Annotated in this window: 101 protein-coding genes, 2 pseudogenes and 1 riboswitch (1 of these 104 only partly in view); of the genes and pseudogenes, 52 read left to right on the top strand and 51 right to left on the bottom strand. The window is 72.1% G+C overall.

Features of this window, described 5'->3' with window-relative positions; genetic code table 11:
- Positions 1 to 1560: the 5' portion of a PEP/pyruvate-binding domain-containing protein gene (locus V6V47_RS02735; protein ID WP_334626340.1), read on the bottom strand. It extends 840 nt beyond the left edge of the window; the window shows 1560 of its 2400 coding nt (coding positions 1-1560); its start codon is at positions 1558 to 1560; its stop codon lies off the left edge, out of view.
- Positions 1561 to 1685: 125 nt separating this feature from the next.
- Here V6V47_RS02735 and V6V47_RS02730 point away from each other — a divergent pair, with 125 nt between their 5' ends.
- Both V6V47_RS02730 and V6V47_RS02725 read left to right on the top strand, forming a co-directional pair.
- Positions 1686 to 2327, top strand: coding sequence for a M23 family metallopeptidase (locus tag V6V47_RS02730; protein ID WP_442934175.1), 642 nt, complete (start codon positions 1686 to 1688; stop codon positions 2325 to 2327).
- Positions 2328 to 2408: 81 nt separating this feature from the next.
- Positions 2409 to 2639 (top strand): DUF2188 domain-containing protein, encoded by a 231-nt coding sequence (locus V6V47_RS02725; protein ID WP_334626338.1) that lies wholly within the window; start codon positions 2409 to 2411, stop codon positions 2637 to 2639.
- Between the two features lie 50 nt (positions 2640 to 2689).
- Here the strand turns inward: V6V47_RS02725 and V6V47_RS02720 are convergent, their stop codons facing one another.
- A complete protein-coding gene (locus V6V47_RS02720) occupies positions 2690 to 3577 on the bottom strand; it encodes a COG1470 family protein (RefSeq protein WP_334626337.1) in 888 nt (295 codons plus the stop codon).
- Between the two features lie 133 nt (positions 3578 to 3710).
- Positions 3711 to 4259, bottom strand: coding sequence for a hypothetical protein (locus V6V47_RS02715; RefSeq protein WP_334626336.1), 549 nt, complete (start codon positions 4257 to 4259; stop codon positions 3711 to 3713).
- 175 nt (positions 4260 to 4434) lie between these two features.
- On the opposite strand from V6V47_RS02715, the gene V6V47_RS02710 reads away from it, so the two are divergent.
- Complete coding sequence (locus V6V47_RS02710) at positions 4435 to 5388, top strand: GNAT family N-acetyltransferase (protein ID WP_334626335.1); 954 nt, start codon at positions 4435 to 4437, stop codon at positions 5386 to 5388.
- Positions 5389 to 5404: 16 nt separating this feature from the next.
- Here the strand turns inward: V6V47_RS02710 and V6V47_RS02705 are convergent, their stop codons facing one another.
- On the bottom strand, positions 5405 to 6427 hold the full coding sequence (locus tag V6V47_RS02705) for a DUF4331 family protein (protein ID WP_334626334.1): 1023 nt from the start codon (positions 6425 to 6427) through the stop codon (positions 5405 to 5407).
- A gap of 193 nt (positions 6428 to 6620) precedes the next feature.
- A complete protein-coding gene (locus V6V47_RS02700; RefSeq protein ID WP_334626333.1) occupies positions 6621 to 7883 on the bottom strand; it encodes a family 16 glycosylhydrolase in 1263 nt (420 codons plus the stop codon).
- A 258-nt stretch (positions 7884 to 8141) separates the two neighbouring features.
- On the opposite strand from V6V47_RS02700, the gene V6V47_RS02695 reads away from it, so the two are divergent.
- Positions 8142 to 9668, top strand: coding sequence for an MFS transporter (locus V6V47_RS02695; RefSeq protein WP_334626332.1), 1527 nt, complete (start codon positions 8142 to 8144; stop codon positions 9666 to 9668).
- A 164-nt stretch (positions 9669 to 9832) separates the two neighbouring features.
- Complete coding sequence (locus tag V6V47_RS02690) at positions 9833 to 10231, top strand: hypothetical protein (RefSeq protein WP_334626331.1); 399 nt, start codon at positions 9833 to 9835, stop codon at positions 10229 to 10231.
- A 22-nt stretch (positions 10232 to 10253) separates the two neighbouring features.
- Here V6V47_RS02690 and V6V47_RS02685 read toward each other — a convergent pair whose 3' ends face one another.
- The 3 genes from V6V47_RS02685 to V6V47_RS02675 all read right to left on the bottom strand — a co-directional run bounded on the left by V6V47_RS02685 (position 10254) and on the right by V6V47_RS02675 (position 14121).
- The gene (locus V6V47_RS02685; RefSeq protein WP_334626330.1) at positions 10254 to 11717 is read right to left on the bottom strand and encodes an aminotransferase class V-fold PLP-dependent enzyme; all 1464 of its coding nucleotides are present in this window, start codon (positions 11715 to 11717) and stop codon (positions 10254 to 10256) included.
- Complete coding sequence (locus tag V6V47_RS02680) at positions 11707 to 13389, bottom strand: ATP-binding cassette domain-containing protein (protein ID WP_334626329.1); 1683 nt, start codon at positions 13387 to 13389, stop codon at positions 11707 to 11709. Before V6V47_RS02680 ends, V6V47_RS02685 begins: the two co-directional genes overlap by 11 nt.
- Before the next feature lie 111 nt (positions 13390 to 13500).
- The gene (locus V6V47_RS02675; protein WP_334626328.1) at positions 13501 to 14121 is read right to left on the bottom strand and encodes a TetR family transcriptional regulator C-terminal domain-containing protein; all 621 of its coding nucleotides are present in this window, start codon (positions 14119 to 14121) and stop codon (positions 13501 to 13503) included.
- 118 nt (positions 14122 to 14239) lie between these two features.
- Here V6V47_RS02675 and V6V47_RS02670 point away from each other — a divergent pair, with 118 nt between their 5' ends.
- Together V6V47_RS02670 and V6V47_RS02665 are read left to right on the top strand one after the other, a co-directional pair.
- Positions 14240 to 14956 carry an SDR family NAD(P)-dependent oxidoreductase gene (locus V6V47_RS02670; RefSeq protein ID WP_334626327.1) on the top strand — a complete coding sequence of 239 codons (717 nt, stop codon included), beginning with the start codon at positions 14240 to 14242 and terminating at the stop codon, positions 14954 to 14956.
- A gap of 25 nt (positions 14957 to 14981) precedes the next feature.
- Positions 14982 to 15212, top strand: coding sequence for a tautomerase family protein (locus tag V6V47_RS02665; RefSeq protein WP_334626326.1), 231 nt, complete (start codon positions 14982 to 14984; stop codon positions 15210 to 15212).
- 103 nt (positions 15213 to 15315) lie between these two features.
- Here the strand turns inward: V6V47_RS02665 and V6V47_RS02660 are convergent, their stop codons facing one another.
- A complete protein-coding gene (locus tag V6V47_RS02660; protein ID WP_334626325.1) occupies positions 15316 to 15738 on the bottom strand; it encodes an acyl-CoA thioesterase in 423 nt (140 codons plus the stop codon).
- 119 nt (positions 15739 to 15857) lie between these two features.
- Between V6V47_RS02660 and V6V47_RS02655 the strand changes: the two genes are divergently transcribed.
- The 8 genes from V6V47_RS02655 to V6V47_RS02620 all read left to right on the top strand — a co-directional run bounded on the left by V6V47_RS02655 (position 15858) and on the right by V6V47_RS02620 (position 26586).
- Positions 15858 to 17135, top strand: coding sequence for a M50 family metallopeptidase (locus V6V47_RS02655; protein WP_334626324.1), 1278 nt, complete (start codon positions 15858 to 15860; stop codon positions 17133 to 17135).
- Positions 17136 to 17626: 491 nt separating this feature from the next.
- The gene (gene mmsA, locus V6V47_RS02650; RefSeq protein WP_334626323.1) at positions 17627 to 19174 is read left to right on the top strand and encodes a multiple monosaccharide ABC transporter ATP-binding protein; all 1548 of its coding nucleotides are present in this window, start codon (positions 17627 to 17629) and stop codon (positions 19172 to 19174) included.
- Entirely contained in the window at positions 19171 to 20469 is a 1299-nt protein-coding gene (mmsB, locus tag V6V47_RS02645; RefSeq protein ID WP_334626322.1) for a multiple monosaccharide ABC transporter permease, read from the top strand. The genes mmsA and mmsB overlap by 4 nt, the downstream gene beginning before the upstream one ends.
- Positions 20470 to 20522: 53 nt before the next feature.
- Entirely contained in the window at positions 20523 to 21626 is a 1104-nt protein-coding gene (locus tag V6V47_RS02640) for a sugar-binding protein (RefSeq protein ID WP_334626321.1), read from the top strand.
- A gap of 115 nt (positions 21627 to 21741) precedes the next feature.
- On the top strand, positions 21742 to 23022 hold the full coding sequence (locus tag V6V47_RS02635; RefSeq protein ID WP_334626320.1) for an ROK family transcriptional regulator: 1281 nt from the start codon (positions 21742 to 21744) through the stop codon (positions 23020 to 23022).
- Between the two features lie 102 nt (positions 23023 to 23124).
- Positions 23125 to 23844: a TMEM175 family protein gene (locus V6V47_RS02630; RefSeq protein WP_334626319.1), complete on the top strand. Its 720-nt coding sequence runs from the start codon at positions 23125 to 23127 to the stop codon at positions 23842 to 23844.
- A 119-nt stretch (positions 23845 to 23963) separates the two neighbouring features.
- Positions 23964 to 25412 (top strand): aldehyde dehydrogenase, encoded by a 1449-nt coding sequence (locus V6V47_RS02625; RefSeq protein WP_334626318.1) that lies wholly within the window; start codon positions 23964 to 23966, stop codon positions 25410 to 25412.
- Positions 25413 to 25503: 91 nt separating this feature from the next.
- Positions 25504 to 26586: a DNA glycosylase AlkZ-like family protein gene (locus V6V47_RS02620; protein ID WP_334626508.1), complete on the top strand. Its 1083-nt coding sequence runs from the start codon at positions 25504 to 25506 to the stop codon at positions 26584 to 26586.
- Positions 26587 to 26632: 46 nt separating this feature from the next.
- On the opposite strand, the gene V6V47_RS02615 is transcribed toward V6V47_RS02620, so the two are convergent.
- The 3 genes from V6V47_RS02615 to V6V47_RS02605 are packed head-to-tail and all read right to left on the bottom strand — an operon-like array spanning position 26633 to position 28940.
- Positions 26633 to 27613 carry an ABC transporter permease gene (locus V6V47_RS02615; RefSeq protein ID WP_334626317.1) on the bottom strand — a complete coding sequence of 327 codons (981 nt, stop codon included), beginning with the start codon at positions 27611 to 27613 and terminating at the stop codon, positions 26633 to 26635.
- Positions 27610 to 28500 (bottom strand): ABC transporter ATP-binding protein, encoded by an 891-nt coding sequence (locus V6V47_RS02610; RefSeq protein ID WP_334626316.1) that lies wholly within the window; start codon positions 28498 to 28500, stop codon positions 27610 to 27612. Before V6V47_RS02610 ends, V6V47_RS02615 begins: the two co-directional genes overlap by 4 nt.
- A 32-nt stretch (positions 28501 to 28532) precedes the next feature.
- Positions 28533 to 28940, bottom strand: a complete 408-nt coding sequence (locus tag V6V47_RS02605) for a GntR family transcriptional regulator (protein ID WP_334626315.1) — start codon at positions 28938 to 28940, stop codon at positions 28533 to 28535.
- A gap of 189 nt (positions 28941 to 29129) precedes the next feature.
- Between V6V47_RS02605 and V6V47_RS02600 the strand changes: the two genes are divergently transcribed.
- Entirely contained in the window at positions 29130 to 30398 is a 1269-nt protein-coding gene (locus tag V6V47_RS02600; protein WP_334626314.1) for an Nramp family divalent metal transporter, read from the top strand.
- Between the two features lie 27 nt (positions 30399 to 30425).
- On the opposite strand, the gene V6V47_RS02595 is transcribed toward V6V47_RS02600, so the two are convergent.
- Positions 30426 to 30698, bottom strand: a complete 273-nt coding sequence (locus tag V6V47_RS02595) for a hypothetical protein (protein ID WP_334626313.1) — start codon at positions 30696 to 30698, stop codon at positions 30426 to 30428.
- A 312-nt stretch (positions 30699 to 31010) separates the two neighbouring features.
- Between V6V47_RS02595 and V6V47_RS02590 the strand changes: the two genes are divergently transcribed.
- Entirely contained in the window at positions 31011 to 31535 is a 525-nt protein-coding gene (locus V6V47_RS02590; RefSeq protein ID WP_334626312.1) for a SigE family RNA polymerase sigma factor, read from the top strand.
- Positions 31532 to 32434: a hypothetical protein gene (locus V6V47_RS02585; RefSeq protein WP_334626311.1), complete on the top strand. Its 903-nt coding sequence runs from the start codon at positions 31532 to 31534 to the stop codon at positions 32432 to 32434. Before V6V47_RS02590 ends, V6V47_RS02585 begins: the two co-directional genes overlap by 4 nt.
- A gap of 57 nt (positions 32435 to 32491) precedes the next feature.
- Here the strand turns inward: V6V47_RS02585 and V6V47_RS02580 are convergent, their stop codons facing one another.
- From V6V47_RS02580 to V6V47_RS02550, 7 genes and pseudogenes are all read right to left on the bottom strand, one after another.
- A complete protein-coding gene (locus V6V47_RS02580) occupies positions 32492 to 34807 on the bottom strand; it encodes a M64 family metallopeptidase (RefSeq protein WP_334626310.1) in 2316 nt (771 codons plus the stop codon).
- Between the two features lie 152 nt (positions 34808 to 34959).
- Complete coding sequence (locus V6V47_RS02575) at positions 34960 to 37779, bottom strand: DUF5682 family protein (RefSeq protein ID WP_334626309.1); 2820 nt, start codon at positions 37777 to 37779, stop codon at positions 34960 to 34962.
- Positions 37776 to 38888 (bottom strand): ATP-binding protein, encoded by a 1113-nt coding sequence (locus V6V47_RS02570; RefSeq protein WP_334626308.1) that lies wholly within the window; start codon positions 38886 to 38888, stop codon positions 37776 to 37778. The genes V6V47_RS02575 and V6V47_RS02570 overlap by 4 nt, the downstream gene beginning before the upstream one ends.
- A gap of 14 nt (positions 38889 to 38902) precedes the next feature.
- A pseudogene (locus V6V47_RS02565) lies at positions 38903 to 39976 on the bottom strand (VWA domain-containing protein); the annotation flags it as partial.
- A 120-nt stretch (positions 39977 to 40096) separates the two neighbouring features.
- Positions 40097 to 40402 (bottom strand): annotated as a pseudogene (locus V6V47_RS02560) (VWA containing CoxE family protein); the annotation flags it as partial.
- The gene (locus V6V47_RS02555) at positions 40399 to 41790 is read right to left on the bottom strand and encodes a hypothetical protein (RefSeq protein ID WP_334626307.1); all 1392 of its coding nucleotides are present in this window, start codon (positions 41788 to 41790) and stop codon (positions 40399 to 40401) included. The pseudogene V6V47_RS02560 and the gene V6V47_RS02555, both read right to left, overlap by 4 nt.
- Positions 41790 to 42257 carry a hypothetical protein gene (locus V6V47_RS02550; RefSeq protein ID WP_334626507.1) on the bottom strand — a complete coding sequence of 156 codons (468 nt, stop codon included), beginning with the start codon at positions 42255 to 42257 and terminating at the stop codon, positions 41790 to 41792. The genes V6V47_RS02555 and V6V47_RS02550 overlap by 1 nt, the downstream gene beginning before the upstream one ends.
- A 346-nt stretch (positions 42258 to 42603) precedes the next feature.
- Here V6V47_RS02550 and V6V47_RS02545 point away from each other — a divergent pair, with 346 nt between their 5' ends.
- Complete coding sequence (locus V6V47_RS02545; RefSeq protein ID WP_334626306.1) at positions 42604 to 43713, top strand: lectin; 1110 nt, start codon at positions 42604 to 42606, stop codon at positions 43711 to 43713.
- Positions 43714 to 43747: 34 nt separating this feature from the next.
- Here V6V47_RS02545 and V6V47_RS02540 read toward each other — a convergent pair whose 3' ends face one another.
- On the bottom strand, positions 43748 to 44842 hold the full coding sequence (locus tag V6V47_RS02540) for a hypothetical protein (RefSeq protein WP_334626305.1): 1095 nt from the start codon (positions 44840 to 44842) through the stop codon (positions 43748 to 43750).
- 26 nt (positions 44843 to 44868) lie between these two features.
- Positions 44869 to 44994: a hypothetical protein gene (locus tag V6V47_RS02535; RefSeq protein WP_334626304.1), complete on the bottom strand. Its 126-nt coding sequence runs from the start codon at positions 44992 to 44994 to the stop codon at positions 44869 to 44871.
- A 135-nt stretch (positions 44995 to 45129) separates the two neighbouring features.
- Here V6V47_RS02535 and V6V47_RS02530 point away from each other — a divergent pair, with 135 nt between their 5' ends.
- The 4 genes from V6V47_RS02530 to V6V47_RS02515 all read left to right on the top strand — a co-directional run bounded on the left by V6V47_RS02530 (position 45130) and on the right by V6V47_RS02515 (position 49266).
- Positions 45130 to 46242: a hypothetical protein gene (locus V6V47_RS02530; RefSeq protein ID WP_334626303.1), complete on the top strand. Its 1113-nt coding sequence runs from the start codon at positions 45130 to 45132 to the stop codon at positions 46240 to 46242.
- An 81-nt stretch (positions 46243 to 46323) separates the two neighbouring features.
- Entirely contained in the window at positions 46324 to 47370 is a 1047-nt protein-coding gene (locus tag V6V47_RS02525) for an NAD(P)H-dependent flavin oxidoreductase (RefSeq protein WP_334626302.1), read from the top strand.
- 78 nt (positions 47371 to 47448) lie between these two features.
- Positions 47449 to 48525 (top strand): cellulose binding domain-containing protein, encoded by a 1077-nt coding sequence (locus tag V6V47_RS02520; RefSeq protein ID WP_334626301.1) that lies wholly within the window; start codon positions 47449 to 47451, stop codon positions 48523 to 48525.
- 105 nt (positions 48526 to 48630) lie between these two features.
- Complete coding sequence (locus V6V47_RS02515) at positions 48631 to 49266, top strand: CG0192-related protein (RefSeq protein ID WP_334626300.1); 636 nt, start codon at positions 48631 to 48633, stop codon at positions 49264 to 49266.
- 60 nt (positions 49267 to 49326) lie between these two features.
- On the opposite strand, the gene V6V47_RS02510 is transcribed toward V6V47_RS02515, so the two are convergent.
- Positions 49327 to 51363: a glycosyl hydrolase family 28-related protein gene (locus tag V6V47_RS02510; RefSeq protein ID WP_334626299.1), complete on the bottom strand. Its 2037-nt coding sequence runs from the start codon at positions 51361 to 51363 to the stop codon at positions 49327 to 49329.
- A 220-nt stretch (positions 51364 to 51583) separates the two neighbouring features.
- On the opposite strand from V6V47_RS02510, the gene V6V47_RS02505 reads away from it, so the two are divergent.
- Both V6V47_RS02505 and V6V47_RS02500 read left to right on the top strand, forming a co-directional pair.
- A complete protein-coding gene (locus tag V6V47_RS02505) occupies positions 51584 to 52666 on the top strand; it encodes an NYN domain-containing protein (protein ID WP_334626298.1) in 1083 nt (360 codons plus the stop codon).
- A gap of 100 nt (positions 52667 to 52766) precedes the next feature.
- On the top strand, positions 52767 to 55430 hold the full coding sequence (locus tag V6V47_RS02500) for an AAA family ATPase (RefSeq protein ID WP_334626297.1): 2664 nt from the start codon (positions 52767 to 52769) through the stop codon (positions 55428 to 55430).
- A 68-nt stretch (positions 55431 to 55498) separates the two neighbouring features.
- Here the strand turns inward: V6V47_RS02500 and V6V47_RS02495 are convergent, their stop codons facing one another.
- Entirely contained in the window at positions 55499 to 56470 is a 972-nt protein-coding gene (locus V6V47_RS02495; protein WP_334626296.1) for a hypothetical protein, read from the bottom strand.
- Here V6V47_RS02495 and V6V47_RS02490 point away from each other — a divergent pair.
- The 3 genes from V6V47_RS02490 (at position 56454) to V6V47_RS02480 (ending at position 58308) form a co-directional block, all read left to right on the top strand.
- Positions 56454 to 57545, top strand: a complete 1092-nt coding sequence (locus tag V6V47_RS02490; RefSeq protein WP_334626295.1) for a hypothetical protein — start codon at positions 56454 to 56456, stop codon at positions 57543 to 57545. The genes V6V47_RS02495 and V6V47_RS02490 overlap by 17 nt on opposite strands.
- A 159-nt stretch (positions 57546 to 57704) precedes the next feature.
- Entirely contained in the window at positions 57705 to 57923 is a 219-nt protein-coding gene (locus tag V6V47_RS02485) for a hypothetical protein (protein WP_334626294.1), read from the top strand.
- A 208-nt stretch (positions 57924 to 58131) separates the two neighbouring features.
- Positions 58132 to 58308: a hypothetical protein gene (locus tag V6V47_RS02480; protein ID WP_334626293.1), complete on the top strand. Its 177-nt coding sequence runs from the start codon at positions 58132 to 58134 to the stop codon at positions 58306 to 58308.
- A gap of 156 nt (positions 58309 to 58464) precedes the next feature.
- On the opposite strand, the gene V6V47_RS02475 is transcribed toward V6V47_RS02480, so the two are convergent.
- From V6V47_RS02475 to V6V47_RS02465, 3 genes are read right to left on the bottom strand one after another with little or no spacing between them, the layout of a single operon-like run.
- Positions 58465 to 59523, bottom strand: a complete 1059-nt coding sequence (locus V6V47_RS02475; RefSeq protein WP_334626292.1) for a Gfo/Idh/MocA family oxidoreductase — start codon at positions 59521 to 59523, stop codon at positions 58465 to 58467.
- Positions 59524 to 59581: 58 nt separating this feature from the next.
- Complete coding sequence (locus tag V6V47_RS02470; protein ID WP_334626291.1) at positions 59582 to 60250, bottom strand: response regulator transcription factor; 669 nt, start codon at positions 60248 to 60250, stop codon at positions 59582 to 59584.
- The gene (locus V6V47_RS02465) at positions 60238 to 61527 is read right to left on the bottom strand and encodes a sensor histidine kinase (RefSeq protein WP_334626290.1); all 1290 of its coding nucleotides are present in this window, start codon (positions 61525 to 61527) and stop codon (positions 60238 to 60240) included. Before V6V47_RS02465 ends, V6V47_RS02470 begins: the two co-directional genes overlap by 13 nt.
- Positions 61528 to 61722: 195 nt before the next feature.
- Here V6V47_RS02465 and V6V47_RS02460 point away from each other — a divergent pair, with 195 nt between their 5' ends.
- From V6V47_RS02460 to V6V47_RS02445, 4 genes are all read left to right on the top strand, one after another.
- Entirely contained in the window at positions 61723 to 62418 is a 696-nt protein-coding gene (locus V6V47_RS02460; RefSeq protein ID WP_334626289.1) for an SDR family NAD(P)-dependent oxidoreductase, read from the top strand.
- Positions 62415 to 64046 carry an MFS transporter gene (locus V6V47_RS02455; protein WP_334626288.1) on the top strand — a complete coding sequence of 544 codons (1632 nt, stop codon included), beginning with the start codon at positions 62415 to 62417 and terminating at the stop codon, positions 64044 to 64046. The genes V6V47_RS02460 and V6V47_RS02455 overlap by 4 nt, the downstream gene beginning before the upstream one ends.
- A 92-nt stretch (positions 64047 to 64138) precedes the next feature.
- Positions 64139 to 64915, top strand: a complete 777-nt coding sequence (locus tag V6V47_RS02450) for a TetR/AcrR family transcriptional regulator (protein WP_334626287.1) — start codon at positions 64139 to 64141, stop codon at positions 64913 to 64915.
- Positions 64916 to 65010: 95 nt separating this feature from the next.
- A complete protein-coding gene (locus V6V47_RS02445; protein ID WP_334626286.1) occupies positions 65011 to 67155 on the top strand; it encodes a hypothetical protein in 2145 nt (714 codons plus the stop codon).
- 14 nt (positions 67156 to 67169) lie between these two features.
- Here V6V47_RS02445 and V6V47_RS02440 read toward each other — a convergent pair whose 3' ends face one another.
- Positions 67170 to 68048 (bottom strand): alpha/beta fold hydrolase, encoded by an 879-nt coding sequence (locus tag V6V47_RS02440; RefSeq protein WP_334626285.1) that lies wholly within the window; start codon positions 68046 to 68048, stop codon positions 67170 to 67172.
- A gap of 153 nt (positions 68049 to 68201) precedes the next feature.
- On the opposite strand from V6V47_RS02440, the gene V6V47_RS02435 reads away from it, so the two are divergent.
- The 3 genes from V6V47_RS02435 to V6V47_RS02425 all read left to right on the top strand — a co-directional run bounded on the left by V6V47_RS02435 (position 68202) and on the right by V6V47_RS02425 (position 74600).
- A complete protein-coding gene (locus V6V47_RS02435) occupies positions 68202 to 71495 on the top strand; it encodes a BTAD domain-containing putative transcriptional regulator (RefSeq protein ID WP_334626284.1) in 3294 nt (1097 codons plus the stop codon).
- 124 nt (positions 71496 to 71619) lie between these two features.
- The gene (locus V6V47_RS02430; RefSeq protein WP_334626283.1) at positions 71620 to 73194 is read left to right on the top strand and encodes a Na+/H+ antiporter; all 1575 of its coding nucleotides are present in this window, start codon (positions 71620 to 71622) and stop codon (positions 73192 to 73194) included.
- Positions 73195 to 73298: 104 nt separating this feature from the next.
- Positions 73299 to 74600, top strand: coding sequence for a hypothetical protein (locus V6V47_RS02425; RefSeq protein WP_334626282.1), 1302 nt, complete (start codon positions 73299 to 73301; stop codon positions 74598 to 74600).
- A gap of 6 nt (positions 74601 to 74606) precedes the next feature.
- On the opposite strand, the gene V6V47_RS02420 is transcribed toward V6V47_RS02425, so the two are convergent.
- From V6V47_RS02420 to V6V47_RS02400, 5 genes are all read right to left on the bottom strand, one after another.
- Entirely contained in the window at positions 74607 to 75350 is a 744-nt protein-coding gene (locus V6V47_RS02420; RefSeq protein WP_334626281.1) for an amino acid ABC transporter ATP-binding protein, read from the bottom strand.
- Positions 75347 to 76129 (bottom strand): amino acid ABC transporter permease, encoded by a 783-nt coding sequence (locus V6V47_RS02415; protein ID WP_334626280.1) that lies wholly within the window; start codon positions 76127 to 76129, stop codon positions 75347 to 75349. Before V6V47_RS02415 ends, V6V47_RS02420 begins: the two co-directional genes overlap by 4 nt.
- 39 nt (positions 76130 to 76168) lie before the next feature.
- Complete coding sequence (locus V6V47_RS02410) at positions 76169 to 77047, bottom strand: ABC transporter substrate-binding protein (protein ID WP_334626279.1); 879 nt, start codon at positions 77045 to 77047, stop codon at positions 76169 to 76171.
- Positions 77048 to 77148: 101 nt separating this feature from the next.
- Entirely contained in the window at positions 77149 to 77289 is a 141-nt protein-coding gene (locus V6V47_RS02405) for a hypothetical protein (protein WP_334626278.1), read from the bottom strand.
- A gap of 32 nt (positions 77290 to 77321) precedes the next feature.
- Positions 77322 to 77433, bottom strand: a riboswitch (SAM riboswitch).
- Between the two features lie 65 nt (positions 77434 to 77498).
- A complete protein-coding gene (locus tag V6V47_RS02400) occupies positions 77499 to 79466 on the bottom strand; it encodes an amino acid transporter (protein ID WP_334626277.1) in 1968 nt (655 codons plus the stop codon).
- Positions 79467 to 79650: 184 nt separating this feature from the next.
- Between V6V47_RS02400 and corA the strand changes: the two genes are divergently transcribed.
- Positions 79651 to 80781 carry a magnesium/cobalt transporter CorA gene (gene corA / locus V6V47_RS02395; RefSeq protein ID WP_334626276.1) on the top strand — a complete coding sequence of 377 codons (1131 nt, stop codon included), beginning with the start codon at positions 79651 to 79653 and terminating at the stop codon, positions 80779 to 80781.
- A gap of 12 nt (positions 80782 to 80793) precedes the next feature.
- Here corA and V6V47_RS02390 read toward each other — a convergent pair whose 3' ends face one another.
- Positions 80794 to 80952 (bottom strand): hypothetical protein, encoded by a 159-nt coding sequence (locus V6V47_RS02390; RefSeq protein WP_334626275.1) that lies wholly within the window; start codon positions 80950 to 80952, stop codon positions 80794 to 80796.
- A gap of 293 nt (positions 80953 to 81245) precedes the next feature.
- Between V6V47_RS02390 and V6V47_RS02385 the strand changes: the two genes are divergently transcribed.
- A complete protein-coding gene (locus tag V6V47_RS02385; RefSeq protein ID WP_334626274.1) occupies positions 81246 to 81875 on the top strand; it encodes a DUF899 domain-containing protein in 630 nt (209 codons plus the stop codon).
- A 12-nt stretch (positions 81876 to 81887) separates the two neighbouring features.
- Here V6V47_RS02385 and V6V47_RS02380 read toward each other — a convergent pair whose 3' ends face one another.
- Entirely contained in the window at positions 81888 to 82403 is a 516-nt protein-coding gene (locus V6V47_RS02380; RefSeq protein ID WP_334626273.1) for a 2'-5' RNA ligase family protein, read from the bottom strand.
- A 105-nt stretch (positions 82404 to 82508) separates the two neighbouring features.
- On the opposite strand from V6V47_RS02380, the gene V6V47_RS02375 reads away from it, so the two are divergent.
- Positions 82509 to 83018, top strand: coding sequence for a mycothiol transferase (locus V6V47_RS02375; RefSeq protein ID WP_334626272.1), 510 nt, complete (start codon positions 82509 to 82511; stop codon positions 83016 to 83018).
- Between the two features lie 79 nt (positions 83019 to 83097).
- On the opposite strand, the gene V6V47_RS02370 is transcribed toward V6V47_RS02375, so the two are convergent.
- Complete coding sequence (locus V6V47_RS02370; protein ID WP_334626271.1) at positions 83098 to 83301, bottom strand: hypothetical protein; 204 nt, start codon at positions 83299 to 83301, stop codon at positions 83098 to 83100.
- 178 nt (positions 83302 to 83479) lie between these two features.
- On the opposite strand from V6V47_RS02370, the gene V6V47_RS02365 reads away from it, so the two are divergent.
- The 3 genes from V6V47_RS02365 (at position 83480) to V6V47_RS02355 (ending at position 86427) form a co-directional block, all read left to right on the top strand.
- On the top strand, positions 83480 to 83779 hold the full coding sequence (locus V6V47_RS02365) for a winged helix-turn-helix domain-containing protein (RefSeq protein WP_334626270.1): 300 nt from the start codon (positions 83480 to 83482) through the stop codon (positions 83777 to 83779).
- A gap of 177 nt (positions 83780 to 83956) precedes the next feature.
- Positions 83957 to 84346, top strand: a complete 390-nt coding sequence (locus tag V6V47_RS02360) for an SCP2 sterol-binding domain-containing protein (protein ID WP_334626269.1) — start codon at positions 83957 to 83959, stop codon at positions 84344 to 84346.
- The gene (locus tag V6V47_RS02355) at positions 84343 to 86427 is read left to right on the top strand and encodes an amylo-alpha-1,6-glucosidase (protein ID WP_334626268.1); all 2085 of its coding nucleotides are present in this window, start codon (positions 84343 to 84345) and stop codon (positions 86425 to 86427) included. Before V6V47_RS02360 ends, V6V47_RS02355 begins: the two co-directional genes overlap by 4 nt.
- An 8-nt stretch (positions 86428 to 86435) precedes the next feature.
- Here the strand turns inward: V6V47_RS02355 and V6V47_RS02350 are convergent, their stop codons facing one another.
- Positions 86436 to 86939, bottom strand: coding sequence for a DinB family protein (locus tag V6V47_RS02350; RefSeq protein ID WP_334626267.1), 504 nt, complete (start codon positions 86937 to 86939; stop codon positions 86436 to 86438).
- Positions 86940 to 87073: 134 nt separating this feature from the next.
- On the opposite strand from V6V47_RS02350, the gene V6V47_RS02345 reads away from it, so the two are divergent.
- Positions 87074 to 88042: a DUF72 domain-containing protein gene (locus V6V47_RS02345; protein WP_334626266.1), complete on the top strand. Its 969-nt coding sequence runs from the start codon at positions 87074 to 87076 to the stop codon at positions 88040 to 88042.
- Between the two features lie 45 nt (positions 88043 to 88087).
- Here V6V47_RS02345 and V6V47_RS02340 read toward each other — a convergent pair whose 3' ends face one another.
- Positions 88088 to 88456 (bottom strand): hypothetical protein, encoded by a 369-nt coding sequence (locus V6V47_RS02340; protein WP_334626265.1) that lies wholly within the window; start codon positions 88454 to 88456, stop codon positions 88088 to 88090.
- A gap of 204 nt (positions 88457 to 88660) precedes the next feature.
- Positions 88661 to 89290, bottom strand: a complete 630-nt coding sequence (locus V6V47_RS02335; RefSeq protein WP_334626264.1) for a hypothetical protein — start codon at positions 89288 to 89290, stop codon at positions 88661 to 88663.
- Between the two features lie 186 nt (positions 89291 to 89476).
- Between V6V47_RS02335 and V6V47_RS02330 the strand changes: the two genes are divergently transcribed.
- On the top strand, positions 89477 to 89647 hold the full coding sequence (locus V6V47_RS02330; RefSeq protein WP_334626263.1) for a hypothetical protein: 171 nt from the start codon (positions 89477 to 89479) through the stop codon (positions 89645 to 89647).
- Positions 89648 to 89662: 15 nt separating this feature from the next.
- Here the strand turns inward: V6V47_RS02330 and V6V47_RS02325 are convergent, their stop codons facing one another.
- The 3 genes from V6V47_RS02325 to V6V47_RS02315 all read right to left on the bottom strand — a co-directional run bounded on the left by V6V47_RS02325 (position 89663) and on the right by V6V47_RS02315 (position 92840).
- Complete coding sequence (locus V6V47_RS02325; protein WP_334626262.1) at positions 89663 to 90526, bottom strand: alpha/beta hydrolase family protein; 864 nt, start codon at positions 90524 to 90526, stop codon at positions 89663 to 89665.
- A gap of 119 nt (positions 90527 to 90645) precedes the next feature.
- Positions 90646 to 91902 carry a hypothetical protein gene (locus V6V47_RS02320; protein WP_334626261.1) on the bottom strand — a complete coding sequence of 419 codons (1257 nt, stop codon included), beginning with the start codon at positions 91900 to 91902 and terminating at the stop codon, positions 90646 to 90648.
- A gap of 191 nt (positions 91903 to 92093) precedes the next feature.
- Entirely contained in the window at positions 92094 to 92840 is a 747-nt protein-coding gene (locus tag V6V47_RS02315) for a hypothetical protein (protein ID WP_334626260.1), read from the bottom strand.
- 375 nt (positions 92841 to 93215) lie between these two features.
- Between V6V47_RS02315 and V6V47_RS02310 the strand changes: the two genes are divergently transcribed.
- The 3 genes from V6V47_RS02310 (at position 93216) to V6V47_RS02300 (ending at position 100006) form a co-directional block, all read left to right on the top strand.
- Positions 93216 to 95156, top strand: coding sequence for a hypothetical protein (locus V6V47_RS02310; RefSeq protein WP_334626259.1), 1941 nt, complete (start codon positions 93216 to 93218; stop codon positions 95154 to 95156).
- A 216-nt stretch (positions 95157 to 95372) separates the two neighbouring features.
- A complete protein-coding gene (locus V6V47_RS02305) occupies positions 95373 to 97430 on the top strand; it encodes a DNA gyrase/topoisomerase IV subunit B (RefSeq protein WP_334626258.1) in 2058 nt (685 codons plus the stop codon).
- Between the two features lie 92 nt (positions 97431 to 97522).
- Positions 97523 to 100006, top strand: coding sequence for a DNA gyrase/topoisomerase IV subunit A (locus tag V6V47_RS02300; protein WP_334626257.1), 2484 nt, complete (start codon positions 97523 to 97525; stop codon positions 100004 to 100006).
- Here V6V47_RS02300 and V6V47_RS02295 read toward each other — a convergent pair.
- Positions 100003 to 100311 (bottom strand): hypothetical protein, encoded by a 309-nt coding sequence (locus V6V47_RS02295; protein WP_334626256.1) that lies wholly within the window; start codon positions 100309 to 100311, stop codon positions 100003 to 100005. The two genes, V6V47_RS02300 and V6V47_RS02295, sit on opposite strands and share 4 nt — an antisense overlap.
- Positions 100312 to 100566: 255 nt before the next feature.
- Here V6V47_RS02295 and V6V47_RS02290 point away from each other — a divergent pair, with 255 nt between their 5' ends.
- A complete protein-coding gene (locus V6V47_RS02290) occupies positions 100567 to 101085 on the top strand; it encodes a TrmH family RNA methyltransferase (RefSeq protein ID WP_334626255.1) in 519 nt (172 codons plus the stop codon).
- 179 nt (positions 101086 to 101264) lie between these two features.
- Here the strand turns inward: V6V47_RS02290 and V6V47_RS02285 are convergent, their stop codons facing one another.
- Genes V6V47_RS02285 through pseB form a run of 7 tightly spaced genes read right to left on the bottom strand, consistent with a single transcriptional unit; the run spans position 101265 to position 108520 of the window.
- Positions 101265 to 101900 carry an alpha-ketoglutarate-dependent dioxygenase AlkB gene (locus V6V47_RS02285; protein ID WP_334626254.1) on the bottom strand — a complete coding sequence of 212 codons (636 nt, stop codon included), beginning with the start codon at positions 101898 to 101900 and terminating at the stop codon, positions 101265 to 101267.
- A gap of 9 nt (positions 101901 to 101909) precedes the next feature.
- Positions 101910 to 102974, bottom strand: a complete 1065-nt coding sequence (locus tag V6V47_RS02280) for a PseG/SpsG family protein (RefSeq protein WP_334626506.1) — start codon at positions 102972 to 102974, stop codon at positions 101910 to 101912.
- Positions 102971 to 103717 carry a glycosyltransferase family protein gene (locus V6V47_RS02275; RefSeq protein ID WP_334626253.1) on the bottom strand — a complete coding sequence of 249 codons (747 nt, stop codon included), beginning with the start codon at positions 103715 to 103717 and terminating at the stop codon, positions 102971 to 102973. The genes V6V47_RS02280 and V6V47_RS02275 overlap by 4 nt, the downstream gene beginning before the upstream one ends.
- Positions 103714 to 105531 carry a class I SAM-dependent methyltransferase gene (locus V6V47_RS02270; RefSeq protein ID WP_334626252.1) on the bottom strand — a complete coding sequence of 606 codons (1818 nt, stop codon included), beginning with the start codon at positions 105529 to 105531 and terminating at the stop codon, positions 103714 to 103716. The genes V6V47_RS02275 and V6V47_RS02270 overlap by 4 nt, the downstream gene beginning before the upstream one ends.
- Positions 105521 to 106369: a hypothetical protein gene (locus V6V47_RS02265; protein ID WP_334626251.1), complete on the bottom strand. Its 849-nt coding sequence runs from the start codon at positions 106367 to 106369 to the stop codon at positions 105521 to 105523. The genes V6V47_RS02270 and V6V47_RS02265 overlap by 11 nt, the downstream gene beginning before the upstream one ends.
- 10 nt (positions 106370 to 106379) lie before the next feature.
- The gene (locus V6V47_RS02260; RefSeq protein ID WP_334626250.1) at positions 106380 to 107537 is read right to left on the bottom strand and encodes a DegT/DnrJ/EryC1/StrS family aminotransferase; all 1158 of its coding nucleotides are present in this window, start codon (positions 107535 to 107537) and stop codon (positions 106380 to 106382) included.
- The gene (gene pseB, locus V6V47_RS02255; RefSeq protein WP_334626249.1) at positions 107534 to 108520 is read right to left on the bottom strand and encodes a UDP-N-acetylglucosamine 4,6-dehydratase (inverting); all 987 of its coding nucleotides are present in this window, start codon (positions 108518 to 108520) and stop codon (positions 107534 to 107536) included. Before pseB ends, V6V47_RS02260 begins: the two co-directional genes overlap by 4 nt.
- Positions 108521 to 108884: 364 nt before the next feature.
- Here pseB and V6V47_RS02250 point away from each other — a divergent pair, with 364 nt between their 5' ends.
- Positions 108885 to 110618: a hypothetical protein gene (locus tag V6V47_RS02250; protein WP_334626248.1), complete on the top strand. Its 1734-nt coding sequence runs from the start codon at positions 108885 to 108887 to the stop codon at positions 110616 to 110618.
- A gap of 71 nt (positions 110619 to 110689) precedes the next feature.
- Here V6V47_RS02250 and V6V47_RS02245 read toward each other — a convergent pair whose 3' ends face one another.
- A complete protein-coding gene (locus V6V47_RS02245; protein ID WP_334626247.1) occupies positions 110690 to 111199 on the bottom strand; it encodes a GNAT family N-acetyltransferase in 510 nt (169 codons plus the stop codon).
- A gap of 101 nt (positions 111200 to 111300) precedes the next feature.
- On the opposite strand from V6V47_RS02245, the gene V6V47_RS02240 reads away from it, so the two are divergent.
- The 4 genes from V6V47_RS02240 to V6V47_RS02225 all read left to right on the top strand — a co-directional run.
- The gene (locus tag V6V47_RS02240) at positions 111301 to 111552 is read left to right on the top strand and encodes an acyl carrier protein (protein ID WP_334626246.1); all 252 of its coding nucleotides are present in this window, start codon (positions 111301 to 111303) and stop codon (positions 111550 to 111552) included.
- A gap of 32 nt (positions 111553 to 111584) precedes the next feature.
- On the top strand, positions 111585 to 112844 hold the full coding sequence (locus tag V6V47_RS02235) for an AMP-binding protein (RefSeq protein WP_334626245.1): 1260 nt from the start codon (positions 111585 to 111587) through the stop codon (positions 112842 to 112844).
- On the top strand, positions 112837 to 113592 hold the full coding sequence (locus V6V47_RS02230) for an SDR family NAD(P)-dependent oxidoreductase (protein WP_334626244.1): 756 nt from the start codon (positions 112837 to 112839) through the stop codon (positions 113590 to 113592). Before V6V47_RS02235 ends, V6V47_RS02230 begins: the two co-directional genes overlap by 8 nt.
- A partial coding sequence (locus V6V47_RS02225; RefSeq protein WP_334626243.1) for a hypothetical protein occupies positions 113576 to 114105 on the top strand: 530 nt, incomplete at its 3' end. The genes V6V47_RS02230 and V6V47_RS02225, both read left to right, overlap by 17 nt.

Below are 114105 nucleotides of genomic sequence, written 5' to 3'. Positions count from 1 at the left end.
GACCTCGGCGGCGCCGCGATGGCCGTAGGTGTCCAGGAACCCGGCCAACCCGAGGTCGGGCAGCGTCCCGCGCACATACCGTGCGGCCAGCTCGTCGGCTGGAGTGTCGAGCAGGAGTTGGCGGTGTCGAGCGGCTCCCTGGGCCAGCCGCCAGAGCGCGAGGTCCATCTCGATGGTGACGTTGTGCGGCATCCCGCCCAGTACGGCGTGGATCTCGTCGGGCCCGGCGGCGCCCTTCAGGAGCTGAACCGGTAGCGCGGCGGCGAGCATGCCGGCGACGATCGGCCAGGTGATGGCGTCGCTGCTGTCTCCGGCGTCCGGCGCCTGAACGAAGCGCAGCCGGTCCGCGGCGGTACGCAGGTCGCCCGGGGCCGCCGACCGGAGCCTGAGCTGCTCGATCGCCTCGAACATCCGGACCCGTGCCGCGTCGGGACGGGCCAGCGCGCGCAGGATCCCCACGACCGCGCGGCCGGCGGTGCGCAGGGATGCGACTCCCGCCGCGCCACCGGCGCTGCCGCCCGTCGTCGGTGCGAACCGTGGATCCGCCAGGACGTGGCGCATGACCGCCTGCGCCCGTGGGCCGAAGTCGACGGCCAGAAGCTTGACCAGTCGCCTGCGAGCCGTCCTGCTGCGTGCCAGCTCGGTCAGGTCACCGTAGAGGCGCCCCCCGATGTCGACGATCTCGACGCGGACACCGAGCGCGGCGAGCATCGCCGCGATCTGCGACCGCAGGGTGGACATGCCCATCGGGGTGACCGGTCGCAGCATGCCCTGCACGTGGCCGAACTCCAGGTAGACCCGGGGGAGGGGCTTCTCCGTGGCCGGCGGCAGGGGAAACAGGCTGGTGATCGGTCGCGACTGGAGCAACCACAGCGTGCCGGCCGGGTCGAGTGCCCACTCCACGTCCTGCGGGCAGCCGAAGTGACCTTGCAGCCGCTCACCCGTGGTCCGAAGCTCCGCGAGTTGCGCGGGCGTCAGGCAGCCCCGGTGGTCTTGCGTGACGCCGTCGAGGAGGTAGTGGTCCACCGTGGCCGCACCGTCCACCACCGTCGTGCCGAGGCCCGGCGCGGCATCGACGGCCATCTCGTCGCGGCGGCCGGTGACCGGGTTCGCGGTGAACAGCACCCCGGCCACCGCAGGGGTGACCATGCGCTGCACGACGACGGCCATCCGCACCGTCCGGTGGTCGATCTGGCGGGCCTCGCGGTACGCGGTCGCCCGCACGCTGTGCAGCGAGCCCCAGCATCTCTGGATGGCGTCGAACAGCTCGTCGACGCCCGTGACGTTCAGGACGGTGTCCTGCTGACCGGCGAAACTCGCCTCCGGCAGGTCCTCCGCCGTGGCGCTGGAGCGCACCGCCACCGGGCCCGCGCCGAGTTGCTCGTACGCGGCGACGATCTCCGTCCGCGGGATGACGCCGAGCCGGTGGGCCTCGGCGGTTACGCAGAACCCCGGGGGTACGCGTTCGCCACGTCGGATCAGCTCACCCAGCCCGGCGGCCTTGCCACCCACCAGCTCGATCAGATCGGTGGAAGCCTCGGACAGCGCGATCACGTGCATCGGGGCCTGCTCTCTACGCAATGCAGTTGCAATGCATCCCACCGTACCCGGTTGGCAATGCGACTGCAATGTCACCGCCGGGGGTGGTCGGCGAGGCGTTGCCGGGGTCTGCCATGCTCGGGACGGTGACGACCGGCCGCCCCACCAGAGCCCGTACGCACCGCCGCGTCCGCAGTCGCGCCGCTCGCGTACTCCTCTCGCTCGTCGCCGCCGTGGCCGTCCTCGGCATCGTCGCCGTGGTGGCCGTGCCGCTGCTGCGACCGGCGGGACCGCGTCCGCTCTTCCAGCTCCCGGTCACCTGCGGTGAGAGGTGGCAGCTCGGCACCTACCCCGGTCACGACGACTACGACGTCGACCTGTTCCCCACCGAGGGTGAGGCGTGGGGGCGGCCGGTGCTCGCGTCGTACGCCGGCGAGGTCACCGAGGCGGGCATCAACGGATCGTTGGGCGGGCGTACCCCGGAAGATCCGGACGGACCGCGCGGCCGCGGCGGTGGCTACTGGGTGAAGATCGACCACGGCGGCAAGTGGGAGACGCAGTACCTGCACATGCTCGAACCGCCGCTGGTCCGGGTCGGTCAGCGGGTCGCCCAGGGCGAGCAGATCGGGCGCCTCGGCAGCACCGGCGACTCCGGCGCGCCGCACCTGCACTACGAGCAGCGCCGGGGCTGGGACAAGGTCGAGACCTGGTTCGACGGGACGGCTTCGGGGATCACCCACGACGACCGCGAGTACACGGTCCGGCGGACGAGCGGAAACTGTCCCTGAGGACAGCGCCGTTCGCGTTTGCCCGACACGCCTCGGGGCACTGGTCTGGGTGGACAGTTCAGACGCAGGGAGGAGCTGGCGATGGCCAAGGGTGACGTCGACACCTACCAGGAGGACGGGCAGTGGAAGAACCGCCCGGAGGGCAACGAGCGGGCCACCAGCACGCATGACACGAAGGCGGACGCGCAGGCCCAGGGGCGCGACATGGCCGCCGACCGTGGAGTCGAGCACGTGATCAAGAAGCAGGACGGCACGATCGGGGACAAGAACACCTACCCGCGCAGCCGTGATCCACGGGACATCGAGGGCTGACAGCTTCCCGCGGACTGACCTCCTCGGCGTGCCGACGAGGTCAGTCCGCGTCAGCCCAGCCGGCGGCCAGGCGTGACCCGTGTCCGCTGTCGACGGGCGAGATACCAGCCGACCAGCACGACCAGCACCAGCAGCGCCACGATGCCGGTCGCGTAGGCGAGCCAGACCGGTCTCGGGGACTTCTCGACCGCCATGGGCGCCGCGACGGGCAGGGTGATCCGGCCCTCCGCCTTCCGTTCCACCAGCCCGCTCGCGAGGAGCACCTGTACGTCCCAGACGCCCGCGGGCAGGGACTGGTTGACCTCGATGCGGACCTTGCCGCTCTGGCCCGGCAGGATCGTCACGCCGTTGGTGACCTTGAACGGCCCGGCCTGGACCGAACCTTTGCTCAACGTAAGGCGTCCGGTCATGTCCAGCGCCCGCTCGCCGGTGTTGGTGACGTTCGCGGTGACCACGGGGAACTCGCCGATTCCGCGCTCGGCTGCCAGGTCGCCGATGCGGAAGTCGGTCGGCGGTTCGCCGCCCGGGCCGACGTCGAGGTAGGCGCGGATACCCACCCGGTGGACCTGCACGACGTTGCCGTTCTGCTTCGACCCGCTGGTCACCTGCGCCCAGATGGCGGCATAGCGCTCGCCCTTGGAAGCGTTCTTCGGGACGGCGATGTCCACCGCGACCGAATCACGCTCGCCCGGGGCGAGCTCGAGGGCGGCTGTCTTCAGCCTGATCCAGCCGCTGAGTTCGTTGCCCGTGCGGTCCTCGGGCACGGTGAAGGCGTCGTTCTCGACCGAGGCCGCCCCGGCGTAGAGCTCGATCTTCTGTGTCCCCGGCGAATCGTTGCGCACCTCGACCCGGCGGCTGATCGTCGCGCCCGGCTTGAGGTGGTCGATGATGTAGACCCGGGCACGGGGATCCTCCGCCCGGGCGGAGGGGATGTCCATCAGCCTGAGGTTGATCGCGGCGGGATCGTCCCCGGGTTCGTACCGCTGCTCCCGCGCGGCAACGGCTGGTGCCGCCGACGCCCCGAACGCTACGAGAGCGACCGAGGCCAGCAGCACCAGCCGGCCGAGCGGCTCAGACCACCGAATGTGTCACCGTCCCGGTGTAGACACCTTCCACGGTCCCGTCCGGCACGTCCACCAGCAACGTGGGGTTCCAGGTCGCGAAGTTGTTGCCGGTGCCACCCGTCTTGCTGAACGCCGTCTTCGGGGTGTCGATGACCACGGCCTGGGCTGCGGTCAACTGTCCCGGGGTGTAGGTGCCGGTGCCGGCCGTTCCGGTCGCCGGACCCGACCAGTACGAGACGTTGTCGGCCGGGATCGTCTCTCCGGAGGTGCCGCCGCCGGTGACGAAGTCGGTGGAGACGACGGTGACGGTCCAGTTCGGGGTGAGCGATCCCCGCTGGTCCAGCACGGTGACCGGGCCCAGTTGGCCGGAGATGGTCGTGCCCTCGACGCCGTTTCCGATGTTCGCCGTCGCGGGCACCGTGATCGAGAGGCCACCGGCGGCGTTGACGGTGAGGGTCACGATCGTGTCGCCCGTCGTGTCCGCGGCGGCCGGCCCGGCGAGGGCGGCGGCCGCGGCGAAACCGGCCAGGCCAGCGGCGAGAAGTTTCCTGCGCATCAAGTCTCCTTCATCCTGAAATCCCCCCATGGGATGCACTCAGGAGACTATGCGCGCAAACCGCCAAATACAGGATGAACCGGATGTTTTCCGACCTTGGGGGGAGGGTGGCGATTCCCGAGCGTGGCGAAGATCATTATCGGTGAAGTGCCTGCTCCGGGTACCTTCCGACCACGTGACCGCACACACAGTCCCGGTAAGCGCCGCAATCCGAGCCCTGCGTCCTGACGACATCCCCGCTGCCGCCGACCTGCTGGTGCTCGCCGCGGGCGATGACAAACGGCGCCGGCTGCTCGACCAGTTGGCCACCGTGGAGCCCGGCGAGATCCACCACGCCCTCGTCGCCGAGCGGTCGGGGCAGATCGTCGGCGCCGCCAAGCTCACCGCCGAGCCGGCGTTCCCGGGTACGGTCTCCGCGCTGGTGGCCGTGGCGCAGAACGATCGCGGGCGGGGGATCGGCACCGCCCTGGCCGCCGAACTGACCGCCTGGGCCGAGCGGCACCTCAGTGCGCAGCACGTGGTGACCAGCGCACTGCGCGATGATCTCGACGGCGGTCGGCGCTTCGCGCAGCGGTACGGCCTCGAGGTCACCCGCCACAGCGTCGGCTGGCGGTACGACCTCGCCGGACGCGGCGACGACCTCGCCGAGCGTGCGGCGTACAGCGGCACCGTCGCCGGCGTGCGGGTCCGCGTCACCGACCTGCGGGCCGAGGAGGCGACGATCATGGAGTGCATCGGCCGTACGCTGCCCGGACTGCCCCTGCCCGGCGCCGAGGGTCAGGAGGTCGACGTCGCGCAGTCCCGCCGGATGTTCCCCGACGCCGCCACCGTGTTGCTGGCCGAGGTGTGTGACGCGCCCGGCGAACCGCCGTGCGGGCTGACCGTCGTCACGCCGCAGGCGGACAGCGGAGACTGGTACACCGTCTACACCGGGGTCGCCGTGGAGCACCGCGGCCGGGGCGTGGCGATGGCGCTGAAGGCCGCCGCCCTGCTGGCCGCGTACGACTCGGGTGCCTCGGCCGTGACCACCCACAACGACGACGGCAACGAGCCGATCCTCCGCGCGAACCGGGCCTTCGGCATGCGACCCAGCGTGGGCTACTGGAGCCTGACCCGCCCGGCCGGGTGAAGGCGCGAATGCCCGGTCAGGCGGGCACCACGTACGGGAACTGGTCGGCGCGGGCCGCCTTCGTCACGTCCGGGGTGAGCCCCGAGGTCATGCCGGAGTTCAACACGAGGGAGAACATCACCTCGGGCGCGTTGTCGGCCATGGTGCGACCGTTGCGGGCCGCGAAACCGTAGTTCGCCGGCGTGCCGACCTGGTACGGCAGCACATCGGGGTAGAGCACGCGCGCCACGCTCCAGCCGTACGCCTGCGGATCCGGCGCGGTGCCGTTGGCCCTGACGACGCCCGCGACCGCCGAAGCGATCTCCTCGCCGTCCTCCTTGAGGTCCACGCTGGGGTGCCGGACGTTGGCCGGGTTGGAGAAGTCGGTGTCGGTGGGCCAGAAGACCGGCCACATCATGGGGTGGCCGGCGCGGTTGATCTGCCGCCACCCGCCCGCGTCGGTGGCCAGCATGGTGCGACACCAGACGCCGATCTGGGTGCCGTCGCGCAGCATCGGCTCGTCGTGCGAGACCTCGAGGACGATCGACTCGACGGTGGTGCCGGCGAAGCTGTTCTTGGCCTTGTCGGCCCGCCACGCCGAGTGGTCCACCTTCGCGCCGTTCTTGACCGCGCCGTTGATGGTCGCGAGTTCGTCGAGGTCGATGTAGAACGGGTCGGTGATCCGCCCGGCCCAGATCCGGACGTGGCCACCGCTCGACACCTCGCCGGTCCGACCCTCGACGATGGGAGTGCCCATCGCGGCGTCGTCGCGGGCGTCGGCCGCGGTCAGTTCGTACAGCTGGAGCGTCTGCTTACCGGCGCCGTCCGGTTCACCGAAGGTCACCCGGTAGGTCAGCTCCTCCTGGTCCCCGCCGTTGAAGTGAATCTTGATCTCATAGCGCGCCTCGGCGTGGAAGCCGCGCTTGATGTCGGCCTTCGTCACCGAGCTGTTGACGTCCATGACGAACACCGTGGCGCGGTCGCCGTTGAAGACGTACAGGTCGTCGATGAAGAGCTGACCGCTCTGCGCCGCGAGGGGGGTGTCGAGGTGGTGTGACATGAGACTCACTCCCGGATATGCCGGACTTATTGGACTAATCCGAACATAGCGGTGTCGGGTGTCCGCCTCCTCCCATCGGCCGAATCCGTGCGGCGGCCGGGCCTCCCGCTGAGCGCCCGTACCTGACGGTGGGCCGCCCGAGACCTTCCGGGCGGCCCACTCGCTGGTGGTGGTGCTGGTTGGTGGCGCGTCCTCAGATGCGGGACCATTTCTGGTTCGCGGCGCCGATGCAGTCCCACAGGTGCAGCTTGCCGCCGTTGTTGGGATTGACGTCCCGGACGTCGACGCACCGGTTCGAGCTGAGGTTGACCAGGTCGCCCGAGCCGTTGAGGGTGAAGCGTTGCGCGGGGTTGCCGTTGCAGGAGACCAGGTTGACCTCGGTTCCGTTGGCGGTGCCGGCCCACGCGGGGTCCATGCACTTGCCCATCGCGCGGACGGTCCCGTCGGTGGCGAAGGTCCAGGCCTGCGCGGCGCTGGTGTTGCAGTCCCAGATCTGCAGCTTGGCGCCCTCGACCGGGTTGGCGCCGGGGATGTCGATGCACCGCCCGCTCTGTGCTCCGCGGAGCCGGCTCGTGCCGCTCGGCGGCGGCTCGCCTCCGCCGCCGGAGGTGTAGCTGGACACCCGGACGTAGTCGACGAGCATCTGTTGCGGGAACTGCGTGGAGCCGTCCGGGTAGCCGGGCCAGTAGCCACCGACGGCCACGTTGAGAATCATGAAGAAGGGGTGGTCGAACACCCACCGGTTGCCGCCGAGTCGGGCCGGGTCGACCCGGTGGTACTGCACCCCGTCGAGGTACCAGGTGATCACGTTCGGCTCCCAGTCCACCCGGTAGGTGTGGAAGCCGTCGGCGAGCGGCCCGCCGAGGCTGCGGCTGCCGGTGATGCCGCCGGAGCCGGAGTAGCCGGGCCCGTGCACGGTGCCGTAGACGGTGTTGGGCTCGCGGCCGATGTTCTCCATGATGTCGATCTCGCCGGCGTCGGGCCAGCCGCCGCCGGTGCCGAGCATCCAGAACGCCGGCCAGATGCCCTGACCGCGAGGAATCTTGATCCGGGCCTCGAACCGGCCGTACGTCTGGCTGAAGGTGGCCGCGGTCAGCAGCCGCGCGGACGTGTACTGGCAGCGCCCGTAGTGGCACTGGTAGTTGGCGGGGTTCTCCCGGCGTGCGGTGATGACGAGGTTGCCCTGGCCGTCGTGCACGGCGTTGCTCGTGCTGTTGGTGTAGTACTGCTGCTCGTTGTTGCCCCAGCCGCCACCGCCGATGTCGAAGCGCCACTTGCTCTGGTCGACCGGCGCGCCGGCGGCGGAGTTGAACTCGTCCTGCCAGGTGATCGGCCCAATGTCGGCCGAGGCCCGGTCGGGCTGCGCCGGATAGACGAGTGCCGCGGCGGTGGCGATGAGGGTGACCGCCGCGAGGACGAGTGGTCGGAAGCGGGAGGTGGGACGGGCTGTGAACACGGGAGGCTCCTCAGCGACGAGGTGGCGGAGGCTTCGATCCGACGATCTAGGAGAGCGCTCTCTTAAACGAAGGATGTCGATATAAAGGCATTGTGTCAAGAGTGTTTCCAATACGACGACACGCCGTTGCCGCCCGATCCCGCTAGGTCGCCGGGTGGCTGGCCAGCACGCCGTTGTGAATGGCGAGCCTCCCGCCGCTCGCCCCCGCACTCCGGCAGGCTCGCTGCGGTACGTCCACCCGTTCTGAGGCGGTAGCTCATGCGCAAGTGGTTGCCCCTGGTGGCGATCTCGTTGAGTACCTTCATGCTGCTGGTCGACCTGACCATCGTCACCATCGCGCTGCCGGCCATGGCCAGCGGCCTGCACTCGTCGTTCGCCGCGTTGCAGTGGACCATCGACATCTACGTCCTGGTGCTGGCCGCCCTCCTGCTGGCGGCCGGATCGGTGTCGGACCTGCTCGGCCGCCGACGGGTCTTCCTCGCCGGCCTGCTCCTTTTCGCCGTCGCGTCCCTGGGCTGCGGGCTGGCTACCGACCCCGGCGTGCTGATCGCCGCCCGAGGGGTCCAGGGGATCGGGGCCGCCGCCATGTACGCCACCAACGCCGCCCTGCTCGGCACCACGTACACCGGTCGGGACCGGGCCCTGGCCTTCGGCGTCTGGGGCGCGGTCAACGGTGCCGCCGCCGCGGCCGGGCCGATCCTCGGTGGCGTGCTCACCGAGCACGTGGGCTGGCGCGCGATCTTCCTGGTCAACATCCCGTTCGCCGTGCTCGCCGTGCTGATCGCCGTCCGGTCGATCGTGGAGTCCCGCGCGGCAGGCGGCCGGATGGACCTGCCGGGCGCCGGTCTCTTCACCCTCGCGGTCACCCTGCTCGTCTACGGCCTGATCCGCGCCGGCGAACACGGTTGGACGGATCGCGGCGCGATCGCCGCCTTCGTCGCGAGCGCGCTCGCCCTGCTGGTGTTCCTGCTGGTCGAGTCGCGCCGGGCCGATCCGATGATCGACCTGAGGCTGTTCCGGCGGCCGTCGTTCACCGCCCTGATGGTGGGCGGGGCGGTGCTCACCGCGTCCGCGTTCGCCAACCTGATGTTCGTCTCGCTCTGGGCGCAGTCGGTGCTGGGTCTGGAGCCGGTGGCGGCCGGACTCGTGCTGACCCCGCTGGCGGCCGTCTCGTTCGTCGTCGCCGGCGCGGGTGGGCGGCTGCTGCACGGTGTCGCGCCGCAGTGGGCGATCGGCGTCGGGCTGTTGCTGGTCGGAGTCGGGACGCTGCTGTGCATGCTGATCGGCCCGAACTCCACCTGGACCGCGCTGATCCCAGGGCTCAGCGTCACCGGCATCGGGGTGGGGCTGGCCTCACCGGTGCTCGCCTCGGCGGCGTTGAGCGCGGCGCCGCCCGAGCGTGCCGGCATGGCCAACGGTGCGATGAACACGTTCCGTCAGCTCGGGTTCGCCGTCGCCGTACCGATCTTCGCCAGCGTGGCAGCCGGGCAGGCCCGCCCGGTGCTCGTCGACAGCGGCCTGTTCGGCGATCCCGGCCAGGCGGCGATCCGCCTGACCGGCGGCGGCTCGGAAGCCCTGCTCGCGCAGGCCCCGACGGCCGTACGCGCGGCGGTCGAGCACGCGTTGCGCAGCGGGTACGCCGCCGGCCTGGACCGCATCTTCCTGTTCAGCGGGATCGCCGCCTTGGTCGTCGGCGCGGCGGTGCTGCTCCTGGTACGTGCGCCCGCCCGGCCCGATCCGGAGCCGACCGGGAGACCCGTCGCGGCATCAGCGCCGGGTGCCTGAGCCCGCCGGGACCGCACGCCGAACGGGCGTCCGCCAATGGAGGTCGAATCGACCCTTCCTATTGCCGTGGAGCGTCCATCGGGGACAGGATGACGAGGCTCGCTGGAAACGTCCCCGTAACCTGCGGGCTACTGGTCTCTGTCACAAGGAAGTGGGAGTCAGTCATGAGCGACGTCTCGACGGCGCTGGGTTCGCGCCTCTACCCGGACCTGGTCGAGCGAGGTGGCCTGGCCCCCGCGCTCGTCGACACCGCGGCCCGCCACCAGCTCGACCTCGGCCGGGTGACAGCTCCCGAGCAGGGCCGTGCCCGGTTCACCTGCGCCGAGCTGCACTCCGACCAGGGCGTGGTCTGCATCGGGCTGGGCTCCCAGGCTCGATACTTCATGATCGACATCCGGGTCTCGGACGAGGTCCAGGCCCGGGGCGACGTCATGGATCTCGTCCAGGTGGCGCACGTGGCTGCGGCCTGGCGGGCCGGGCTGACCCTCGCCGAGCTGACCGCCCGGTTCCCGTTCATGGAGGAGATGAAGCACCGCCCGGCGCCGGTGGCCCAGGTCAGCTGACCCGTGCGGGCGGGCGGGCCCGTCAGCAGCGCAGCCGGGGCGGCAGCGGCGCGTCGGTGCCGGCGTCGCGATTCAGGTAGGTGGACTCGGCGAAGGCGAGGAAGCGTTCCGCGTCGGCCGCACCGGAGACCAGACCGAACGAGACGCGGACCGCGCCGCCGGTCGGCAGGCCCAGTTCGCTCAGGTACTGGTCGATGGTGTCGACCCGAGCGAGTAGTCGTCGACGCACCGAGCCCGGGCTGATCCCGAACGCGCCCTCGCCCGCGCCGGGGTTGCAGAAGCAGCCGGTACGCAGGGAGAAGCCGGCCGCTGCGGACTCGCGCGCCACGAGCCGCTCGTCGACCAGCGACCCATCGGGATGACGGAAGTTGAACGTCACCGTGCCGCCCCGGCCCTCGCCGGTCGTCGGCCCGTACACCTGGACGAGGGGTTGACCGGTGCGGTGCCGCAGCGCGGTCAGCCGGCCCAGCAGCCAGTCGGTGAGCAGGCCGACGCGGGTGTGCACGAGGTCCACGCCGATCCCGTCGAGCCAGCGCAGCCCGAACTCCACGTCGGGGATGCTCAGGAAGTTGAGCGTGCCGTCCTCGAAAGCCGACTCGTCGTCCATCGACCGGTGCCAGTCACCCTGTACGCTGACCGCGCGGATCGTGCCGCCGGCGAACCACGGCCGGCGCAGCCGGGCCAGCGCGTCGCGACGGGCCAGCAGCGCGCCGACGCCGGTGGGGTAGCCAAAGAGCTTGTACCAGCTCAGGCAGACGAACTCGGGCCGGACCACGCTGAGATCCAACCGGTTCGTCGGTGCGAACGCGGCGGCGTCGAGCAGCACGTCGTACCCGTGCTGGTGGGCCAGCTCCACCCAGCTCAGCGGGTGCTGTACGCCGGAGAAGTTGCTCTGCGCGGGGTAGGCGAACAGCCCCCGAGCACCCGAGCGACGTCGACGGCCGGCCAGCCCGCCCCGCCCGGCGGTCAGCACGGCGACCAAGTCCGATTCGGCGACCCGGAGCTCCGGCCCGGTCAGCGGAACGTAGCGCACCGGCGCTCCGTCGGCCCGGGCGTACTCGCGGATGCCGTTGACCGAGTTGTGATTGTCCCAGGTCAACACGAAGGGGGCGGCGCGGCCGAAGCCGTACGCCTCGCCGACCAGCCGGCAGGCGCCGCTGGCGTTCGGGGTGAAGACGACCGCGTACTCGGACGGGTCGGCACGGAAGAAGTCGAGCACCGTACGCCGGGCCGACTCCACCAGCGAACCGGCCGCCTCGCTGGTCGGGCTCTCCGAGTGCGGGTTGCTGTACAGGCCCGCCAGCAGTCGGTCGCGGTGCGCGTTGACCTGGGCCTGCGCGGCGACCCCGGACCCGGCGTAGTCGAGGTAGACCTGGCCCTGCTGGTCGAGGTGCCGGTATTCGGTGGCGCGCAGGTCGTCGATCCGCGTCGTGTCGGAGTATCCCGGCAACGCCGTCGGCGTGACATCCACCGGGTCAGGCCGCACGGCGAGCCTCCCGACGCGCGAGCACCGCCCAGGTCGCCCCGAGGAAGAGCACCACGAACCCGCCGAGCACCAGCCAGTTCACCCACACCGGCCGGGAGAAGCTGTCACCGTACGTGCTCAGCAGTGGTGGGCCGAGCGGGGAACCGCCGTCGCGCCACAGCCGCTCCACCCCGGCCGTGTGCCCCAGACCCTCGAATGCCCACCGGTTCGACATCGCGTAGCTGAGCCACTGGCCGCCGGTCGCCATCGCGGGCACCGGCAGGATCGCGCCGACGAACAACACCTGCGGAAAGCAGAGCATCGGCAGCATGAGCGTCGCCTGGGCGGCGTCGGAGACGGCCGCGGAACACAGCAGGCCGAGGGCGAGCGCGGCCGCCGAGGAGAGCAGCAGCGTCGCGTACAGGGCGGCGAAGTCCGAGCCGCCGACCGGCGGCAGCCGGTCGATGCCGCGCAGCACACCGAGCAGGGCCAGGTCCACCAGGGCCAGCAGCGGCAGCAGCACCGCGACCTTCGCCAACAGGTACGGAACCAGCCGGACACCCGCGAGGCGTTCCCGCCGCAGGATCGGCAGCTCGGTGCAGATCTGGAGCAGGCCGTAGGTCAGCCCGAAGAAGAAGCCGCCGAACGCGATCCAGAACAGGATCATCACGGTGACGGTGGGGCTCGGCTGCGCCGGGTCGAACGCCCCCGGGCGGAAGAGCAGCGCGAACATGCCGAGCACCATCAGTGGCGAGCCGAGCAGGATCGCCAGGGTCAGCCGGTTCCGGGCGACGATCTCCGCGTTGCGGGTGGCGAGGACGGCCCACTGGCGTAGCCGGCCCACCGGCCGGGACGCTGGCGTTCGAGCGCCCGGGTCGGCCGCCCGGGTCGGTGCTCCGGCGTCGCGGCGTGCCGCGTACCGATCGGGCCAGCTCGCCTGGTCGGTCTCCTCGTCGAGGCGCAGGTGCACCTCGGCGAGGGAGCGCAGGCCGAAGAACTGCCGAGCGTCGGCCGGCGTGCCGGCGAACGCCAACCGGCCCTGGCGGGTCAGCACGATGACCCGGTCGCAGCGGTCCACGTCGGTGATCTGGTGGGTGGTGAGCACCACCGTGGTCCCTGTGTCGGCGAGCGTCCGCAGCGTCCGGAGCAGATCCACGGCGATCGCCGGGTCCAGCCCCGAGGTCGGCTCGTCCAGGAAGAAGACGCCCGGCCGGGTGAGCAACTCGACGGCGATGCTGGCGCGCTTACGCTCACCGCCGCTGAGCCGGCCCACCGGGACGGCGGCCCGCTCGCTCAGCCGCAGGTCGGCGAGCACCTCGGCGACTCTCCGGTGCACCTCGGCCGGCGTGGTCCCCGGTGGCAGACGCAGCCGGGCCGCGTACCGCAGGGTGCGGTCCAGGGGCAGCTCTCGGTGGATGATGTCGTCCTGCGGGACGAACCCGATCGTGCCCAACGCGGCGGTGCCGTCGGACGTCACGGTGCCCACGCCCGGTCGCCGTATCCCGGCGAGTGTCTCCAGCAGGGTGGTCTTGCCCGCGCCGCTGGCGCCGATGATGGCGACCACCTCGCCCGGCGCGATGGTCAGCGAGACACCGTCCAGGATCTGGCGCCCGCCTCGGACGTGCTGGCCCAGGCCGCTGGCCACGATGCCGACGCCGGCACGCGGGGGAGACGTCGTCTGCTCGGTCGTCATGTCCACTGTGCCCGATCCGGTTGAAGGGTGGTCCACCTCGACATCGTGCATCGCCGATGCTACGTCGACGGTGTGACGACCCGCGCTGGGCCGACCGGCCGGGGCGCGTCCTCAGTCGGTCGTGCTCCGCGCCTCGGCCGGCACCTGGAGGAGGCCCAGGCAGTTGCGCCACAGCATCTCCAACTGGGCCGGGTCGTTGAGCAGCTTCGCGAGCAGGACCAGCCCCTCGATCTGGGCGACGATGGCCCGGGCGGCCTCCCGGGTGTCGACCGACGGCCCGGCCTGGCCGCGCTCCTTCGCCTCGACGACCACCTTCTCGATGAGGTCGATCTGCTCCGCGAAGATCTCCTGGAGCCGAAGACGGATCTCCTCGGCCTGGTTGCTGAGCTCGAGGGCGAGGTTGCCGAAGAGGCAGCCGACGACCAGGCCGCTGTCCTTCTGTCCGGCGTGCTGGACCTTCTGGGTGGCCTCGAACAGATCCCGCAGTCGTTGCAGCGGGTCGCGCCTGCTGCCGAGCAGTCGCTCCCAATCCCGGCGCTGGGCCGCCCAGTGCTCGTCGATGACGGTGCGGGCGAGGGCCTGCTTCGACTCGAAGAAGTAGTAGAAGCTGCCCTTCGGCACACCGGCCGTCGTGCATATCTCGGCGACGCCCAGCGCCGAATAGCTACGCTGATCGAGCAGTGTGGCGGCCGCCACAAGAATCTTGTTCCGTGCGTCACTGGTGCGTCCCATGCTTTGACGATACACGACCGGTCGGCTAGCTTTTTGTCGACCAGTCGTCTACTGGCATCTCCGGTTGGGCCGCCCAGGCCCGGCCACCAGGGCTCCGGCCAGACAGGAAGTGGTTTACGTGGGTACCAACCAGGGCCAGAAGGTCGCCGTCATCACCGGTGCGTCGCAGGGCATCGGCGGCGGGCTCGTCGAGGCGTACCGCAAGCTCGGGTACGGCGTCGTGGCGAACTCGCGCTCGATCGGCGCGACCAGTGACCCCGAGGTCGTCACCGTCCGCGGTGACGTCTCCGACGCCGACACGGCGGAGCGGGTGGTCCAGGCGGCCCTCGACCGTTTCGGGCGTATCGACACCCTGGTGAACAACGCCGGCGTCTTCATCGCCAAGCCGTTCACCGATTACACCGACGAGGACCTCGATCTGGTCACCAAGATCAACGTCAGCGGGTTCTTCCACCTCACCCGGCGCGTCCTGCCTCACCTGTTGGCCGTCGGCGGGGGCCACATCGTCACCATCACGACCAGCCTCGTGGACCAGCCCAACGCGAACGTCCCGTCGGCACTCGCCTCGTTGACCAAGGGTGGCCTCAGCTCCGCGACCAAGTCCCTGGCCATCGAGTACGCGGGTCGGGGAGTGCGGGTCAACGCCGTCGCGCCCGGCATCATCAAGACCCCGATGCACCCGATCGAGACGCACGAGGCGCTCGCCGGCCTGCACCCGGTCGGCCGGATCGGCGAGACCAGCGACGTGGTCGACGCGGTCGTCTTCCTCGAGAACGCACCCTTCGTCACCGGCGAGATCCTGCACGTCGACGGTGGCCAGAACGCCGGTCGCTGACCCAACTCGGAAAGAGGATCAGACGGTGCCGATCGTCAACATCCAGATCACCCGCGAGGGCAGCACACCCGGCGCCACCGCGGCGACCGCCGAGGAGAAGGCCGCGCTCATCAAGGGCGTGAGTGAGCTGCTGCGTGACGTCCTCAACAAGCCGATGACGTCGACCTTCGTGGTGATCGACGAGGTGGAGACCGAGAACTGGGGCCGCGGTGGCCTCCCGGTCGACCAGTTCCGCCAGCAGCAGAGCAGCCAGTAGCCCAGCGCTCCTACGGGCCGGCCCGGTGCGGCATCCACGCCGCATCGGCCGGCCCGGGCCCGTTTGTCCCTACCGAGCCCGCGACGTACGAGCCTGACTGGAGTCAGAGGCCGAGCGGCCCCGGATCGGTCGCCAACTCCCGGAACCGCTGCCGCGGATCGGGCACCAGCCGTCGGGTCGACAGATCCAGCAGACCACCCACACCGGATACCCGGGCCACCGGGCTGCCGTCCGCGAGGGTGTAGTCCTGCTCGATCTGGAACACCTTGCCCTCGCCCCAGTGGAACTGGCAGGACACGTCCACCTCGTCCCCGCCGCGCAGCTCCCGCAGGTACTTCAGGTTGACCTCCAGGGCGACCGGTCCCACGCCGGCGGCGAGGAGCCGGTCCTGCGCGATGCCTGCGGCGCGTAGGCACTCCCATCGGGCGTGCTCGCCGTACTGGAGGTAGACGGCCTGGTTGAGGTGGCCCTGGGTGTCCAGCTCGTAGCCACGGACGGTGATGCGAACCCGGAACGGATCTCCCATCCACCGAGCGTATCGGTGACGGCCTCGCAGGCGGTCGGCCGCATTAGGTCACATCCACGACGACGATTCCCTAGGATGACCACAGGCCGTGCGGAGCGACGGGAAGCGGGCGCCGGGACATGACGTACGCGATGGGTGTGGTGCTCTTCGCCCTCGGCATTCTGCTGTCCCTCGTCCTGCACGAGGCCGGGCACATGGGCACCGCCCGGATGTTCGGCATGAAGGTGACCCGGTTCTTCGTCGGCTTCGGCCCGACGCTGTGGTCGTTCCGGCGGCGTGAGACGGAGTACGGGATCAAGGCCATCCCGGCCGGGGCGTTCGTCAAGATCGTCGGCATGACCCGACAGGCCGACGACGTCGACCCGGCGGACGAGCCGCGGGCCATGTGGCGATATCCGGTGTGGAAGCGCACGATCGTGATGTCCGCCGGTTCGATGACGCACTTCGCCCTCGGCGCGCTGATCCTCTGGGGCCTCTTCGCGTTCGTGCCGCTGCCGGACGTGGCGAAGTTGCAGTCGGAGCCGGTCCAGGTCGGGTCCACCTCGCCGTGCGTCCAGACGAGTTGGAGCGTCGACCCGGCCACCAAGACCGAGCGGCAGTGCCGGCCCGGTGCGGACCCGGCCAGCGCGGCGGCTCAGCTCGGGCTGCGGCGTGGGGACGTCATCACCGCGATCGACGGTCGGGCACTCCGCGGCTGGGACACCATGACGGCCGCGGTCCGGGCGGCCGGCGGCCGGCAGGTCGAGGTGAGTTTTCTCCGGGACGGGCAGCACCGGACGGCGGCGGTCACCCTGCCGCTGGCCGAGCGGGTCCGGCTCGACGTGGTCCGCGATCCCAACCGGTCGATCGAGGACATCACCCCGGCCGACCTGGAGCAGGTGGGCGTCCTCGGGGTCACCCCGATCGTGCCGACCAGCGCGGCCGGGCCGGTTGTCGCGTTGGGCCGGGCGGCGGACCAGACCGGTCTGATGTTCACCAACACCCTGCACTCCCTGCAGCGGGTCCCGGAGAAGATCCCGGCGCTGTGGGCGGCCGTGACCGGCGGCGAACGGGACCCGGAGACGCCGATCAGCATGCTGGGGGCGAGCCGGATCGGCGGCGAGCTCTCCGACCGCGGCGAGTGGCCCACCTTCTTCCTGCTGTTGGCCGCGTTGAATTTCTTCATCGGGGTGTTCAACCTGCTGCCGCTGCTGCCCGCCGACGGTGGACACATCGCGATCAGCTGGTTCGAGTGGGCCCGTTCACTGCTCTACCGGCGGCTGGGCCGGCCGGATCCGGGCCGGGTCGACTACGTCAAGCTCATGCCACTGACGTACGTCGTGATCCTGATCTTCGCGGGTTTCACCCTGCTCACGTTGCTGGCCGACATCATCAACCCGATCACGCTGCCCGACTGACCGTCGATCCCCCGGGGGCGACGCGGCGCTGGTCGGGGCTGGCATGACTCCCGTTCGGGCCGGGCGGACCCGGGCGAGGCGTGGGTCACATCAGGGCCACCGGCCCGTCATGTCCTCGATGCCAACGTTGTCGGGCGGGCTCCCGGATCATGGACGGTCGATGGCGGAGAGCGCTCTATCCGGATACTCTGCCACCGGCCCCAGTGGGTTGTGCCTGGTGGTGGCCTGGCGGCGAGTGGTCGGGGTCGATAGGGGCCCGGTGGCCGGTCGAGTAGGCCGGTGGGGCGGTCACGGGGTGCCGCGAGGGGCCCCGGGGGCCGCTGTGGCGGGCGAACACTGCGCTACATCGATATTACCGGATTGTTACATTTTCAACAGGCCCTCGCCTTGCGGATGGCCCGCTCGCCGCAATACGTTGCCGTCAACAACAAAACCGAGTGAAGGTTCAACCTTCCGGAGGCACCGATGACGTTGGCGAGGTGGTACGAGCGATGAGCGACGTGCCCATCCTCCTTGAGATGCGATCCATCACCAAGGAGTTCCCCGGAGTCAAGGCCCTCTCCGACGTCAACCTGGTGGTTCGCGCCGGCGAGATCCATGCCATCTGCGGCGAGAACGGCGCGGGCAAGTCCACGCTGATGAAGGTCCTCAGCGGGGTCTACCCGTACGGCACGTATGACGGCCAGATTGTCTACCAGGGTACGGATGCCCGGTTCGCCGACATCCGCGCGAGCGAGAACGCCGGGATCGTGATCATCCACCAGGAGCTCGCGCTCATCCCGGGGATGTCGATCGCCGAGAACATCTTCCTGGGTAACGAACCGCGCAAGCGGGGCGCTATCGACTGGAAGGCCGCGAACCGGATGGCGCTGGACCTGATGGCCCGGGTCGGTCTCGAAGAGGACCCGGACACCCTGATCAAGGACATCGGGGTCGGCAAGCAGCAGCTCGTGGAGATCGCCAAGGCGTTCGCCAAGGACGTGAAGCTGCTCATCCTGGACGAGCCGACGGCCGCACTCAACGAGGCCGACTCCCGGCACCTGCTGGACCTGCTGCGCGGCTTCCGCTCGCGTGGCATCACCTCGATCATGATTTCGCACAAGCTGAACGAGATCGAGGCGATCGCCGACCAGATCACCATCCTTCGGGATGGCAAGACCGTCGAGACGCTGGACGTCAAGGCGGACGGGGTCGACGAGGACCGGATCGTGCGGGGCATGGTCGGCCGCGAGCTGAGCAGCCGGTTCCCGGACCACACTCCGAAGATCGGTGAGGTCTTCTTCGAGGTCCGGAACTGGAACGTCCGGCACCCGATCTCCGCCGAGCGGCAGGTCTGCAAGAACGAGAGCTTCACGGTGCGCCGCGGCGAGATCGTCGGCTTCGCCGGGCTCATGGGCGCGGGCCGCACCGAGCTGGCGATGAGCGTGTTCGGCCGCTCCTACGGCGTGTTCGAGTCGGGCACGATCATCAAGGACGGCAAGGAGATCGTGCTCAAGTCGGTGGCGGACGCGATCCACCACGGGCTCGCGTACGTCAGTGAGGACCGCAAGGCGATCGGCCTCAACCTGCTCGACGACATCAAGACGTCGACGGTGGCCGCCAAGCTGTCCAAGATTTCGCACCACGGCGTGCTGAGCGAGGTCGAGCAGTACCAGGCGGCCGAGGCGTACCGCAAGGAGTTGCGGACCAAGGCCCCGACGGTCGACGAGGGCGTCTCCAAGCTCTCCGGCGGCAACCAGCAGAAGGTCGTTCTGGCGAAGTGGATGTTCACGGACCCGGACCTGCTGATCCTCGACGAGCCGACGCGCGGCATCGACGTGGGTGCCAAGTACGAGATCTACGGCATCATCCAGCGACTCGCCGACCAGGGGAAGGGCGTCATCGTCATCTCCTCGGAGCTGCCTGAGCTGATCGGGCTCTGCGATCGCATCTACACCGTGTTCGAAGGCGCCATCACGGGCGAGATCGCCCGGGCCGACGCCACCCCGGAAACCCTCATGAAGCAGATGACCTCGACGAAGAAGATGGCCACACGATGAGCCGATTGAAGGACCTTCAGAAGAACCTGTTCGGAGGAACCACCTCCAACGCTCGCCAGTTTGGAATGATCTTCACTCTGGTGGCGATCGTCCTGATCTTCCAGATCTGGACCGATGGACTGACCCTGCGGTCGGACAACCTGATCGCGCTGTTCCAGCAGAACTCGTACATCCTGATCCTGGCCATCGGCATGCTCATGGTGATCGTGGCGGGGCACATCGACCTCTCGGTCGGCTCCATCGCCGCGTTCGCCGGCATTCTGGTCGCCAAGTCGATGGCCGAGTGGGATCTGCCCTGGCCGGTCGCCATCCTGTTCGGCCTGGCGATCGGTGCCATCATCGGCGCCTGGCAGGGCTTCTGGGTGGCATACATCGGAGTACCGGCGTTCATCGTCACCCTGGCCGGCATGCTGCTCTTCCGCGGTGGCAACCAGTTCATCGGCAACGCGCAGAGCATCCCGGTGCCGGAGGGCTTCCGGGAGATCGGCTCCGGCTTCCTGCCCGAGTTCGGGCCGGACACCGGCTACAACAACGCCACGCTGCTGCTCGGCCTGGCCGCCGCGATCGCCGTGGTGTGGCGCGAGTTGCAGGCACGCAAGACCCGGCGCGCGATGGACGCTGATCCGGCGCCGATGTGGATCTCGATCCTGCGGATGGCCATCATGGTCGGGGTGATCGCCTTCGCCTCGCTGCGCTTCGCCAGCGGTCGCGTCGGCACCAGCTTCCCGATCTCCGGTCTCATCCTGCTGGCCCTGGTCATCGCGTACTCCTTCTACACCCGCAACACGGCCGGTGGCCGGCACATCTACGCGGTGGGCGGCAACTCCCGGGCGGCCGAGCTGTCCGGTGTGAAGCTCAAGCGGGTCAACTTCTTCGTCATGATGAACATGTCCGTCCTGGCTGCCCTGGCCGGCATGATCTTCGTGGCCCGTTCGCAGGCATCCGGCCCGCAGGACGGCAACGGCTGGGAGCTGGATGCCATCGCCGCGGTCTTCATCGGTGGCGCGGCCGTCGCCGGCGGTATCGGCACCATCAGCGGCTCGATCGTCGGTGGTCTCGTCATGGCCGTGCTCAACAACGGCCTCCAGCTCCAGGGCGTGGGCACCGACAAGGTCCAGATCATCAAGGGCCTGGTCCTGCTGCTGGCCGTCGCGATCGACGTCTACAACAAGAGCCAGGGCCGGTTCTCCATCATCGGAAGCCTGACGCGACCCTTCCGGCGCGCCGACTCCGGTCCACCCGCCTCACCGCCGGACGCGGAGCGCGAGCCCGCCAAGGCAGCGGTGTCCGGCTGACGGCCACCGACTTTCCACCCCGTCTCACATCACTCAGAAAGGCAAGTCCCCTCATGCGTAAATTCTTCGGCACGTCGGTGGTGGCCATCAGTGCCGCTGCCATGCTGGCCCTCGCCGGCTGCGGCTCCGGCCGTGACGGCGACTCCGGCACCAAGGGCGAGGCCGCTAAGGGCTTCGCGGCGAACTCCCTGATCGGTGTCGCCCTTCCGGCCAAGACCTCGGAGAACTGGGTCCTCGCTGGTGACCTGTTCACCAACGGTCTCAAGGAGGCCGGTTTCCAGGCTGACGTGCAGTACGCCGGCGCGTCGACCACGGTCGCCGACCAGCAGGCCCAGATCACCGCCATGACCACCAAGGGCGCCAAGGTCATCGTCATCGGCGCGACCGACGCCGCGCAGCTGGCGACCCAGGTCGCGGCGGCGCACGCCGCCGGTGCCAAGGTGATCGCGTACGACCGGCTCATCACCAACACGCCGGACCTCGACTACTACGTCGCGTTCGACAACTTCAAGGTCGGCCAGCTCCAGGGCCAGGCCCTGCTGGACGGCATGAAGGCCAAGAAGCCGAACGGCCCGTACAACATCGAGCTGTTCTCCGGCTCGCCGGACGACAACAACGCCGGTGTCTTCTTCAACGGCGCGATGAGCGTGCTCAAGCCGGAGATCGACAAGGGCACCGTCGTCGTCGCCTCGGGCCAGAAGGAGGTCAAGCAGACCGCCATCCAGGGCTGGAAGGCCGAGGGTGCGCAGGCCCGCATGGACCAGCTGCTGACCTCGACGTACGGCAGCAAGGAGCTGGACGGCGTCCTCTCCCCGAACGACACCCTGGCCCGCGCGATCCTGACCTCGGTCAAGGGTGCCGGCAAGCCGACCCCGATCGTCACCGGCCAGGACTCCGAGGTCGAGTCGGTCAAGTCGATCGTCAAGGGCGAGCAGTACATGACGATCAACAAGGACACCCGCAACCTGGTGAAGGAGACCATCAACATGGTCAAGGCCCTCCAGGCTGGTAACACCCCGCAGGTGAACGACACCAAGTCCTACAACAACGGCAGCAAGGTCGTCGACACGTACCTGCTCCCGCCGGTCGCCGTCACCAAGGCGAACGCGGCTGAGGCGTACGCCAACGACCCGAAGCTCGCGCCGCTCACCAAGTAAGCACCGCGAGGTAGGCAGCAACGCCGATGGGTCCCGGATCTTCTCTTCCGGGACCCATCGTCGTCCTCGCACCCCCGCACCACCACCCGGCACCGATCCGGAAGGAGGTCTGACCGTGGAGACACCAGTACGGTCCAGGCCAGCCGGCGTCGGCCGCAACGCCGAATCCCCGCTGCCGTCGGTACCCGGCGTCAGCCAGGAGGAGATCCGGCGGCAGAACCTCGGCGCCGTCCTGCGTTACGTTCACCTGCACGGGCCGACGTCCCGGGCCGAGCTGACAAGCCGGCTCGGCCTCAACCGCAGCACCATCGGGGTCCTCTCGGCCGAGCTGGTCGCCAGCGGCCTGGTCACCGAGGAGGCACCGACGACCGCCCGCCGCGCCGGCCGCCCCTCGCTGGTGGTCAGCCCCCGTTCCGACCGCGTCTACGCGCACGCGCTGAGCATCGACGCGGGCCGGCTGCGCGCCGCCCGGGTCGGCCTCGGTGGGCGCATCCTCGACCTGCGCGAGGTCGACCGGCCCGCCGGCATGTCGGCCGTCGACGCCGTTCGGCCGCTGGCCGACCTCGTCCGTGACATGGAACGCTCCGTCGCCGCCGAGACCCTGCTGGTCGGTGGGGCGGTCGCGGTGACCGACACCACCCGGGACCCGGACGGCAAGATCCGGATCGCCAGCGTCGACGAGACCCTCGGTGCCGCGCTCGATGCCGAGTTCACCGACTGCCCGGGCTTCGTGGCCGGCGACCTGGCCGACATCGCTGGCCTCGCCGAGCACGTCCGGGGCGTGGCGGCGGGCATCGACGACCTCATCTACCTGCACGGCGATCTCGGCATCAGTGCCGGCATCATCGTCGGCGGTCGGCTCGTGATCGGCCACCGCGGCCACAGCGGCAAGGTCGGCCACATGGTGGTCAACCCGAACGGCCTGCCCTGCGGGTGCGGATCACGCGGCTGCTGGGAGACCGAGATCGGTGAGGCCGCCCTCCTGCGGCACGCCGGTCGGGACCCCGGCGAGCGCGAGGCGGTGGCCGAGGTGCTGCGTGCGGCGGCCGACGGCGACCGCACCGCCCGGGAGGCGGTCGAGCAGGTCGCCGACTGGCTCGGCTTCGGCGTGGCCAACCTCGTCAACGTGGTCAATCCGGACGCCGTGGTGTTCGGCGGCTCGCTCCGGGACATCTTCACCGCCGGCGCGGAGACGGTCCGCCGTCGTCTGGACGCCATGCCGCTGCCGCTCTCCCGTGAGCACCTGCGGCTGCGGGCGGCGGCACTCGGTCGCGACGCCGTCCTGATCGGCGCCGCCGAACTGGCCTTCGACAAGCTGCTGGCCGATCCGCTGAACGTCGGCGTCCTGGGGCAGGCAGCGACCACCGACGACCCGGCGCGGCCGGGCGCCCGGTGACACCTCGGTGACCTGACCGAACCCCGCGAGACAGCTCAGGCGCGCAGGGGTGGGGTACCGCGCTATCCGGGCCATTCCGGGTCGTGGTGCCCTACGCTTCTGGTGCGTGACGGGTGGTTCCTGGAGGCGGCACGACACGGGCGCGACCGTGCTCCGCAACGGTCGGCGCGGGCGGACGTGACCGATCCGGCCCGTACGCCGGGCGGTGAACGGCCGCCGTCCGGCCGGCTCATCAGTCTGAGTGACGCGGTGTTCGCGATCTCGATCACCCTGTTGGTCCTCGAACTCCGTCCGCCGGCGGACACCGAGCACCTGGCCCGTGGGCTCATCGAGCTGTGGCCCTCCCTGCTCGCCTACGTCATCAGCTTTCTGCTCATCGGCGAGATCTGGGCGGACCACCACCTGCTGTACCGGCAGATCGTCGTCCATGACCGAGTGCTGCTGTTCCTCAACACGTCGTTCCTGATGAGCGTGGCCTTCCTGCCGTTCTCCACCTCCGTGCTGGCGGACGCCTTCAGGGACGGTCAGGGCGAACGAGCGGCGGTGGTGTTCTACGGCCTCTCGTTCGGCGTCGGCTCGGTTCTGTTCAACGCGATCTGGCTCTACGCCAGCCATGGGCACCGCCGGATCCGGCCCGGTCTCGATGCGGAGGGGGTGCGGGCGACCACCCGGAGCTTCCTGCTTGCACCCTTGCTGAACGCCGCTGGCGTCCTCGTCGGCGCGATCGTGCCCACGCTCGGACTGCTCTTCTATGTCGTGCTGGTCCCGGTGCTCTGGCTCCCGACGCGAAAAGTGAGTCTGGCGCCGGGGGAGTTGACCTAACGGGCACTCGCGCCTCACCTTGTATGCGGTACTGGTTGGAAGTGCTACATTTGTGTGGCAGTTAGCCGGCGGGCCGCCCTGTGGGCGTACCCCGTACCCGACCGGAAAGAAGTGAATCGATGATCGTGCGCGACAAGCTGTACATCGGCGGAGCCTGGGTCGACCCGGCGGATCCCCACCTGCTCGACATCCGCTCGCCCCACGACCAGTCCCTGCTGGGCCGGGTGGCCCAGGCCACCACCGCGGACATCGACCGGGCGGTCGCCGTGGCTCGGACGGCGTTCGACCACGGCCCCTGGCCGCACACCACCCCCGAGCAGCGGCAGGCCGTCATCCAGCGGCTGAACGACCTGCGTGAGGCCCGCGCCGACGAGGTCGCGGCAGCGATCTCGGCGGAGAACGGCTCCGCCCTCTGGTTCACCCGGATGGGCCAACCCTTCCTGACCCGCCAGGTCACCGCCTATCTGAAGGCGGCCACCGAGCTGGGCTGGGAGGAGACCATCGAGCCGAGCGACCCCACCGCGCCCTACGACACCATCGTGCGGCGCGAGGCGATCGGCGTGGTCGCCGCCGTCATCCCGTGGAACAGCCCGTTCTCCGCGGCCACCGCCAAGATCGTCCCGGCGTTGCTCGCCGGCAACACCGTCGTGCTGAAGGTGTCGCCGGAAAACTCGATCAGCATGATGCTGCTGGCGGACCTGTGCGCCGAGGCAGGGCTGCCCGAGGGTGTCCTGAGCATCCTGCCGGCCGACCGGGAGACCAGCGCGCACCTCGTCGCGCACCCGGGTGTCGACAAGATCTCGTTCACCGGGTCCACCCGCGCGGGGCGGCAGATCGCCTCCACCGCCGGCGCGCAGCTCAAGCGGGTCAGCCTGGAGCTGGGCGGCAAGTCCGCCGCGGTGATCCTGGACGACGCGGACCTACCGGCCGTGGTGCAGGGGCTCCGGTTCGGCTCGCTGGGAAACAACGGCGAGGCCTGCATCCTGCAGACCCGCATCCTCGCGCCCCGCAGCCGCTACCAGGAGGTGGTCGAGGCGCTGACCAGCCTGGTGGAGTCGTTGAAGGTCGGCGACCCGTCCGACCCGGACACGTTCGTCGGCCCGATGATCCGCCCGGACCAGCAGCAGCGGGTGATCTCCTACATCGAGCTGGGCATCGCGGAAGGCGCCCGCCTGGTCACCGGCGGACCGAGCGTCCCGGCTGGCCTGGAGCGGGGCAACTACGTCACGCCCACGCTCTTCGCCGACGTCGACAACGGGATGCGGATCGCCCAGGAAGAGATCTTCGGGCCCGTCCTGGCCGTCATCGCGTACGACGACGAGGACGACGCCGTACGGATCGCCAACGACTCGGAGTACGGCCTCTCCGGGGGCGTCTGGTCGGCCGACACCGAGCGGGCCCTGGCGGTGGCACGTCGCATCCGTACCGGCACGGTGACCATCAACGGCTCGCCGATGAGCTTCGACGGACCGTTCGGCGGTTACAAGGCCAGCGGCATCGGTCGCGAGTACGGCATGGTCGGGCTCAGCGGATACCTCGAGTACAAGACCGTCACCCGTCGGCGGTGAGCTGGACGTACCGGAAGTCCAGCCGGTCGCCGTCGAGATGACGTCGCTCGTCGACGCGGTGTCGGGGGTCGCCGTTAGGCTCGGCGGCGTGATGCACCAGCTCGATCGCACGCAGGCGCGGCGGATCGCCGTCCGGGCCCAACTGTTGGCCGCCCCGCGACCGACCGACCTGCTGACGGTGGTGCGGCAGCTGACGCTGTTGCAGATCGACCCGACCGCCGCCGTCGCGCCGAGCGCCGACCTGGTCGCCTGGAGCAGGCTCGGCTCGTCATACCAGCCAGCCGATCTGCAGCGGGCCCTGGAGCGGGACCGGACGCTGTTCGAGCACCAGGCGATGGTGCGGCCGATGGCCGACCTGGGGCTCTACCGGGCCGCGATGGCCGCCTGGCCCAGTCACGAGCGGCAGCGCGAGTGGCTACGCCGCAACGACTCGTTCCGTCGCGACGTGCTCGACCTGCTCGGCCGCTCCGGGCCGCTGCTCTCCCGCGACATCCCCGACACCTGCGTGGTGCCGTGGCCGTCGTCCGGCTGGACCAACAACCGCAACGTCACCCAGATGCTGGAGTTCCTGGTCAGCCGCGGTGAGGTCGCGATCGCCGGCCGGCAGGGCCGCCAACGCCTCTGGGCCGTGGCGGAGCGGGTCTACCCGGTCGACACGGCCGTCGTCCCGCTCGAGCAGGCGCAGCGGCTGCGCAACGAGCGGCGGCTGCGGGCGCTGGGCATCGCACGGGCGAAGACGACGATCGTCCCGGGGGAGCCGGCGGACGTGGGCGACGCCGGTGAGGCGGCGGTCGTCGAGGGCGTTCCGGGTGTCTGGCGGGTGGATCCGACCGCGCTTGGTCAACCCTTCTCGGGGCGTACCGCGGTGTTGTCGCCCTTCGACCGGTTGGTGCACGACCGGGTCCGTCTCGCGGAGCTGTTCGAGTACGAGTACGTGCTGGAGATGTACAAGCCCAAGGCCAACCGGCGGTGGGGCTACTTCGCGTTGCCGATCCTGCATGGCGACCGGCTGGTCGGGAAGGTGGACGCCACGGCGGACCGCCGGCGCGGCGTTCTCGCGGTGCACGCCATCCACCAGGACGTGCCTTTCACCCTGGCGCTGACCCGGGCCGTGCACGACGAGCTGCGCGACCTCGCGGCCTGGCTCAAACTGACCGCCGAGGGCCTGCGCTGATGGGTGATCGCCGGGTTCCGTGGCCCCGGCGATCACCCGCCGTCGATCAAGCGATCCGACGCACCCGGCGGACGGCCAGGTAGAGCAGGATCAGCGCGAGAGCGACGAAGACGCCCGTCTCGATGGTCTGGAACAGCCAGAACCGGTCCGCCGGCTGGTACAGCTCCCAGTTGTACGCGCCCGGCCCGATGCCCAGCTCCTCGCCGCAGGCCTTGCCGGTCGGGCCCTTGCCACCCGGCGGGCACTGGATCCGGGTGTCCTCCGCCACCATCGTCCCGTCGGCGTTCCGGATGCCCATGGAGAGAATCCAGTCGCCTCGGCTCAACTCCGGTATCCCTTCCCCCTCGATCGGGAAGGTCTGGGTACGGGCGGGCTGGTAGTGCGGTCGGGCCAGGATCGCGACCGCCGCCCGTACGCCGACGTACCCGGCCAGGGTGATGCCCATGGCGGGCAGCATCCGTTTCCAGACGGTGCCGGCGAAGATGCCGAGCGCCACGGCGAAGAGGGTGTAGCCGATCGGGGCGATGCCCTGCAGGTCGAAGACGATCATGCCGAGCCGGCCCTCCTGGGTGGCCTGTGTCAGCGGCTCGACCCACCAGGACATGCCCAGGCCGTAGCAGACCGCGAGAAGCACCGCGGCCGCGCCGACCAGCCCGAACTTCACCAGCGCCCACCGGGTCCGGCCGACGCCCTGGGTCCAGGCGAACCGGTGCGTGCCGTGCTCCACCTCGCGGGCGACCAGCGGAGCGCCCCAGAACAGGCCGACCAGCACCGGCAGGGTGATCAGCAGCACCGCCACCAGGTTCAGGCTGCCGTACTGGTTGGTGAAGCGGTGGAAGCCCGCGTTGCAGGCGTTCGCGGCCGCCTCGCTGGTCGCGACGGGGCGTATGCACTCGGCGAGCCCCAGGTCGGCGAAGGTGTGCCGCATCGAGAGGCCGATCGGCACCATCAGGGCGGCGAGCGCCACGAACCCCAGCAGGGTGAAGAACGCCAACTTGCGGTGCTGTCGCCAGGTCAGCCAGATCATGCCGGCACTCCCCACTCGCTGTGACTGGTCTGCGTGTTGCCGTCGGCCAGGTAGGCCAGGACGACGTCCTCCAGGCCGACCTCGCGGACGGTCCAGGCGGCATCGGTGACCGGGCCGTCGGTGCGGACCAGCAACGTGGACTGTCGATCGGTGTGGCTGGCTCGGACGACGGCGGCGACGCCCCCGATCGGGCCGCCGTCGTGCCGCGGGCCGACCAGCTGCCGGTGCTCGGCCACCAGGTCGTCGACCGCGCCGCCGAGCTGCACCTGGGCGGCGTTGAGCACGATCAGGTAATCGCAGACCCGCTCCAGGTCGGCCAGCAGGTGCGAGGAGAGCAGGACAGTGGTGTCACCGTCCGCCACGCTGCCCATCAGCGACTGGAGGAACTCCCGCCGGGCCAGCGGGTCGAGGCTGGCGACCGGCTCGTCGAGCAGCAGCAAGCGGGGCCGTTTGGCCAGCGCCAGCGCGAGCGCCACCTGGGCCCGTTGGCCGCCGGAGAGCTTGCCGACCGGACGGTCCGGCGGTATGCCGAGCTGCGCCAACCGGTTGCGGGCCAGCGCGGCGTCCCACCGCCGGTTGAGCTTGCCGCCGGCGGTGACCAACTCCGCGGCGGTGAAATCCCGGTACAACGGGGTGTCCTGGGCGACGAACCCGATGTCGGCCAGGCCGTCCGTGTCACCGTACGGCGACCTGCCGAAGACCCGTACCGCTCCCGCGTCGGGCTTGAGCAGCCCGACGGCCAGGTGCAGCAGCGTGCTCTTGCCGGCGCCGTTCGGCCCGACCAGCGCGGCGATCCGGCCGGCCGGCAGGTGCAGCGAACAGTCCCGCAATGCCCAGGATCTGCCGTACCGCTTGCCCAGCCCGTCGGCTTCCAAGACCATGTCCATCCTCTGTCCTCTCGTTCCGCTCGCTGCCGCGCTCATGCGGGCTCTCTCTGCGGGGTGTCGTCGCCGAGGGTGGCCCGCAACGTGGTCTCCACCAGGGCGATGACGTCCTCGGCAGTGAGGCCGGCGGTCCGCGCCCGGTGCAGCCACGCGACCAGGTCCTCGCGTAGTTCGGCCTGGTTGGGCAACGACGCGCCGGCCAGGGTGCGCTGCACGAATGTGCCCACCCCGGGTCGGCCACCGACCAGGCCCTCGATCTCCAGCTCCCGGTACGCCTTCAGCACCGTGTTCGGGTTGATCGCCAGCGACTGCGCGACGTCCCGGACCTTCGGCAACTGGTCGCCCGGCACCAGCAGGCCGACCCGCAGCGCCTGTTTCACCTGCTGCACGAGCTGCATGTAGGTGTTCACCTTCGACCGGCTGTCCAGCACAAACTCGATCACTCGAGATGATCCTCCCCTGTTGTCCTACGACAGTAGGACTAATAGACAGCTTCACCGGGAGCCCGCCCCCTGTCAAGGGCATCCCGGCGATTCGACGGCGTGGCTCGGGCGGGCCACACGTTGGCACCGGCGGGCCAGCCGGCCGGGAAGGGGAGGGGCACGGCATCCGTCCGGACGGGGAGGTGTTCGATGGTCACCAACGAACTCGTGGCGCCAACGGCGACGCCGTTGCAGATCGCCCGAGCCCGAGGCCGGGTACGAGGCCGGCTGATCCTGCTCGGCCCGGCGTTCGTCGCCGCCGTCGCCTACGTCGACCCCGGCAACTTCGCCACCAACTCCGCCGCCGGCGCCCGCTACGGCTACCTGCTGGTCTGGGTCGTGGTGGTGGCCAACCTGATGGCCATGCTGGTGCAGACGCTGACCGCCAAGCTGGGCCTGGCCACCGGGCGCAGCCTGCCCGAGCTGTGCCGGGAACGACTGCCCCGCCCACTGAACCGGGTGATGTGGGTGCAGGCCGAACTGGTCGCGATGGCCACCGACCTGGCCGAGGTGATCGGCGGCGCGGTCGCCCTGTACCTGCTCTTCGGCATCCCACTGCTGCCCGGCGGGATCATCATCGGCACCGCCGCGTTCGCCGTGCTCGCCCTGCGCTCGCGTGGCTTCCGGGCCTTCGAGGTCGCCATCGCCGTGGGGCTCGGCGTCATCGTGCTGGCCTTCGCCGCCAACCTGCTGGCCGCCGGCTCCGACCCGGGCTCCGCCGTGGCCGGCCTGGTGCCCCGGCTTCAGGGCACCGACAGCGTGCTGCTCGCCGCCGGCATCCTCGGCGCCACCGTCATGCCGCACGTCATCTACGTGCACTCCGCGCTGACCCGCGACCGCATCCCCGCCAGGAACGACGCCGAGCGCCGTACCCTGTTCCGCGGCCAACGCGCCGACGTACTGCTGGCTTTGACGGCGGCCGGCGCGGTCAACCTCGCCATGCTGCTCATCGCGGCGGCCAGCTTCCGCGGCGGCGGCCCGGCCGGTGCGGACAGCCTCGAGGGCGTGCACGCCGGGCTCGGTCAGACCATCGGCACCACGGCCGCGTTCGGCTTCGCCATCGCCCTGCTGGTCTCCGGGCTCGCCTCCACCAGCGTCGGCACCTACGCCGGTGAGGTCATCATGCAGGGCTTCCTACGCCGCCGGGTCCCGCTGCTGCTGCGCCGGCTGGTCACCCTGATACCCGCGCTGGCCGTGCTCGCCATCGGGCTCGACCCGACCCGGGCCCTCGTGCTGTCGCAGGTCATCCTCAGCTTCGGCATCCCGTTCGCGCTGGTCCCGGTGGTCGCCTTCACCCGGCGTCGTGACCTGATGGGCAACCTCGTCAACCACCCGCTCACCACCGCGGCCGCGTCCCTGGTGGCCGCCCTGGTCGTCGCGCTCAACGCTTTCCTGCTCTGGCAGGTCGTCGCGGGCTGAGCCCGCCGGGCAGCTGGGCTGGCTCGGTCACGTGCGGCGGCCCTCGTCGCGGGTCGGGATCTCCTGGCGCTGTTCGAGGGCGTCCGCCGGGTTGGCGTCCTCCGGCAGCGACGTCACCTCTTCGAGTGTGCCCGCGGGCAGGGCGCCCTGCTCGGCCAGGTCGGCCTCGGCCGCCTCCGGGTCGACGTCACCCGACACCCGGTCCGGCGGGCCCACGTCGAACGCGTCCTGCCGCTGCTCGAGTGCGTCCGCCTCCGGCGGAGGCAGCGGATCACTCTGCTCGTCCCGGAACGTGCTCATCGCAGCCTCCTGTCCGACGGGTGTCGACGACACCGCCCGGCCACTGCCTACCCGGCGTAGTCGCCGGCACGCCTCCTACCCGGGCGCACCGTGCGCACCCGCCCAGCGCGCCGCTCAAGATCCGTACAACGTCAGGGAAAGTGCTGCCTCCGCGACGCCTGACGCAGCACGTTCCCTGTTCTGGCGCGGATCTTGACCGCAAGCGCGGCCGCGCGGGCGCCCCCGCGCGGGCGCCCCCGGGCGGAAATCCTCGGCGATCAGTCAACCTGTTGCCCGGAGCCGTCGTCCTTGGATGCGACGGAAGGAGAGCCTGTGCGGTGGAAGAGACGCTTCGAGGGGTTGGACATCCTCGTCGCTGAACGCGGCAGTTCCCTGCTCGCGACGGCGGTGCTGCTGACCGGCAGCCGTGCTGGCGGCGAGGACCTGGTGCAGGGGGCGCTGGAACGGCTGATGCGGCACTGGCATCGGGTGCACGGTGACAAGGAGGGCTACCTCCGGCGGACGTTGTACAACCTCGCGGTGGACCAGTGGCGCAGCCGCCGACGCCGGCCGGAGGTGTTGACCGCTGTGGAGCCACCCGGACAGCCGGATGGCACCGACGCTCTGCATCTGCGTCAGGCGCTGGTGCAGGCACTGGCCACGCTGCCGCCCCGGCAGCGGGCCGTGCTGGTGCTGCGCTACTGGGAGCAGTGCACCGAGGCGGAGGCCGCCGAGATCCTCGGCTGCTCGATCGGCACCGTCAAGTCCACCGCCTCCCGGGGGCTGACGCGCCTCCGGGAGGTGACCGCCGCCTGGACGGTCGACAACGTCCCGGCCTCGAACGGAGTGAAGAGATGACCAACGACATCGAAGAGCAGTTGACCAGCGGGATGCGCCAGGAGGTCGCCGGCGTCGCGTTCGGCTCGGACGTGCTGGGCGCGGCGACCCGGAGGCACGGTCGGCGGGTCGCGCTGCAGCGCACCTCGTACGCCGCTGGTGTGGTGGGCCTGGTCGGGGCGCTGGCCGCGGCAGTGCTCATCGGCGGGCCCGGCGCCTCGACGCCGGGCGGTGACCCGGCTGCCTCCGCGTCGGACAGCAGTTCGCCGTCGGCCACCGGTGACACGCCGCAACTGCAACTGGCCTCGGCGGTCACGGCCAGCGAGAACGTCAGTTACCGACTGAAGATCACCACCGGCAGCAAGGAGGACCCGAACGCCTGGGGGACGGCGGAGGGCGCCTGGGATCCGGCGCGGTCCACCGGTTGGCTGACCACCCAGAACCCGGGTGGGGTGGGCTACTACCAGCGGATGGTCGACGGCACGTTCTACGTCGGCTCGAGTGGCTCGACGACGTGGAAGCAGGAGCCGAACAACGGCAACCTGGAGTACGCCGACGCCCTCGGTGGTGCGACCGGCGCGTCGGCCGACCCGAAGGAGCTGTTCGCGGCTCTGCGGGAGGCCAATGCCAAGGTCACCAAGACCGGCGCCCGCACCTACCACTTCGAGAGCACCCGGACGTACGACGACAAGTACGCCGCCGGCACCCGGACTCTGGTCGGCGACGTGACCGTCGGGGCGGACGGTCGGATCGCGAAGGTGAGCTACCTGGCCACGGACACCTCGCGGGTCAAGCCCGGGGTCAAGAGCCCCAAGGCCGGGCTCACCCTCAAGTCGGATCACCGGCTGACCCTCCAGCTGTCCGACTACGGAGTCCCGGTGCGGGTGGAACGACCGAAGAACGTGATCGTCGCCCGCTGAGCGGAGCGAACCGTGCTGCCCGCCGTGTCCCCGCGGCGGGCAGCACGTCGTACGACGTCAGGCCCCCGGCGTCGAGCCGGTGCGGCACAGACCCGAGGTCGCGCCGCGCACCGTGGTGGCGGCGCCGAGGTCGACCGGTGCCGGACCGCCACCGGAGCAGGTCAGCGAGCCCACCTGGCTGCCGGCGAGGATCGGCGCCGTCGCGGTGGCGGCGCCGGCCAGGGTCAACCGGCCAGCCACCCGCGCGCCGACCGCCGTGACATGGTCGGTGGTGCCGGTCAGCGTCACCGCACCACGCACGTCGGTGTTCAGCAACTCGACGGCGGTGGCGTCGGTCGACAGCACGCTGCCGGCGATCGAGGAGCGCTCGGCGACCAGGGTCGCGCCGGGCCGGACGGTGACCCCGCCGGACACGGTCGCCCCGCGCAGGCAGGTGGCACCGGTGGTGATCACCAGCGGGCCGGCGTGGCGCCCGGTGACCACGCTGGTGCAGGTGGGTGGCGGCGGGATCAGCGTGGCCACGAAGCCACGAGCCGCGCCGACGTTGCCGACCGCGTCGATGCCCCGGTATTCGATCGTGTGCCGGCCGTAGCCGGGGGTCCGCTCGGCGAACGGGGACACCGACATGCCTCCCGAGCCGAGGTTGCCGTAGACGAGGCCGTCCACGTCGGTGCCGGTGGCGGTGAACAGGAACGGCGCCCCGGCGTCGGTGGGCCAGCCGTAGTAGTTGTGCCAGCCGTCGCCGTCGAGCCGGAACTCCGAGGTGACCTGCCCGGCGCCGTCGTCGGTGCCGGTCAACCCCATCGTGAACGGGCCGTTGTAGACGTATTCGGTGGGCCGGCCGGGCCGGGTGACGGTGAGCAGGGGCTCGGAGAGGGCGTAGTCGACCTCGGGACGGGTCGCGTCGACCGTCCAGGTGCGGGTCGCCGTCTCACCGGTCACCCGGTCGTGGACGCGGGCGGTCACCCGGTGGGAGCCCCGCGACAGGCGCAGCGGCGCCAGCGCAAGGTCCCGGTCGCTACCGGCCTCGGCCACCGGCCGACCGTCGAGCGACCAGCGCACGCTCGGCACCCGGTCGGTGGGCTGGGTGGTCCGTACGTACACCACGTCCTTCGCGCCGACCGGACGGTCGGTCGCCGTGGAGTCGGTGATCTCCAGCGGTGCCGTTTCCGGTGGGGTGCGCACGCCGGTGTCGACGGTCCAGGTGCGGGCCTGGGTCAGGGCGGGCGAGCGGCGGACCACCGGGTCGCGGACGAACGAGGTCGGATCGGTCACCGTGGCGGTGACCGTGTGCCGACCGGGAGCCAGCCGCAGCGCCCGCAGATCCAGGTGACGGGCATTTCCGGTACGCGGCACCGCCCTGCCGTCCACCGACCAGGTGACGGTCAGTGCGTGGCTCACCGGGTGCAGAGTGTCCACCCAGAGGACGCGGTCCGCGCCGACCGGCTGCTCGGTGGCGGTGCCGCCCTGCACGATGCCGACCCGGCCGGCGATCCGCTCGGTCATTCGCTCCCGGCCGACCTGGTCGAAGTAGAAGCCCAGCGACTTCATCATCGAGTGCCGGCTCGGTCGCCAGATGCCCCGCTGGAGGTACTGGCCGCCCTCGTAGCGGCCGATCTCACCGCCGGCCTCGCTCGGCTCGCCGAGCCAGCGCCACCACTTGGCCTGGGTGGCCCGCATCTCCTGCTCGGTGAGCACCGTGTGGTGCACCGACGAGGGCTCCGGTCCGTCGTACGTGTCGCCGGGAACCCCGCGCGCGTAGTAGTCGTACTCGTCCTGCAAACCGCCCAGCGAGTGCCCGAGCTCGTGTGGGCTGATCAGCGCGGACAGCGCGTTGCCACCGGAGGCGGTGGCGTTGCTGCCGCCCGCGCCGCCGTAGGTGCCGCTGTTGGCCAGGGCGATCAACTGCCGGTTGCCCGGGTTGGTCCCGATCGCCAGATCGGCGTACGAGTTCGCGGCCACGCCGTCGACCGCCAGCAGTCGCTGCACACTCGCCGGGTTGCAGCCGCCCCAGAAGCCCATGTCCAGTGCGGTGTCCCGCTGCGGATCGGACAGGCCGGGGTCGCAGTCGACCCCCGACTCGGCGGAGACGATCTCGACGGCGTAGACGTTGAAGTAGCTGCGGTACGACTTGAACGGCTCGATCGTCCACAACGTGTTGAGGTGCCGCTCCACGTGTGACCGGAAGGTAGGCAGGTCGGCCTCGGTGTAGCCGTCGCCGAGCAGCACCAGGTTGAACCGCTTCGCCGGGTCACCGGTGACCTGGATCGGCACCACGGTGGCGCTGCCCACCGGCGCGGCGGCAGCCGGTGTGGCGACCACCAGCCCCGCCACGAACATCGCCGCGACGCACAAACTCGCTCTGATCCGCACCCTGCGCCCCCTCCGTCAGCCGGGCGGCCCGGTCGACGGCCGAACGCCGAGCCCGGCCGGGGCCGACGTCCGCGCCTGCCGTTACCGCGGTCACCTGGGACCGTACCCGGGTGCCGGCCGGCACATAACCCTTCACCGGCCGGCACTGGTCCTCAGTGGACGTCGACGCTGGTCGGCGCCAGGAGTGCCACCACCGCGTCCAGGGTGTCGGGGTGCCCGGCCAGCAGCGCCGAGCCGGCGCTCGGGCCGGCGACCGGCCGCCACCCGCCGGAGAAGCCGAGCAGCGCGGCGACCGCGTCGGTGGCCTCCGGGTGGGTGGCCAGCAGCGCGCCCGCCGGCCGCAGCGCGTCGGTGACGGGAGCCGCCGGTGCGGCGGGCGGGGGCGCCACCCACGGCGGCACCCAGGAATCCAGCTCGGGCAGTGCCCCCGGGAAGGTGCGCCCCGCCTCGCGGATGAGCAACGGCACCAGCTCCGGACCCTGATCGCGCAGCGTCGTGATCAGGGTGGGCAGCCAGGGCAGCAGCACCGGATCGGGGAGCCGGGCGAAGGCGGTGGACATCGTCTCCACCACGAAGGGCGCCAGCCCGGGCGCCGGCTCCAGCGCGTGCACGAAGCCCGACAGGTAATGCGGGAAGGCCGGCACCACCAGCGGATTCGCCAGCAGCTCGGCACACCGGGCCCGCAGGTCGGCCAGCGGCAGCAGGCCGAGCTGGTGCCGGGCCGCCCAGAGCAGAGCGACCTTGGCCGGCGCAGTCGGGTGCGACTGGGCGACGGCGAGCTCCAACTGAGAACGGTCGCAGCCCAGGGAGAGCGCCAGGCCCTCCATGGAGAACAGGAAGCCGAGCATCGCCCCGACCTGGCGGACCTCGGTCTCCTCCGCCGCGATGGCGGTCGGCAGCAGCGTGCAGTAGTGCGCGTACCCGGTGGTCACGAACGCCTCACACCACGACGGCAGAGCCGGCTCGGTGGCCCGCTGGTGGGCCAGCAGCCGGCGGATGCGGCGCAACACCTCCGGGGCGTCGTCGACCGTACGCTCGGCGGCGAGCAGGACCACCGCCCGCTCGCCCAGCTCGTCGACCAGGCGCGGGCTGTTCAGCAGTCGGATGGCGTCCTCGACAGCGGCCAGCGCACCGGCCGCGGTGGCGTCGGGGCCGCGGACCGCACGGCGTAGCCGCTGCTCCAGCACCTGCTCGACGGTCACCCCCTCGTAGCCCAGCTCGATGAGGGCGCGCTGGTCGCGGCCGAGGGCCAGGTCCCAACTTTCCTGGATGGAGCGGTGCCCGAGCCGCCGTTCACCCATGATCGGGCGGACCGTGCTGGGTGGCAGCAGGTGCCGCAGCATCCACAGCAGGTCCGAGCAACCGGTGAGCTCGGGTTGGGCGCGCAGATCCAGCAGTGCCCGCTGGATGGTCCGCTTCTCCAGGTCGAGGCCGAGCGGCTGTAGCCGGTCGAGTACGTCGCGGGCCAGCGGCGGCAGGGCGTCGTAGCCGACCTGACCGACCCGGTCCCCGCCCAGCAGGATCTCGCAGAGCCGCGGGACGTCGCGCCGGCCGGGCACCACGTCCTTCTCGATGCAGGTGACCGCCGCGTCGGCGAAGTCGTACGGGGTGGGTCGAGCGCGATTGCGCAGGGCGGCCAGCAGGACCGAGGTCTCGAAGACGGCGATCGCGTCGGCGGTGCTGGCCAGGTAACCGTTGCGGCGGGCCAGTCGGACGATGTCGACGCACCAGCCGCGCAGCTCGGCCTCGTCGAGGCCGTCCAGGACGGGCGGCCCGGCGAGAAAGTCGGTGAGGCGGTCCGCGACCGGCCCGGTCGGAGACGGCACGGCGGTGGGCGGGGCGGCGGAACGACCCCGCCGGCCACGGGCCGAGGTGCCGCGCTGGCCGTCCAGCCGGAACGGGGTCAGCCCGTTGCGGCTCACCGCCTTCGTCCAGGTCGCCGCCGCGATCGAGACCGAGCCGGGTGCCAGGCCGAACTGCGCCTCGATCGCGGAGTGGCTGGACGGGATGAGGCCGTACCGCCAGCTGGTGGCGGTGCGCGGGGTGATCTCGAAGGCCGGGGCGTCGGAGTCGAGCCCGAACTGCTCGACCCGGCTCGCGGCGTGGAACGCCCCGCAGACGTAGAGGCAGTCCGCGGGGTCGACACCGGAGGCGGCGAGGTGCTGACGCATCCGGGTCCACATGTAGCGCTCGCGGTCCTCGTCGCGGTCCAGTCGATCCGAGCCGCTCGGACGCAGCCGCCGGAACAGGCTGCCGATCAGCACCATCACCTGTCGGTAGGTGTCGTGGTCGGCGTCGGCGAGCGGACGTTCGACGTACTGGTCCCACCACTCCGACCAGTGCCGCACCTTGCCGTGGTGCAGCAGGTACGCCTCCAGCTCGGCGAACCGGGGCCGGAGGTCACCGATCTCCACGCCGACGGCGTCGCCGTGCAGAGCGGCCTCCTCGCCCGCCGAGCTGGTCTCGCCGTCGGCGGCTGGCTTGTCGCGGGGCGTCCACTGGAAGACGTGGTCGGTGGAGCGGTCCACCAGCACCAGCTCCACGCCCGGTGTCTCCAGCGCGTACGCGATGGCCTGGTATTCCGCCGAGGCCTCGGTGACCGGCGCGACCACGCTGAGTGGGCCCCAGTCGGCGGGGAAGTCGGCCAGCTCCGAGGCGAAGGCCTGCACGGCGACCGGGAGGCGGCAGTTGCGCAGCTCCCCGAGCAGCGGCTGGAGATCCTCACACAGCTCCAGGTAGATCACCCGGGGCTGCTTCGCCCGCAGCCTCCGCACCATGGCCAGCCCGGACGCCGGCGAGTGGTGGCAGACCGGGAAGATCTCCAACCGCTCGCCGAGTGCGCGGTCGACGTCATCGACGATGCCGGCGAGGATCCCGGCCAGCGCGTCGGGGGAGCCGGCGAACTCGGCGACCGCGTCGGTGAGCTGCCCGCGCAGCGCGCCGAACGGACCGGCGACGGTGGGTGCGGTCACGAGAGGGACGCGATCGCCTGGCGACCGCCGTCGAGGAAGCCCGCCCAGTCGTCGTCGGCCTTGCGGGCCCGCGGCTCCACCACGCCGTGCAGGAACTTGTTGAGGATCGCCAGGTCCTCTGGGCTGCGCCGCGCCAGCGACCCGACCAGCGACCCGGCGAGCGTGGCCGCCCGCAGCGTACGGTCGCCGAAGAACTGGCTGTGCAGGATGGCGTCCTCCAGGACGCCGATCTGCTCGGCGGTGGACAGCGCCGACTCCAGCTTCTCGTCGTCACTGGTAGCCGCCGCCGCACCGGCGCGCAGGTCGGCGAAGCTCTGCAACAGGATGTCCAGCAGGGTGGGCGGCACGTCCAGCTCGATGTGGTGCCGGCGCAGCAACTCCTCGGTGCGGAAGCGGACGATCTCCGCCTCACTGCGCTTGTTGGTCACCACCGGGATGCGGACGAAGTTGAACCGCCGCTTGAGCGCCGAGGAGAGGTCGTTGACGCCCCGATCGCGGCTGTTCGCGGTGGCGATGATCGAGAAGCCGGGCTGGGCGAAGACGATGTTGTCCTGGTCCAGCTCGGGGATGGCGACGTACTTCTCGGAGAGGATCGAGATCAACGCGTCCTGCACGTCGCTCGTGGAGCGGGTCAGCTCCTCGAAGCGGCCGACCACGCCGCGTTCCATCGCCGTCATGATCGGCGACGGGATCATCGAATCACGCGACTGGCCCTTGGCGATCACCATGGACACGTTCCACGAGTACTTGATGTGGTCCTCCGTGGTGCCGGCGGTGCCCTGCACGACCAGGGTGGAGTTGCGGCAGATCGCGGCGGCGAGCAGCTCGGCCAGCCAGCTCTTGCCGGTGCCGGGATCACCGATCAGCAGCAGACCGCGATCCGAGGCCAGGGTGACGATGCTGCGCTCGACGAAGCTGCGGTCACCGAACCACTTCTGTGGGATCTCCCGGTCGAGGCCGTCGGCCCGTTCGGAGCCGAGCACGAACAGCCGGACCATGCGCGGGCTCAGGCGCCACGTGAACGGCTTCGGGCCGGTGTCGACCGACTCGAGGAAATCCAGCTCGTCGGCGTACGTGACCTCGGCGGGGGCGCGCAGCATCTCGGACATGAGGGATGGGTCTCCTAGGTGAGGAAGTTCTTGAGTTCGACGACGAGTTTGCGGATGTGACCGGAGATGACCGGGGTGCCCAGGTCCTTGAAGCGCTGGCGGAACCAGGGGTTGACGCTCTGCTGGCCGGAGCTGCTGACCGAGCCGACGGGAATGACCCGGACACCCGAGCGGTGCACCGCCGTGAGGCCGTCGAACAGTGGCTGGGACCGGTCGAACTCGTAGAAGTCCGAGATCCACACCAGCACGGTCTGTTTCGGTTCGACGATCTTCGGCCGGGCCAGTGCCAGCGCCACCGGACCGTCGTTGCCCCCACCGAGCTGGGTGCGCAGCAGCACCTCGAAGGGGTCGTGCACCCAGGGGGTCAGGTCCAGCGCCCGGGTGTCGTACGCGATGAGGTGGACGTCCACCTTCGGCAGCCCGGCGAAGATCGACGCGAGGATGGTGCAGTTGACCATCGAGTCGACCATGGAGCCGGACTGGTCCACCACGACGATGAGCCGGGCCGGCGTGGTGCGCCGGGCGGTCTGCCGGTAGTAGAGCCGGTCGACGTAGAGCCGCTCGTCGTCCGGGCTCCAGTTGGTCAGGTTCTGCCAGATGGTCCGGTCGAGGTCCAGATTGCGGAACACCCGCTTGGGCGGCACCGACCGGTCCAACGTGCCGACGCTGGTCTGCTGCACCTGTGTCCGCAGCACCTCGGCGACCTCGTCGACGAAGCGTCGGATCAGCGCCTTGGCGTTGGCCAGCGCCACCCCGGAGAGGTTGGCCTTGTCCCGGAGCAACTGCTCGATCAGCGACATGCTCGGGGTCAGTTGGCTGGCCAGCGCCGGGTCGGCCAACACCTCCCGCAGGTGCATCCGCCGGACCAGATCGCCCTCCAGGCCCGCGAGGGTCGCGCCCAGTCCGGTGCCCTGCCGGCGCAGCTCGCCGGGCGCGCAGCCGAGCGCCTGCTCGAACCAGCCGGCGTCGGACTGCCAGCGGGCGAGTTGCCCGGCGCTGACCGACCCGGACCCGGTGGCGAAGACGTTGAGTAGCAGCTTCGAGACCAGCGCCGCCCGGCGGACCTCGGCCTCGCCGGGCCGGTACGACCCGTCATCGGCCAACCCGGCGTCGCCGTCATCGGCCAACCCGGCGTCGCCGTCATCGGCCAACCCGGCGTCGCCGTCATCGGCCAACCCGGCGTCGCCGTCATCGGCCGGGCCGACAGCGGCATCGTCGCCGGCAGCGCCGGCATCGTCGGCCGAGCCAGCAGCGGCATCGTCGTCGCCGGAGTCGCTCGCGAGCAGCCCGCGCAGCTCGGCGGCGAGCGTCGGGAAGCGTTGCACGATGGTGTCCACCGAGACCGCCGGGTCCAGCACTGCCGCCGGCAGCCCGAGGTCGTCGACCACGGCCATGCTCGCCGACTCCAGGGTGGCCTGCTCGTCGCGGTCGAACAGTCGGGACAGCAGCCGCCAGTAGAGCACCTGACGGCGGTTGGCATCGGCAAGCCCATCGGTGGGAACGATGTCGGTCATCGCCGCAGCAACCGGCCCGCGCGCTCGCGCAGCACGGCCACGGCGTCGCCCGCCTTGGCCTCCTCCTTGGCGACCTTCGGGTCGGTGACCCCGGACGCCCAGTCGCCGTTGTGCGCCTGCACCGGCCGCCGCTTGACGGTGGCGGTCACCGCCAACGGCTGCACCAGCCAACGGTCGCCGTCCCACCGCAGCAGGCCCAGGCAGGCCGACGAGGCGGCGACCAGCTCGGCGGTGAGCGGGCCGGCCGCCGGCAGCCGGTCCACGGCGAGCGCGACCGACTCACCGTCCAGCTCGATCGTGAGCCCGCCGCCCTCGTCGCGCACCGGGTGGCCCTCGAGGAGCACCGGCTCGGCGATCGCGGTCGGGTGCCGGTCCAGTGGGGCGATCGCGAGCGCGCTCGCCGAGGGCAGCAGCACCCGGGCGGTGGCGAACGGGTCGGCGGGCTCGTCGAGCTGGACCCGGTCGTCGACCCAGCGCAGGTCGCCGCCGTGCAGCGGCAGGTCGGTGACCGTCAGGGCCCGCCGCTCGGTCAGTGCGGTGAGCAGCAGCGGGTGCGTCGACAGCAGCCGCCACACGGCCGGACCGACGATCGTGTCCACCTTCGCGGCGGCGACCGAGGTGCGGACCAGCCGAGCCGATCCGCCGTCGGCCGGCTCCAGGACGGCGTGCAGTTGGACCTGCACGGCCGTGTCGTGCGCGTGCACGTCCACGCCGAGCGGCAGCAGCCGCCCCGAGACCAGCGGAACGTCGTCGGTCGCCGGCGCACCCTGGGCGAGCAGCACTCCCCGGGCCCACAGGTCGGCCCAGCGGCGAGCCGGCACCTGCGCCATGGTGGCGACCGGCACGCAGGCCCGCAGCTCCCCGGCGAACCCGTCGAGCAGGACCGCGAGCCGTCGCAGCTCCGGGACGACGAGGGCGGCCTCGACGACGGTGCCGGCGGCGGAGAGCAGCTCGTGGTCGACGCCGCGCCAGCCGGTGACCGCCACCTCGTGCCACCAGGCCTGTGCCCCGGCGAGCGCGGGCGACGCCTCGGCCGGGCCGCCGCCGGTTGCCGGCCACGGTGACCGGGCCCGGCCCAGAACCGCGTCGAGCTGCCCGAGCAGTGCGTCGTGTGCCGCGCCGAGCAGTGCCGAGCGCGCCCCGGCCAGCGCGGCGAGATGCTCGGCGGTGACCGCACCGGCCGTGACCGCGTCGACCGCGGTGGCCACCGGGTCGGCGAGCGGCGTGCCGGCCAGCGCACCGGCGAACGCGGCCAGTGCCGCCGCGTCGCGGTCGCCGACCCGACCGAGGCCGTTGGTGAGGGCGTCGTCGAAGCCGGTGACCACCTCGAGTGCGTCGGCCAGCCCGGCCGGCGCCTCGCGCAGCTGCGCGACCTGCGTGCCCCGCATCAGCGACCCGCCCCGGTGGCCGGGAACCAGTGCAGCTCCGGCAGCGTTACGGTGCAGGCCGGCAGCTCCAGGTAGGCCAGATGGCGCAGGAAGCGACTGAACACCACGGCGGCCGGGGTCGGCTCGGCCTGGCCGTTCAGGAGGGCCAGCAGCTCCCGACCGGTGGCCAGCCCGTCGCCCACGTCGACCCGCAGGTAGCGGGCGACCCGGTCGACGCCGTACTGGATGAGGGCCTCGTCGGCGAGCGCCTGCAGGTGCTTGCAGGGCGCGCCGCGCAGCCCGCCGCAGGGCCGGTTGTTGTTGGTGCTGCAGTGGTAGGCGTGGGTGCCGGCGGCGACCGACGAGACGTAGACGCGTTCGACGTCCGAACCGCTGGAGACCACCCCCTGCAACCGCCCGTCGGCCAGCTCCACGAAGGGCACCTTGGCCAGTTTGCGGGGGCGGGCCGGTGGCACCACCGCCAGCACGCTGCGCCGCCGCCACTCGGCTCCGTCGGCGTCCGTCACGTCCCGCCCTCCCGCTGTCGACAACCCAGGCTGCCGCGCACACCAACCGGTCCCCGGGGCGCCGCGACGACACGATCATGGACCACGGGTACGACAGATCCGGACCCGGCGCGTCGGACCGCTGGCGGCGTCTGGGCGACCGTTCGGCGCAGCCAGCTCGGCGTTCGGCTCGCGCCCGCGCCCGACCTGCCCAGACCACCCAACACATCGCAAAGCATCGATGCAAACGTCCAGCTGCGGTCGCCGTTTTCGGCGGGCGGCGCCGCCACCGGAGTTCCTGGACGACCAGCGAGGAGAGGGATCGACCATGCGATGGAACGCACGACGAGCCGCCGCCGGCGGCTTTGGGCTCGTCCTCGGCGCCGTACTGGCGCTGGCCCAGGTCGCACCCGCGCAGGCGGAGTCGAACGGCGGCGTACGGGTGATGCCGCTCGGTGACTCGATCACCGACGGGTTCAACGTGCCCGGTGGGTACCGGATCGACCTGTGGCAGCGGTTGGCCGCTGGCAGCTACACGGTGGACTTCGTCGGCTCGGGCTTCAACGGGCCGGCCAGTCTCGGTGACCACGACCACGAGGGGCACTCGGGCTGGCGCATCGACCAGCTCGACGCCAACATCGTCGCCTGGATGCAGGCCACCAACCCCCGCACCGTGCTGCTGCACATCGGCACCAACGACGTGAACCAGAACTACGACCTGGCCAACGCGCCGGCCCGGCTCTCCGCGCTGATCGACAAGATCAGGGCCACCGGGCCGGAGGTGGAACTCTTCGTCGCCACCATCACCCCGGAGACCGATGCGACCCGGGAGGCGCGGGTGCAGGCGTACAACGCGACGATCCCCGGGATCGTGGCGCAGAAGGGGAGCCGGGTGCACCTGGTCGACATGCACTCGGCGCTCACCACCGCCGACCTCGCCGACGGCGTCCACCCCAACGCCGCCGGGTACGACAAGATGGCCGCCCGCTGGTACGCCGCGCTGACATCGGTGCCCGGCAGTCTGATTCCGCTGGGCGGGCCTCCGGTGGGCACGGCGGTCAGCCTGGTCAACCCGAACTCCGGTCGCTGCCTGGACGTCTCCGGCGCGAGCACCACGGCGGGCACCCAGACCATCATCTGGGACTGCCACGGCGGCGCCAACCAGCGCTGGACGCGTACGGCCGCCGGTGAACTACGGGTCTACGGCGACCGCTGCCTGGACGTGGCCGGTGGGGCGAGCGCCGACGGCACCAAGGTGCAGATCTACACCTGCAATGGCACCGGCGCCCAGCGCTTCACCTTCCGTACGGACGGGGCGATCGTGCTCACCGCCGCGGGTAAGTGCGTGGACGTGGCGTCGTCCGGCACCGCCAACGGCACCAAGGTCCAGCTCTGGACCTGCAACGGGACCGGCGCCCAGCGCTGGACCGTGCGATAGCGACAGGTCCGCCACGGTCTCCGGTGGCGCGGGGTCACTCGACCAGCGCCACCGGTGACCGCTTCCGGCGGGGCTCGGCGGCCAGCCCCAGCGCCAGCAGCGCGCACACCGCGCCGACCAGGAAGAGCAGCGACGCGACGGGCTGGCCCAGCCACTCCCAGAGGGGGTGCCACGCCGGGTGCGGCTCGTCGAGGTGGTGCCGCAGCAGCTGCGGCGCGGCCAGCGGCACCGGCAGCCACCACAGCACCAGGGCCACACCGAAGAAGAACTTCGCGGCACCGTCCCCGCGGCGGCCCTCGGTGCGTCGGCTGGCCCAGCCGAACACCAGGAAGGCGACCATCGCACCCAGCAGCGTGCCGAGCGCTCCGGTGGGGGCCGCCAGCGGCGGCGGCGCGCGGTGCAGCTCGACCGCCAGGTAGGTGGCGTCGGCGTTGGTCTGCGACGAGATCGAGGCGGTCAGGACGGTGTCACCACGACGGGCGCGCAGGTCGGTCTGTGTGATGGCCAACGGCGTGGCACACACCTTGTCGGCGCAGGTGATGCCGCCGGACACCTCCGGGTCGTACACCTGCCAGCCGGACGCCGTCAGACGTTGCCGGGCCACCGCGACGATCTGTTCGGCGGGCACCGGCGGCGCGCCGAGGGCGCCGGCACCGGTGGCGCTCTCCTGGTATTCGCCGCCGTCGCCGAGTAGCACACTCCGGACGTTGCCCAGGGTCAGCGGTTGCCCGTAGACGACGAAGAGCGCGGGCGGGACGTCGAGGTCGCCGAGGTCGTGCCCGGGGAAGACCTCGGCCAGGATGGCGCCGGCCTCGGCCCGGTCGGGTTGCGGTCGGGAGGTCTCCCAGGCGGCCCGGCTGGCCAGCGCGCCGGTGAAGAGCCCGCAGATGACCGAGGCGAGCACGGCCCAGGCGACGACGGTGCGACTCCGCGGGCGGCCGAGGCGGCAGCGCAACCCGGCCCGGACCAGGTCGACGGTCTCCCGCGCGGTGGGCCGCGTGCGGCCCGGCGGCGCCGTGTCGAGCAGGAGCCCGACCACCTCGGGCGTCCGAGCCTGCCGCCAGTCGCGGGGATAACAGCGCAGCAGCCGCCGGTACCGGCGGGCCAACGAGGGGTCGGTCGGCGGCATGGCCATCCTTCGGGTCCGGAGTGGAGTCAGGCGGGGCGGGAACGCAGGTGCCGCAGCCGCGCCTCGGCGGCGGTGGTGAGGTGACGGAGCCGCGCGGTCTCCCCGTCGACCGCGGTGAGGACGAGGAACGTCGGCTCACGCATTCCTGCCATGTCCGCACTATAGATAGATCATCGATACATGGGCAAGGATCGGTCGGGTCCCCGCCGATGGCCACCGTCGGTGGCCGGGATCGGCCAGGATGGGCGGGGCGGCCGGGTCGCGGCCGCGACGAGGAGAGGCACGGAATGCGGGTACGCGGAACGGTGACGCGGGGCCGGGGCGTCCGCGCGGGATCGGTGGTGACCGCCCTGCTCGGCGGGGTCGTGACGCTGGCACCGGGTGCGGCGTTGGCCGGGGCTCCGGGGGCCGGGGCCCCGGTGTGTCAGGTGCGCGACGAGCGGCTCACCGAGATCTCCGGAATGGTCGCCACGGACGACGGGTACGTGCTGGTCAACGACGGCGCCGACGACGAGTCCCGCCGCCGGATCTTCTTCCTCGACCGACGCTGTGCCGTGGTGCGGACGGTCGCCTACCCCTCCCGCCCGCGCGACACCGAGGACCTGGCCGTCGCCCCGGACGGCACCATCTGGGTCGCCGACACTGGCGACAACGACCGCACCCGGGAAACGGTCGCCGTGTGGCGGCTCGCGCCGGGCGCGGACCGGCCGGTTCTGCACCGGCTGGCGTACCCGGACCGGGCGCACGACGCCGAGGGGATGCTGCTCGACGCGACGGGCCGACCGGTGATCGTGACCAAGGGAGGCAGCGGCACCGCCATCCTGTACGCCCCGACCACCGCGCTGCGGCCGGGGGCGACGACGCCGCTGGCCATGCTGGGGCAGGTGAAACTGCCGGACTCGACCACCAGCAACCCGTACTCCTTCCTCGGCCGGGGCGTGGTCACCGGCGCGGCGACCGCCCCGGACGGGCGCCGGGTGGTGCTGCGCAGCTACGCCGATGCCTTCGAGTACGACGTGCCCGACGGTGACGTGGTGGCCGCGCTGACCACCGGCACCCCGCGGATCACCCCGCTGCCGGACGAGCCACAGGGCGAATCGATCACCTACAGCCGGGACGGCCGATCGCTGCTCACCATCTCCGAGACCGCCGACCAGCCCGCGGGCACCCGGCCGGCGATCCTGCGCTATCCCGCCACCACGGCGACGGCCACCACCTCGCGCCCGGCGGAGCCCACCACCCCGGTCCCGTCGACGTCCACCGCGACCCGTCCGGCACCAGCGGACGCGAGCGACGCGCGGGACCGGATGTGGCCGGTGGCCGCCGCGGGCGGCGGGACGCTGCTGGCGCTGGTCGGGCTTGCCGGCGTCCTGGCGTGGCGGCGCTCGGCCCGACGCTGACCGATCGGGTACGCAGCGGATCGCCGTGTCGCCGGCCACGGTGCGGCCCGAGCCCTCGGCGCGGTACGGCAGGATGAGCGGATGTCCGTCCTGTCCACGCTGCGCTGCCCTGTCGTCGCCGCTCCGATGGCCGGTGGCCCGTCCACTCCGGCGCTCGTGACGGCCGTCTCCGCCGCCGGCGGGCTGGGTTTCCTGGCCGCCGGGATGATCGGCGTCGACCGACTGGTCGCCGACGTCGCCGAGGTCCGCGCGAGTAGCGACCGCCCGTTCGGGGTCAACCTCTTCCTGCCCGACGCCGGCACCGTCGACGAGGCAGCCATCCGGGCGTACGCCGACCGCCTCGCCCCGGAGGCCCGGCGGCGCGCCGTCACCCTGGGTGAACCGTCCGGCGGAGACGACGGGTACCCGGACAAGCTGGCCGCCCTGCTCGCGGACCCGGTCCCGGTGGTGTCCTTCGTCTTCGGCCTGCCCGACCGGGCCGCGGTGGCCGCCCTGCGCGAGCGGGGCACCGAGGTGTGGGCCACGGTCACCCGTCCCGCCGCGGTCACGGCCGCCGTCGAGCTCGGCGTGGACGCCGTGGTGGTGCAGGGTGTCGAGGCCGGTGGGCATCGCGGCGGGCTGCCCGACGACGACGATTACGGGCTGCTGCCGCTGCTTCGGCTCGCCGCGGAGTGCGGCCGGCCGCTGGTGGCCGCCGGCGGCATCACCGACGGTGCCGCGGTGGCGGCCGTACTGGCCGCCGGTGCCGCCGCCGCGCAGCTCGGCACGGCGTTCCTGCGCTGTCCGGAGGCGGGGAGTTCGTCGCTGCACCGGGCGGCGGTGGCCAGCGGGGCGCCGACCGCGCTGACCCGGGCGTACACCGGCAAGCGGGCGCGTGCCGTCGTCAACGACTTCCTGCTCCGGCACGACGCGGTGGCGCCGGCCGGCTACCCGCAGGTGCTGCACCTGACCCGGCCGCTGCTCGCCGCCGCCCGACGCGACGAGGACGCCTCGACGGCGAACCTGTGGGCCGGCCAGGCCCATCCGCTCGCCCGGGACGTGCCGGCGGGCCAGGTGGTCGCCGAGGTGACCGCCAGCGCTCGGGCCGTCCTGGCGGCGGCGGCCGAGCGGTCGACCCGCTGGGGCTGACCAGGCCATCGACCCCGGCCCGGACCGGCAGGGGTCCCGTGCGGGACGGACGCGGCGCGAAGCCCGTAGAGTCGCGCCGTGATCGAGATCGGCGCGCAGGTCGACCTGTCCCACCCGACCGACCGGGTCTGGCTCGCATTGACGGATCTGGGGCTGCTCGGTCGGTGGTTCGCCGAGGCCGAGATGGTCGCCGGCGTGCCGGACCGGCTGCTGTTGCACACGGCGGGTCTGCCGGGCTTCGACACCAACGTCGAGGTCGAGGTGACCGAGCGGCAGGTGCCGGAGCTGCTGGCGATGCGCTGCGACGAGGCCGGTCGGCTCACCGAGCTGACCTGCACCGTCACCGCCACCAGCCAGGGCTGCCGGCTGGAGATCCGTGAGGTCACGAGCCACGGCTCCTGGCCCGCCGAGCAACGTGAACTGCGCGAGCAGCAGCTCCGGCAGGCGCTGACCGTGCGACTGCCGGCCATTCTCGACTGGCTCGCCTTCCAGCAGGTCGACCTGCGCCGGGGAGAGGGTGGCCTGACGGCCGAGCTGCCGCTGGTCGGCGCGTTCCGCAACCCCGCTCGGGCTCCCCGTCGACGCCGCCTCATCGTCGCGGCGGCCGCGGCGGCCGTGCTGGTCGCGGGGCTGGCGGCGTGGGCCACGCTGCCGGGTGAGTCGAACCATGCCGCCCCTCCGGCCGCTCAGCCGCTGCCGAGCGTCACGGCCACCGGGTCCACCGGTACGCCGAAGGCGACGGCCTCGCCGCGCCCCTCACGAACCACCGCCTCCCCGACCGCCCGCCCGAGCCGGACCCCGACGGCGAAGCCGTCGAAGACTGCCACGCCGGCCCCGCCACCGCCGCCGCTCGTCGCCCGCTACGACACCGACTCCACCCGGCTGTTCGGCTACACGGGCGAGGTGGTGATCGACAACCCGGGCGGCGCGCCGGCGGCGAACTGGGCCGTGGTGGTCACCCTCGCCGACGGCAGCAGCATCGACGACGTCGACGGCGCCGACTGGCGGAAGGACGGCCAGGCGATCACCTTCACCGGCCCGGCCGTGCCGGCGGGCAAGTCGCAGACGTTCCGCTTCGACGTCCGCGACAGCCGACCGAAGGCCCGGGAACCGGAGGGCTGCGCGCTGGGCGGCAACCCGTGCACGGGCCTCTGACGCGTCGGCCGGCGCCGCCGGCCGCGTCCGCCGGCCTCCTGCACATCCCGGGAGCGGCCTGACCCGGGATCGGGCGACCGGCCGGTCGTCCCTAGGCTGGCCGGCATGGCACTGCTGCACCGGGCGACGCTGCGCCCCTCGAAGTTGGAACTGCTGGCGAGCTGGCTGCCGGGTCGACCCTGGTACCAGGGGCCGGCCGACGCCGACGTGGTGACCCGGGGCTCCTACCGCTTCGACGACCCGGCGGGCGAGGTCGGCCTCGAGACGATCCTCGTCGGCGTCGCCGACGGGCCGGTCCACCAGGTGCCGCTGACCTACCGTGGCGCGCCCCTCGACGGCGCCGACGAGTGGCTGGTCGGCACCACCGACCACGCGGTGCTCGGCCCACGCTGGGTGTACGACGGCACCGCCGACCCGGTGTACGCGGCGGTCCTGGCGCACGCGATCCTCGGCGGCGCGGGTCAGGCGGAGGAGTACTTCGAGGTCGACGGTCGGCGCGAACCGCGCGAGCAGAACATGACGATCGCCGGCAGCGGCGCCGGGGATGCCGGGATGCCCGTGGTCGGGCCCGTTCGGCGAGTGGTCGACGGAGACGCCGCGCTGATCATCACCGACGCCGTCGAGCTGGTCGTCGTCCGTCGACCCGTCGAGGGGGCGGTCGGGGCCGAGGGAGCCAACCTGAGCGGCACCTGGAAGGGTCAGCCGACGGCCGTGCCGCTGGCGTACGCCCGGGTGCGCTGACGTCGCGTCACGGGACACACGGCGGCGGGCGGCCCGACCAGGTCGGGCCGCCCGCCGCGTTCACCACTGAGCCGGAGGCGGTGGCGGCGAGACCGGCGGCCGGTCGTCGCAGGTGATGGTGTTCGGCAGCAGCCACGGGGCCAGCCAGCCTCCGTCGTTGCCGCCGAGGTCGGTCAGCGCGAACTCCGAACCGGCCGGGGTGAAGTGGAACGACCCGCAGTTGTTGACGCCGACCGCCCCCACGTTGCGGGCGTCCACGTTGGCGAACGAGGCCGACCCGGCGGCGCGTGCGCTGACCACCGAGGTCCCGGTGCCGTCGACCCGGATGTCCCGGAACCGCACGTTGTTGATCGAGTACAGATCCTTCACCGGCCAGTCGCTGACCAGCATGATCGCGTTGTAGGTGTTGTCCAGGTACGCGTCGCCGACCACCTCGATGGTCGCGTCGATGCTCCTGTCCAGCGCGAAGAACCAGATGGCGCCGAGCCCGATGTTCCAGTTCAGCTCGTACGTGCCCGCGCGGGCGGTGGTGTTGTTGGTGATGTCCAGGCGACCGGCGAACGGTAGCGCGCCGAAGCGGGCCCCCACGTGGATGCCGCTGCCCTCACGGACCGGGTCGGCGATGAGGTTGTGCGAGACGGTGTTGTCCGTGCCGCCGTAGATGGCGATCCCGTTGGCCAGCGTCGGGGACTGCACGGTGTTGTGGTCGAACGTGTTCCGCGCGTTGGCCGTCGTCTCCGACCACATCGCCAGGCCGTCGTCGCCGGTGTTGCGGACGAAGTTGTGCGCGACGAGCGAGTCGGTGACGCCGATGTGGAAGTTGAGCGCGTCCGCGATCTGGTCGACGATGATGTTGTTGGTGACGCGCACGTTCGTCATCGGCCCGTCGAACCACAGACCCACCTTGGTGTGGTGCAGGTAGAGCCCGTCGATGGTGGAGTCGCTCAGCGCCCCGCCGATCCCGTTGACCTGGTCGGTGTCGATGCGCTCCCGTACGTCGCCCTCGATGGCGAAGCCGGACAGGTGCACGTTGTGGCTGCCGCCGTCCGCGGCGTCGCGACCGTAGAAGCCGACCCCGGTGTGCACCGAGCCGTCCGGTGCCGGCGTCGGCAGGGCGACCTCGCGGCCCTTGATGATCGTGTACCAGCTGCCGGCGCCCTCGATGGTCACGTCGTCGACGATGATGTGCCGGTTGACCTGGTAGGTGCCCGGCGGGATGTACACCTTCAGGTGTGCGCGCTTGGCGAAGGCGATGGCCCGCTCCAGGGCCGCCGCGGAGTCCCGTCGGCCGGTGGGGTCGGCGCCGAAGGCCAGCACGTTCGCCGCGAGCAGCCGGACGTGCGGCGGTGCGACCAGCTCGGAGTCGAGCAGGTCGATGACGGTCCAGGCGGCGGCACTACCGGCCGGCGCGGTGAGCCGGATCCGGTCGCCGGCCCGGTAGGTGCGCCCGAGCAGGAGTCGCTGCTCGTCGTAGAAGTGGGTGGGCCGGAACGGCGTGCTGATGGTCGGGTACGGGGTGGTGGCCGACGGCACGCACGAGCACTCGGTGATCCACCAGTCGGGGTGCAGCAGCCCGGCCGTCGGGTCGTTGGAGAACGGGTACTGGTTGTAGAGCCACGAGTACTGCGACGTCAGCGTCATGCTGCGGACGTGCCTACCGTTGACCGCGACCCCCAGCGGCGCGGTGATCCCGCCGCCCTGCGGCGCGTCCGGGATGCTGTACCGCACGTTGATCGCGTTCGCCGCGCTGGGCAGGACGAACTCCACGTACTCCCCGGGGGTGAGCCGGACCGCCCGGCGGCCGGAGGCTTCCGCCGGCAGCGTGTACGCGGTCCGGTCCGGGCCGATGACCTCGCCGGTGGTGCGGGCGTTCTCCGCCTCCTGCTCGACGAAGTCGACGTCGGCGCCGCGCCCGGCGACCAGCGCCGGATCGAGGGCGGCCCGGGTGACCACCGGTGCCGCGCCGACGGGCGCGGCTGGGCCGGCGACGGCCACGGCGGGCCCGGCGACCAGCGTGGTGATGGCGGTCGTGAGGGCAAGTGTGCTGGCGACCGTCCGGCCTGGACGCCCCCGCGCCGGCATGATGCTCCGAAACATCGGTGACACTCCTCATTGATGGTGGTGGGAGGTCCGCCCGGCGCTTCCGCGACGCCCGGCATTGATCTGCATGATGCAGCACCGAACACCGCGCTGCAAGACACCAATCGAGTAACGAAAATAAACGACAAAGAGGCCGCAAGAACTGAACGGCTATTGGACCCAGGTGGCGCGCGTCGTCTGCACCTGCCCAGCTCAGGTCGGGCGTAGGCTGACCGGCGTGGATCAAGAAGACCGGATCGCCCTTTTCCTCGACTACGAGAACCTCGCGCTGGGGGCCCGCGACCACCGTGGCGGCGCGGCTTTCGACTTTCGTCCGATCGCCGACGCGTTGGCCGAACGAGGGCGGGTGGTCGTCCGTCGGGCGTACGCCGACTGGTCGTACTTCGACGAGGATCGCCGGATGCTCACCCGGTCCCACGTCGAGCTGATCGAGATCCCGCAGCGGATGGGCGCCTCCCGCAAGAACGCGGCCGACATCAAGATGGCCGTGGACGCGATCGAATTGGCCTTCGAGCGCGACTACATCTCGACCTTCGTGATCTGCAGCGGTGACAGCGACTTCACTCCGCTGGTGCACAAGCTGCGCGAGCTCAACAAGCGGGTCATCGGTGTCGGGGTCGAGGGGTCGACCTCGGCGCTGCTCCCGCCGGCCTGCGACGAGTTCCTCTACTACGACCGGCTGGAGGGTCTGGACATCCCGCCGACCCGCAGTCAGCGCGTCCGACCGGCACGGCAGGCCGGCCCGGAGCAGCGACCGCCGGAGCGTGAGCCGGAGCCAGAGGAGGAGCGGCCGACGGGGGAGGAGGCCGGTCGGGACGTGGACGCCCTCGCCGTGCAGGTCGCCCAGACGGTGGCCGGGCTGCAGGGCAGCGCCAGCGGCGAGGTCACGGCCTCCCGACTCAAGCGCACCCTGCTGCGCAAGGACCCGACGTTCAGCGAGTCCGACTACGGCTTCCGCACCTTCGGGGAGCTGCTGCGCCACCTCGCTGGGCAGGACGTGATCGAGTTGGCCGAGGGCCCCGCCAAGGGCGACCCGGAGGTCTCGCTCCCCGAGCACGGTGACCGGGAGGTGGCCTTCGGTCTGCTCCGCGGCGTGGTGGCGGACCTCGGCAGCGCCGGCAACCCGGTGGCGCTCTCCGGGTTGAAGAACCAGCTCCGCCGGGCCCGGCCCGACTTCAGCGAGAAGAAGCTCGGCTACCGCAGCTTCCTCCAATTCTGCAAGGCCGCCGCCACCAGTGACGTGGTCGACCTGCGGTGGAGCCCCGAGGCCGACGACTACCTGCTCACCACCGCGGGCTAGGCGCCGACCGCGGCGGCCATCGACCTTCGTCGAGCGGGAGCACCGGATGAGCCCATAGGGTGGACGGTGGGGCTGCCCCGAGGGCGAGGTGAGGGTCGGCATGTCGGGACGTGGCGAATGGACACTCGTCGGCCGCGACGACGAGCTGAAGACCATCGAGGCCGTCGTGTCGGCGCACCTGCCCGGGCTGGTGCTGGTCGGTGACGCCGGGGTGGGCAAGACCCGGCTGCTGCGCGAGGCGCTGACCCGGGCTGCCGAGGACGGCGTGGAGTGCCACTGGGTCTCCGCGACCGGTGCGGCCCGGTCGATTCCGTTCGGCGCGGTCTCGCACCTGATCCCCGCGCCGACCCGACCACGCGCCGACCCGGTGGGGCTGGTCGTCACCGTCGAACGTGACTTCGCCCGGCGCGGCGGCGGCCGACCCGTGCTGATCGGTATCGACGACGCGCACCTGCTGGACGAGCCCTCGGCCGGGCTGCTGCACCAGCTCGCCGTGCACGGCCTGGCGGTGGCGGTGGCGACGGTCCGAGCCGGTGAACCGCTCTCCGACGCCCTCACCTCACTGTGGACCGGGTCCGGCCGGCGGATGGAGGTCCGGCCGCTGCCGGCGACGGCGGTGGACCACCTGTTGGACGAGGCCGCGCCGGGGCCGCTCGACGCGATCAGCCGCCGACGGCTGCGGCAGCTCGCCGACGGCAACCCGCTGCTGCTACGGGAGCTGCTGGCCGACGCGCTGGACACCGGCGGGTTGCGCGAGGCGCGGGGGGTCTGGCGCTGGCGTGGCACCGCGTCGGGCAGCCCTCGACTGGCCGAGCTGGTCAGTGCCCGGCTGCGGGCACTGGAACCGGCCGCCCGCCAGGTGCTGGAGGTGGTGGCCTGCGGCGAGCCGCTCTCCCTCACCCTGCTGGAACGCGTCGCCGACCCGGCCGCCATCGAGGCCGCCGAGCGCAGCGGCATGGCGGTCGCCGAACGCTCCGGTGCCCGGACCGCGCTGCGGATGGCGCATCCGCTCTACGGCGAGGCGCTGCGGGCCAGCATGCCGGCCAGCCGGTCCCGTACGGTGTTCGGCCAGCTCGCCGACGTACTGGCCAGCATGCCACTGCGCCGCCGGGACGACGCGCTGGTCGCCGGGGTGTGGCAGCTGCGCTCGGGCAGCATCCGACACCCGGCCATCGCGCTGGCCGCCGCACGGCAGGCGATCGACCGGTACGACATCGACCTGGCCGAACGGCTGGCCCGGACGGCGTACGACGCCGGACAGGGCTGGGAGGCGCAATGGCTGCTGGCCCGGGTGCTGCAGTACCAGGCCCGCAGCCAGGAGGCGTTCGACATGCTTCCGCCCGCTCCGCCGACAGGCAGTAAGCGCCTGGCGATCTGGGCGATCACCCGTGCCGGGCTGCTCTACTGGGGCCTCGACCGGATCGACGAGGCGCACGAGACGCTGCGGGTGGTGCCGGCCGACTCGCCGGGCCACGACCTGACCGAGGCCACCCGGTCGTGGGTGCTGTTCTACGACGGCCGTTGCCAGGCGGCGCTGGACGTCGGTCAGGCCGTGCTGGCCCGGGCCGACACCGGCGTCCGCGCGGCGAGCTGGGCGACCATGGGCGCCGCCTCGGCGGCCGGGATGCTCGGCCGGCTCGGGCTCGCCGAGGAGCTGGCCGAGCGGGGTCGGGCGGTGCTCGCCGCCGAACCGGAACCCATGCCGTGGAACGAGGCCCAGGTCGGGCTGGGCCTCTGCTACGCCCGGTACGCGGCGGGCGAGCTGGCCGGGGCCGCCGAGCTGGCCGACCACGGCTACCGCGCCGCGGTGCCCAGCGACGCGCGGGGGATGGTCGCTGTGTGGGCCGGGTTCCGGGGGATCATCGCCAAGGCGCAGGGGCGGCTCGACGCCGCCGAGGCGGACCTGCGCGAGGCCATCGCGCTGGTCGAGGAGAACGACCAGTACCACCTGGTGCGGACGTACTGGGCCGAGCTGGCCGGCGTCCGCGCGCTCCTCGGTGACCTGCCCGGCGCCCGCCGCTGGCTGGCCGCCGCCGACGCCCGGGAGCGGACCGCTAACCGGATCTTCCACTCCTGGGTGGAGCTGAACCGGGCCTGGGTGGAGGTGGCCGAGGGCGACCTCACCGCGGCGACTCGTACCGCCCGGCACGCCGCCGACCTGGCCCGGGGCAGTGAACAACCCACCATCGAGGCGGTAGCGCTCTACGAGTGCGCGCGGCTGGGCGCGCCGGAGTCGGTGTGGGACCGGCTGGTGGGCCTCGCCGACCGGTTGGGCGGGCTGGCGTCGACGCTCGCCTCCGCGGCGGGTGGGCTGATCCGCGAGGACGGGCCGACCCTGGAGACGGCCGCGGACGATCTCGTCGCCCGTGGGCACACCCTGCTCGCCGCCGAGGCGCTCGGTGCGGCCGCCCAGGCGTACGCCCGTCGGGGCCGGCCACGGCTTGCGGTGGCCCAGCGGGCCGCGACGCTGGCGCGGGCCTGCGCGCCGGCCCGTACGCCGCTGCTCACCTCGACCGCTCCCGGCGCCGAACAGGCGTCGCTGACCCGGCGGGAGCGGGACGTGGCGATGCTCGCCGTGACCCTGCCGAGCCGCAGCATCGCCGACCGGCTGGGGCTCTCGGTCCACACGGTCAACAACAACCTGGCCCGGGTGTTCGCCAAGCTGGGCGTGCGCAACCGCCGTGAACTCGCCGTTGTGCTCGGCCACGACGGCCCCGACGGTACGTCGGACAGGTCACTGGGTGCGATCCGTCCTCGACACTAGGTAAGCGCGACTGATCTACCGGGTTACCGCACCCCTGCCTACCGTGCGGTAACACCTACCGGTGCACATCAGTCCCTGGAGGACGGCATGACCCACCTTGACCCGAGCGGGCCTCCAGGCCCGCGACCCACCAGGTCACCACATATCCACAATGCCTTCTTCGCCGCCGGGGTGGCGGTGGCGGTGGCGGTGCTGACCGCCGTGATCGCCCCGACCGCGAACGACGCTCCACCTCCGGCGGCGGCCAAGCCCGAGGCGGTGTCGTACCAGGCGCCCCCGTGCACGCGGGAGTTGGAGGGCACGACCTGGCTGCTCGATCCCTGCGTCAAACCGGGCGCGAAGCTCCCGGTCGAGGTCGAGGCCCGACTCGCGCAGATCCGTACCCAGAATGCGGAGGCGGCCGAGGACTGCCCCGACCCGAGCGCGTCGCCGTCCGCGTCGACCCCGGCGTCACCCACGCACGAGACCCGGCCGCCGGACACGTTCCGTCCGGTCGCCGAGCGTGCTCCGGTCGCCACCGAGACCGCACCCGAACCGACCGGCACGGCCCCCACCTCGACGGCCTCGCCCTCCGGTACGCCCTGCCCCTCGGACAGCACGTCGCCCTCGGGCAGCGCGTCCCCGTCGGACAGCGCATCGCCGTCGGAGAGCGCGTCGCCGTCGGACAGTGCGTCCCCGTCGGAGAGCGCGTCGCCGTCGGACAGTGCGTCCCCGTCGGAGAGCGCGTCGCCGTCGGACAGCGCGTCCCCGTCCGAGAGCGCGTCGCCGTCCGACAGCGCGTCGCCGTCGGACAGCGCGTCCCCGTCCGAGAGCGCGTCGCCGTCGGACAGCGCGTCCCCGTCGGAGAGTTCGTCCCCGTCGGGCAGCGCGTCGCCCTCGGACAGCGCGTCCCCGTCCGAGAGCGCATCGGCGTCGCCCAGCGGCTCCGACGAGCCGACCGACCCGACCGACCCGGGCGATCCGCCCGATGGGCCTGGGGGGCCGACCTCGCCGCCACCCCCGCCGCCGACCGGCTGCCCGGCGGTGAACGGCAACGCCACCCTTGTGGACGCGAACAAGGACCGGATCCGCTGCCGCGAGGTGCAGACGGTCGAGGACGATACGGTGCTCACCGTCACCGGTGATTCGGTCAGCTCGTCGCACCACCAGTTCGGCTACGGGTTCATGGGCCCCGGCTGCCCGAACACCTCCTTCGACGACCGGGGCATGCCCGGCAACAACGGCGTCTACAGCTACGCCCGGCGCTACTTCGACATGAACGGCAGCATCGTCGACTACGACAACTACGCGCGCACCGGCTACGGCACCGGCGACATCATCTCCGGCCGAGCCGGGCCCGACGCGTGCGGCAACGCGTGGGCCCGGGTGGCCAGCCCGCTCGGCCTCGCCACGGCCCGGATCGCCAAGGCCAAGAGCGACAAGCACGACGCGTACCACGTGACCACCGGCGGAGTGAACAACACCAACTGGACCACGGTGTTGACCCGGCTGGCCAAGTGCCGCGCGTACGAGTTCGCGGCGGAGAGCCTCAACCCCACCGGCCTGTTCCGCTTCGAGTGGGCTTCCCCGGGCGGCAAGGGCGGCATCATCACGAATGGTGGCGGCTGTAACTTCTGGCTCGACCTGCCCGTCGGCGAGGACTACTACATCAACGTCGGGGTGCCACGCTACGACGGCCCGAGCCAGTACGCCGGCGTCACGGCCGACGCCACGGCGATCGTCAACTCGTTGCTCGCGGCGGGGGCGGACAAGGTGGTGTGGATGCTCTACTACGACATCACGCCGGCCAACATCGACATCGGCAACTACGGCTGGATGCAGCTCAGGACGCATCTGCCGGAGGCGCTGCTGTCGTACATCCCACCGCAGCCGGTGTCGATGCTGCAACCGCTGATCGATCCGCTCTGGGTGGGCACCGTACGGGGCGTGATCAGTGATCTCAACTGGGCCATCCAGCTCGGCGTGCCGTTCGACCCGGCCGTCCGGGTGGCGCTCCCGCCGCCGTTCACCCCGGGTGACATCCAGGTCACCGCAGAGGGTGGCTCGCCGCACCCGAGCCCGTCGGGGCAGGACAAGTTGGCCAACGCCCTGGCGGGTGTGTTCAACAACATCTGATCCATCGGCTGATCCGTCGCTCAGCACAGGGAGGAATCGCCTCGGCGGTTCCTCCCTGTCGGCCGGGTGGCCCGAAGTGTGACTGAATTGCGGCTATCGCCCCAGTACCGGCCCACCTGCGCCGTACCCCCGGCCGAAGAATTGCTATACGGTCGGCGAATGATGGTGGAGGAGCACTGGTGGAACGGGGACACGACCCCGCGCGGGCGTCGGGACGTGTACATCCGTACTGACGGAGATGGTTGGGAGGTTCGCGCGCAGATCGGTGGCGCGTCGGGCCGCGAGCGGGTGCAGCAGTGCCCCAGCCGGGCCTCGGCGGCCATCCTCGCCGACGCCTGGCGCGGCACCCACCCTTCCTGGCGCGAACTGAAGCGCTGATCCGGCACCGGGCCGGGCCGGCAACGCTCCTGGGCTCCAGCCCGTTGCGGTCGCCGGCCGGCCCGGCGCTCAGCCTCCCCACCGAGGGCGACCGGGTCCGATCAACTACTGACGACACACTGATCCAGGCCGAGCCGTCTGCCCGTGTTCCTCGCGTTACGCGGGGTACACCCGCTGCAGGCAGGTTCGCGTCCGATGGAGGTCGGCCATGTCGCAGGGTCCCGACGAGGACAATCCCAAGATCGACGAAGAGGTGCGGAGGGCCGAGCGCCAGCTCGCCAAGCTCACCAGCCGGTCCGACGACGACGCACTGACCGACGACGACGCCCGAGTGCCGGACGACGCGCTGACCGACGACGCGCGCACCGGGCAGGACGCCGGCTAGGACCGATCCGGGCGACACGACGCCATCGTGTTGCCCCCTTTGCTCTGCTTCAACGGACGCAACAGAAAACGGTCCCGGCTGTTGCGTGGGGTGAAGCAGAGCAAAGGACGCGTGCCGGGGTCGGTCCCGGCGCCCGCTCGAGCGGGCCGCTGCGGGTCACGCGGAGACCGGGAGCACCGTGCCCTCGACGGCCGACCGGTGCGCCAGCTCGATCAACTCGACGGTGGCGACCGAGTCCGACGGGTCCACCGGCATCGGTGCGCCGTTCCGCAGCGCCGCTTCGACCTGCTGGTAGAAGCTCTGGTACGAGCCGGCTTCCGTGCGTACCGGACGCAGGTCACCGTCGACGCCGAGCTGGCCGTACCGCTCCGGCGGGACCTCGCCCCAGCCCTCCTGGTCCGGCCGGCCACCGTCGTGCAGTGCCGCCTCCTGCACGTCCAACCCATAGCTGGTGTACGCGGCCCGGTCGCCCAGCACCCGCAGCCGCGGCCCGAGCTGCCCGGTCACCGCGCTCATCCACAGGTGCGAGCGGACCCCGTTGGCGTGGGTCAACGCCACGAACGCGTCGTCGTCGACCAGGGCGTCCGGTCGGCGGCGGTCCACCTCGGCGTACACCCGGTCGACCGGGCCGAACAGCTGCACCGCCTGGTCGATGAGGTGGGCGCCCAGGTCGTAGAGGGCGCCGCCCGCCTCGCCGGGACGGTCGCTCTCGCGCCAGCCCGCCTTGATCGCCGGGCGCCAGCGCTCGAACCGGGACTCGAAGCGGGTCACCCGGCCCAGCTCGCCCGCGTCGACCAGCCGGCGGACGGTCAGGAAGTCGCCGTCCCAGCGCCGGTTCTGGAACACCGTCAGCGGCACTCCCCGCTCGGTCGCCTCCTCGACCAACGCGCGGCCCTCCGCCGTGGTCGCGGCGAGCGGCTTGTCGACGACGACCGGCAGGCCGGCGGCGATCGCGGCCCGGGCCATCGGCACGTGCTGCCGGTTCGGCGTGGCCACGACGACCAGGTCGAGCGCGTCCGGCGTACGCCACAGCTCCTCGGCGTCGTCGACCAGGCGGGCCTCCGGGTGCTGCTGCCGGGCCTGCTCGCGCCGCTGCGGATCGCGGGTCATGATCGCGTCCAGCCGCAGCCCGGGTGTGGCGGCGATCAGCGGGGCGTGGAACACCCGACCGGCCAGCCCGTATCCCAGCAGACCGACCCGCAGTGCCTCCGCCATGCCGTAACTCCCGTCGTTGTGGTCCGCGCCCAGGTGACGGCGGTCCTGGCGGTCGAATCTACGCCCCGCCGGGATCGGCCCGTAGGTAGGTGAGCACCGCGAGCACCCGACGGTTGGTGTCGTCGCTGGGCGGTAGGTCGAGCTTCAGCAGGATGTTGCCGACGTGCTTGCCGACCGCCGCCTCGGTGACGTACAGGCGCGCGGCGATCGAGGCGTTGGACCGGCCCTCCGCCAGGAGCGCCAGCACCTCGCGTTCCCGGGCGGAGAGTGCCGCGAGCGGGTCGCGGGGCCGGTGCAGCAACTGCCGGACCACGTCCGGGTCGATGGCGGTGCCACCGGCCGTGACCCGACGCAGCGTGTCGACGAACTCGGTGACCTCCGCCACCCGGTCCTTGAGCAGGTAGCCCACCCGCTGGCCGTCGCCGCTGTCCAGCAGCGCCGCCGCGTACCCGGTCTGCACGTACTGGCTGAGCACCACGACCGGGAGCTGCGGCCGCTCGGTGCGCAGCTCGACCGCCGCGCGCAGCCCGTCGTCCCGCCGGCCGGGCGGCATCCGGATGTCGGTCAGCACCAGGTCCGGCTGGTGTACGCGGGCCGCCTCCAGCAGCTCCGACGCCGAGCCGACGGCCGCGCACACCGCGAAGTCGAAGCGGGTCAGCAGCGCCACCAGGCCCTCGCGCAGCAGCACCTCGTCCTCGGCGACGACGACCCGGGTCACGGACGGCATGGCAGCTCCACCCGGACCAGGGTGGGCCCGCCGGGCGGGCTGGCCAGCAGCAGCCGGCCGTCGGCGGCGGCAACCCGGTCGGCGAGCCCGGTGAGGCCGGTGCCCCGGGCCGGGTCGGCACCACCGCGGCCGTCGTCGGCGACCTCGACGACGAGATCCTGACCGGCCCGGGAGAGGTGCACCTCCGCGCGGGTAGCCTCGGCGTGCCGGGCGACGTTGCCCAGCGCCTCGGAGACCACGAAGTAGGCCGTGGTCTCGACGATCTCCGGCAGCTCGCCGTGGAGGTCGGCGCGTACGGTCACCGGAAGGGTGGCCGCGTCGGCCAACTCCCGGACCGCGCCGGCCAGGCCCAGGTCGGTGAGGCTCTGCGGCCGGATGCCGTGCACCAACTGCCGGAGCATCACCATCAGCCCCTTCGCCTGGTCGTGGGCCACGGCCAGCGGCCGGGCGGCGGGGGAGTCCTCGGGCACGTCCAGCCGGGCCAGGCCCAGCTGAAGGGTGAGACTGGTCAGTCGGGGTTGTGCGCCGTCGTGCACGTCGCGTTCGATCCGCCGCCGTTCGGCCTCGTATGCGCCGACCAGCCGGGTCCGGGACCGGGCGACCTCGCGCAGCGCCGCCGCGTCCACCGGCCAGGCCAGCAGCCGTCGGGCCACGGCGGCCTGGACGGCGGCGAGCAGCCCGGCCGCGTAGCAGAGCACCGGGATGAGCAGCACACCCGCGATCGCGTACGGGATGGCCTCACCGGGCGTGTGCACCGTCCGCCAGATCACGACGGGCTGGTGGGCGTCGCCGGCCAGCCAGGGGCTGGTGACCATCCCGAGGTCGAGCAGCACCAGCAGCAGGAGCACCCAGTACGCGATCGGCACGATCCCGCCCAGCCAGAACGCGTACGCCACCTCCCGCCAGCCGGCGGCGGTGCGGTAGCGGGCGGCCAGGCCCGGCCACGGCGAGGCGGGCAGTTCCCGGCCGTCCACGAGGCCGAGCCGCCACCGCTCGACGGCGGCCAGCGGGAAGCTCGCGATCGGTGCCAGCGCCAGCAGGGTGAGGCTGGCGACGGCCAGGAACAGCATCAGCGCGATCCCCGGCGGTCGGCCCTGCCGCACGCCGTTGACGGCCGCCAACAGGGGTGCGCCGACGACGAGCAGCCCGACGCTGAGTACGCCGGCGATCGGCACGGTGCTGAGCAGGTAGACCAGCGCGCGCCAGGGCCAGGAGGAGATCAACCAGCGGGGGCGGCGCAGCGCCTCGGCCAGGTGGCGGGGAGGTTCCGGGGTCATGCCGCAGACGCTAATCGCCGGCACCCGGGCCGACCCAGCCGAACAGATCCACTTCCGAGGTATGCCCAGCCCTACCCCCACCACCCGGACACCGACCGTGGCGGTCGCGACGAGACGGGTGTGGCCCGGCCGCAAACGGGAAGGACCGGGCGGCACGCGACCCGCGTGACCTGTGCTGGCGGCGGCAGGAGAGACATGGGTGCCAGAACCTTCGTGGTGGTCGGCGGTACCAGCGGGCTCGGCCTCGCGGTCGCCCGGCTGCTGGTCAACGAGCACCGGGTCGTGGTGCTCGGCGACGTACCGGCCGAGGTCGCTGCGGCGACCGACGAGTTGGGATGTGCCGGCGCGGTCTGCGACGTGTCCTCCCACGAGCAGGTCCGAGACGCGTTCGCCGAGGTGGTGGACCGGTACGAGACGATCGACGGCGTGGCCGCCTGCGCGTCGATGTGGGCCGGCGGGGACCTGATGGACCTTCCCGTGGAGCACATCCGGCGGGCCGTGGAGATCAACGTACTGGGCCTCACCTACCTGCTGCGGGAGGTGCTGGAGCACCTGCACCGGCAGGGCTACGGGAACGTCGTGTACATCGGCGCGCTGGCGCTGGCCGCCCCCCGGCCCGGCATCCCGCTGTACCGGGCTACCAAGAGCTACGGCAACAGCCTCGTCGATTCGCTGGCCGAGGCCCAGCACAGCAACCAGGTCAAGGTGATGCAGCTGCATCCCGGGCCGATGCCGACCCGCCTGCAGGAACGGGTCGGCGCCGAGTTCCTGGACGAGGTGTACGCCCTGCCCGAGCAGGTCGCCACCGAGGTCGTCCGGCTGCTGCTGCTCGCGCCCGACGATCTCTACGTGTCCGGCGAGCGCGTGCTGCGCGCGGACGGGCGGTGGTGAGCGCCGCAGCCGGACTCGCCGACCGTCCGGCCTCGGCGTGGGCGCCGTTGCGGACGGCGGTCTACCGCAACCTGTGGCTGGCCCTGCTCGCCGCCAACATCGGCACCTGGATGCAGACGGTCGGCGCACAGTGGCTGTTGATCCACCACTCCAACGCCTCCACCCTGGTGGCCCTGGTCCAGACCGCCAGCCTCCTGCCGGTGTTGCTGCTGGCGCTGCCCGCCGGCGTGCTGGCCGACAGCTTCGACCGCCGACACCTCCTGATCTCCGTGCAGCTCTTCCTGGTGGCGGTGGCGGTGGTGCTGGCCCTGCTCACCCTCACCAACCGGATGCCACCGGCGCTGCTGCTCACCCTCACCTTCGCGTTCGGGGTCGGGCAGGCACTCACCCTGCCGGCCTGGGCGGCGGTGATCCCGGAGTTGGTGCCGCAGGACCAACTGCGGTCGGCGTCCGCGCTGGGCTCGATCAGTGTGAACATGGCGAGGGCGGTCGGGCCGGCGGTCGCCGGCGTGCTGATCTCCCGGATCGGTGTCGCCCCGGTCTTCGCGCTCAACGCCGTGGCGTTCCTGATCTTCACGTACGCCCTGGTCCGCTGGCGGCCCAGTAACGCCCGCGCGGTCGAGGTGCCCGAGCGGTTCACCGCCGCGCTGCGCGCCGGTGGACGGTATGTGCGGCACTCGCCGTCCGTACGCCGGCTGTTGCGCCGCGCGCTGGTCTTCGTGGTCCCGGCCAGCTCGATCTGGGCGCTGCTGCCGCTGGTGGCCAGCCGGCGGCTCGGTCTCAGCTCCGGTGGGTACGGCCTGCTGCTGGCCGCCCTCGGAGTGGGAGCCATCGCGGGTGGCCTGCTGCTGGCCGGCATCCGGACCCGACTGTCGGCCAACCAGTTCCTGCTGGTCGCCGGGGTGCTGTTCACGGCCGCGCTGGCCGTGGTCGGCACGGTACGGGTGGTGCCGCTGGTGCTGCTCGCCCTGCTGCCCGCCGGGTTGGCCTGGGTGACGGTCCTGGCCAACGTGAACGCCGAGATGCAGCTCTTCCTGCCCAGCTGGGTCCGGGCCCGGGGGTTGGCCGTCTACCAGGTGTTCTTCGCCGGTGGGCAGGCGGCGGGCGCGCTCCTCTGGGGCGTGGTGGCCGAGTTTGTCGGACTGGTCGCCGCCTTCCTCGTGGCGGCGGCGTTGATGCTCATCGGCACGGTGACCAGTCAGATCTGGCCGCTGCCCGACCTGCGGTCGGTCAACCGGGAGCCGGTGACCTACTGGCCGCAACTGCACCTGGCGCAGGAACCGGATCCCCGGGTGGGCCCGGTGCTGGTCGTGGTGGAGTACGCCGTTGCGTCGGAGCGGGCACAGCGGTTCCTGTCGGCGATGGACGTGGTGCGCGGCGCCCGGCAGCGGACCGGCGCGATGCGCTGGGGGCTGTTCCGGCCCGCCGAGACCACCGACCGGTTCGTGGAGGTGTACCTGGTGCCGTCCTGGGACGAACACCTGCGCCAGCACGGCGGCCGGTTGACCGGCGAGGACCGCAAGGCCGAGGAGCGGGCCCGGGAGCTGGCCGACGGGGAACCGGAGGTGCGACACCTGGTGCCGGCGGCCGCCGGCCGGACGCTGACCGACGACCGCGAATCGCTGTGATCAGCCCGGTCGCGGCTCGGTGTGCGGGACCACTGACGGCGGCCGGCTGACCGTCGGGCGGGCCGGCGGGGCGGCGTTAGGATGGCCGCACCATGGCGAGTGAGCGCAAGGCGACCGCGGACCCGGCCCGCAGCCTGGCCATCCTCTGGCGCACCCGGGAGCCGACCAGCCGCAGCGCCGGGCCGGGGCTCAGCGTCGACCGGATCGTCCGGGCCGCGATCGCCGTGGCCGACGCCGAGGGCCTCGACGCGCTGACCATGCGCCGGGTCGGCGAGGCGCTGGGGGTCGGCACCATGTCGGTCTACACCTACGTGCCGGGCAAGGCCGAGCTCGTCGACGTCATGATCGACACGGCGTACGGCGAGATGCCCCGTCCCGCCGTCGCCGGTGACTGGCGGGCCCGGCTGGAGCGGATCGCCCGGGACAATCTCGCCCTCTACCAGCGTCATCCGTGGATGCTGCGGGCCGAGACGACCCGACCGGTGCTCGGCCCCCACCTGCTGGGTAAGTACGACCACGAACTCAGCGCGGTCGCCGACATCGGGCTCACCGACGTGGAGATGGACGCGGTGCTCACCCTCGTCCTGGGGCACGTGAAGAGTGCCGCGCGTGCCGCGTCCGAGGTGGTCGACCTGGAGCGGGAGACCGGCATGACCGACGGCCAGTGGTGGCAGTCGCACGCGCCCTTCCTGGAGACGTACCTGACGGCCGACAGCTACCCGACCGCCGCCCGGGTCGGCACCGCGGCTGGTCAGCAGCACGGCGCCGCGTACGGGCCGGAGTACGCCTTCGAGTTCGGCCTGCAACGTGTCCTCGACGGCATCTCGGTCGTGATCGCCGAGCGGTCAGCCGCCGGTCGACCGGGGTAGCCCGCCCCGCCGGTTGACCGACACCGGCCCGGGCCCGGCCCTCCGGGTGGTACGACTGGGGCGGCGAGGGCACCTGGGGGCCGGGAAGGATGGCGATGGGGCAGGGGCGGCCCGACATCGTGGAGTTGCGGGTGCACGGCGTGTCCGGGGCGGGACCGGAACGGGTGCTCGACCGGGCGTACGTCCAGCAGGTCGCCGGCGACCGCAGCAGTGGCTTTCACCGCACGGCGCCCGACCACCCCGACGACCGCGACCCGGACGGGGTGACGCTGGAGGCGTACCGCTGGGGTGATCTGACCTCGGGCACCGTGGCCCGGACGCTCTCGCTGGTCTTCCTCCTGCCGTTCATGCTCAGCAACCTGGCGCTCTGGATGCGGCCGGTCGGTCGGCGCAGCGGTCCCGGGGTGACCGTGCTGTGTCGGCTCCTCGCGCTCAACCTGACCGTGCTGTACGTGTTGGCGATGACGGGTGTCGCGCTCGACCTGTTCGCCTGGCGGTGCCTCGGCTCGGCCCGGTGCCCGGCCGCCGCGATGGCGGGGCTCGACGGCCGGACGGTCGGGCAGCGCCTCGCCGCGCTGGCCCTGCTGCCGCTCGCCGCCGTGGCGTTGCTCGTGCTCCTCGGCGCCCGCCGGAGCAGTCCGTCCGGCAACCGGCTGTGGACCATCGAGCCTCTGGTGGGACGGCTCCGGGCGATCCACGTCGCCGCCGCGCTCGCGGTGCTGGACCTGGTGCTGCTCGCCGCGCGTACCCATGACGGCCGGACGGCCTGGACGACCGTGCTGCTTGCGGTCACCGGGGCGGTGCTGCTCGTCTGCGTCGGCCTGCTCGGCGCTCCCGGGCTGCTGGACCGGGCCGCGACCGCGCGGATGTCCGGCCGGGCTGCCGGCGTCGCCCGTGCGGCGGCGTACGGCCTGACCGTGGCCACCCTCGTCACCGTCGCCCTGGACCGGCGCGGCTGGCCGTCGGCGGCCGGGCTGCCCGGGCACGATCGGATCGCCGCCACGGCGTTCCTCGCCCAGATGGCGTTGCTGGTCGCCCTGCTCGCGCTGGTGCTGTGGCACCACCGTCGGGGAGACCGGCGCTCCGCGCTGCCGCACGGCCTGGGCGCGGCGGTCATCGCGGCCGTCGCGGTCGGCCTGGCCGGGGCGCTCTCCGCCGATCTGGTCTACCGGGCCGAGGACCTGCTCGACGGCGGCAGCACCGGTGGGCCGCCGCTGGGGCCGCGCTGGGCGATCCTCGCGTTCTTTCTCCACGTGCTCGGGGCGGTGCTGCTGTGCGGCGCGATGACCCTGCTCACGCGGCGCCGCCGCTGGCGGGCCGCCGCGGCCATCGCCGCCCGGGACTTCCCGGCGGCGCCCCCGGCCGCCGCCGGGCAGCTCCGACGGGTGACGAGGGCGATCGCCCGCGCACGGTTCACGGAGTGGGTGGGACTGCTCGCCGTGGCGTACGCGGCGCTGGCGGTGGTCGGCCTGGCCACCAGCGTGCTGGGTCTGTCCGGCCGTCAGCCGGAGGAGTTGGCGCGTCGTCTTCTCGGGCTGCCGGCCGGGTTCGTCACCGTCAGCCTCGCGGTGGGCAGCTACCTCGTCGTCGGCGTGGTGCTCGTCCTGCTGTTGGGTGGGCTGTTCGCCTACCGGGCGGCGTGGTTCCGCCGGTACGTCGGGGTGCTGTGGGACCTGGGCACGTTCTGGCCCCGGGCGGCCCACCCGTTCGCGCCCCCGAGCTACGCCGACCGTGCCGTGCCGGAGCTGGCCGACCGGATCACCTACCTGGCCGAGCGGCACGCCGGGGTGTTGCTCGCCGGGCACAGCCACGGCTCGGCGCTGCTCGCCCTCGCCGTGCTGCGGCTGCCACCGCAGGTGCGGCAGCGGGTCGCGCTGCTCACCTACGGGTGCCCGATGGACCGCCTGTACGCCCGGCTGTTTCCGGCGTACCTCAACGGCAGCGTGTTGCGCGAGGTGGGGGAGCGGGTCGGGTGGCGGTGGCTCAACCTGTGGCGGGACACCGACCCGGTCGGCGGCTGGGTCTTCGCCGCCCACCGGCCCGGCGACCCGCCCCCGACGACGGACGACCCGGCCGGCCGAGTGGACCGGCGGCTGCGGGACCCACGGGACGTGCTGCCGCCGCCGGGGGCGCGCCGGCCGCCGCCGCTGCGGGGGCACCAGCCGGCCGAGTCCGACCCGGAGTTCCGAGCGGCGGTGCGGGAACTCACCGGCCGGCTCCGCGACCAGGGTGGTGCCTGAGCGGTCGGCCCGTCCTACCGGGTGAGCAGGGCGCGCAGCGCCCGGACCACGTCGGCGGGGGCCTCCTCGGCCATGAAGTGCCCGCAGGTGACCGTCTCGTGCGCCAGGTCTGGTGCCCAGGCCCGCCACAACCCGGCTCCGTCGTAGCCGAGCGCCGAGCCCCAGTCCTGCTGCAGCACGGACACCGGCATCCGCAACTGACGGCCGGCCGCCCGGTCGGCGCTGTCGTGCGTGACGTCGATCCCGGCGGACGCCCGGTAGTCGGCGACGATCGAGGTGATCGCGGCCCGGGAAGCACGCAGGTACGCGGCCCGCACCTCGGCCGGCAGCGCGTCCGCGTCGCGGGTCCAGACGTCCAGGAAGTGGCCGAAGAAGGCGTCCGGGCTGGCGCCGATCAGCTCCTCGGGCAGCCCGGGCGGCTGTGCCATCAGGTACAGGTGGAACGCGACGGCGGCGGTGGTGCCGTGCAGCACGTCCCACATGTCGAGGGTGGGCAGCACGTCGAGCAGGGCGAGGTGGCTGATCGCCGCCGGGTGGTCGAGGCCGGCGCGGAACGCGACCAGGGCGCCCCGGTCGTGCCCGGCCAACGCGAAACGTTCGTGGCCGAGAGCACCGGCCAGCGCCACGATGTCGGCGGCCATGGTGCGCTTGGCGTACCCGTCGCCGTCGGTGTCGTCGGGCTTGTCGCTGTCGCCGTAGCCCCGCAGGTCGGGGCAGATGACCGTGTGGTCGGCGGCCAGGTCGGCCGCGACGTGCCGCCACATGAGGTGGGTCTGCGGAAAGCCGTGCAGCAGAACGATCGGGCGGCCGGAGCCGCCGACGGCGGCGTTGAGCGTCACGCCGTCGGCGACGGTGACGCGCCGGTAGTCGAATCCGGTGATCCTGGGCTCCACGGAGAACCTTCCTGGTGTGCGGGGCTTGGCTGGGGCGGTGGCCCGTCGCCGTCGTACGTCATCGAGCCTGCCCGCCGGTGATCAGCAGCCGGTCAGCGTCCGATCAGTGCCGACGAGCCGGGGCGTCCCCGCGGGCCCGCCTAGATTGGTGCCATGACCAGGCAGCCGACGGCAGCCACGGCGGTGACCTTCGGCGTGCTCGGGCCGGTGACCGCCGCGACCGACCGTGGCCCGGTCCCGCTCAAGGGCCCGCGCCAGCGATCGGTGCTGGCCCGGTTGCTGATCGCCCGAGGCCGGGTGGTGCCGGTGGACCGGCTCGTCGACGACCTGTGGGAGGCGCCCCCGGAGGGCGCGTTGGGCGCGATCCGGACCTTCGTGGCCGACCTGCGCCGGGCCCTGGAGCCGGACCGGTCGCCCCGGCAGCCGCCCCGGCTCCTGATTACCGAAGCACCGGGGTACGTGCTGCGGGCCGCGCCGGAAGCGGTGGACGCCGAACGGTTCGAGGCCGCGGTCGGCGAGGCGGGACGCCTGCTCGCGGCGGGACGTCCCGCGCCGGCCCTGGTCGACCTCGACTCGGCACTCGGGCTCTGGCGGGGGCCCGCGTACGCCGACTGCGCCGGGGAGGTCTGGGCGGTCGCGGAGATCAACCGACTGGACGAGCTGCGGATGCTCGCCGTCGAACGCCGCGCGGAGGCTCTGTTGGCGCTGGGCCGGCCGGATGAGGCCGCCGCCGACCTGCCGGCGCACCTCGCCAGCCATCCGCTGCGCGAGGACGCCTGGCGACTGCTGGCGATCGCCCGGTACCGCTCCGGTCGACAGGGCGAGGCACTGGCCGCGCTGCGCAGAGCCCGGAACGTGCTGGTCACCGAGCTGGGTGTGGACCCGGGGCCTGAGCTGCGGCGGCTGGAAGCCGACATCCTGGCCCAGGCGGCACACCTCACGCCGTCCGTCGAGCCCCAGGGCGCTCCGGAGCTGACCGTCCGAACGGACGTGGCGGTGCCGGCGCGTCCGTTCGTCGGCCGTGCCGCTGAGCTGGACCGGCTGCGGCGGGCAGCCGAGGCCGTCGTCCGACGTGGGCGACCGGCGCTCGCCCTGCTCAGCGGGGACCCGGGGGCCGGTAAGACCGCGCTGGCCGAGGCACTGACCCGGTGGCTCACCGCCGAGGGCTGGCGGGCGGCGTGGGGTCGCAGCCCGGAGTACGAGGGCGCACCGGCCGCCTGGCCGTGGACGCAGATCACCGACGCGCTGGCGGAGCCAACCGACCCGGTCGTGGGCACCGATGGTGCCGGCGATCCCGCCGTGGCCCGATTCCACCGCCACCGCGCGGTGGCGTCCCTGGTCAGCGCCGTCGCCGAGCGGGGGCCGGTGCTACTGGTCCTGGACGACCTGCACCGCGCCGACGGGGACACCCTGGACCTGTTGACCGCGCTGCTCACCGGCCCGCGACCGGCCAACGGGCCGGTGCTGATCCTCGCCACCTACCGGGCCACCGAGATCAGCCCGGAGTTGACCGCGGCCCTGGCTCGGGCCGCTGGACTGGAGCCGGTCCGGGAGTACCTCACCGGCCTGTCCGCGCAGGCGACCGGCGAGTTGGTCCGGGCCGTCGCCGGGGCGGAGCAGGACCCGCACACCGTGCGGCTGATCCACCAGCGCAGTGGCGGAAACCCCTTCTTCGTTCGGGAGCTCGCGCAGCTCTCCGCGGACGAGGGCACGGCGGCGCTGGCGGCGGTGCCGCCCGGGGTCCGCGACGTCATCCGGCACCGGCTGGCGCAGCTTCCCGAGCCGACCCGGACCGTGCTGCGGCAGGCCGCCGTCCTCGGCCGGGACCTCGACCCGGGAGTGCTCGGCACCCTGGCCGGCGACCCCACGACCGCGTTGGACGCCGTGGACCGCGCGTTGCAGGCCGGCTTCCTCACCGAACAGGAGTCGGCCGGGCAGCTGCGCTTCACCCACATCCTGGTCCGCGACACGCTCTACGCCGACCTGTCCGCGCCGCGCCGCGCCGCCTGGCACCTGGCGGTGGCCGAGGCCCTGGAGGAGCGGCGGCCCGCCGATCCCGCCGCGCTCGCCCACCACCTGCTCGCCGCCGGTGGACCGGCCGCCGCCGGTCGCGCCGCACCCTATGCGCGTGCCGCCGCCGAGCTGGCCGAACGGGCCGGCAACCCGCACGAGGCGGCCCGGCTGTGGGGGCAGGCGATCGACGCGTACGACCGCGCCGGCGGGGCCGACCGGCGTGCGCGGTTGAGCGCGGTGCTCGGCCTGGGGCGCGCGCTGGCGGTGACGGGCCGGCTGGTCGAGGCGCGACGGCGGCGGGCCGAGGCGATCGACGACGCGGAGTCCCTCGGCGACCCTCGGCTGACCGGGGAGGTGCTGGCCGGCTTCGACGTGCCCGCCGTCTGGACCCGCAACGACGACGACCGGCTCTCCGGGCGGATCGTCCAGGCCGCGGAACGCGCCCTGGCCGCGGTCGGCGCGCGCGGCTCGGTGCAGCGCAGCCGACTGCTGAGCACCCTCGCGCTGGAGCTGCGTGGCACCACCACCGACCGTGGTCGCCGGGCGGCGGACGAGGCGGCCGCCATCGCCCGCACCACCGCGGACCCCGGGCTGCTCGCCTTCGCGCTCAACGCCCAGTTCATGCACGCCTTCTACCGCGCCGGTCTGGCCGACGAGCGGGCCCGGATCGGGGCCGAACTCGTCGACCTGGCTGCCCGGCACCACCTGGTGACCTTCGAGGTGCTGGGCCACCTCATCCTGGTGCAGTCGCACTGCGCGCTGGCCGATCGCGCCGGTGCCGACGCGCACACCTGTGCCGCCGAGCGCCTCGCGGCGCGGTACGAGCTACCGCTGGTCGGCGTCTTCACCCGGTGGTACGCCGCGCTGCGTCTGGCGCTGGACGGCGAGCCGGCCGCCGCGGCCGACGCGTACCGGGCGGCTGCCGACCGACTGCCCGCCGACGGGATGCCGGGCCTGACGCGCGGCCTGCTCCCGCTCGCCCTGCTCGGTCTGCGCCTGGCAGACCCCGGCGACGACGACCGACCGATCCCCGGGCCCGACGGCGACGACTGGGCGGGCCTGGACTGGGGGCCGCACCAGCCGTGGGTCCAGCCGCTGTTGCTGCTCGCCGCCGGTCGACGGGACGCCGCCGCCGTGGCCCTGCGGTCGCTCCCCGAGGGGCCGCACGACCTGCTGCGGGAGGCGAGACTGTGCCTCACGGGCCGGGCGGCGCTCGTCCTGGGCGATCGGACCACGATGCAACGCGTCAGCGTCGACCTCCGCCCGGCCGCCAACGAGCTGGCCGCCGGCAGCGGGGTGCTGACCGTCGGCCCGGTGGCCGGGCACCTCGCCGGCCTGTCCGCCGCGCTGGGCCGGGACGAGGAAGCGGCCGGGTATCGCCGTACCGCCCGGGTGGTCACCACCCGCGCCGGCGCCGCCGCGTCTCCGGCCTGAGCTCTCGGCGGCGGTGGCGCCCGCCGGGGGGCGACTTGCCGGTTCCCCGGGAACCGGCCGGCAGGGTGGGGTCAGATGGAACCACCGGCGTGACCGCCGTCGGCCGCGATCGAGGGGGTACGCCGTGCAGCTGCTCGTCCTGATCGTGGTGCTGGGCGTCACCGTCCTGGTCGGCACCACGCTCGGCGGCCGGTACAGCGTCGCGCCCCCGATCCTGCTCATCGCGTTCGGGGTGCTGCTCGGGCTGGCGCCGCCGATGTCGGATCTGGTCCTGGAGCCGGAGCTGGTGCTGGTGATCTTCCTGCCGGCCATCCTCTACCGGGAGAGCCTCACCATCAGTTTGCGGGAGATCCGGGCCAACCTCCCGGTCATCGGGCTGCTCGCCGTGGTGTTGGTGGTGCTCACCATGGTCACGGTGGCGTTGACCGCACAGGCGTTCGGGGTGAATCCCGCCGCCGCCTGGGTGCTCGGCGCGGTCCTCGCGCCGACCGACGCCGCAGCGGTCACCGGTCTGGCCAAGCGGCTGCCCCGGAAGTTCCTGACCACTCTGCACGCCGAGAGCCTGATCAACGACGGCACCGCCCTGGTGCTCTTCGCGGTGACCGTGGGTCTGCTCACCCGGAGCACGTCGCCGGGCGCGCTCGGCATCGGTGAGCAGTTCGTCGGTGCCGCCGCCGGCGGCGTGATCGCTGGCCTGCTGGTGGGCGCCATCGTGGTGCTGATCCGCAAGCGCCTCGACGATCCGTTGCGCGAGGGCGCGTTGAGCATCCTGACACCGTTCGGCGCGTTCCTGGCCGCCGAGGTCGTGCACGCCAGCGGTGTGCTGGCGGTGGTGGTCTCCGGTCTGATGCTGGCGTACGCCGGCCCACGGGTGATCCGCGCCCCGTCCCGGGTGCTGGCGTACGCGTTCTGGAACCTGTCCACGTTCCTGATCAACGGTGGACTGTTCGTCCTGCTCGGTACGCAGATTCCCCGTGCCGTGCGAGGGATCACCAGCACCTCACCGAGTCGCGCGTTGATCATCGTGGCGGTGGTCACCGTGGTCGTCGCCACCACCCGGCTGATCTTCATCTATCTCGTGACGGAGTCGGCGAAGTTGCTGCACCGCCGGCTGATGGACGAGGACCGCGGGCCGTCCGGCTGGCGGACCAGCACCGTCGCCGGGTGGTCCGGTTTCCGAGGTGCCGTCTCGCTCGCCGCCGCACTGGCGGTGCCGTCGATGACGGCCGCCGGTCAGCCGGTGGCCGAACGCGACCTGATCGTCTTCGTCACCGCGCTGGTGATCGTGCTGATCATGCTCGTGCAGGGGACCACCCTGCCGCTGCTGGTGCGCTGGGCGGGGCTGGTCGGCGACCCCGAGCGCGCCGACGAGGTGCGACAGGCCCGGCGGCGGGCCACCCAGGCGGGCCTGGCCGCCGTGCCCCAGGTCGCCGCCGAGGTCGGCGCCCGGGAGGATGCCGTACGCCGGTTGCAGGAGGAGTACGAACGGCACCTGGACGACGTCAACGAGGGCGGCGGACGCACCCACGAGGAACGCCGCCTGGAACGCCAACTGCGCCTCGGGGTCCTCGCCCACAAGCGGCGGGAGGTCACCCGGTTGCGCGACAGCCGGGAGATCGACGACATCGTGCTGCAGGAACTCCAGGCAGCGCTGGACAACGAGGAGATCCGGCTGCTCGGCCGGGGGCCTGGCGACTGACGCCCACCCGGGCCGCCTACGGGGCAATCTGCCGCCTGGCTGGCGGGTACGGTGAACTTTCGGTTCGGCGTCGGTCGATGCGTTCGATCCGCGAGGGGGTGCCCATGACCACCGGTGCGACGGGGGCGGGCCTGCGGATGGTCGCCGAACGGGAGTTCCTCGACGAGCTGACCTCGGTCACCCGGGAGCGCGGGGCGACCGAGTTCCTCTACCTGATGGCACAGGACGACGGCGTCATCGGGGTCCAGTGGGAGCAGCCCGGTGTCGATCATCTGCGCCGCTACCGCGTGCAGGGATCCGACGGCCGTTCGTGTCCCCACTGCGCGATCCTCGCCGGAGTGTTGGCGCTGGCGCCGCTGCTGCCGCTGGACGTCCTGCGAACGATGCGCACCCGACCGCAGTACGAGACGGTGCTGCGCACCGGCCGGCTGCCCCACCTGGCGTTCGCCCGGCCGGCGGGCCAGCCCGGGGCGAGCTGGCTCGGCGACTGTCACGCCGTCCCCGGTGAGCCGCACACCGACGCCGACTGCGCGACACATGCCGTGCCCGCCCCGAGCGGTGACCTGCTGGTGCTGCGGCCCGGCGCGCTGCCCCGAGCGGCGCGCGAGATGTATCCGCACGACGCCGCCGCGACGGCGGACCTTCAGCAGCGGCTGCGGATCGCGCGGGACTGGCGGGCCGACGCGCAGGCCGTGGCGAGCGGCGTCCGCGAGGCCGAGGCGACCTGGGCGTTCCTGCGCAACTCCTGCGTGCTGGGCGTGCCGGTGCCGAACGCCAACGGTCTCGTCCTCACTGTGGCCCCGGATGCGGCTCCGGACGACCGGCCGCTGACCGAGCTGCACACGACGATGGTCGACGCGCTGGCCACCGGTGGCCGACTGGCCTACCAGCCGCGGGCCTGCCTGGTGTCGGAGCCGGGTGCGCAGCGGATGCCGTCGTACGCCGGCGCGGTCGACCTGACCAGCGCGGCGCCGGTCCGCACGCTACGACTGCCGACGCCTCGCCGTCCGTTGAGCACCACCGGTCGGGGCGTGCTGCTGCTGTACGAGGCGCGGCACGCGATGGGCCGGCACCACGTGGGCGCGCCGCAGCGCGACAGCGCGTACTGGGCGTCCGAGGCTGCATTGCACGTCTTCGAGTTCACCCTGCTGGAACGGGTCGCCGGTCGGCACTACCAGGACGCGGTGGCCGCCTATCTGCAGGCGTTGCGTCGGGAGGGGGGCCTGCTCGCCCGCCCACAGAAGGTGCTCGACCGGCGTCGCCGTAAGGCGCTGTCGCTGGCGTTCGGTGGGCTGGACGACGAGGAGCTGCACCTCTGGGCGTCCGTCGCGTACCGCAACGCGATCCTGGAGTTGCTCGGCGACCTGGGTGCCTTCGCCGCCCACCTCCGTGCGCAGGCGAGCTGACCGCTCCTACAGGACCTGAGCGAGAAACCGGCGCAGCCGGGGATGCTCGGCCCGTTCGAAGATCGCCTCCGGGGCGCCGGCCTCCAGCACCACGCCGCGGTCCATGAAGGCGACGGTGTCGGCGACCTGCCGGGCGAAGCCCATCTCATGGGTGACCACCACCATGGTCATGCCCGCACCGGACAGGTCGGCCATCACCCCGAGCACGCCCTTGACCAGCTCCGGGTCGAGCGCGGAGGTGGCCTCGTCGAAGAGCATCACCTCGGGCCGTAGCGCCAACGCCCGGGCGATCGCCACCCGCTGCTGCTGGCCGCCGGAGAGCTGCGCCGGCCGTGAGTCGGCCTTGCCGGCGAGCCCCACCAGCTCCAGCTGGGCCCGGGCGAGGGCCACCGCCTCGTCCTCGCCGAGCTTGCGCAGCCGGCGCAGCGCCAGGGTGATGTTGCGCAGCACGCTCATGTGTGGAAACAGGTTGAACTGCTGGAAGACCATGCCGATCCGCTGGCGCAGCGCGTCCGGATCGTCGCGGAGCACGCTGCGCCCGTCCAGCAGCACGTCGCCACGGTCCGGCTCGATCAGCCGGTTGATGGTGCGCAGCAGGGTGGACTTGCCCGACCCGGACGGCCCGATCACGCAGGCCGTCGCGCCGCGCGGCACGGCCAGGTCGACGCCGCGCAACACCCGGTTCGCGCCGAAGGCGAGGTGCACGTCGCGGACGTCCACGCTGACCGAGGTGATCGTGTCGCTGGTCATCGCCGGTCTCCTTCCGCCGCGTCGACTCGCGCCGACACGGTGTCGTCCTCGTCCTCGTCGGCCGGCGCGGTGACCGGCCGGCCGTGGCGCAGTCGCCGGTCGATCCAGTTGACCGCGTGGGTCAGCGGCACGGTCAGCACCAGATAGCAGAGCCCGGCCAGCAGCAGCGCGGACTCGTTGCCGGTGGTGGCCGCGTAGTCCTGCCCGATCCGGAACAGCTCCCGCTGGCTGGCCACCAGCCCGAGGAAGTAGACCAGGCTGGAGTCCTTGATCAAGGCGATGAGCTGGTTGACCCAGGCCGGCAGCACCCGCCGGATGCCCTGCGGGATGATCACCAGCCGCATCGACTCGGCCCAGGAGAAGCCGAGCGCCCGCGCGCCCTCCAACTGTGCGGCCTCCACCGACTGGATGCCGGAGCGGAAGATCTCCCCGATGTACGCCGCCGCGATCAGCGACAGCGCCAGAATGCCCAGCGGGTAGGGGTCGGGTCCCCAGACCTGCATGCCCAGGGGCGCGAGCCCGACGCCGATCAGCAGGATCGTCGCCGCGGCCGGCAACCCCCGGAACACATCGGTGTAGACCCGTGCCGGCCAGCGCAGCCACCGACTGCGGGAGATGCCGGCGACGGCCAGCAGCAGGCCCAGCACCGAGCCGAGCAGGGCGGCGGAGACCGCCAGGATCAGCGTGTTCGGCAACCCGACGGTCAGCATCTCGGGCAGTGCCTCGCGCATCGCGTCCCAGTCGAAGAAGGTCTCCCACAGGGTGCTCAACGGGTCCATCGGTCGCCTCTCCTACCGCCCTGCTCGCTCGTCACCGGATCAGGAGGCGGCCGACGCGGACGCCGACGGGGCGGCCGGGGCCGACACCGTGCCGCTGCCCGGCTTGAAGTCCGCCGGGATGGGGCGGCCCGGGTAGTACTGCGCCTGCAACCGGCTCCAGGTGCCGTCCGCGATGACCTCGTCGAGGCCCTTGTTCAGCGCCTCGCGCAGCTTGTCGCTGCCCTTGGCGACGGCGTACGCGGTCGGCGCCGGGCTGAGCTGCTTGGCCGCCACGGTGATCTTGCCGCTGCTGTCGGTGGCCGACTTCTCGCCGATCTCCGCCGGAGCGATCCACGCGTCGGCGGTGCCCGCCTTGAGCTGGTTGATCGCGCCGTTGTAGTCCGGCACCCGGACCGGATTGAGCTTGTTGCCGGTGGCGTAGTCGTCCTGGACGGTGCCCTGCACCACCACGACCCGCTTGCCGGCGAGCTGGTCGAAGCCGGTGATCGGCGAGCCGGCCGGCACGTCCAGGCCGAAGTAGCCGAAGTCGTAGCCGTTGCCGAAGTCGACGGTCTTCTTCCGCGCCTCGGTGATGGTGATCGACGAGCTGCCGACGTCGAACTTGTGGTTGTTGACCTGGGAGAGCAGCGCGGAGAAGTCGGTGCCGACGAACTCGACCTTGAGGCCGAGCTTGCCGGCCACCGCGGTCAGCAGGTCGTTGTCGAAACCGGTGAACTTGCCGTCCTTGAGGTACACGTTCGGCGGGGCGTCGGTCAGCGTGCCGGCGCGCAGCACGCCCGCCTGCGCCAGGCCGTACGGGTTGCCGGCGGCGTCGGACGAGGAGGAGGCGTCGTCGCCGCAGCCGGCGAGCGCGGTGGTGGCCAGGATCGTGGCCGCGCCGAGGGCGGCGGCACGGGTGAGGGCAGGAAGGAATCGCACGGGTGTCTCCGAAGGGTTGCGTCCCGGCGGGCACGGACACGCGCCGCCGACGGTGCGCCCGGTGGGCGTACCGCTGGAATGGGTCTGGGAAAGGGGGTGCGCTAGTGCGCGGCGCGGCGGCGACAGGCGGCGCTGCACACCCGCATCATGTCCACGTGCCGACGCCGGGTCAGCGCCGGCGACGGCCAGCCCACGCGGGAATCCGCGGCGTCGGCCGGTGGGGCGGTACGGAGGATGCTCATGGGTCTCCCGGGTCTGTGCTGACCTGGGTGCCAGGCCACGCTTGCACCGACGTCGTGCCGGTGCCTGGTCTTCACCCGGGGCACCCCACCGCGGAGGAGGGTTGCCGGCCAGCGAGCCGGGGCTTCGCGCTGGCACTCATGACCTGGTGCGAGGCTAGCAGCCGGGGTCCGCGAATCGTCCAGTGATATGACCACGCTCACGGACGCGGTCAGCCGGCGTGCACGTGTGGCCGGCGGCTCCGGTCGGGCTCCTGGCGGCGCAGGATCTCCCGGGTGACCGAGCCGATCTCGCCCTGGCCGAACGCCAGGTAGCGCACCACGTTGCGCCCCGGCCCGCCCTCGGTCCACTCGAAGTAGATGTGCGGCCGCCGCCCGGTCCGGTCGCGGATCTCGAGCAGCAGGGCGGCCAGCGCGTTGGGCACGGAGGAGCTGGCCAGGCTGAGCACCGGGAACTGCTCGTGCGCCACGGTGCCGCGGACCAGCAGCTCGGTCTCGAAGTCGGACGGGTCGCTGACCGTGACCTCGACGAAGATGACGTCGCTGTCGTCGGGGAAGTCGTTGTCGGCCATGGTCTCGGCCAGCTTGTCGCGGTACTCCGTCGGATCACGGCGCTCCGGCTCGTGCGCGATGAGGCGGATCCGACGCCCGCTCCGCTCGGCGATGAAGCGCGTCGCGACCGGGTCCAGCTCGACATTGGTGACCCGCAGCTCGAAGGCCCGCATCAGCCGGGACAGCACCGACACCAGGATGATCCCGCCGATGAAGCAGGCGGCGATCTTCACGCCGTCGGGGCGCTCCACCACGTTCGCCGCCGTGGTGTAGACGAAGGCCACCGCGATGGTCCCGAACGCGAGCGTGCGGCCCCGCTGACGCCGCCGCCGCGCCGCGAGGGTCACCGCGGTCGCCGCCGAGGTGATCAACACCAGGACCCCGGTGGCGTACGCGCCGCCCTGCGCGTCCACGTCGGCGGAGAAGGCGACCGTGATCAGGAACGCCACCGCGGTGAAGACCAGCACCAGCGGCCGGACGGCCCGGGCCCAGGTCGGCGCCATGCCGTACCGGGGCAGATAGCGGGGTACGAGGTTGAGCAGCCCGGCCATCGCGGAAGCCCCCGCGAACCAGAGGATCCCGATGGTCGACAGGTCGTAGATCGTGCCGAACACCCCGCCGAGATACTCGTGCGCCAGGTAGGCCAGCGCCCGGCCGTTCGCCGGCCCGCCCGACTCGAACGCCTCGGGCGGGATCAGCACGGTGGTGGTCACACTGCTGGTGATCAGGAAGACGCTCATGATCACGGCGGCGGTGGTGAGCAACCGGCGGGCGCCCCGGATGCGGCCCAGCGGCCGGTCCTCCGAGTCCTGCGGGTCACCGCGCACGCTCGGCATCACCGCCACCCCGGTCTCGAAGCCGGACAGGCCGAGCGCCAGCTTGGGGAAGACCAGCAGGGAGAGCCCGACCACCAGCAGCGGGTCGCCGTGCCCGGTGGTCAGCGCGGTGGTCCAGTCCTCGAGGGCGCTCGGGTGCGTCACCACCCGCCACAGAGCGACGGTGATCACCACCGTGTTCAGCAGCAGGTAGAGCACGACCAGGACGACGGCGATCCCGATGGCCTCGCCGAACCCCTTGAGGAACACCGCGCCGAGCAGCGCCACGAGCAGCAGCGTGAGCAGGACCTCGTGGCCCTTGAGCGCGCTGGGCCAGAACGGGTTCTCGTCGAGGTGCGCGGTCGCGTCGGCCGAGGAGAGCGTGATGGTGATGATGAAGTCGGTGGCCGCGAAGCCGAGCAAGACCAGCACGAAGAGCTTGCTCGGCCAGTAGGTCAGCAGGCGTACCAGCATGGCGATGGAGCCCTCGCCGTGTGGGCTCTCCACCGCCACCCGCCGGTAGACCGGCAGCGCGCCCAGCAGCGTCACCAGCACGAGCACGAGGGTGGCCACCGGCGAGAGCGCACCGGCGGCCAACGCCGCGATGCCCGGCTGGTAGCCCAACGTCGAGAAGTAGTCGACGCCGGTCAGGCACATCACCTTCCACCACGGGTGATGCCGGTGCTCCGGCGGACGCCCGCCCGGGGCGTGCTGCCTCGGCTGCTCCGAGTTGTCCGCGAGCAGCCAACTCCGCAACCGGCTGGTCCGCCGGCCGGCGCGCCTCCCGACCTCCACCGGCGCTTCCCCCGTCATCCGCCCATGGTCACCGCGAGTATCCGCCCGTTGGCCCGTGCCCGTCCGCCGGTGCGCGGAACCCGCCCGCTCGGGCGAGGGTTTCGGGCACCTGGCACGGGGGAAGCAGCGCCTCCGGCGTTCCCGCACCGACCCCGACGGGCCGCGGGTCGCCGGATCGGACGTCCGGCGAAGGGAGCGGGTCATGGTCGGTGGCCGTCGCTTCCGCGCTGGTGACGGCTTCGGTCGCCAACTCGACGAGCACGAGATCCGGGCCGACGAGCCGGCGTCGACGGAGCCGGCCGCCTCGGGCGACGGTGGGCTGGTGGACAGCGCGATCTACATCCGCGGGCACCGCTTCGCCTCGCCGGCCGGTCTCGCCGACACGTACCGCTGCCTCCAGGAGCAGGACGAGGCGATGGCGTGGATCGGGTTGTACCGCCCCGACATCGAGCAGATCACGTCGCTGGCCCGGGAGTTCCGCCTGCACGACCTGGCGGTCGAGGACGCGATCAACGCCCACCAGCGGCCCAAGCTGGAGCGGTACGGCCACACGCTGTTCGTGGTGCTGCGCGCCGCCCGCTACGACGACCAGCGGGAGGAGGTGGAGTTCTCCGAGCTGCACCTGTTCATCGGCCCCGGGTTCGTGGTCACCGTGCGGCACGGTGAGGCGCCGGACCTCGCCGCCGTGCGCCGGCGGATGGAGGCCGACCCGCAGATGCTCGGGAGGGGCCCGCAGGCGGTGTTGTACGCGATCCTCGACCAGGTCGTCGACGGGTACGCGCCGGTCGTGGCCGGGTTGGAGAACGACATCGACGAGATCGAGACCGAGGTCTTCGGCGGCGACCCGAACGCGAGCCGGCGCATCTACGGGCTCAGCCGCGAGGTGATCCAGTTCCAACGGGCCGCCCGCCCGCTGCTCGCCGTGCTCGACGCGCTCGCCGCCGGCGCCGGTAGCTACGACACGGATGAGGAACTGCGCCGCTACCTGCGAGACGTGACCGACCACCTGACCCAGGTGGTGGAGCGGGTGGACGGCTTCCGGCATCTCCTGCAGAACATCCTGACCGTCAACGCCACCCTCGTCTCGCAGCAGCAGAACGAGGAGATGCGCAGTCTCACCGCGGCCAGCTACACGCAGAACGAGGAGCTGAAGAAGGTCTCCTCGTGGGCCGCGATCCTGTTCGCCCCGACGCTGATCGGAACGGTGTACGGGATGAACTTCGTCCACATGCCCGAGCTGCACTGGCGCTTCGGCTACCTGTTCGCACTGCTGCTGATGGCGCTGGTCTGCGGCACCCTCTACCTGGTCTTCAAGCGGCGCGGCTGGCTCTGACCAGGCCGAGGGTCACTCGATGCCGCGCAGGATGTGCCGCTCGTCCTCGACGTCGTCCTCGCCCGCGTCGATCCGGCCGAGCAGTACGGCTGCGGCCCACACGGTCAGAGGCGTGGCCGCCCCGGTCATGCCGCCGCCGGTCCGGTCTTCCCGGGTCCGGCTCCGCTCCACCCGAGATGGTCTGCGCTGAGCCTGCATGGCACTGCCTCTCGTCGTCGAAGCCGCCCCGGGCAGCGCCGCGTACGCCCGCGCCACCGGCCGAGCCATCCGCACGCGGGCGGGCGGCTGCCGGGAACGGCATCCATCACGAACCATCCCATGCCCGGCCTCGTCAGCACCCCCTGTTTTCGGTTTCCCGACTGTTGCCGGCCGCCGACACGGTGCCGGGGCCGCGCGGCGACCGGTGCCAGGGCCGCCCAGCGTGCCGCGCCGGTCGTGTCGCACCCCGTGGACAGAATCGACGGATGCAGAAGCCAGAGATTGTCTCAGCGGAGGAGTGGCAGCGCGCCCGCGCGGAGCTGCTGGTCGCCGAGAAGGAACTGACCCGGGCTCAGGACGCGCTCGCCGCCCGTCGGCGGCGACTGCCGATGGTGCCGTTCTCCTCGGCGTACGTGTTCGACACGCCGACCGGCAACCGCACCCTGCTGGAGCTGTTCGAGGGGCGTGATCAGCTCGTCGTCTACCAGTTCATGGACATCGGGCCCGAGCGTTACTGCCCGGGGTGCACCGCGTTCACCGCCAACGTGCCGGCGACCGGGTTGGCCGGCCTGGCGGATCGCGGGGTCAGTTGGCGGACGGTGTCCGACATGCCGCTCGCGCAGTTCGAGGCGTACCGGGAGCGGATGGGCTGGACCGTGCCGTTCGCGTCGTCGCGGGGCACGTCCTTCTCGGCCGACTGCGACGCCGGCGGCGGTTTCATGCTGAGCGTGTTCCTGCGCGTCGGCGACGACGTCTACCGGACGTACAACACGACGTCCCGAGGGGTGGATCGCCTCGTCTTCACCAACAGCATCCTCGACCTCACCCCGTACGGCCGGCAGGAGGACTGGGAGGATTCCCCGCCCGGCTGGCCACAGCACCCCACCTACGGCTAAGCGGCCCCACGCTCAGGGCAGCGGGTGGGCGATGCCGCGGGCGTGGTCGGTGAGCGCGGCACCGACCACGGTCGCGGACAGCGGCAGCACCTCCAGGCAGCGGCGCACGGCAGCGGCCATCAGCACGTTCGGCACCCGCATGGAGAGCGTGCAGTGTGGCACCCAGCGTCCCGGCTGGTAGTGCTCGACCAGCGTGATGCCGGCGGCGGCGAGCCGGCCGTGCACCAGCCGGTGGTGGTCCAGCAACTCGGTGGTGGGTGTCGGCCCGAGCCAGAGCACCCGGCCCACGAACTGGCCGGCGTGCTGGAAATCGAGTCGCAGCGGGGCGGCCACGAGCGTCCCGGTCAGCGCGGCGGCGACCTGCTCGGGGTCGAAGCGGGGCGCCACCGCGAGTGAGACGTGCGGACGGTGCCGCTGCTCCAGCAGCGAGCGCATGCTCTGCACGCCCTCGGCCTCCAGCGCGTCCCAGAGCACCCGGATCCGCCGGGTGGCGTCCGGGTCCAGATAGAGCTCCAACGCCGCGACCACATGATCACCGTAGCCGTCGAGGTTGGATCTCTAGGCGGGGCATCGGGGTACGACGAATAGAGTGGTCGACGACGGTCGCTTACTCCCCGGCGGAAGGCATGGCCCATGAACGTGAACGACCTGCTGACCGAGGCGCACGGCCGTTTGCCCGACCTCGTCCGCGCGGCGGTCGACGGGCTCAGCCCGGAGCAGCTGCGCTGGACGCCCGGCCCGGCCGCCAACTCGATCGGTTGGCTGGTCTGGCACCTGACCCGCGTCCAGGACCACCACGTCGCCGACCTGCTCGACGCCGACCAGGTCTGGGTGAGCGGAGACTGGGCGGGTCGGTTCGGGCTCACCGCCGACCCGGACAACACCGGCTACGGTCACTCGCCGGCGGAGGTCGCGACGGTGCGTCCGGAGAGCGCCCAGGCGCTGCTCGACTACTACGACGCGGTCGCAGGCCGGACCGGGCAGCTCCTGTCCGGCCTGAAGCCGGCAGATCTGGACCGGATCGTTGACGAGGCATGGGACCCACCGGTCACCCTCGGCGTGCGTCTGGTCAGCATCGTCGACGACGACGTGCAGCACGCCGGCCAGGCCGCCTACGTCCGGGGCCTGATCGACGCCAACTGACCCGAGAAGTCAAATGGCCTCGATGGTCGTTGTTGGGTTCTGCGATTCGCTGAGTTGATTGATCTCGGAGATTCGCAGGTCAGTGCTTCGGGATCAGCAATGCTGCCACCTCTGCGGTCAGCTCGATCGCCCAATCAAGCTGCGGACAGTCGTTGCGCCCCCGGCACTCCAGGCACCCGCCTACTCGCCACGGCTGGTCGAGTGCCCGAGTCCAGTGCGCGTCGAGTAACCGCTTCGCGATGAACAACTCGGTCGCCTTGGACACTGGTTCATCGATTGGCATGGTCGGCACCCTCCGCGAGATCCGAGATGTGGCCCCACCTGGGGGCAGGGGCGATACGTCGTGCTCCCCCAGGTGGGTACGCGGTCGGGACCCGGGAGTTTGCCGAAACCAGGGAGCCGACTGAGGAGAAACCTAATCCAACTTGTAGGAGTAGGTCAAGGGAACCTGCTGGTAGATCATGAAGCTTGCTGGAACAGGTTTCTTCGTGATCAAATTGGTCTGCCGAAACCAGGGAGCCAGCGGAGATCGACTTATGCCGACCGAAAAGGTGGACTACCGGCGCATAGCGAACGAGATTACCGAGAAGATCAAGTCCGGAAATCTCGCACCGGGTGAAAAGCTGCCGTCCACGCGTGAGCTCGCCGAGGAATACGGCGTGCACATTTCTACGATCAATCGGGTTATGACGATCTTGAAAGACCGCGAGTTGGTCGAGGGTCATCCCGGCAAAGGTGTGTATGTGGCCGAGGCTGAGTAATCGGATCAGCCGCTTCTGATCGATCGACCCCCGATGACCGTTGATGCCCGTCGTGAGCCCTCCAGTCGCCGCGACCGTGTCGATCATGCGTGGGTCGCAGTCCCGTCACCCGGTTCGGGTGAGCCCGTCTCACCCCGCTGCGGGTGATCCTGCGGGGGAGCGGTGGGAGGGGGCCCGATGGGCACGACGGTGGCCGAACACTTGCGGCAGCTGGGCTCTGGCCGGCGTACCGACCTGCCGGAGACGACCGCCGGGACGATGCGGCTGGACGCGCGCGAGGACGGCTGGACCGAGCACTGGTACCTGACCATCGCCGACCAGCACGTCCGGGTGGACCGGTCGGCGGACGACGCCGAGCTGGTGGTCCGCGCCGAACGGACGGTCTTCGACCGCTTGGCGAGCGGGCAGACCCACCTGGCCGAGGCGCTGCTGCGCAACGAGCTGACCGTGCAGGGCAACATGCGACTGCTGATGTTGCTGCGGCGGATCTTCCCCGGGCCGGCCGGCGCCCGCCATCCGCGCGAGCTGGGTCGGGCCGCGTTGGCCGGGCGGGACGAGCGGCGGTGAGGCAGGAGCTGGTGCACGTGATCGCGGGCAACGCCTTCGCGATCAGCGACGCGCAGGGCGACCTGGAGGTCGACCCGGACAGCCCGGTCGGGCTCTTCTCGTTCGACACCCGCTTCCTGTCCCGCTGGCAGCTCAGCGTCGACGGAGAACGACTCAACGCGCTCTCCCGCGACGACATGACGTACTTCGAGACCCGGTTCTTCCTGGTCCCGGGCACGGCGAGCCACTACGTCGACGCCGACGTCTCGGTCATCCGCCACCGCTCGCTCGACGACAGCTTCAACGAACGGATCACCGTGCTCAACCACTCGGCGCAGCCCACCGAGTTCACCGTACGGATGGAGATGGGCAACGACTTCGCGGACATCGCCGACCTCGCCAACGCCGCCGAGGTCCGGCAGCCGCGGCGGCGGGTCACCGAGGTCGCCGTCGACTCCGCACGCCAACAGCTCGTCCTGCGGTACGAGCGGGAGCGGTTCGTCCGCGAGACGACCGTGCGCAGCAGCGCGCCGGCCGACGTGGACGAGCGAGGGATGACGTTCCGGATCCGGATCGAGCCCGACGGGCAGTGGGAGACCGACCTGCACGTGACCATGACCATCCGGGGTGAGGGCGGCCGGGACCTGCGTACCGACATCGAGGCGCACCAGCAGCGGGTGCGTGGCGGCATGCGGGAGGAGTTGGCGGACTGGCTGGGCCGGGCCCCGCAGCTCGTGGCCGAACGGAACGGCCTGGAGGAGCTCTACCGGGGCAGCCTGGCCGACCTGGCGGCGCTGCGGTACGTGCCGTTGGCGTACAACGCTCGGGTGCCGGTCGGCGGCCTGCCGTGGGCGATGGCGTTCTGTGGCCGGGACAGCATCATCACCTGCCTGCAGACCCTGGCGTTCACCCCCGAGTTGACGCCCGCGACGCTGCGGATGCTGGCGCTGTTGCAGGGCGGTCAGCTCGACGACGAGCACGACGAGGAGCCGGGCAAGATCCTGGCCCAGCTCCGCTACGGCGAATCGGCCGCCTTCGGTGAGCGGCCGAGCGCGTTGTACTACGGGGCCGCCGACACCACTGCGCTGTTCGTCGTCCTGCTCGACGAGTACGAGCGCTGGTCCGGTGACGCCGACCTGGTCCACGAGCTGCGCCACCCGGCGCGGATGGCACTGGACTGGATCGACGAGTACGGCGACCTGACCGGCGACGGCTACGTGCGTTACCAGCGTCGCAACGAGCGCTGCGGCGCGGTGAACCAGGGTTGGCGGGACTCAGCGGACGCGATCACCGACGCCGACGGGTGGCAGCCCGGCTTTCCTCTCGCCACGTGCGAGTTGCAGGGCTACGCGTACGACGCCAAACGGCGTGGCGCCCGGCTGGCTCGGGAGTTCTGGGGTGACCCCGCGTACGCCGACCGCCTGGAGCGGGAGGCCGCGGAGCTGAAGGAACGGTTCAACCGCGACTTCTGGCTGCCGCACCGGGAGTACTACGCGTTGGCGTTGGGGCCGCACGGCGAGCCGGTCGACGCGCTGTCGTCCAACATCGGGCATCTGCTGTGGAGTGGAATCGTCGCGGACGACCGAGCCGAGGCCGTCGCCGAGCACCTGGTCGGGCCCCGGCTGTTCACCGGGTGGGGAGTACGGACCTACGCTGCGGGGCAGCGGCCATTCAACCCGGTGGGTTCGCATCTGGGGGCGGTGTGGCCGTCGGACAACGCGCTGATCGCCGCCGGGTTGCGGCACTACCGCTGCGACGCGCAGGCGGCCCGGATCGCGGCCGGGATCTTCGACATGGCGCAGACGCTCGGCGGCGCGGTGCCCGAGCTGATCGCCGGCTACGACCGGGCACTCACGAAGTATCCGGTGCAGCTGCCGGCCGCCGGCCGCCCCCAGTCGTGGTCGTCGGGCGCGCTGCTGATGCTGCTGGGCACCGTGCTGGGGCTGCGCCCCACCGGCGACAACCTGCTGGTCAACCCGGCCCTGCCGGAAGGGTTCGGCCGGATCGAGCTGCTCGACATCCCGGGCCGCTGGGGTCACTCCGACGCCTACGGCCGAGACCGCTCCACCACCAGCCCGGCCCACCGCCCCCGCGTCCGCTAGCTGCCCTGCTAACCCATGGTCTTGCTGCCGTCGATGGCTTCGCGGAGGATGTCGGCGTGGCCGGCGTGCTGGGACGTCTCGGCGATCAGGTGCAGCAGCACCCGGCGGACCGTCCAACTCGCGCCCGGCTCGAACCACGGCGCCTGCGGCAGGGGATGCGCCGCGTCCAGGTCGAGGGTCGTGATCAGCTCGTCGGTCTCGTTGGCGACCTGCTGGAACCGCTCGACCAGCCCCGCCAGGGTCTCGCCGGGCGCCATCCGGAACTGACCGACCCAGTCGACCTGCTCACGCTGCATCTCCTCCGCGCCGCCCACCGCGAAGCGCAGCCACCGCTCCTCGGTGCCGGCCACGTGCTTGATGAGGCCGCCGAGACAGAGCTCGCTGACGGTGGTGCGGGTCGCGGCCTGCTCGTCGGTCAGCCCGTCGACGGTGTGCAGCAGGAAGCCGCGGTGTCGGCGCAGCGTCTGCAACAGATCGGCCCGCTCGCCGGTGAGCTGCTCGGTGCTGGTCATGGTGTCGCCTTCCGGTCGAATGTCCGCTCGGCGTCAGCCTAGGGCGAGGCACCGACAGTTCCCGGGCTCGACACGACCACCGCGCGGACCGCCAGCGGTTGCCGAATCGCCCGCCGAGGGGTCCACTGGGCGGTATGGGTGTGATCAAGGTGGGCACGTCCTCGTGGGCGGACCAGACGCTGCTGCGCTCCGGGTGGTACCCGCGCTCGGCCAACACGCCGGCCGGCCGACTCGGCTTCTACGCCAGCCGATTTCCGCTGGTCGAGGTGGACACCTCCTACTACGCCGTCCCCGTACCGGAGACCACCCAGGGCTGGGTGGACGCCACCCCGGCCGGGTTCACCTTCGACGTCAAGGCGTTCAGCCTCTTCACCGGTCACCCGACGTCGGTCGCGGCGCTGCCCCGCGACCTGCGTCCGACCGGCGGCCCGAGCCGGGTCCGCCGCCGCGACCTGCCCGAGCGGGCGTACGACGAGCTGTGGTCCCGGTTCCGCGCGGCGCTGGAGCCGATCGCGGCCGCCGGGAAACTGGGCGTGGTGCTGTTGCAGTTCCCACCGTGGCTGGCCCGCAGTGCCGCGGCCGAACGGCGGATCACCGAGCTGGCGCGGCGGTGCCGACCGTGGCGGGTGGGCGTGGAGCTGCGGCACGGCTCCTGGTTCGACGAGAGCACGCGAACGGACACCCTGGACCTGCTGCGCGCGCACGACCTGTCGCTGGTCTGCGTCGATATGCCGCAGGGGCATCCGTCGTCGGTCCCACCGCTTGTGACCACGACGGCGGAACCGGCGATCGTCCGGTTCCACGGCCACAGCGACGCCTGGCGTGACGGCTCCAAGGAGGACAAGTTCCGCTACGCGTACTCCGAGGAGGAGTTACGGCACTGGGCGGGGTCACTGGCCGGGCTGGCCGGCTCGGCCGATGAGCTGCACGTCCTCTTCAACAACTGTTGCGCTGGTCAGGCCCAGCGCGACGCGACCCGCCTGGCGCAGTTGCTCGCCGAAACCATGATCGGGCCCCTTGATCGACACGAGGTCGGCGACGTTGGGGTGTCCGGCAGCCGGGCACACCCCGACATCGGTGACCTGGAGTCGATCAACGGGTGACCGTTACGCGAGCGCCGGCCCGCCAGGCACTCCACCGACGTGGTGCTAGGAGCGGCGGCCCCTGCTGCGCAGCGCGTCCTGGGTCCGGTCGCCGATATCCGCGTCGTCCGGGAAGGAGCGACCGCTGGGCGCGGGGTCCGGTGGCGCGCCCGGTCCGGCCATCGTCGTACGGGTTGGTTCGACCGAGCCGAAGCCGTGCCGACCGGCCGGGCCAGACTGGCCGGACGGGGCACCCGCGCGGCGTTCGCCACGCCGTCCCTCGGGCACCGCCGTCTCCTCGCTGCCCTCATCCATCGGCGAGTCGTCGTCGGCGCCCCACGGCGCATCCGCGTCGAAGCCGTCGCTGGTGCCCCACGGTTTGTTCGCTTCCGGCTCCTGCCGGTCGCCGCCGCTGCGTCCCTCACGCGCCGTCATCGCCACCTCGCTCGTCGGTCCACCGCTCTCGGTGGACGATTGCCCGTCCCCGGCCCGTTCCTGCCCGCCGTCGAGCCCACGCGTCGTACCCGTGCCCCTGCCGGCGGGCGTGTGGCGCCGTACCCCCGGTCATGCTGGCGGGCGCGCGGCGCCGGCCGGCACCCCGCCGTCAACGAGTCGGCGGGATGCCGGTCGGCCCGGCGTTCAGCGGCCGGCCATCGCCATCGGCCGTTTGCCGTTGCTCATGCCGGCCATCTTGGCCATCGCCTTCGGAGCGCTGGCCAACCCACCGGTACGCCCCAGGATTCCTCGGAAGACCTGGCCGGGCTTCTGCTGCTCGCCCATGTACGCGGTGATGACGACCAGGGTTCCGGTCAGCGCCGGAATGGCCCACTGGAGCAGCTTCATCTGCCGCTGGGAGGAGGCCACGCTGGCCGGCGTCTGCTGGTTCGGCTCGGTGGTACCGCTCACTGACGGACCGCCCGCCTTCTGCAGCCGCATGCCGATCAACCGGCTGTAGCCGGTCACCGCCAGCGCGCCGATCGTCAGCGCCGTCTTGAGGGTGCTGACCCGTGCGACGCCGGCCTGGGTCGCCACCCGTGGGCTCTCGGTCACGAGTTCGCCGACCGCTCCGGCCAGGTGGGCGCCGATGGCCGCCGCGTTGATCGGGGTCCACCTGGACCACCCGGCCGAGGCGACCGGCAGCCGCTGGGTCGAATCGCTGATTTTCGTCACTGCGCTGTTGACGCCGAGCGCTCCCATGAGAGAGCCGCCGAACCAGGCTGCCAGGCCCAGGTCGTGCATCGAGCGCAGTGCCGTGTGTCGTTCGGACATCTGATCCCCTTCCGCCGTGTTGGGCGCTGCGGCTTACCCGCCGCCCCGGCGGCTAACCCAGCCGATCTCCGCCGTTTCGGCAGGCCAGGGACATCCTCGGCATCGGGGTGGCGGACCGCCGCCGGCAGGAGTCGTCCGGCCGGTGGCGGGTAGATCCCGACGGACGCTGACGGAGAGGGGAACGGGATGTCGCAACCGGACGAAAGTCGGGAGAAGACCCCAAAGACCGACTCGGTGCTCATGCACCCCGACAACGACCCGCACAAGAACACCGCGGAGGTCGCGCCGCGCAAGGACCACGGCGAGGTCCGCGTGGAGCGTGACGGTGATCTGGTGCCGCTCGAGCAGGAGGAGTGAGTGCGCCGTTGAGGCTCAGCGGGGCGGCAGGTCGCTGGCGAAGCGGGCGATCCGCCGCGCCAGCGCAGTGGCGGCACGCACCCAGGTGAAATGATCCAGCGCCGCCCCGGCCTGCGCCACCGTGTACCGCTCGCGGGTCACCGGGGCCGCGGTGAGCTTCGCGCAGAGGTGATCCATGCTGGGGTGCGGGGTGTACTGGTCGTCGTCCACACTGACCGCCAGCACCGGCGTCCGCACCGCGCGCACCGCGGCCTCGGTGTCCGTACCGTCGAGGTTGGGGAAACGGCCGCTTCGCGCGGTGTACGCCCAGTCCCGGATCACCCCGCGTGCCTGCCGGCCACCGAAGCCCCACCCCGGCCAGATCCCGAGCAGCGCCGTGGTGGCGGCGATCCCCTGGGTGTACGCGAGCAGCGCCAACCCGCGCACGCCCGGGTAGCTGCGCCAGTGGGGGATACCGACCGCGACCAGCGCCAGACCGTCCACCGTAGTGTCGCCGTGCAGGGCGAGGTGCAGCACCGTGGCCTGCCCGCCGAGCGAGTGCCCGAGCAGTAGCGCGGTCCGCCCGTCCAGCCGCGACTTGAGGGCGGCCAGCACGGTGCCCACGTCACCGGCCAACTCGGCGTAGCCGTGCCGGTCGGCGCGGCTCGGCGCGGGCGTGCTCGCCCCGGTGCCGCGCAGGTCGGCGACGATCACGGCCAGACCCGCGGCCCGCAGCGCGGCGGCGAAGGGCCGGTAGTAGCGGGCACGCACCCCCATCGCCGGCCAGATCACCACCACCGGCGCACCGGCTGGTCCCTCCGGCTCCGGATAGACCTGGACGCCGAGCCGACCGCCGTCGACGTCGACGAACTCCTGTGCGTACTCCGAGTCCCCGTTCACCGGCCCAGCTTACGGGCGGACGTTACCGGCGGGTAGCTAGCCGTCTGGTGCCGGTTCGGTGTGACCCGGACGCGACGGAGGCCCCGCCGAGGGGCGGGGCCTCCGAATGCTGGTACCGGTCAGGAGACGGAGATCGTCCCGTTGCCGGCTCGGATGCAGGCCACCGCCCGTGCGCTGGTGGTGGCGGCGCCCGCGAGGCACTGCCCGAGCACCTGGTGCCCGGCCGCGTTCGGGTGCCACGACTCCTGGCAGGTCTGGAAGTAGCTCACGCAGGTGTTCGCGATCCGCTGGATGGCGATCTTGTCCTTGCCGGCGAGGCTGGTGACGAAGGTGCCGGTCGCGCCGTCCTGGAGCCGGATCGGAGTGGCCAGCGTGCCGGCCGGGCTGCCGGTCTGCTCGCAGAGCCGGGCGCCGTTGAAGGCCTGCTGCACGTTCAGGTAGACCAGGTCGGCCGAGGGGAACTCGGCGGCCAGGGTGTCCCGGGTGGACTTCACCAGCGTGCCCAGGCCCTGCGAGAAGCGGTGTCCGGGGGCCAGGCTGGCACGGTGGATCGGGCAGCCGGCCGCGTACCGCTCGGCACCGAGGTCGCGGAACTTGTCCCGGGTGTCGTCCCGGCTGTCCTCCTCGTGGTACGTCGCGTTCAGGTCGAACGGCAGCGGGTTGGTGTAGTCCTGGAACACGACCCGGTGCTGCCCGTCGGCGTCGATCTGGTCGAGGGTGGTCAGCAGTTGGCGTACCGCCGTGGTGGTCTCCGCGGTCGCGGCGTTGAGCTGCGCGGCGGTGGCCAGGTCCGCGTCACTGCACGGCTCCTGCGGGACTGGCCCGTTCAGGTACGCCCAGAACTCCCACCAGCCGGTCCACGCGTCGGCGATGAACCGGTTGGCGCACTTCTCCGCGACGCTGCCGAAGGTGAACGAGCTGTTGTTCGAGCCGAGCCCGATCAGCACCAGGTCGATGTCGTTGGTCTGCGCGACCGCGCGCAACTGGTCGATCTGCGAGGCGACGGTACGGCCCTTGGGCCGCGTCACCGAGGCGGCGGCGATGTCGTACGGCTGGCCGCCGGAGCAGGCCAGGTTGTAGCGCGCCTGGATGCCCGGCAGGTCAGCCTGCTGCAGGGACGCGTTCGCCGAGCGGTGGCAGAAGTACGCGTTGTTGTTCGCCGCGCTCCAGCCGGGGAAGCCCTGGGTGGCGCCGTTGACGTCGACCACCGGGGTGTACGCCCCGGCGCCCTCGCCGCTGATGAAGCTGTCACCGAGTGCCACCGCGGCGGTGGGCAGCGCGGCGGACGCCGGAGCTGACAGCGCCACTGTGGTCGACAGCGCGGCCGTGGCGATCGTGAGTGCCGCGGCGAGCGCGGTACGCCGGAACCTGGGCATGGGGCCCCCATCCAACCATCGAAAGATGAAAGATTCTCTGAGAGCGCGATCAGATCACTCCCGTGCAACGGGCGTCAATGGCCCGTAACAAGTTCGTTCGATGAAAGACACGGCTGCGCCGGTGCGCCATGCACTCGACGACCGACGACGACCTCTGCCCCCACGCCCGCGCAAGACGCGCGGGCGGTGCCCTACCGGCCGGACTGCCCGTGTCGCTTGAACAGGGCCAGGCCGGCGGCGACCAGCCCGACATTCCAGATGAGGACGACCGTCAGCCACTGCGCCCACCGCAGCGCGCTCATGTCGCCGGAGAGGAGGTATTGCAGGCTGCCGTACGGAGTCAGCCACGGCTGGGCTGGGCGGAGCGCGTCCACGGCCCCCAGCAGGGCGTACGTGCCCAACGGCAGCACGATGGTGGCGAGGAAGGCGACGACGGGCGAGCGCAGCAGCAGGCCCAGCCCGACGCCCACCAGCCCGGCGACGAGCTGCGTCAGGACGCTGCCGACCGCGATGGTTCCCGCGTGCCGCCATGGCTGGTCGGCGATGTCCGCCGGAGCGAGGGCGAGCGTCGCGGCGCAGACCAGCACCCCGAAGACACCGATGACCGCGGCTGGCAGCGCCACCGCCAGCAGCGTCGGCGTTATCCGGACCGTGCCGGTCGTCTGCCGGAGGTCACGGACCAGCAGGATGCCGAAGAGCGGCGTCGCGACCGACATCAAGCTCTGCACCGGCTCCGAGAGCAGGGCGAACGACCGATCGGCGGGGGCCATCGCGGCGGTCAGCGCCACCGCGGCGAGCAGACCCGCCAGCAGCGTGATCGCCAGCAACCACTGCCGCGCCCGGGTGTCGATGGAACGTCGGACAGCGTGTTGAGTCGTGCCGTCCCCCACGGTAACCCCCCGACGATCGATCACACCCGGACGCTTCGGCGTGGTCATCGGTTGGCAGCGTACCGGCGCGCGGACATCTCCTGCTGCCCCTGACAGCGAGACCTCCGCTGTCACGGACCGTCGCACCGGAAGACCGATCCGATCGGACTGCGGGGCCTTGTCCCCTTTGTGCTCACGGGTTGTGACACCTGTGGACAGTGGTGGAATTCGCTCTCTACAGTTCCCCCGTCTGGCTGACTTTCAATCACGGGGGTTGCGGTGGCCATTGGCCGTGCCATGAGTTCTGTCCATTCTCAAACATCGATCTCGCGGCGACTGCTGACCGCCGGGGTCGCGGCGTCGATTGGCGCCACCGTCTTCGCCGCGCCGGCGGCGGCCGGATCGCGAGCGCCAGCGGACGCCCCTTCTACGAGCGGTGCCGCCGTGCGGGAGGCCGCACAGGCGACCGCCGCGGCCCAGCGCACCGGCCGGCGGGTGGAGGTCCTCTCCGCACGCACCGAGCTGACCCAGGTCTTCGCCAAGCCCGCCGGCGGCTTCGTCGCCGAATCCGCCGCCGTCCCGCAGCGCGTCCGACAGGGCGACGGCTCCTGGGCGGATGTCGACCTCTCCCTCCGCCGCGACTCGGCCGGCTGGCGGCCGGCGATCTCCCCGAGCGACGTGGTGTTCTCTTCCGGTGGGCGCGGTCCCGCGGCCACGTTGGCCAACGCCGGAAGCTCGATGACCCTGGGCTGGCCGGGTGTGCTGCCCGCGCCGAGCGTGTCCGCGGACGCGGCCACCTATCCCGAGGTGCTGCCCGGGGTGGACCTGGTGCTGAGGGCGACCCACACCGGCTTCACCCACGTCCTGGTGGTGAAGACGTCGCAGGCCGCGGCGAACCCGGCACTCCGGGAGATTCGCTTCGACCTCGGGGGTGACGCGAAGGTCCGGCGGGAGGCCGACGGCTCGCTGCGGGCCCTCGCCGGCGAGACCGAGGTGGCGCGCGGCGCGACGGCGGAGATGTGGGACTCGACCGGATCCGGCGCCGCCCGTTCGGCGACGGTGACCTCGTCGCCGGCCGGCCCCGGCGTCGCGGCGCGCACCGCCCCCGTGGCGACCGAGGTCGACCCGGCCGGTGACCTCGTCCTCCGCCCGTCGCCGGGCCTGCTCGACCCGGCCAAGGCGACCTTCCCCGTGTACATCGACCCGGCCTGGTCGGCCGGCCCCTCCCGCTGGGCGTACGCCACCAGCAACAACACCACCAACTCGGACACGACGGCCGCCCGGGTCGGCAAGGACTCCGGGTCCGGAGTCACCTACCGCTCCTACTTCGAGTTCCCGATCTCGGCTCTCGGCGGCAAGGTGATCAGGTCGGCGTACGTGCAGATGAAACTGGACCACTCCTGGTCCTGCTTCGACACCCCGACCTACATGTACCAGTCGGCCGCAATCGCGAGCACCCCCCGCACCGCGTGGGCCCCCGCGCTGACGACGCTGCGGGCCTCGGCCAGTTCGCACGCCAACCAGGGGTCGGGCTGCATCGACTCGCCGCAGCCGGACATGACCGTGAACTTCGCCGGCAGCAGCGTCACCGCTGGCCTCAGCAGCGCGGCGGCAGCTCACCTGAGCTCGGTCACCTACGGGTTCTGCGCCTGCAGCGACTCGAGCGGCACCGGCGAGAGCAGCGCTGACCGATGGAAGAAGTTCTACCCGACCGCCGCACGCCTGCTGGTGGACTACGACACGGCACCCACCCAGCCCACCGGTCTCCAGGCGGGCGGCGCGGCCTGCGTCGCGGGCGAGCGGGTCATCCGGCCCACCCCGCCGACCCTCTCCGCCGTCTTCCCCGACGCGGACGCCGGTCAGGTCCTTCAGACGACGTACGAGCTGCTGGAGATTCCCGCCTCGGGCACCTACGACAGCTCCACGCCGCGCATGAGCCCACCGACGGGCTCGGCCGTGACGGCCGGCGGCCGCTCCACCACGGCCGCGGTGACCGGCACGGTCGGAGGCAATTCGTACGCCTTCCGGACCCGCAGCAATGACAGCTACGCTGTCAGCCCCTGGTCGGCGTGGTGCGAGTTCACCGTCGACAACCAGCCGCCCACGGTGAGCGTCGACGAGGTGACCACCCCCGCCCCGCCCGGTCAGCTCTACACGTACAAGCTGCGCTCGCCGGACCCGGACGTGGTCAGCTTCCGCTACGGCTGGAGCAGCCCGCCCACCGAGGAGGCGGAGGCCGGCACCAGCCTCGGCTACCCCGGCAAGACCGTGTCGGTGACCCTGGCCACCCCGGCCTACGGCACGAACACCCTGTACGTCGCCGCGGTGGACAGCGCCGGGAACGTTGGCTACGGAACGCTTGTTATCGAGGTGACGGCCCCGTAGGGCGGCTGACGATTAACCGGTCGGGACGCGGCTAACGCGTCGAAACCGGACAAGACCCTACGAAGTCGGGGCCCGCATCCAGAACGTGGATGCGGGCCCTGACTGCGGGGTGCCGTCGTCGTGTCGCATCTGCCGGTTAGGCTCGCTGCGGCGCGCGCCGGCCGACCGACAGTTCGGACGCGGCACCACACCGCCGAGACCGGGGAGTACGACCAGTTGACCGCAGAGCCTGACACCCTGTACGGGGCCGATGACCTCACCCACCTTGAGGGGCTGGACGCTGTCCGCAAGCGGCCCGGCATGTACATCGGTTCCACCGACAGCCGTGGCGTGGGTCACCTCGTCAACGAGATCCTCGACAACTCCACCGACGAGGGTGTCGCCGGTCATGCCACCCACGTCGAGGTGATACTGCACGCCGACGGCTCGGTGCAGGTCGACGACGACGGCCGAGGCATCCCCACCGACGTGCACGCCAAGTCCGGCATCTCCGGCGTCGAGCTGGTGCTCACCCGGCTGCACGCGGGCGGCAAGTTCGGCGGCTCCGGCTACAAGACCTCCGGCGGGCTGCACGGCGTCGGCGCCTCCGCGGTCAACGCGCTGTCGCACCGCTTCGACGTGACTGTCCGCCGGGCCGGCAAGGTCCACTCGATGTCCTTCCGGCACGGCGTTCCAGGGATCTTCGACGGCGACGGCCCGGACGCGCCGTTCACCGCCGGCCCCGGGCTCCAGGTCGTCGGCGCCATGAAGCGCAACCAGCGCACCGGCACGTCGATCCGCTGGTGGCACGACGCCCGCTACTTCGAGACCGGGGCGGCACTCGACGTCGACGCGGTCCGGATGAAGCTGCGCAACACCGCCTTCCTGGTCCCCGGTGTGACGTACCTGCTGCGCGACCTGACCGGCGAGGCGCCCGCCGAGGAGCGGTTCCACTATCCCAACGGGCTCAGCGACATGGTGGAGTTCCTCGCCCCGGCTGGCGACCGGCCGGTCTCCGGCATGCTGCTCGTCACCGGCGAGGGCACGTACCGGGAGAACGCGGCCGACGCCAACGGCGTCATGCAGTCCAACGTGCAGCGGCGGGCCGAGGTCGAGGTCGCGTTCCGTTGGGGCACCGGCTACGAGCGCACCGTCGAGTGCTTCACCAACACCATCCGCAACGCGCACGGCGGCACCCACCGCAAGGGCTTCGAGCGGGCGCTGGTCCGCACCATCGCCGACGCGGTCCGCAACACCCGTGGCCTTCTCAAGGCCAAGGAAGAGCCGCCCACCCTCGACGACGTCCTGGAGGGCATGACCGCGGTGGTGCACGTGCGGATTCCGGAGCCGCAGTTCACCTCGCAGACCAAGGACGAGCTCTCCACCACCGGCATCACCAAGGTGCTGCACACCCTGGTCGAGGCGCACCTCAAGGCGTGGCTGGAAGACAAGCGCACCAAGGCCGAGGCGCGCACGGTGTTGCAGAAGGTCGTCGACGCGGCGCGGGTCCGGCTCACCCAGAAGCAGCAGAAGGACGCCGCCCGGCGCAAGACCGCCCTCGAGGGGGCGTCGATGCCGCCGAAGCTCGTCGACTGCCGGGCCACCGGCATCGACCGCAGCGAGCTGTTCATCGTCGAGGGCGACAGTGCCCTCGGCACGAGCAGGATGGCCCGCTCATCCGAATACCAGGCGCTGCTGCCGATCCGCGGCAAGATCCTCAATGTGCAGAAGGCCAACCTCCAGCAGGTGTTGGACAATGCCGAGTGCGCGGCGATCGTGCAGGTGCTCGGCGCCGGCTCCGGGCGTACCTTCGATCTGGCCGCCCTGCGTTACGGCCGGGTGCTGATCATGGCCGACGCCGACGTGGACGGCGCTCACATTCGCACTCTGCTGATCACTCTGTTCGCCCGGTACATGCGCCCGTTGATCGAGGCCGGCCGGCTCTACGCCGCGATGCCACCCTTGCACAAGATCACCACCAAGGGGCGCAACCCGCAGACCGTCTACACCTACACCCAGGCCGAGATGGAGGCGACGGTCCGCAAGCTGGAGAAGGCCGGCAAGCAGATCGTCACGCCCATCCCGCGCTTCAAGGGCCTCGGTGAGATGGACGCCGACGAGCTGTGGGACACCACGATGAACCCGGCCACCCGCGCCGTCCGCCGGATCACCCTCGACGACGTCGACGCCGCCGAGCGGATCCTCGAGCTGCTGATGGGGGAGAAGGTCGAGCCGCGCCGCAACTGGCTGATCGACTCCGCCGACCGGGTCGACTGGCAGGCGATCGACGCATGAGCGAGCGGGTTTTCGATACAGCGCGATGGTGCCTCATGCCGTTGCGAAGCGACGGCATGAGCGCCCGTTCCGTTCCGATGGAGAGCTGAGTCATGGCACGCCGCAAGGACAACAAGGTCGACCTCTCCTCGTTCGACCAGGCCGGCGCGCGGGTCTTCGACAATCCGCTGGTCACCGAGGTCTCGGACTCCTACCTGGAGTACGCGTTCTCGGTCATCCACTCCCGCGCGCTGCCCGATGCGCGCGACGGCCTGAAGCCCGTACACCGGCGCATCCTCTGGTCGATGTACGAGCAGGGCTACCGCCCCGACCGTGGGCACGTGAAGTCTGCCCGCATCGTGGGCGACACGATGGGTAAGTACCACCCGCACGGTGACACCGCGATCTACGACGCGATGGTCCGCCTCGCACAGGACTTCTCCCTCAACGTGCCGCTCATCGACGGGCACGGCAACTTCGGCAGCCCCGACGACGGCCCGGCCGCCTCGCGATACACCGAGGCGCGGATGTCCCGCGAGGCCATGCTGCTCGTCGGTGAGCTGGGCGAGGACACTGTCGACGTCGAGCCCAACTACGACGGGTCGCTGACCCAGCCGACCGTCCTGCCGGCCGCCTTCCCCAACCTGCTGGTCAACGGCGCGTCCGGGATCGCGGTCGGGATGGCCACCAACATGATCCCGCACAACCTCGCCGAGGTGGTCTCCGCCGCCCGCTGGCTGATCAACCACCCGGACGCCACCCTGGACAAGCTCATGGAGTTCGTCCCCGGCCCCGACCTGCCCACCGGCGGCGTGCTGCTCGGCCTGGACGAGGTGCGCCGGGCGTACGAGACCGGGCGCGGCGTGGTGCGGATGCGCGGCAAGGTGGAGATCGGCCCGATCGAGGGCAGCCGGGGCCGCCAGGCGATCACCGTGGTCGAGCTGCCCTACGGCGTCGGCGCGGAGAAGGTCATCGCGGCGATCACCAACGAGGTCAACAAGACCAAGCGGCTGACCGGCATCGCCGACGTCAAGGACCTCACCGACCGGGAGAGCGGCACCCGACTGGTCGTCGAGTGCAAGGTCGGCGTCAACCCGCAGGCCCTGCTCGCCGACCTCTACCGGCTGACCCCGCTGGAGCAGTCGTTCGGCGTCAACAACCTGGTCCTGGTCGACGGGCAGCCGCGCACGCTGGGCCTCAAGGCGCTGCTGGAGGTCTTCCTGGCCCACCGGTACGAGGTGGTCACCCGGCGCACCTCGTACCGCCGCCGCAAGCGCCAGGAGCGGCTGCACCTGGTCGACGGTCTGCTGATCGCTCTGCTGGACATCGACGAGGTGGTCCGGCTGATCCGGGGCAGCGACGACGCGCAGGCCGCGAAGGACGGGCTGATGAGCCGGTTCGGCCTCTCCGACATCCAGGCCACCTACATCCTGGACACTCCGCTGCGCCGGCTGACCAAGTTCGACCGGATCGAGCTGGAGGCCGAGCAGGAGCGGCTGCGCGCCGAGATCGCCGAGCTGAGCAAGATCCTCGACGACGAGCGGGTGCTCAAGAAGGTGGTCTCCGACGAGCTGGCGGCCGTGGTCAAGCAGTTCGGCACCGACCGTCGTACGACGCTGGTCGACGGTGACCTCAAGGAGGTGCTGGCCGCGTCCGTGCCGGCCGGTCCGCTGGAGGTCGCCGACGACCCCTGCCAGGTGATCCTCTCCGCGACCGGGCTGGTCGCCCGGACCGCGGCCGAGTCGGAGGAGAGCGCCGAGGGGCGCCGACGCAACGGCCGGGTCAAGCACGACACGGTACGCGCGATCGTGCACTCCACCGCCCGTGGCCGGGTACTGCTGGTGACCAGCGCCGGTCGGGCTTTCAAGGTCGACGTACTTCCGTTGCCGGTGCTGCCCGAGCAGGCCGGCACCGTGTCCCTGCGCGGCGGCATGTCCGCCGCCGAACTGGTGCCGTTGGAGCCGGGGGAGACCGTGGTCGGCCTGGCCCCGCTCGGCGGGTCGGCGGACGGCTCCCCGGGGCTGGCACTCGGCACCCGGCAGGGCGTGGTCAAGATCTGCGCACCCGAGTGGCCGGTGCGCTCCGACGAGTTCGAGGTGATCGGCCTGCGCGACGGCGACGAGGTGGTCGGGGCGACCTGGCTGACCGACGGCGCCGAGACGCTGACCTTCGTCACGTCGGAGGCGTCGTTGCTGCGCTTCGCCGCCGCGCTGGTTCGACCGCAGGGCCTCAAGGGTGGCGGCATGGCCGGCATCAACCTGACCGCCGGGGCCGGGGTGGTCTTCTTCGGCGCGGTCCGCACCGATGACCCGGGGCACGGTGAGCCGATGGTGGTCACCTCCACCGGAGCGACCGTCAAGGTGACGCCGTTCAAGTCGTACCCGGCGAAGGGGCGTGCGACCGCGGGGGTGCGGGCACACCGCTTCCTCAAGGGCGAGACGGACGTGGCGGTCGCCTGGGTGGGGCCGCGGCCGGTCGGCGCGACCGGCACCGGCGAGCCGGTGGAGTTGCCAGCGGCCGACCCGCGCCGCGACGGCTCCGGCTTCGCCGTGATGCTGGGCCCCAGCGTGGTCGGCCACCTAATCGAACGCGACTAACCGGCTCGGCCCGGCGCGGCCGGCTCGGCGCGGCCGGCTCGGCCCTGCTCGGCTCGGCCCTGCTCGGCTCGGCTCGGCCCTGCTCGGCTCGGCCCTGCTCGGCTCGGCCCGGCTCGGCCCTGCTCGGCTCGGCCCTGCTCGGCTCGGCCCGGCTCGGCCCTGCTCGGCTCGGCCCTGCTCGGCTCGGCCCGGCTCGGCTCGGCCCGGCCCTGCTCGGCCCGGCCGGCCCGGCCCGGCTCGGCTCGGCCGGCCCGGCCCAAGATCCGCACAACTTCGGGGAAGTTGCTGCCTCCGATGTGCCGCAAGCAGCACTTTCCCCGAAGTTGTGCGGATCTCGGCCGCCGAGCCATCGAGATCGTGCTCGATCCAGGATGTAGTGGCATCCCGGGTTGGTGAGGCCACTACATCCAGGATCGAGCACGATCATGCGGATGATCGCTCACCGGGTGGTGACCTCTGGGGCGGTATGGTGAGGGTTCTGTTGTCGGTGATGGTTCGGGCGCGCCGCCAAGCGCTCTTCTCATGATCTTTCTTTTGTCCGGCGGAGTCGCCGGGGCGGCGTGAGTGCCGCCATCCGGGTCCGGCCGCCGCGCGAGTTGCGTGCCGCCCGCCGACCACGGGCCCACCGCTGCTGGGGTCACCTGATCGCCGCACCGCTCTGGCCGATGCACGGTGCGAACCTTGGCACCCTGCTGCGGACCTGCGACGCCGTCGGCGCCTGTCTCGCCGTGCCGCCCTTCCGCTGGGTGGACGAGGCCGTGGCCCGAGGCAACACGCTGCGCCGGCCCAGCTGCGTCCACCGGGTGGCCGATCCATCGCGCTGGCTGGCCGCCGAACGGGCCGCCGGCACCCGGATCCTCGGGGTGGAGTTGGCCGACGAGGCCGTCCGGCTGGGTGACCTGCCCGCCGCTCGTGGACGCACGGTGGTGCTGCTCGGGCATGAGGCGACCGGGATCCCGCCCGAGGCGCTCGACCACCTCGACGCGGCCGTGGAGATCCCCATGGTCGGGCACGGCCACAGTCTGAACGTCGCCGTCGCCGGCTCCCTGGTCCTCTACAAGCTCGCCGGACTGCTCTGACCCGCTCGAGCCCTCGTCGACCTTGCACTTTCTGCCTGGACAAGGCACGCGAAAGGCACAACCCAACGCCCGAAAGTGCAAGATCGACGCACGGGGCGCGGGGGCGGGGCGCGGGGCGCGGGCGTGGGGCGCGGGGCGCGGGCGTGGGGCGCGGGGCGCGGGCGTGGGGCGCGGGCGGGTCAGGCCACGTTGATGGGGCGGAACTGGACGCTCACCCGAGGGCCCACCGGGCGGGTGGTCTTGGGGATGGCGTGCTCCCAGGTGCGTTGGCAGGAGCCGCCCATGACGATCAGGTCGCCGTGGCCCACCGGGAAGCGCAGGCTGTCACCGCCGCCGCGCGGGCGCAGCAGCAGTGGGCGGGGCGAGCCGAAGGACAGGATCGCCACGACGGTGTCGCTGTGCGCGGAGCGGCCGATGGTGTCGCCGTGCCAGGCCACGCTGTCTCGCCCGGAGCGGTAGAGGCACATGCCGGCGGTGACGAACGGCTCGCCCAGCTCGGGGGCGTAGTGCCGGGTCAGCGCCGTCCGTGCCGCGGTCAGCACCGGGTGCGGCAGGGGCCGGTCGCCGTCGTACCAGCAGAGCAGGCGGGGCACGTCGACCTCGCTGTCGTACATCGTGCGTCGTTCGGCCCGCCAGGGCACGTCGTTGAGCAGGGTGTCGAGGACCGCGTCGGAGCCGTGCACCCAGCCGGGGAGATGGTCGACCCACGCGCCCCGAGTGAGCTGGTGCCGGCGTAGCTGACCGGGCAGTGGCCCCAGTGTCGGCCCCGCGTCGGTGAGGTCGAGCATCGACGGCTGGTAGGCGGCCTGCGTCATGGTGCCACCCTAGCAGGGCGTTCGTACACCCGTACCAATGACGGTGTCGAGCACCGCGTCCACCACCCGCGCCCGGCCGCGCCCGTCGACGGTGGCCCAGGCCCGCGCTGCCAGCGCCGCACGTCGCTCCGGTGAGCTGAGCAGCCCGTGCAGGGTCCGCGCCGCCGTCGCGCGGGCGGCCCGGCCGGCGACCCCGGCGCCGGTCAGCTCGGGCAGCTCGCCGAGGCCGGCGGCCAGGCCGTGCCGCACCACCCGGGCGTACGACTCACGTTGATTGTCCACCACGCAGACCAGCGCGGCGGGTGCGCCGAGGCAGCACAGCTCCCAGGTGGACGTGCCGGCGGCGCTCACCACCAGGTCGGCTTCGCCGATCAGCGTGGGCAGCTCACCGGTAGGCGGGACCGGGCGGACGATCTGCCCCCGCCCGGGGACGATCTCGTCGAGTTCCGCCTCGATCTCGGGGCGGCCGACGACGACCGTGAGGTCCATCGGGTGGCCGGTGGCCAGCAGCACCCGGGTCAGCACCGGTGCCGCGCCGACCGCGTCGGTGCCGCCGAAGAAGGCCAGTACGCGGGGGCGGCCGACGGCCGTGGCGGGGCGGGGCGCCGGCGGTCGGGCGGTCACCACCGAGTCACGGAGCAGGGCGTACGTGCTCCCGGCGAGCAGCCGTCCGGGCAGCACCGGGGCCTCCGCGCCGAAGTTCTGGTCGACGTAGAAGTCCGCGTCCTGCCCTCGGCTGTCGCCGTCGATCACGGCGATGGTGCGGATGCCGGCGGCGCGCAGGGCGCCCGCTCCGGCCGGGTCCAGCTCGTAGGAGTCGAGGACGAACACGTCCAGCTCGTGCCGGCGGGCCGTCTCGACCAACTCGGCCGGCGAGTCCGGGCCCGGGTGCAGCGGGATGCCCCGCGCGGCGAGCTCCGCCGTGGCCCAGCCGACCCGTTCGACCGCGCCGAACACCGCGACGTGGGCGCCTCGAGCCAGGAACTCCTCGGCGAGGGCCAGGCAGCGGACCAGGTGGCCGACGCCGCGCTGCGGCCCGGCGTCGCAGCGCAGTCCGACCCGTACCGTGCTCAGGACTCCTCCAGCCGCTTCTGCCGTACGTCGGCGTTGAGCGTACGGAGGTGGGGTTGCCCGTCCAGCCAGTCGGCGAGTTTGGCCAGCGGCACGCTGACGTCGCCGAAGTGGTCGGCGATCGCGCGGACCAGCGCCCAGTCCTGCTCGGTGTCGAGGGTCAACCGTAGCGCCGAGCGGTCCGGGGTGAGCGTCACCCCGAGCACCCGGAACAGCTCCGGATGGCTGTACGCGTACGAGGTCACGTGCACCCGGTGGTGCCCGGTGGCGAGCCGGTCGAGGGTACGCAGGGCCTCGGCGCGGATGATCTCGACGTCCAGCCCGCGTGGCAGGGTGCGGGCGATCGACGTGCTGGCGTAGTCGAGCCCGGGCACCGCGCGGTAGACGGACGCGACCAGCGTGATGATCTCCGGGTCGAGCAGCGGGCAGTCGGCGGTGAACCGCATGACCGCGTCGCCCGGGTGCGCGGCGAGGGCGCCGACGAAGCGGTCCAGCACGTCGTCGACCGGCCCGCGGTGGCAGGGCACGCCCAGCCGTTCGGCCTCGGCCACCACCGCGTCGTCGACCGCGTCGGTGCTGGTGGCGACCACGAGGTCGGCGAGGACGCCGCTGTCCTGGGCGGCGCGTACCACCCGGCCCAGCACGGACCGACCGGCGAGGGGACGCAGCACCTTGCCGGGCAGCCGGGACGAACCCATCCGGGCCTGCACGATGCCGACGATCCGTGGCGCGGGAGTGTCGGTCACTGCTGCTCCTCCTGCTTCGGGGCGAGCGCCGTGATGGCCCGGCGCTTGGCGGCACGCGCGCCCCGCTTCGCGAGCCGCGCCGGAGTGATGGCGAGCCGACCGACCCGGTAACTGAGCGAGCCACTGAGCAGGCCGATCGTCGTCTCGGCGCGGCGTAGCGCCCGTTCCCGCGACGTGAGCAGCTCCTCGGTCCACCTGGTCAACGCGGCGAGCCGGGTGATCTCCTCGCGCTGGCGCAGCCAGGCTTCCCGGAGCTGCTGGTAGCTGCGGACACCGGCCGGCGGGTTGGTCGGTTCGACGGCGTGCAGCTCGGTGGCGAGGGTGACCCGGCCGTCGGTGTCCAGCCCGTGCAGCGCGGCGGCGATCGCCGCTTCGGCCTCCACCGCCCCGGCCACGGTCTCCCGGTCCAGGTCGTGACCGGCGAGTCCGCCGAGCACCACGGTCAGACCCGCCACGTCGAGGGTCGACGCCCACGGGTGGGCGTACCCGCCGGTGAGCAGGCCCGCGGCGAAGCGCCACAGCCCGCGGGCCAGCACCACGTCGCCGGGCAGCGCGGCGGTGGCCCGCCAGCTCGGGTCGAGCACGGCGTAACTGCCGTCGGCGAGGACCACGTTGTCGGTGCTGGCCAGCGCCACCGCGCCGGCGATCCGGCCGTCGTCCCCGGCGTGGTCGGCGAGCCAGCCCGCGTACCCCTGCAGGAGCGTGCGCAGCGTCGCCAGGTCGCGGCGCAGCGCCGCGTCGAGCAGCAGCGTCCGCAGCAGCCGTCCGGACGGCACCGGCCCGCTCAGTGCACCCGCGTCCCGGTACGCTGCCTCGCGGCTGGCGAACGGCGCGGCGGTCGGCACGCTCGCCCCGGTCGACGCGGTGACTCCCCACCGCCAGCCGGACGGGCCGTCGAGCACCTCCAGCACGCCGATCCCCGGTCGCCCGTTCTGCACCAACGCGATCGGGAGGTCATCCTCGGCTGCCGACGTGGCCGAGGCCACGGGTCGGTGCGCGAGCATCAGCCAGCCCGGCGCGAGGTCGGCGGCGCGCCCGGCGTGCAGCGCGTCCACGGCCAGCCGGGCCGGGTCCTGGAGCACCGGTTCGGTGGTGAAGCCTCCGGCGCAGGCGCCGTGCAGCACCGCGTCGAACAGGCCGGAGCCGGCGTCGCGGTCGAGCTGGTCGGCGTCGAGCAGGGCCGTCGCCGTGCCCACCTCGGGGTACGCGGCCCAGCAGGTGGCCGGTCGCAGGCCGACGCCGGTGAGCCGTTCGCGCAGCTGGTCGCGGTTCGCCGGGTGGGCCCGGTCCAGCACACCGCCGACGGCCCAGGCGGAGTCGTCCCGGCCGGCGTACCAGGGGGTGCTGGAGACCAGCCGGTGCAGGCCGAGCGGGTTGTCCAGGCGCAGCAGCAGCGCGCCGCCGGGGCGGAGCGCGGCGACCAGTCGTGCCAGCACACCGTCCCAGCCGAGCCGGGTGCCCTCCACCGACTCCACCGGGTCCAGCCCGGCGCCGGCGATCACCACGTCGTACGTCTCGTCGTCGGGCAGCCCGGCGGGGCCACCCACCACGACCCGGGCGGCCCGCTGGGACAGCGCCACCGCGTCCGGGTGACTGCGCAGCAGGCAGGTCACCTCGGCGTGGGCGAGTCGGTCGAGGAGCGCCGGGTCGTGTGGCCCGGCGAGCAGCACCCGGGCTCCGGCCGGCACGATCCGGGCGGCCAACGCGGCGAGAGGCCCACCTTCGGCCAGCCGCTGCTGCGGCAGGTCGGACCAGGCCAGCATCTCGCCGCCCGGCAGGGTGATCCGGCCGGCGGGTGCCGTCTCAGTCGTCAAGGTCTTCCTCTTCCTCCTGGAGGTTCGCCCAACCGAGCAGCTCGCGCAGCTCGGCCGGCGAGCAGCGCTCGTCGGTGCCCAGTTCGGCGCGGGCGATCCCGACCGCGGTGGGCAGGTCCACCGTGGTGCCGTGCAGCTCCGGCCACTGCCGCCGGATACGGGCGGTCCCGCCGAAGGTCGGGTCCTCGTTGGAGAGGATCATCGGGTCGCCGTACACCGCTGGTTCGCAGCCGGCCGCGATGCCGTAGAAGATCGCGCTGGTCAGCCGGTTGGATGCTACCCGGCGGTGCCGGCGCAGCTCGGTGAGCTGTTTGTCGAGGAACTCCGGGTCGGTGTCCTTCCACCAGTGTCCCCGGTAGCCGTGGCAGATCACCCGGAAGCCGGCGCGCTCGTAGAGCCGCCGGACGTTGCGCATCCGGTACTCGTGCCAGTAGAGGCAGACCGTGACCGGGCCGGGCTCGGTGTCCTGGATGAGTCTGATCAGCTTCCGGTGGTCGCCCTTGACATGCTGGCCCTCCCAGCCGTGGAACGGGTACCAGATGGTGCCCTCCCGCTCCTCGACCGGCGGGTCCTCGGGCCGCATGGCCAGCAGGTAGGCGAACGGTGCGCCGATCACGACCACGTTGCGCCGTCCCACCGACCAGGCCCGGCGGCGGGTCTGCTCGGACCAGAGCAGGCTGGGGGTGAACTCGGCGTACGGGTGCCCGGGGGCGAGGCCGTCGCCGATGTTCCAGCCGTGCTGCACGTACCCGTTGATCCGGGGTGGGTGCCCGTCGCCGAGGCCGGCGTAGCGGGCCAGCACGTGGGCGTGACCGTAGAAGTGGTTGGCGTGGTGCATCAGGTTCCCATCAGGCGGCGGAACGCACCGAGCCGGCCCGCAGGGCCGCGGCCAACGCGTCGATGACGCGGTCCTGGTCGGCGTCGCTGAGTCCCGGGTAGAGCGGCAGCGACAGCTGCTGAGCGTAGAACGACTCGGCCACCGGGCACGACCCGCGTCGGTAGCCCAGGTCGGCGAAGGCCGGGTGCCAGTGCGCGGGGATGTAGTTGACCTGGACGCCGATGCCGGTGGCACGCATCCGGTCGTACACCTCGCGGCGTCGACCGTCGAGCACCCGGATCGGGTAGAGGTGCCAGGCCGGGTCGGCCCACGACTTGCGGGTGGGCGTCAGTACGCCGTCCAGGTCGGCGAGGGCCTCGTTGTAGCGGGCGACCAGCGCGCTCCGGCGGGCGACGAAGTCGCCGAGTCGACGGAGCTGGCTGCGGCCCAGGGCGCAGAGCACGTCCGGCAGCCGATAGTTCAGCCCGAACTCGTGCACCTCGTGGTACCAGCCGCCCTCGTCGGGAAAGCGCAGTTCGTCGCGATCGCGGACCACGCCGACGCTGCGGAACCGGCGGGCCCGTTCCAGGATTTGCGGGTCCAGTGCGGCGACGGCGCCACCCTCGGCCGTGGTCAGGTTCTTCGTGGGAAAGAACGAGAACGTGGTCAAATCGGCCAGTGAGCCGACCGGCCGGCCGTGGTACGTGCCGCCGATCGAGTGCGCCGCGTCGGCCAGCAGCAGCGCGTCGCTGCCCGCGATCGAGGTGCGCAGCGCGTCGTAGTCGGCCGGGTGGCCGGCGTAGTCGACCGCGGCCACCACCTTGGTACGCGAGGTGACCGCCGCGGCGGCGGCCGCCGGGTCGAGGCAGAAGGTCTCGTCCTCGACGTCGGCGAACACGATCTTCGCGCCGAGGGCGACCGCGCTGCTGGCGGTCGCCACGAACGTCATCGGCGGTACGACCACCTCGTCACCCGGGCCCACCCCGGCAGCCGCGTACGCCACGTGCAGCGCCGCGGTGCCGTTGGAGACGGTGGTGACGCCGACCCCGCCGGTCCACGTGGCGAGGTCGGCCTCGAAGGCGTCCACCTGGGGACCGGTGGTGAGCCAGTCGCCGCGCATCGTCTCGACCACGGCGGCGACGTCCTCGTCGGTGACGGACTGCCGCCCGTACGGGAGCATCGCGGTCACGCGACGGTGATGCCGAGCATCTCGCGCAGCTGCTCCACGCTGAGCCACTCGTCGTTGGTGTCCGACTGGTACGCGAAGCCGTCCGGCACCGGGTCGCAGCCGACCGGCGGCTGGTAGCCCCAGGTGGCGATGGTCGGCTGGACGATGAACCGGTCGTTGGCGCGCAGCGTCCGTCGGCTGTCGTCCGGCGCGATCATCTCCTCGTGCAGCTTCTCGCCCGGCCGGATCCCCATCTCGTGCGTGGGGGCATCGGGGGCGACCGCCTCGACCAGGTCGAGGATGCGCATGCTCGGGATGCGCGGCACGAACAGCTCGCCGCCCTGCATCTGGTCGAACGAGTCCATGACGAACTGCACGGCCTGGTCCAACGTGATCCAGAACCGGGTCATCCGCTTGTCGGTGATCGGCAGGCTCTTGCCCTCGGCGGCCAGCCGGCGGAACAACGGGACCACCGAGCCGCGGCTGCCCACCACGTTGCCGTAGCGGACCACGGAGAAACGGGTGGGGTGCTGCGCGGCGTAGTGGTTGGCCGAGACGAACAGCTTGTCGCCGACCAGCTTGGTCGCGCCGTACAGGTTGATCGGGCTGGACGCCTTGTCCGTGGAGAGCGCGATGACCTTCTTGACGCCGGCCTCGATCGCGGCGTCGACCACGTGCTGGGAGCCCGTGATGTTGGTGGCGATGTACTCGGAGGGGTTGTACTCGGCGGTGTCCACCTGCTTGAGGGCGGCGGCGTGCACCACGTGGTCCACGCCGTGCATCGCCCGGGTGAGACGGTGCCGGTCGCGGATGTCACCGATGAACCAGCGCAGGCGCGGGTCGTCGCCGAGTTGCTGGCGCAGCTCGTACTGCTTGAGCTCGTCGCGGGAGAACACCACCACCCGGGCGGGGTCGGCCTCGGTGAGGACGTGCTTGAGGAAGGTCCTGCCGAAGGAACCCGTTCCCCCGGTGATCAGAATGGACGATCCATTCAACTCACTCAATTTGGTGCTCCCGTGTTCGTGGATGACTGGGCGGCCCTCGGCCGGCCGACCGGGGTGAGACGCTAATCCCGGCGGGTTAACGGGTCGGCGCTCCCGGGTTAACCACACCCGCTGCTCCTGTGAATGGCGGGCACCGGCCAGGCAAACACTTCTGCCCGCGCGAGAAGCGGGCTGACCAGGGCGGGAACGGCCGTTACAGTAGCCGCGCGCGAGCGATCCGGCAGCCCTGTGGGCCGCCGAGCCGCGCTCCCCGACACCCGCACCGCCTGGTGCGACCGGGAAATCCCGAACGCGTCTCCGACCGGATCGCCGCGCGCCGGCCTCCGCCGGCGGCCCGGTCCGGCCGGCAGATCAGGAGGCGGCGATGACATCCGGCAGCGACGTGATGGAGCGCCCGGCGGCCCCGGCCGCGTCGCCGACCGGCGTACGCGGACGACGCTGGCTGGTGCCGCTGTTGCTGGTGCTCGGCTGGGTGGCCGGCGTGGCCTGGCGCATGTGGCTGTCCCGGCACATCGTGCTGCCGATCGCGCACACCGACGAGGACAGCTACCTGAACACGGCACGGGCGCTGGTCGGCGGCCCGGGCGGGTTCAGCACCGAGAACGACCTGCTGCGCCGGGTCGGCTACCCGATGCTGATCTCCCCGGCGTTCCTCGGCGACCGGGACTTCGGCGACAGCTACCGGCTGGTCCAGCTGATCAACGCGATGGTGAACTCGACGCTGCTGCCGCTGGCGTACCTGCTCGCCCGGCGGCTGCTCCGACTGCCCCGCTCGTACGCCCTGCTCGGGGCGCTGGTGGCGGCGACCCTGCCGGCGACCGTCTTCTACGCCGGCGTCGCCATGATCGACACGGTGATGGCGCCGCTGGTGCTCGCCTGGCTGCTCGCCGTGCACCGCTGGATCGAGCGGCCGGGCCCGCTCGCCGCGGCCACCGCCGGGCTGCTGGTCGGCGCGTTCCACCTGCTGCACTCCCGGGGCATGGTGATCGTCGCCGTGCATGTCGGGCTGGTCCTGCTGCTGCTGATGCGTCGGCGGATCACCCCGGCCGGAGTGCTCGCCGCGCTGCTGCCGGTGCTCGCCCTGGCGCTGGTCAACCAGGCCGGAATCCACCTGCTCGGCGACAAGGTCTACCTGCTGGGCAACACACCGGGGGGTAGCACGGTCCGCGCCGTGGCGTCCGGCCCGGGCGTGATCCGCGTCGGCGCGGCGGTCGCCACCCAACTCTGGTACCTGGTCGTGGTCACCTTCGGGTTGGCCGGCATCGCCTGGGCGGCCGCCGTTCGCGAACTGTGGCGGCCGCAGCGGGGCGACGCCACCCGCTGGACGATGGGCGTCGCGCTGGTCGTCAGCGTCGGGGTGGCCAGCGGGTCGTCGCTGATCCTGGCCGGCATCACCCAGAAGCCGCTGGACGCGATCTACGCACGCTACGTGCAGATGTTGGTGCCGTTCTGGCTGCTCGTGGGGCTCGGGGTGCTGTTCACCTCCGGGTACCGGGTGCTGCTGCGCCGCGCGGCGGTCGCGGTCGCCCTGCTGGTCGCCGGCGGCGCGTTGATCGCGGTCCGGCTCGCCTACGTGGCCAGCCGAGGTCACGAGCTGCGGTACGGCGCCCTCGGCGCGCCCGACCTGGTGGCGCTGACCGCTGGTTGGCAGCACATGCGGCCGGTGGTCGGCTCACTGATCGGCATCGCCGGGTGTGCGCTGCTCGTCGCCATGGTCCGGGTGCCCCGGCTGCGACTCCCGCTGCTCGGCGCCCTGGTCGTGGTCAACCTCGTCACCATGCAGGTGATCGAACAGCGGGTGGTGCGGCCGATGGTGCAGGTCTACACGCCGACTCCCCTGGTGGCGGCCGTCGGGGTGCGCCCCGGCGAGCGGGTGTTCGCCTCCACCGGCGTGTTCTACGTCCTGCGGTTCAACCTCAGCCACCAGGTGACCTGGGCCGACGTGCGCTGGTTCCGCGACCAGCCGCCGGCCGCCGCGCAGGTGGTGTTCACCCGCTGGGCGCCCGGCGACCCCAGCGACTGGGACGGCGAGCGCTACGGCTTCGTGCGGCTGGGCGGCAACCCGAAGCAGCACTGGGCGGCCTGGCGACGGGTCTGACCCATTCTCCGTGAACGGCGGATGACGACCGGGTTAATGGTGTCGGGACAGCGGGAAATCAGCGATCCTAATCAGCGCTGGCGCCGGTTCGCCTGGTCCAGCGAAATCGGGATGACGGTGATTTCCCGGCCGTCCGACAACTCCTGTCGCGGGGTGCCCTCGACGAATCGGAAACGCCGGTTCATCTGCCGTACGACGGTGTTGTGCGCGAGCACCTCCCCGTCGAGTCGAGCCAGGTGCAGCCCGTCGAACGCGTACTCGACGGCCTCCCGCATGACCCCCAGCCAGGCGGGCAGGGTCTCATCGCGTTCGGCCAGCCCGTCGGCGTCCAGATAGAAGCCCCAGGCACCGCTGCGCGGGCCGTCCAGCCGCAGGTCGAAGAAGGTGACCACCCCACAGGGCCGGTCGTCGCGGACGTACACCAGCACCCGCCGGGACGGGTCGTCGCGGACCGCCGCCCACCACCGCGCGTGTTCGTCGGCGGTGATTTCGTGACTGGTCTTGCTGACCTCACGGTTGGTTTCCTGATTACGCCAGGACAACATCAGGTTAACGTCGTCCGCCGTCGCTTCGCGCAACACGTGCCTCTCGCTTTCCGTCCCAGTTCACGTCCGGTTCCGGCACCCTACCCGGCCCTACCGGGAAAGCAGATATCCATTCGCTGGGTTGTACACTCCGGCACATGAACGAATTGAGTCGCGCGCAGATCCGCGACCTCATGGCTCAGGTGTTGAAGAACCAGGACAAGGTGCTGCCCGCCGACGACGCGGCGCAGCTCCGGGAGATCGGCTTCCGCTCACTGGACTTCTCCGAGCTGGCCCTGCGGGTCGAGGACGAGACGGGGGAGGAGCTCAACTTCGACGCTCCCGGCCTGCGGCGCATCGCCACCGTCGGCGACGTCCTCGACTTCCTCGTCGAGCTCCAGCAGCAGTGACCGTCGCGACAGCCGGGCAACCGTCGCCCGCCGTGCGCCCGGAACCGGCCGGCGTCGACAACCGACTCGTCGTCGGCGGTGCGGTGCGGACCTGGCGGACGCTGCCGCAGCCGGCGCTGCCCGACCCGGCGGCGGTGCTCGCGCACTCCGCCGGGCACGCACTCGCCGCCGCGCGGCAGCACGCCGTGCACGGCACCGAGCTGCTGCTCAGCACCGCGAGCCGGGTCGACGCGGCGATGCGTACCGAGCTGCTGGAGGCCGGGTTCACCGTGGCCGTCCTCGACGACGAGGGCGTCCAGCCGACCGCACCGCCCCGGCCGCGCGCCGCCGAGCCCGGCCGGCTCTGGCTGCTGACCTCCGGCTCGACCGGGCGACCCAAGCGGGTCGGGCACACCCTCGACACCCTGACCACCGTCCGGGCCGACCAGCCCGACCGGACCTGGCTCTGCCCCTACGCCCCCGGCACGTACGCCTGGTGGCAGGTGGTCACCCTGTCGCTGACCCAGCCCGGTCAGCATCTCGTGGTGGTCGAGCCCGACGAGCTGGACGAGTGGCCGGCGATCGCCGCCGAGCACGGGGTCGACGCCGCCTCCGGCACGCCGACGTTCTGGCGCCGCACTCTCTACCGGGACGCCGCCGCGCTGGCCCGGGTGCCGTTGCGCCAGATCACCCTCGGCGGGGAGCCGGTGGACCAGGCGATCCTGGATCAGCTGCGGGAGGTCTTTCCCGCCGCCCGGATCTCCTGGATCTACGCGTCCTCCGAGGTGGGCGCCTCCATCGTGGTGCACGACGGGCGGGCCGGGTTCCCGGTCGCCTGGCTGGACCGGGAGACCCCCGATCGCCCGACCCTCTCGGTACGCGACGACGAGCTGGTGATCACCTCCCCGTACCACGGGGCTGGGCTGGCCGGCCCGGTCCGCACCGGGGACCGGGTGCAGGTGATCGACGACCGGGTGCTGATCACCGGCCGGCTCGACTCCGACGAGATCAACGTGGGCGGCAGCAAGGTCTCCGCCGGCCTGGTCCGCGGTGTGCTGACCGGTCACCCCGGGGTGGCGTGGGCCCGGGTCACCGGCCGACGCGCTCCGGTGCTGGGTCGGATGGTGGTCGCCGAGGTGGTCCTCGTCCCGGCCGATCCGTCCGCCGATCCGTCCGCCGATCCGTCCGCCGGGCTGGACGAGGCCGCGCTGGTGCGCTGGTGTGCCGACCGGCTGCCCGAGCACGCGGTGCCACGCCGGATCCGTGTGCTGACCGAGATTCCCGTCAAGGAGACCCTGAAGAGCGATGTCTGACCTCGCCGACACCCAGCTCGTCCCGCCCAGCTCCGTGGTCCTCGTCTCCGGCGGTTCCCGGGGGCTGGGCCTGGCCATCGTCACCGACCTGCTCGATCAGGGCGTACGGGTGGCCGCGTTCGCCCGCACCGTCACCCCCGAGTTGGAGAAGCTCGCCGCCGAGCACCCGGACCGGGTGCACGTCGGCTCGGTGGACGTCACCGACCTGCGGGCCGCCCAGGCGTTCGTTCGCGAGGTGGAGCAGCGCCTCGGCCCGATCGACGGGATCGTCAACAACGCGGCGGTCGGGCAGGACTCCCTGCACGTGCACACCGCCACCGACGACATCGCCCGGATCATCGAGACCAACCTGACCGCGCCGTTGCAGCTCACCCGGCTGGTGGTCCGGCGGATGCTCGGCAAGGGCCTGCGCGGGCGGATCGTCAACATCACCTCGATCTGCGCGCAGCGCGGCTTCCCGGGCCTGGTCGCGTACTCGGCCACCAAGGGCGGGATGGACGCCGCCACCCGCTCGCTCGCCCGCGAGTTGGGCGGCCGGATGCTGGTCAACGCGGTCGCCCCCGGCTTCTTCGCCTCGGAGATGTCCGCGGTGCTCGGCCCGACCCAGCTGGACCAGATCGTGCGGCGTACGCCGACCGGTCACCTCACCGAGCCGGTGGAGGTCGTGCCGGTGGTCCGGATGCTGCTGCGGGACCACACCAACATCAACGGCCAGGTCATCGTGGTGGACGGTGCGGCCTCCATCTGACCTGCGGCCGGTGCCCGGGCTGGTCACCGCCAGCCCGGCCGCGCCGCCGCGTGCGGGTGCCGGCGGGACGCGCCCGGTGCCGGGGCTGCTCGCCGCCGCCGAACGGCACCTGCGGATCGGTACGCCCGCCGACGTGGCCGACGCGGTCACCCGCAGCCACCTCGACGACGGACGCTGCGTCGGCTGGTACGGCCCGCCGGCGCCCGGCTGGCGGGTGGCCATCGACGCGGAGCGCGCCGACGCACCGGTGCCGCCGACCCTGGCCCGGCGCTTCGGCGCGGGCGACTTCTGGGCTCGCTGGACCCGGGCCGAGTGCTGCTGCAAGCTGGCCGACGTGCCGATCGCGACCTGGTGGCGCTGGCACGGGCTGGGCACTCCGGCGGACGGCACCGCGCTCTGGCGCACCCTGCGCACGGCCGACCTGGTGGTGACGGTCGGCTTCGCCCCCCCCCCCACCCCCACCCCCGCCCCCACCCCCCACCCCCGCCGCCACGACCCCCCCCCCCCCCCCCC

Source organism: Micromonospora sp. CPCC 205539, assembly GCF_036906815.1.
Classification (GTDB): Bacteria; Actinomycetota; Actinomycetes; order Mycobacteriales; family Micromonosporaceae; genus Micromonospora.
This window is presented reverse-complemented; position numbering and strand designations above follow the sequence as displayed.

Excerpts from the sequence above, each read along its gene's own strand:
- V6V47_RS02320 (WP_334626261.1), bottom strand. The coding sequence starts at position 91,902 with ATGCCCAGGTTCCGGCGTACCGCGCTCGCCGCGGCACTCACGATCGCC.
- V6V47_RS02335 (WP_334626264.1), bottom strand. The coding sequence starts at position 89,290 with ATGTCCGAACGACACACGGCACTGCGCTCGATGCACGACCTGGGCCTG.
- V6V47_RS02230 (WP_334626244.1), top strand. The coding sequence starts at position 112,837 with ATGTCTGACCTCGCCGACACCCAGCTCGTCCCGCCCAGCTCCGTGGTC.
- V6V47_RS02340 (WP_334626265.1), bottom strand. The coding sequence starts at position 88,456 with ATGACGGCGCGTGAGGGACGCAGCGGCGGCGACCGGCAGGAGCCGGAA.
- V6V47_RS02365 (WP_334626270.1), top strand. The coding sequence starts at position 83,480 with ATGAAGCTTGCTGGAACAGGTTTCTTCGTGATCAAATTGGTCTGCCGA.
- V6V47_RS02655 (WP_334626324.1), top strand. The coding sequence starts at position 15,858 with ATGACGTACGCGATGGGTGTGGTGCTCTTCGCCCTCGGCATTCTGCTG.
- V6V47_RS02725 (WP_334626338.1), top strand. The coding sequence starts at position 2,409 with ATGGCCAAGGGTGACGTCGACACCTACCAGGAGGACGGGCAGTGGAAG.
- V6V47_RS02615 (WP_334626317.1), bottom strand. The coding sequence starts at position 27,613 with ATGATCTGGCTGACCTGGCGACAGCACCGCAAGTTGGCGTTCTTCACC.
- V6V47_RS02680 (WP_334626329.1), bottom strand. The coding sequence starts at position 13,389 with ATGACGACCGAGCAGACGACGTCTCCCCCGCGTGCCGGCGTCGGCATC.
- V6V47_RS02375 (WP_334626272.1), top strand. The coding sequence starts at position 82,509 with ATGAACGTGAACGACCTGCTGACCGAGGCGCACGGCCGTTTGCCCGAC.
- V6V47_RS02470 (WP_334626291.1), bottom strand. The coding sequence starts at position 60,250 with ATGCCGTCCGTGACCCGGGTCGTCGTCGCCGAGGACGAGGTGCTGCTG.
- V6V47_RS02240 (WP_334626246.1), top strand. The coding sequence starts at position 111,301 with ATGAACGAATTGAGTCGCGCGCAGATCCGCGACCTCATGGCTCAGGTG.
- V6V47_RS02370 (WP_334626271.1), bottom strand. The coding sequence starts at position 83,301 with ATGCCAATCGATGAACCAGTGTCCAAGGCGACCGAGTTGTTCATCGCG.
- V6V47_RS02345 (WP_334626266.1), top strand. The coding sequence starts at position 87,074 with ATGGGTGTGATCAAGGTGGGCACGTCCTCGTGGGCGGACCAGACGCTG.
- V6V47_RS02250 (WP_334626248.1), top strand. The coding sequence starts at position 108,885 with ATGACATCCGGCAGCGACGTGATGGAGCGCCCGGCGGCCCCGGCCGCG.
- V6V47_RS02515 (WP_334626300.1), top strand. The coding sequence starts at position 48,631 with ATGGCACTGCTGCACCGGGCGACGCTGCGCCCCTCGAAGTTGGAACTG.
- V6V47_RS02705 (WP_334626334.1), bottom strand. The coding sequence starts at position 6,427 with ATGTCACACCACCTCGACACCCCCCTCGCGGCGCAGAGCGGTCAGCTC.
- V6V47_RS02695 (WP_334626332.1), top strand. The coding sequence starts at position 8,142 with ATGCGCAAGTGGTTGCCCCTGGTGGCGATCTCGTTGAGTACCTTCATG.
- V6V47_RS02480 (WP_334626293.1), top strand. The coding sequence starts at position 58,132 with ATGTCGCAGGGTCCCGACGAGGACAATCCCAAGATCGACGAAGAGGTG.
- corA (WP_334626276.1), top strand. The coding sequence starts at position 79,651 with ATGGTCGGTGGCCGTCGCTTCCGCGCTGGTGACGGCTTCGGTCGCCAA.
- V6V47_RS02690 (WP_334626331.1), top strand. The coding sequence starts at position 9,833 with ATGAGCGACGTCTCGACGGCGCTGGGTTCGCGCCTCTACCCGGACCTG.
- V6V47_RS02405 (WP_334626278.1), bottom strand. The coding sequence starts at position 77,289 with ATGAGCATCCTCCGTACCGCCCCACCGGCCGACGCCGCGGATTCCCGC.
- V6V47_RS02460 (WP_334626289.1), top strand. The coding sequence starts at position 61,723 with ATGGGTGCCAGAACCTTCGTGGTGGTCGGCGGTACCAGCGGGCTCGGC.
- V6V47_RS02620 (WP_334626508.1), top strand. The coding sequence starts at position 25,504 with ATGCACCAGCTCGATCGCACGCAGGCGCGGCGGATCGCCGTCCGGGCC.
- V6V47_RS02420 (WP_334626281.1), bottom strand. The coding sequence starts at position 75,350 with ATGACCAGCGACACGATCACCTCGGTCAGCGTGGACGTCCGCGACGTG.
- V6V47_RS02525 (WP_334626302.1), top strand. The coding sequence starts at position 46,324 with ATGTCCGTCCTGTCCACGCTGCGCTGCCCTGTCGTCGCCGCTCCGATG.
- V6V47_RS02555 (WP_334626307.1), bottom strand. The coding sequence starts at position 41,790 with ATGCGGGGCACGCAGGTCGCGCAGCTGCGCGAGGCGCCGGCCGGGCTG.
- V6V47_RS02400 (WP_334626277.1), bottom strand. The coding sequence starts at position 79,466 with ATGACGGGGGAAGCGCCGGTGGAGGTCGGGAGGCGCGCCGGCCGGCGG.
- V6V47_RS02535 (WP_334626304.1), bottom strand. The coding sequence starts at position 44,994 with ATGGCAGGAATGCGTGAGCCGACGTTCCTCGTCCTCACCGCGGTCGAC.
- V6V47_RS02585 (WP_334626311.1), top strand. The coding sequence starts at position 31,532 with ATGACCAACGACATCGAAGAGCAGTTGACCAGCGGGATGCGCCAGGAG.
- V6V47_RS02485 (WP_334626294.1), top strand. The coding sequence starts at position 57,705 with ATGATGGTGGAGGAGCACTGGTGGAACGGGGACACGACCCCGCGCGGG.
- V6V47_RS02300 (WP_334626257.1), top strand. The coding sequence starts at position 97,523 with ATGGCACGCCGCAAGGACAACAAGGTCGACCTCTCCTCGTTCGACCAG.
- V6V47_RS02315 (WP_334626260.1), bottom strand. The coding sequence starts at position 92,840 with ATGACCACGCCGAAGCGTCCGGGTGTGATCGATCGTCGGGGGGTTACC.
- mmsA (WP_334626323.1), top strand. The coding sequence starts at position 17,627 with ATGAGCGACGTGCCCATCCTCCTTGAGATGCGATCCATCACCAAGGAG.
- V6V47_RS02715 (WP_334626336.1), bottom strand. The coding sequence starts at position 4,259 with ATGCGCAGGAAACTTCTCGCCGCTGGCCTGGCCGGTTTCGCCGCGGCC.
- V6V47_RS02445 (WP_334626286.1), top strand. The coding sequence starts at position 65,011 with ATGGGGCAGGGGCGGCCCGACATCGTGGAGTTGCGGGTGCACGGCGTG.
- V6V47_RS02500 (WP_334626297.1), top strand. The coding sequence starts at position 52,767 with ATGTCGGGACGTGGCGAATGGACACTCGTCGGCCGCGACGACGAGCTG.
- V6V47_RS02570 (WP_334626308.1), bottom strand. The coding sequence starts at position 38,888 with ATGTCCGAGATGCTGCGCGCCCCCGCCGAGGTCACGTACGCCGACGAG.
- V6V47_RS02720 (WP_334626337.1), bottom strand. The coding sequence starts at position 3,577 with ATGGACATCCCCTCCGCCCGGGCGGAGGATCCCCGTGCCCGGGTCTAC.
- V6V47_RS02510 (WP_334626299.1), bottom strand. The coding sequence starts at position 51,363 with ATGTTTCGGAGCATCATGCCGGCGCGGGGGCGTCCAGGCCGGACGGTC.
- V6V47_RS02595 (WP_334626313.1), bottom strand. The coding sequence starts at position 30,698 with ATGAGCACGTTCCGGGACGAGCAGAGTGATCCGCTGCCTCCGCCGGAG.
- V6V47_RS02610 (WP_334626316.1), bottom strand. The coding sequence starts at position 28,500 with ATGGACATGGTCTTGGAAGCCGACGGGCTGGGCAAGCGGTACGGCAGA.
- mmsB (WP_334626322.1), top strand. The coding sequence starts at position 19,171 with ATGAGCCGATTGAAGGACCTTCAGAAGAACCTGTTCGGAGGAACCACC.
- V6V47_RS02625 (WP_334626318.1), top strand. The coding sequence starts at position 23,964 with ATGATCGTGCGCGACAAGCTGTACATCGGCGGAGCCTGGGTCGACCCG.
- V6V47_RS02660 (WP_334626325.1), bottom strand. The coding sequence starts at position 15,738 with ATGGGAGATCCGTTCCGGGTTCGCATCACCGTCCGTGGCTACGAGCTG.
- V6V47_RS02385 (WP_334626274.1), top strand. The coding sequence starts at position 81,246 with ATGCAGAAGCCAGAGATTGTCTCAGCGGAGGAGTGGCAGCGCGCCCGC.
- V6V47_RS02475 (WP_334626292.1), bottom strand. The coding sequence starts at position 59,523 with ATGGCGGAGGCACTGCGGGTCGGTCTGCTGGGATACGGGCTGGCCGGT.
- V6V47_RS02330 (WP_334626263.1), top strand. The coding sequence starts at position 89,477 with ATGTCGCAACCGGACGAAAGTCGGGAGAAGACCCCAAAGACCGACTCG.
- V6V47_RS02360 (WP_334626269.1), top strand. The coding sequence starts at position 83,957 with ATGGGCACGACGGTGGCCGAACACTTGCGGCAGCTGGGCTCTGGCCGG.
- V6V47_RS02545 (WP_334626306.1), top strand. The coding sequence starts at position 42,604 with ATGCGATGGAACGCACGACGAGCCGCCGCCGGCGGCTTTGGGCTCGTC.
- V6V47_RS02675 (WP_334626328.1), bottom strand. The coding sequence starts at position 14,121 with ATGGGACGCACCAGTGACGCACGGAACAAGATTCTTGTGGCGGCCGCC.
- V6V47_RS02415 (WP_334626280.1), bottom strand. The coding sequence starts at position 76,129 with ATGGACCCGTTGAGCACCCTGTGGGAGACCTTCTTCGACTGGGACGCG.
- V6V47_RS02265 (WP_334626251.1), bottom strand. The coding sequence starts at position 106,369 with ATGCACCACGCCAACCACTTCTACGGTCACGCCCACGTGCTGGCCCGC.
- V6V47_RS02350 (WP_334626267.1), bottom strand. The coding sequence starts at position 86,939 with ATGACCAGCACCGAGCAGCTCACCGGCGAGCGGGCCGATCTGTTGCAG.
- V6V47_RS02425 (WP_334626282.1), top strand. The coding sequence starts at position 73,299 with ATGACCACCGGTGCGACGGGGGCGGGCCTGCGGATGGTCGCCGAACGG.
- V6V47_RS02465 (WP_334626290.1), bottom strand. The coding sequence starts at position 61,527 with ATGACCCCGGAACCTCCCCGCCACCTGGCCGAGGCGCTGCGCCGCCCC.
- V6V47_RS02530 (WP_334626303.1), top strand. The coding sequence starts at position 45,130 with ATGCGGGTACGCGGAACGGTGACGCGGGGCCGGGGCGTCCGCGCGGGA.
- V6V47_RS02450 (WP_334626287.1), top strand. The coding sequence starts at position 64,139 with ATGGCGAGTGAGCGCAAGGCGACCGCGGACCCGGCCCGCAGCCTGGCC.
- V6V47_RS02540 (WP_334626305.1), bottom strand. The coding sequence starts at position 44,842 with ATGCCGCCGACCGACCCCTCGTTGGCCCGCCGGTACCGGCGGCTGCTG.
- V6V47_RS02600 (WP_334626314.1), top strand. The coding sequence starts at position 29,130 with ATGGTCACCAACGAACTCGTGGCGCCAACGGCGACGCCGTTGCAGATC.
- V6V47_RS02285 (WP_334626254.1), bottom strand. The coding sequence starts at position 101,900 with ATGACGCAGGCCGCCTACCAGCCGTCGATGCTCGACCTCACCGACGCG.
- V6V47_RS02435 (WP_334626284.1), top strand. The coding sequence starts at position 68,202 with ATGACCAGGCAGCCGACGGCAGCCACGGCGGTGACCTTCGGCGTGCTC.
- V6V47_RS02640 (WP_334626321.1), top strand. The coding sequence starts at position 20,523 with ATGCGTAAATTCTTCGGCACGTCGGTGGTGGCCATCAGTGCCGCTGCC.